This is a genomic window from Streptomyces sp. NPDC001594 (genome assembly GCF_042893675.1).
Taxonomy (GTDB): Bacteria; Actinomycetota; Actinomycetes; order Streptomycetales; family Streptomycetaceae; genus Streptomyces.
Map to the genome: position 1 here is coordinate 1 of NZ_JBIAVB010000023.1, position 106,481 is coordinate 106,481.

The following is a 106,481-nucleotide window of genomic DNA, read 5'->3' on the forward strand; positions in this document are numbered from 1 at the left end:
TGTGGGGGGGGGGGGGCCCCCCGGGGGGGGGGGGGGGGGCGGCCGCGCCGCCGGGGGGGGGGGGGGGGGGGGGCCCCCCCCCCCCCCGGGGGGGCCCCCCCGGGGGGGGGGGGGCCCCCCCCTCCGGTGTGTGCGGGACCGGTGGACGGCCTAGCCTCGGCCGCCGCCGCTGCCCGCCACCGCGTAGAAGGCCACGGCCGCGGCCGCGCCCACGTTCAGCGAGTCCACGCCGTGCGCCATGGGGATGCGTACCCACTCGTCGGCGGCGACCAGCGCCTGCGTCGACAGGCCGTCGCCCTCGGCGCCCAGCATCAGCGCCACCCGCTCCAGGGTGTGCGGCGCCGCCACGTCGATCGGCGAGGCCTTCTCGTGCGGGGTGAGGGCGAGGAGCTTGAAGCCCGCCTCGCGGACCGTGTCCAGGCTCTTGGGCCAGGCCTCCAGGCGGGCGTAGGGGACGGAGAACACCGCGCCCATCGACACCTTCACCGAGCGGCGGTACAGCGGGTCCGCGCAGTCCGGGGACAGCAGGACGGCGTCCATGCCCAGGGCTGCGGCGCTGCGGAAGATGGCCCCGATGTTGGTGTGGTCGTTCACCGCCTCCATGACGGCCACCCGGCGGGCCGAGGCCAGGATCTCCTGGGCCGTCGGCAGCGGCTTGCGCTGCATCGAGGCCAGGGCGCCGCGGTGCACGTGGTAGCCGGTGACGCGCTCGGCGAGGTCCGGGCTCACGGCGTAGACCGGGGCCGGGATCTCGTCGATGACGTCGCGCATGACGTCCACCCACTTGGCGGAGAGCAGCATCGAGCGCATCTCGTACCCGGCGTCCTTGGCCCGCCGGATGACCTTCTCGCCCTCGGCGATGAACAGGCCCTCGGCGGGCTCTCTGCGCCGGCGCAGCTCGACGTCGGTCAGGCCCGTGTAGTCGCGCAGGCGGGGGTCTTCGGGGTCTTCGATGGTGATGAGATCAGCCACAGGGTGATACTGCCTTGTCCTGGGTGTGGTGCCAACGGGCCGTCAGGCGCCGTCGGAGGTGGGCTCGGGGAGCTCGCCGGGCGGGTTCACGCGGACGACCTCGCCGATGACGATGACCGCCGGCGGGCGGACCTCCTCGGCGCGGACGGTCTCGCCGACCGTGGCCAGGGTGGCGTCCACCCGGCGCTGGGTGGCGGTGGTGCCCTCCTGGACGACCGCGACCGGGGTGTCGGCGGAGCGGCCGTGCTTGACCAGGGCCTCGGCGATCAGCCCGATCTTGTCGACGCCCATCAGGATGACGAGGGTGCCGGTGAGCTTGGCCAGTGCGGCCCAGTCCACGAGGGAGCGCGGGTCGTCGGGGCCGACGTGGCCGCTGACCACGGTGAACTCGTGCGCCACGCCGCGGTGGGTGACGGGGATCCCGGCCGCGCTCGGCACCGAGATGGAGCTGGAGATGCCCGGCACGACCGTGCAGGGGATGCCGTGCTCGGCGAGGGCCTGGAGCTCCTCCATGCCGCGGCCGAAGACGTACGGGTCGCCGCCCTTGAGCCGGACGACGGCCTTGCCGGCCTTGGCGTGCTCGATGAGGGCGTTGTTGATGGCCTCCTGGGCCATGAAGCGGCCGTAGGGGATCTTCGCGGCGTCGATGACCTCGACGTGCGGCGGGAGCTCGTCGAGGAGGTCGCGGGGGCCGAGCCGGTCGGCGATGACGACGTCGGCCTCGGCGAGCAGGCGCCGGCCGCGCACGGTGATCAGGTCCGGGTCGCCGGGGCCGCCGCCGACCAGGGCCACGCCGGGGGTGTGCGGGCGGGCGGCGGTCAGGGAGCCGTCGCGCAGGCCCTCGACCACGGCGTCGCGGACGGCCGCGGAGCGGCGCGGGTCGTTTCCGCTGAGCACCGCCACCGTGACGCCCTCGACCCGGCCGGTCGCCGGGGTCCAGGCGGTCGCCGCCTCGGCGTCGTCGGCGCGCACGCACCAGACCCGCTTGGCCTCGGCCTCGGCGGAGGCGCGGTCGTTGGCCTCGCGGTCCCGGGTGGCGATCAGGGCGTACCAGGCACCGTCGAGGTCACCGTCCTGGTAGCGGCGGCGCTCCCAGCGGATCTCCCCGGTCTCCGCCATCGCGTCCACGGAGGGGGTCGCGGACGGGGAGACCAGCAGGACGTCCGCACCGGCGGCGACGAGGGCGGGCAGGCGGCGCTGGGCGACCTGGCCGCCGCCGATGACGACGACGCGGCGCCCGGTCAGGCGCAGTCCTACGGGGTAGGCGGGGTGTGCCGGGTTTCCCATGGCGGTTGCGGCTCCTGATGCGGCGGGTGTGTTCGGCGGGGCCGCTGCTGCGCTGGAGCGGCTGACGGACCGTGCGGGCGCCCGTCCGGCACCACGATACGACCCATAGCCGCTGGTCGTACCTGCGGGGGCAAAGTTCGGCGGGGCGGTGGGGGGCTCGCGGTCGGGGCCCGCCATCTCCCCCTCGAGGGGCCGGGGGCGGGTCGGTGTCTGCCCACCCGCCTCCCCGGGTGCGGGGCGGTGGGGTGGGGGCGGGTACCGCCGGGCGAAGTTCGGACGGGCGGGCGGGACGGGGGGTGGCGGTATCCCCCGGGACGGTCTCGGGGAGGGTTGGGGGCTTCCCGTCAGTCTCATCGTCCTTCCGCGTCGGGCCGCCCTGTAAAGGGCGCTCCTTCGTCGCGTCGCTTCGCGATCGCCTTCGGCGACCCTTGACAGCCCGTCCCGCCACGAAACGCCGAAGACTGCCGGGAACCCCCCAAAGGAACGGGACGGACGTAAGGAAGAGATGCGGCTCCCTCAGCGACCAGTCGGGCGGTCGGGGGCCGGCAGACCGGGCATCCGGGCCTACATCCATCCTCATCGGGGCCTCCCTCACGCGTCAGATCGCTCTACCTTCTTGGTCGGGTTGGTCGAGCCATTCGTAGGGTTGGATCGCCCAGGGGTGCTGGGTGTGGCTGTCAGATCGCTGCTACGCGCTTCTCTTTTCTCGGCGTCCGCCGCTTGCCTGGGGTCGCTGCCTGCACCAAAGGACGACAGGACTGGCCGGTGGGCGCCGCAGATCGCTACGCGCTCCTCGGATTTCGGCGTCCGACGCCCGTCTGGGGCTGATACCCGCACCAGAGGACGAACCGACCGGCCTGCGGAGCACCCAGGCGCGTCAGATCGCTACGCGCTTCGCTCTTCTCGGCGGCCGGCGGCTTTCTTGGGCTGGTCATAGGCGGGGTGGACGTTGGCGACGGCCGTGGTGAACTCGCGACCGGAGGCGTTGCGGATGTACGCCAGTTCCATCCAGTGCTCGTTGATGGTGTCCGAGACGTTTTCGTTGATGACGGCCATCAGCACGCCCTCGACGCCGGAGGCGATGTCGCGGACACGCTGGTGGAGGAGGCGGTGGGGGACGTACTCGTACCGTTCACTCATGGGGTGGCTCCTCGAAGGAGTCGAGGAAACGCTCCCACCCGATCTGGGCACGGTCGAGAAGTTCCTGGCTGGGCTGGGGCATGGCTTGCACCCTCCAGAAGGGGCTGTCGCAATGAGGCGGGTCACTGACGCAGTCGGGCGCGGTATGGCGCTGGCCCTTTCGGTTCTGGGGGGACACTGCACCTCTCCACGGTCTTGGTCGGGCGGCTGTGACCAGTCAACTGCCCTGAGCGTTTGGACGGATGGGCCAGGAGGCATGGCCATTCCTGGGACATGGCCACGATTTATGGCCAGGCTGAGTTCCGGGTTCCGGGACAGCCGAGGGACTGCGATGACGACCAAGAACGAGAGCGATGGCGTGGAGCCGATCGGGCAACTGATTCGCCGGCTGCGCATGGCGAGCGGGCGGACCCAAGAAGGTCTGGCCGCAGACCTCTCGGCACGGCGGGGATATCCGCTGGAACAGACTGCGGTGTCGAGATGGGAGACCCACGAGCGGCTTCCGGACCCCGCGTCGCGGGCGCTCCTGGCGGCGGAGTTCGGCGTGCCGGAGGAGGAGCTGTGCCGTGCCGTCGCCCTGGCGCGGCGGCTGCGCCGTCAGGAGCAGCAGAGCGATCAGGAGAACGATGTGAACCGCCGAGGTTTCATGGCTGGTGCAGGGATGGCCGTCATACAGCCGTCGTCGTTGCTGGCACCGGGGCGAAGGATCGGTGCCGACGTACCAGGACAGCTGAGCCAGAGGACGGCCCGGCTCAGGCGACTGGACGACTTCGTGGGCGGTGGTGACACCTACCGGATGTACGTCCGCGAACTCGAGGGCACGACCAGGTTGGCCGACGAAGGCGTCTACTCCGAGGCCACGGGACGCGCCCTTCGGGGGATCATCTCCGAACAGGCCCAGCTCGCGGGATGGGCGGCGTACGACGCCGGACGCTACGAGGCGGCTCGCAGCCACTACATGACTGCCTTGGCGGCGTCCCGGGCAGCCGAGGACACCGCGCTGGAAGGCAACTCGCTGGCCTTCCTCGCCTACCTAGAGTGGACCATAGGCGGGAACTCCGGCGTCAGGTTCGCGACGGCCGCGTGCGAGGCGCTCGGCACAAACGGGGCGCCAGCGGTGCGGGCGCTGCTCGCGGACCGGCTGGCATGGCAGCACGCGACGTCCGGCAACGCCCGAGAAGCGGACTACGCCCTCAAGACGGCAGAAGAAGCCATCCACGAGGCGATCGACGAGTCCGCACCGGACTGGGCCTACTGGGTGGACCACGACGAGATTGCAATCATGACCGGAAGGTGTTGGGCAGAGCTGCACCGGCCGCTGCGGGCCATCCCAGCGCTGGAAGACGCCCTCAGTCGGTACGACGACACCCGGGCCCGGGACAAGGCGCTGTACCTGTCCTGGCTCGCGTCGGCCTACCTGGACGCAGGAGAAGTAGAGCACGCAGCCACGATCACGAGTCGGGTCCTCGACCTCGCGGAGGGGCTGGCATCGGTCAGACCGGCGGCACGGGCGCACGCAATGGTCAAGCGGCTGGAGTCCCACCGGACCCTTGCCCCGGTGGCCGCGCTGCTGGATCGCGTGAAGGCCTAACGGGTGGCGCGGGTGATCCACTCCAGGTACTCGGCACGCCCCGCATCAATACCGAACGCGATGACCTCCGGCGAGTCGTACGGGTGGTTGTCCGCGAGGTGCTTCTCCAACGCCTCACGCCGGTCGCCGGCCGTCCGGAACACCACTTGGTATTCGGTCCCCGCAGCCACCTCGCCGAGGTGCCGGTACGTAGTCTCGATCGGCCCGGTCACCTGCCCGGAGGCGGCCAGACCCGCCTCCACCGCTGAACGCGACAGTTTCCGCGCGGCCTCGTGAGTATTGACGGTCGTGATCACGATCAAGAACTCAGCCATGTCGGCAACCTACCTGCCTCACAAAGACATTGGACTGGAAATCTCGCACCGGAAGACCGTCCGATCGTGGAAAGCCGCCCTGGTTGGCATTCTGTGCAGGTATCAGCCCCAGACGGGCGGCGGACGCCGAGACGGGAGGAGCGCGTAGCGATCTGGGGCGCCTGGAGGTCCCGAAGGACTCTCCGGTCGTCCTTGGGTGCAGGCAGCGACCCCGGGCGGGCGGCGGACGCCGATGCATGAGGAGCGCGTAGCGATCTGCCGCGGGCGGCGGCTCCGATTGCTGCCGTGGTGGCCCGGATGCCCGGTCTGCCGGGTCCCGGGCGCCCGGCTGGTCGCTGAGGGAGCTTGTCCTCTGACTCTGGACCGTGCCGTCCTTTTGGGGGTTTCCCGGCAGGCCTTTGTCTTTCCGTGGCGGGACGGGCTGTCAAGGGTGGCCGAAGGCCATCGCGGAGCGACGCGACGAAGGAGCGCCCTTGACAGGGCGGCCCGACGCGGAAGGACGATGGGACTGACGGGAAGCCCCCAAGCGTCTCTGAGACCGTCTTGCCCGGACCCCGGCAACCACCCGGTCCCGGCCGGCTGTTCGCCACCGCCCAGGGGATTCCCGTACCACCGGCCCGCAGCCGGGGAGGCGGGTGGGCAGGCGGCGGTCGGCGCCAGCCCCTCGAGGGGGAAAAAGCGGGCCCAAAGCGGCGGGGCCGGGCACCGTTGTGGTGTCCGGCCCCGAGGCGTGGTGGTTACTTCTCCGTGACGCCCGCCGAGTCGAACGTGGCGACCTCGTGCATCGCGCGGGCCGCGCTCTGGACCAGGGGGAGGGCCAGGAGGGCGCCCGTGCCTTCGCCGAGGCGGAGGTCCAGGTCGACCAGGGGGCGCAGGCCCAGCTTGTTGAGGGCGGCCACGTGGCCCGGTTCCGCGCTGCGGTGGCCCGCGATGCAGGCCGACAGGGCTTCGGGGGCGATGGCGCGGGCCACCAGGGCGGCCGCGCCCGCGCTCACGCCGTCCAGGATGACCGGCGTGCGCAGGGAGGCGCCGCCGAGGATCAGGCCGACGATCGCGGCGTGCTCCAGGCCGCCGATGGCCGCCAGGACGCCGATCGGGTCGTTCACGTCCGGCTGGTGGAGCTCCAGGGCGCGGCGGACGACGTCGACCTTCCGGGCGTGGGTCTCGTCGTTGATGCCGGTGCCCCGGCCCGTGACCTCGGCCGGGTCGACGCCCGTGAAGACGGAAATGAGGGCCGCCGACACCGTGGTGTTGGCGATGCCCATCTCGCCCGTCAGGAGCCCCTTGTTGCCGGCCGCGACGAGGTCGCGCGCGGTCTCGATGCCGACCTCGATGGCGGCGATGGCGTCCTCGCGGCTCATCGCGGGGCCGGCGGTGAGGTCGTCCGTGCCCGGGCGGACCTTGCGGGGCAGCAGGCCGGGGGTGGCGGGCAGGTCGCCCTTGACGCCCACGTCCACGACGCAGACCTCGGCGCCGACCTGGTTGGCGAAGGCGTTGCAGACGGCCCCGCCGCCCAGGAAGTTGGCCACCATCTGCGTGGTGACCTCCTGCGGCCACGGCGTGACGCCCTGGGCGTGGACGCCGTGGTCGCCCGCGAAGATCGCGACGGCGGCGGGCTCCGGGATCGGCGGCGGGCAGACCCGGGACAGGCCCGCCAGCTGCGCGGAGATGATCTCCAGCATGCCGAGCGCGCCCGCGGGCTTGGTCATGCGCTTCTGCCGCTCCCAGGCCTCGCCGAGCGCCTTCGCGTCGAGCGGGCGGATGCTGGCGACGGTGTCGGAGAGCAGGTCGTGCGGGGCCTCGCCGGGCAGCGCGCGGCGCCCGTACGTCTCCTCGTGCACGACCCAGGCCAGCGGACGGCGCTGGGCCCAGCCCGCCTGCATCAGCTCGGGCTCCTCGGGGAACTCGTCGACGTACCCGACGCACAGGTAGGCGACGACCTCCAGGTGCTCGGGGAGGCCGAGGGCGCGGACCATCTCGCGCTCGTCGAAGAAGCTGACCCAGCCCACGCCGAGGCCTTCGGCGCGCGCGGCGAGCCAGAGGTTCTCGACGGCGAGGGCGGAGGAGTACGGGGCCATCTGCGGCTGGGTGTGCCGGCCGAGGGTGTGGCGGCCGCCGCGGGTGGGGTCGGCGGTGACGACGATGTTCACCGGGGTGTCGAGGATGGCCTCGATCTTCAGTTCCTTGAACTGCTTGGCCCGGCCCTTGGGCAGCGACTTGGCGTAGGCCTCGCGCTGGCGCTGGGCGAGCTCGTGCATGGTGCGACGGGTCTCGGCCGAGCGGATGACGACGAAGTCCCAGGGCTGGGAGTGGCCGACGCTCGGGGCGTGGTGGGCGGCCTCCAGGACGCGCAGCAGCACCTCGTGCGGGATCGGGTCGGTGCGGAAGCCGTTGCGGATGTCGCGGCGCTCGCGCATGACGCGGAGCACGGCCTCGCGCTCGGCGTCGGCGTAGCCGGGGGCCGGCTCTCCGGGGGAGGGCTGCGGCTCGGCGGGGACCTCGGCGGCGGCTTCGCCCTCGGCCGGGGCGGGCTCGGCGGCGGCGGCGACGGGCTGCGCCGCCTCGGCGGAGTCGGGGCCCGGCTCGGCCGGTACGTCGGCCACCGCGGCGGGGTCGGCCGGCTCGGCCGGGGTCTCGGCGGGGGCGGCCGGGGTCTCGGCGGGCGCGTCGGCGGCCTGGGCCACCGGCTCCGCGGGGGAGGCTTCGGCCGGCGCCTCGGCGGCGGGCTCGGCCGGGGGCTCCACGCCCTCGGCGGCCTGCGCGGCCTCGGCGGGCGCGCCCTCGACGGCCGGCGCGGCTTCGGCCACCGGCGCGGGCACGGCTTCGGGGGCAGGGGCGGCGGCGGGGGCGGTGACGCCCTCGGGCACGGCGGCCGGCTCGGTGGCCACGGCGCCTTCGGGAGCCGGGCCCGCCTCGGTCGCCACCGGACCGGCCTGCGGGGCCTCGGCGGACACGGCTTGGCCGTCGGCCGCGGGCGCGCCCTCGGCCGGGGCGGCCTGGGCCTCGGCCACCGGCTGGACTTCGGCGGCGGGCTGCGCGTCGGACACGGCCACCGGCTGGGCGTCCACGGCGGTCTGGCCCTCGTTCACCGGCTGCCCCTCGAACCCACCCGGAGCCACCTGCCCGGCACCCGCGCCCGCGGGCTCCGCCGCCCAGGGCGCGCCGGCCTGCGGCGGGATCTCGCCCGGCTGCGGGGCGGCCGGAGCCACCGGGGCCGCGGCGGCCTCGGCACCCGGGACGTCCAGGTACTCGGGACCCGCGGCGGGCGCCCCGGGAGCCTCGCCCGCACCCGGAACCGGCTCCGGCGCACCCGGCGTCCCCGGCACCGCGGCGGCGGCCGGCGGCTCGGCGGCGCCCAGCGGCTCGGCGCCCGGCGGGGTCTCGGGGGCGGCCGCGCCCTCGGCGGCGGCCGCGTCGGGTCCGGCGGGCTCCGGTGCCGCCTCCGCCACCGGGGCGGGGACGACGGCGACGGCGGGGGCGCCGGTGGGAACGGCGACGGCGGGGGCGCCGGTCGGGACGGCCGCGGCGGGGGCGGCCTGCATCGGCGGAGCCGGGGCGGCGGCCGGGGCCGCGGCGGGACCCCGGTCCGCGAGGGAGCGTACGACTCCCCCGGTGGCGTCGGGCACGGGCGGGCCCATGTGCAGGGGCCGGCGGGACGGGGTCACGGGCGCGGCGGGCGGCATCTGGCCGGGCGCGGCGGCTGCCGCGGGCGGGACCACGAGCCCGCCGAGGTCCAGGGAGCCGGAGTCACGGCCGCCGGTCTCGTGCGCACCGGCGCTGTACCCGGCGGGGTCGGCGAAGCCCTCGGGGGCGGCGGGGTCGGGGAAGGTGCCGTCGGGGAAGCCGAGCGGCTGGGCGGGCATCGGCTGGCCGGCGAGGGAGTGGTCCTGGGCGGGCTGACCGGCGAGGGAGGGGTCCTGCACCGGCCCGCCCGCCGGGGACTGACCCGGCATCGGCTGGCCGGGGACCACCTGCTGACCCGGGACCGGCTCCTGACCCGGGACCGGCTCCTGGCCCGGCACGGACTGCTGTCCCGGCGTCGCGAAGCCGGGCTCCGGGAAGCCGAGGTGTCCCGGCTCGGGGTAGCCGGCGGCCTGGGGCTGGGCCTGGGGCTGGGCGTACTCGGCCTGGGGGTATTCGGTGTAGCCCTGTTCGGCGGGGAACTCGCCGGGGAAGGCGGGGGCCTGCGGGACCACCTGGGGGTCGCTCCAGGCGCCGCCCTGGCCGTGGCCGCTGGGCATCAGCAGCAGTTCCTCGTCCTCGGCGGGGTCGTCGACGAGGTCCTGGAAGGCGTAGCCGGCCGGGGGCATCGGCGGCAGGGGGGGCATCTGCGGGACCGGAGCGGGAACGCCCTGCTGATCCACCATGCCCGCGTTGTCCGGGTGACCCTCGCCCGGGACCTGGCCGGTGTCAGTCATGCTTACCCCTCGCCCATCGGTGTTGCCTCTTCGCCTCTTCGCTCGCCCGGCGCCCTGATGGCCCGACGAGCGGGGTCGCCGCGCGGCGCGACGGCTCGGTCACGCCCGCACGACAACTCCTGAGCATTGTCGCGCCCGTCGGCCACCGTGTCGGCCGGAAACCGGCACGGTCCGCTGTGGACTGCGCCACGTCGTGCGCCTGCCTGGCGGTACGACGATCGGCCAGCCTACCCCGGGCTCCGTCTCAGCGGTTCACGGGGCGTTCGGCTGCCAGCAGGAACACCACGGAACGCTCCTGTTCGGCCCAGGTCCTGGTGTCGAGGCCGACGGACTGCAGGAGCGCGCATTCGACGGCGTACCCGTGTTCGGTGAGGGTGCGTCCGATGGCCTCGGCCTCGTCGCGCGTGGAGGCGTGGCTGACGATCCGTTCGGGGCGGCGGTCGGCGACGGCGGCGACGACCGGGGCGCCGCCGCCCCCGACCCGTACGACATCGGGTTCGGGCAGGTTCTCGAGCACGTGTGGAGCGCGGCCCGCGACGACCTGGATCTGCACACCGCGCCTGCGGGCGGCGGCGGTTGCGCGTTCGCAGGCGCGCGGGTCGGCGTCGACGGCGATGACGGCGGCGCCGAAGGCGGCCGCGTCGACGGCGAGGGCGCCGTGGCCGGTGCCGATGTCCCAGACGAGGTCGCCGGGGCGGGGGCCGAGGCGGGCGAGCTGGGCGGCACGCAGCTGGGCCGACTCCCCCTCGCCCGCGTAGGGGTCGGTGTGGGGGCGGGCCCAGCCGCGTCCGGCGGCGGGGTTCTGGGCGGGGTTCTGGCCGAGGAGCCAGGGGGCGTCCGCGGTGGCGGGGTGTCCGGCGCCGCCGATGACGATGACGACGTTGGGGTCGCGCCAGGTGTGGTCGGCGGCGGCGTCGGAGGTGAGGACGGTGACGCGTTCGCGGTCGGTGCCGAGTTCCTCGCAGATGACGAAGGTGCGGTGGACCCCTTCGAGGAGCAGGGCGAGTTCGGCGGGGCCGGCGCCGGGCGAGGTGAGGACGGCGACCTTGCCGCGGGCCCGGCAGACGTTGACGGCGCGGCGCAGGGTGCGGGGGTGGGCGACGACGACCTGGGCGTCGTCCCAGGGCATTCCGGCGCGGGCGAAGGCGGCGGCGACGGAGGAGACGGCGGGGACGACCTCGACTTCCAGGCCGTGTTCGGGGGAGCGCAGGGTGCGGACGACGCCGAAGAAGCCGGGGTCCCCGTCGGCGAGGACGACGGCGGTGCCGCGGTGGCCGGCGATGCGGCGGGCGGCGAGGCCGATGCTGCCGAGGCGGATGCGTTCGGCGCCGGGCGGGACTTCGGGGAGCGCGAGGTGGTGGGCGGCGCCGGCCACGAGGGTGGCCGCGGAGAGCGCGGACCGGGCGGCCGCGGTCAGGGGGGAGCCGTCCCAGCCGATCACCGTGACCCGGTCGGCCATCGTCGTCAGTCTCCTGGGGTGGGGGCAGGCGAAGTTTCGTCGGGGTCGCGCACTGCGAGACTACCTGGTCACGGGTCGGTGCCGGTCCGCGGTGACGGCGTGGGCCGGGTGGCCGGCGCGGGCCTGGCGGGCCTCGTTGCTGTCGCAGGTGTCGTAGGCGCCGTGGACCTCGTCGAAGGCGTCGGCGCCCTCGTCGTCGAGGTCCTCGGGGACCAGGCTCCAGACGATGAGGTCGGTGCGGGTGTCGGCCCAGCTGCCGTCGGCGGACTGGGTGCGGACGGTCCAGGCGTTGCGCAGGACGCCTTCGCTGATGCAGCCGATCTTCTGGGCGACCTGCTGGGCGGCGGTGTTGTCGGCGGCGGTGCGCAGTTCGAGTCTCTCGAAGTGCTGCTCGCGGAAGAGCCAGCGGGCGACGGCGAGGACGGATTCGCTGGCGTAGCCCTCGCCGCGCGCCCAGGGGGCGGTGACGTAGCGGATCTCGGTGGTGCGGGTGCGCCAGTCGGTGTCGCGGAGGTGGACGCTGCCGACGAGGCGGTGGGTGAGGAACTCGGTGACGGCGAGGACGATGCCGCGGCCGGTGGTGCGTTCGGCGTGGGAGCGGTCGGTGGCCCAGGCGTGGGCGTCGGCGCGGGTGTAGGGGTGGGGTGCCGGGGTCCAGGCGGTGACCTGCTCGTCGTTCATCATCTCGGCGAGCGCGGTGACGTCCTCCTCCTCGAAGGGGCGCAGCACCAGCCGGTCCGTGCTGATGGTGACGTCCGGGAAGGTGGTAGTCATGCGCAGCTCCATGCCTGAGACGGACCGTTTTGGCGGGTCGTAGGCCACAGCATGCAGCATCGGCCCGGGGATGTGCAGGGCCGGGCTGCCCGGAAGCGGGCACGGCCGGGGCGGTGTCCGGGCAGCCCTCGGCCCCGCGTGCCGGGGAGGGCGCGCGGGGCCGTGGATCCGGCGGGTGCCGGGGGGTGGCGTCAGGCGGCCGGGGTGCCGAAGGCCGGGATGACCGAGCCCTGGTACTTGTCCTGGATGAACTTCTTGACCTCGTCGGAGTTCAGGAGCTTGGCGAGCTTCTGGATGCGCGGGTCGTTCTGGTTGCCGTCCTTGACCGCCAGGAAGTTGGCGTACGGGTTGCCCTCGGCCTTCTCCAGGACCAGGGCGTCCTTGGCGGGCGAGAGGTTGGCCTCGAGGGCGTAGTTGCCGTTGATGACGGCGGCGTCGACGTCGTTCAGGGCGCGGGGGACCGTGGCGGCCTCCAGCTCCTTGAACTCCAGGCCCTTCTTGTCGGTGATGTCGGAGAGCTTGGCGCTGGTGCCGACGCCGTCCTTGAGGGTGATCAGCTTGTTCGCGGCGAGCAGCTGGAGCGCGCGGCCCTCGTTGGTGGTGTCGTTGGGGACGGCGATGGTCTGGCCGGCCTTGATGTCGGTGAGGGCCTTGACCTTCTTGGAGTAGAGGCCGAGGGGCTCCAGGTGCACGTTCACGACGGGCACGATGTGGGTGCCGTTCTTCTTGTTGAAGTCGTCGAGGTACGGCTTGTGCTGGAAGTAGTTGCCGTCGACCTGGCCCTGCTCGGTGGCGGTGTTGGGCAGGACGTAGTCCGTGAACTCCTTCACCTCCAGCTTGAGGCCTTCCTTGGCCGCGAGCTTGTCCTTGACGAAGTTCAGGATGTCGGCGTGGGGGCTCGGGGAGGCCGCGATGACCAGGGGCTTGTTCTCGTCGACCTTGCCGCCGTCGGCCTTGGTGGAGGACGGGTCCGAGGAGCTGCCGCAGGCGGTGAGGCCGAGGGCGAGCGCGGCGGTGGCGGCGGCGAGGGCGGTGAGCTTGGTGTTCTTACGCACGAAGAGTGCCTTTCTTGCGGGTGCGGGTCCGGGGTGGGGATCCGCTGGTAGTGGCCCAGGCACGACAAGTGCGGGCTTTCTCGGGTGGGGAGAGTCAGGGGTGGCCCGGGGCGGGCTCAGGCTGTCCGGCCGCGGCGGGCGAGGACGCGCACCACGCCGTCGCCGATCAGCTGGATCACCGTGACGAGGGCGATCAGGACCACGACGGTGGCGACCATGAAGCCGGTCTCGAAGCGCTGGAAGCCGTAGGTGATGGCCTTGGAGCCGAGTCCTTCGCCGCCGACGGCGCCGGCCATGGCGGAGTAGCCGACGAGGGTGATGACGGTGGTGGTGACGGCGGCGACCAGGGAGGGCAGGGCCTGCGGGAGCAGGACCTTGCCGACGAGGGTCGGGATGCCGCCGCCCATGGACTCGACGGCTTCGATCAGGCCGTGGTCGACCTCGCGGACGGCGGTCTCGACGAGGCGGGCGAAGAAGGGGATGGCGCCGATGGCCAGCGGGACGATCATGGCGGTGGGGCCGATGAAGGTGCCGACGACGGCCGTGGTGACGGGGATGAGGGCGATCAGCAGGATGATGAACGGCAGCGAGCGGCCTATGTTCACGATCACGCCGAGGGCCTTGTTGAGCGGCTGGTTGCGCAGGAGGCCGCCCTTGTCGGTGAGGACGAGGAGGATGCCGATGGGCAGTCCGCCGAGGACGGTCACCAGGGTGGACCACAGGACCATGTAGAGGGTGTCGTACGTGCCCTGGGTGAGCAGGGGCTGCATCTCGGACCAGGTCACTTGGCACCGTCCTTGACCAGTTCGGCCAGTTCGTCGTCGATTTCGTCCGTGGCGGGGGCGGTCCCGTCGACCACGTCGACCTGGAGGCCCTGTTCGCGCAGGAAGCCGACGGGTACGACGTTGTCCTCGTAGCGGCCGGGCAGCTCGATGCGCATGCGGCCGATCTGGCGGCCGGCGACGGTGTCCATCGCGGCGCCGAGGATCGAGATGTCGATGTTGTAGGTGCGGGAGAGCTGGGAGATGACCGGCTGGGTGGCGGCCTCGCCGTGGAAGGTGACGTCGACGACGGTGTGCTCGGGGCCGGTGGCGGTGCCGCTGACGGGGAAGAGTTCGGCGGCGAGCTCGGAGCCGGGGGTGGCGAGGAGCTCGGAGACGGTGCCGGACTCGATGATCCGGCCCTTCTTCATCAGGGCGGCGGAGTCGCAGATGCTCTTGACGACGTCCATCTCGTGCGTGATGAGCAGGACGGTGAGGCCGAGCTGCCGGTTGAGGTCGCGCAGGAGCTGGAGGATGGAGCGGGTGGTCTCGGGGTCGAGGGCGCTGGTGGCCTCGTCGGAGAGGAGCACCTTGGGGTCGCCGGCCAGGGCGCGGGCGATGCCGACGCGCTGCTTCTGGCCGCCGGAGAGCTGGGTGGGGTAGGCCTTGGCCTTGTCGGCGAGGCCGACGAGGTCGAGGAGCTCCAGGGCCTTGCGGGAGCGTTCGCGGCGGTCGACGCCGAGGATCTCCAGGGGGAGCTCGATGTTGGCCTGGACGGTCCGGGAGGACAGCAGGTTGAAGTGCTGGAAGACCATGCCGATGCGGCTGCGGGCCTCGCGGAGCTCCTTGCCGGCGCGCCGGCCGCGGCCGGCGAGGGCGGTGAGCTCGACGCCGTCGACCGTGACGGTGCCGGTGGTGGGACGTTCCAGCAGGTTCACGCAGCGGATGAGGGAGGACTTGCCGGCGCCGCTCTGGCCGATGACTCCGTAGACCTCGCCCTCGCGGACGTGGAGGTCGACGCCGTCCAGGGCGGTGACCTCGCGGCCACGGGACTGGTAGACCTTCGTGAGGCCCGATGTGGTGATCACAGGAATTCCGTCGCTGTCGAGTGCACGGCGTGCGGGACCGTGCACGGGGCAAACATCTGGGGACGCGATACGGGTCGAACCGTCACAAAGGATTCGTGTCGACACGTGCGCGGGCTGGAGCGGGTCCGGGACGCAGATCAGCGGTGACCTGGACGGCGGAGTGGCTCGCCTCGTCTCGCTTCGGGGCGCGAGACCGCGGGGGAAGGGGCCCTCAGAAGGCGCACATTCGACACATACAACGAGCACCGGGCGTCATCGTCGCCTCGGTCGCAAGGGTGCGGCTGCTCGTCGTGGTCATGGGCCCCAGTAAAGCAGACATGCCGGTTCACCGATCAATGCTGTCCGGATAGCGGACGCATTCCGATCGCATGCCGGACGGGAGGGTCGGCCGGGGCACCGCGTCCCGGGCGGCCCGGGAACCCTCCCGGCCAGTCCCGCCACGGGCGGGCGGGCTGTGCACGGCCGGCCCGCACGGCGCCGGGCGGGGACGCCCCCTGTGGCCAAGGCCACCCTCGCCGCCCCGTGCGCGGGCGGCCCCGGGGGCCGTAATACCCTCGCAGCATGCTCGACGCCCTGACGGCCGCCCTCGGTGTGGCCGCCCTCGCCCTCGCCGCCTGGTGCGGCCACGCCGTATGGCGGGACCAGCCGACCAAGGACTGGCACTTCATCGGCATGGCCGTGGTGACCCTGCTGGCCCTGGCCCAGCTGGTGGTCGGCCTGGTCCAGCTGGGCCGGGGCGAGCAGCCCGAACAGGGCACGGTGCTGTTCGTGGCCTACCTGGTGGGCGCCTTCGCGGCGGTCCCGGCGGCAGGGCTGCTCTCGCTGACCGAGCGCACCAAGTGGGGTTCGGTGACGGTGGCCGCGGGCGCGGTCGTCCTCGCCGTGCTCGAGGTGCGCCTCTACGACATCTGGGGATCCGCCGGTGCCTGACACGACGACCGCCTCGCCGGAAGCCCGCAAGCGGCTGGTCTCCGGGCCGGGGCTGCTGCTGGTGTGGCTCTACGGGGTCATGGTCGTCGGCGCGGTCTCGCGTTCGGCGTACCAGATCTCCACCGAGTTCGACCGGGCGCCGCTGGCCTACTCCCTGTCGGGGGCGGCGGCGCTGGTCTACGCCTTCATCACGTACTCGCTCGTGCGCGGCGGCGACCGGGCCCGGCGGGCGGCACTGGTGTGCTGCGGCGCCGAGCTCGCGGGCGTGCTGGCCGTCGGGACCTGGACGCTGATCCGGCCCGAGGCCTTCCCCGACGCGACCGTGTGGTCGGACTTCGGGATGGGCTACCTGTTCATCCCGGTGATCCTTCCGGTCACCGGGATGCTCTGGCTGCGCGCCAGGCGCTGAGGCCGGCGCGGGCTCCGAGGGCTCAGGCGCTGACGGTGTAGGCGGCCGGGGACTCGGCGTCCTTCTCCAGGATCACCAGGTGCACGCCGTCGGAGGCGGTGCGGTTGCCGACCTTCGCGTAGCCGGCCTTGCGGTAGAGCCGCAGGTTGGACTCGCTCTTGTGACCGGTGTGCAGGCGGAAGCGGGTGGTGCCGCCGTGACCGGCGAGGGCCTCCTCGACCGCGCGCAGCAGCCGGGCGCCGAGGCCGTGGCCCTGGAGGCGGGGGTGGACGCACAGCTTGGCGATGCTGGCCGTGCCGTCCTCGCCGACGCTGCCGCGCACCGCGCCGACCACTTCGTCACCGAGCCGGGCCACCAGGACGGTGTCCGCGGCCATCTCGTCCTTGAGGGAGTCGAGGGACTGGGTGAGCGGCTGGATGAGGTAGTTGCCGTACAGCTCGGCCTCCCGCTGGAACGCCAGGTACTGCAGCTTGAAGATCTGCTCGGCGTCCTCGGCGGCCGCCGCCGAAATGGTCACGCTCATGCCCATGTGCGCATGCCTCCCGCTCACCGGTAGCTCTCTGGTCTACCGCTCCTTTCCCCATGGGCCAGGAGCCGCAACCTCTCCGGCGAGCATTCTGCGCAGACATCCCAGGCAACGGGAACGTACCGGCCCCAAACTTCCTTGTGAGATACCCAACTCTCCTGCGATTTCACGGTATGTGAGGTCCCTGGGTGACAGAAGTGCGGCTATCAGCTCGGGGCAGCGTCCCGGCAATCGGGCGACCGCCGATCGGAGGGCGCGGTTCGACTCGCCGTGCAGCAGGGCGTCCTCGGGTGCGGCGGTGGGTGCGGGGGCGGTTCCGTACGGGACCTCCCGCCGGGCCCGCCGCCGGGCGAGCCGGGCCTCGGCGCGCACGGCCCGCCGCAGCCAGCGGGCCCGGCCGGAGGGGCCGGGGCCGGGCGGGGCCTGCTCCAGCAGCCTCACCCAGACGGCCTGTTCCAGGTCGGCGGCGTCCACCCCGGCGGCGGGGGCCTCGGCGGCCGCCTCGGCGCAGAGCAGCGGGCGCAGTTCCTCGATCAGTTGCGGCAGTTCCGGTTCGCGTCGCAGGTCCATGCCGGGCGGGACGCGGGGGCCGGGCCGGGCGGTTTCCCCGCCGGGCCCGGCCCACCCGTACGTGGCCCGGAGGTCAGCGGTTGACGCCGCGTCCGGGGCGGAAGGCCTCGGCGGCGAGGAGTCCGGTGTCGGGGTTGTCGGTGAAGATGGCGTCGATGCCGAGCTCGAAGTACCGCTTGAAGGCGCCGAAGGCGTCCCCGTAGGCGTTGGGGTCGGTGCCCTTGCGGTACTCGGCGGGCAGGAAGGTGTTCTCGTTGCGGGCGGTGTAGGGGTGCAGGACGAGGCCGCGGGCGTGGGCGTCCGGCACGAGGGTGGTGGGTGCGCCGAGCTTGCCGTCCGGGGTGCGCGGGACGATGAGGTCCAGGGTGGGGCCGATGCCCTGGGCGAAGCCGGCGATCCACTTCAGGCCCTCGGGCTTGACCAGGTCGGCGACGGTGCGGGGGTCCTTGGCCGCCTCGAAGTCCCAGGGGCGGGTGTTAGCGGCGGAGAGCAGGACCACGCGCGGGGCGGACACCAGGCGGGAGAGCCGCTGGATGCTGGAGGGCTCGAAGGACTGGAGGAAGACGGCGGCGTCCCGTCCGGCGCGGCCGTAGCGGCGCAGCAGGGCGGCCAGCGGCTCCTCCAGGCCGAGGCCCAGGCCGCGGAAGTAGGTGGGGTGCTTGGTCTCGACGTGCAGCCAGACGCGCTTGCCGCGCCGCTTGCCCTCGCGGTCGGCCCAGCGCAGCACCTCTTCGAAGGTGGGGACGGCCCAGCGGCCGTCGTAGAGGGTGTTGCGCTGGCGGATGGCCGGAATGCGCTCCTTGGCGCGCAGGGTGCGCAGCTCGGCGAGGGTGAAGTCCTCGGTGAACCAGCCGGTGACGGAGACCCCGTCGACGGTCTTGGTGGTGCGGCGGCCGGCGAACTCGGGGTGGTCGGCGACGTCGGTGGTGCCGCCGATCTCGTTCTCGTGGCGGCAGACCAGGTGGCCGTCCTTGGTGGGGACGAGGTCCTGTTCGACGACGTCGGCGCCGAGGTCGAGGGCGAGCTGGTAGGAGCCGAGGGTGTGTTCGGGCCGGTAGCCGCTGGAGCCGCGGTGGCCGATGACCAGGGGGACGGGGAGGTCGCGGTAGCCGCCGTCGCCGTGTCCGGAGCCGCTCGCGGAGGCGTTCCCGGCGGCGAGCGTGGTGATTCCGGTTCCGGCCGCGAGGACCGCTGCTCCCAGGACGGTGCGCCGGGGTGTCCCACCTTGCGTCATCAGTGCCACTCCTTGTTCGGAAATGTTTGTAAAGCGCTCGGCTTCTTTTGGAAAACGGCGAGCCGATGGTAGGCAAGGGGGATGGCTGACGGGTGGGGTCGCGAGGAACATGGCGGAAACACACGTCAACACCGCGTATCCACCTCGTGAACCCGATGTGCGATCAGCGGTGACCCGCGAGTATCGTCCTCACCTGCACCACCGCCGTGTGGTGCGAAACCGCTTTTGGATGCCGGAGGGCTCACGTTGTTCCGTACCGCGCTCATCAAGGCCACCGCCGGATCGGCCATCCGCCTGATGTTCCGCACCAAGGTGGAGGGGCTGGAGAACATTCCGGGCACCGGTCCGGTGATTCTGGCGGGCAATCACCTGACCTTCATCGACTCGATGATCCTGCCGATGGTGTGCGACCGCACGGTCCACTTCATCGGCAAGGACGAGTACGTGACGGGCAAGGGCCTCAAGGGCCGGCTGATGGCCTGGTTCTTCACCGGCGCCGGCATGATCCCGGTGGACCGCGACGGGGCGAACGGCGGCGTCGCCGCGCTGATGACCGGCCGCCGGATCCTGGAGGAGGGCAAGATCTTCGGGATCTACCCCGAGGGCACCCGCTCCCCCGACGGCCGGCTCTACCGCGGCCGCACCGGCATCGCCCGCCTCACCCTGATGACCGGCGCCCCGGTGGTCCCGTTCGCGGTGATCGGCACGGACAAGCTCCAGCCCGGCGGCAAGGGCATGCCCCGCCCTGGCCGGGTCACCATCCGCTTCGGCGAGCCGATGGAGTTCTCCCGCTACGAGGGCATGGACCGCGACCGCTACGTGCTGCGCGCCGTCACCGACTCGGTGATGGCCGAGGTCATGCGGCTGTCGGGCCAGGAGTACGTGGACATGTACGCGACCAAGGCGAAGGAAGCCGCGTAGCGCTCACTGCCGCTGGAGTGACCGGCTGACGCCCGCCGCCGTGGTGGTGGCGAGGATCCAGCCGGTCACGACCAGCAGGTACGACAGCCACTGGTACCAGCCGCCCGGCGCGAAGGCCTCCTCCTGGCCGAAGCCGATGATCGGCAGCAGCAGGTCGATCGTGTAGAAGACCGGGTTGAAGTCGGGGGCCTCCCCCGCCTTCAGCGGCCTCGGGTGGTGCAGCCCGTACGCGATCGAGCCGGTCAGGACCAGCAGCAGGAGCCAGCCCGCCGCGCGCAGCGGCCGGAAGCCGTAGCCGACGGTCACGTCCTGGAGGAGGCCCCACAGGCGGGCGTGCCGGGGCCGCGTGTGCCGGTGCCGGCGGAGCTTGGCGAGCTGGACGTCGCGGGCGGCGGTCTCGTCGCCGACGGTGCGGTAGGCGGCCGCGAGCTGCTCGTAGGCGTACGGGAGGTAGCCGGACTCCTCGCGCTCCAGCAGCGGGAGCCGCTGCCCGGCCGTCAGGAGCGGGTGCAGCACCCGGTAGGTGAGCCCCTCGGTGCGGACCACGGGCGGCCAGGCGTCCGGTTCGGCGTAGAGCATGTCCAGCTGGCTGCGGCGCAGGTTGACGATGCCGTCGACGGGCGGGCACTCGCGCAGCCACAGCTCCCCTATGGCGCAGCTGCTGGCGCGCAGGGCCACTCCGCCGGGGTTGGCGAGGCGGGCGCGCGTGAGCATCAGCTGGCCGGGGATCCGGGCCCCGGTGAGATTGATCATTCCCTCGGCCTCCAGCCGGTGGCCGCGCAGGTCGGTGCCGACGGACACGGTCTCGGCGTGCAGGGCGATCCCGCCGGGGGCGAGGAGCCTGGCCCGGTCCAGGCTGATCCCTCCGGCGACGGTGGCGCCGTTGACACGGAACTGGCCGTGGACGGTGAGCCCGTCGGCCACGAGGTCGGTGCCTATCTCGGCCTGCTCCAGCTGGAGCGGGGGCTCGTCCGGCTCGTCGGCGTCGGCCCGGGCCTCGGCGGTGGGTTCGGCGGGCCGGATCACCGCGTCCTGGAGGAAGAGGCTGCCGGTGATCCGCGCCCCGGCTAGCCGGACGGGCCCGGTGACGCGGCAGCCGGTCAGCCGCAGGGCCAGGTCGACGCTGACGGTCGAGGCGGTCAGTCCGGGCAGCGCCGAGTCCGTGAGGGCGACGGCCCGCAGCCGGGCCCCGAACAGCTGGGGTTTGCGTTCGAACCAGCAGCTGCGGAGCCGGATCGCGTGCTCGACGTCGGCGTATTTGAGGTTGAGCTTGCCGGTGATCCGGACGCCCTTGACGTTGAGCTCGGCGACCTGGCCCACCGGACCGGGGCTGCCGAGCAGGAGGGCGGCGAGCACCTCGGCGCGCACGGTCCGCTCGGGACCCCAGCCGTGCCCGTCGGCGGCGTCCTCCTCGGGGCCCTCGCGGAAGTCGACGCCTTCACCGCGCGGGAAGGCGTCCCGTATACGGCGTTCGGCGGGGGTCAGGTCGGTGATCTCCATCGCCGGGATGGTGTCCCGGCCCCGACGGGCTGTCAACTCCCGTCGGGGTCGTACTCCCTGGCGTGACGTCAGTGCTCGACGCCGTCCTGGAGCTCCTGCCCCTTGAGCAGGAACCAGGCCGCCACCGCCGTGGCGAGCAGGACGGCCGCGCCGACGCCGGAGGCGAGCCGCAGGCCGTCGACGAAGGCCTCCTGGGCCGCGCCGACCATGGTGTGGGCGGTCTGCGGGTCCACGGCCCGGGCGGCCTCGACGGCTCCGCCGAGGGACTCGTGGGCCGCGTCGGCCACCGGGCCCGGGACCGAGGCCGGGGCGGTGAAGCCCTGGTAGACGCCGGTGACGATGGAGCCGAGCAGGGCGATGCCGAGGGCGGCGCCGAGCTCGTAGGCGGTCTCGGAGACGGCCGAGGCCGAGCCGGCCTGCTCCTTGGGCACGCTGGAGAGGATCACGTCGGCGGTGACGGTGAAGGAGAAGCCGGCGCCGAGGCCGACGACGAGCAGGGAGGCCCCGAGCAGCGGGTAGCCGCTGTTCTGGTGGATCAGGGTGAGGGCGGCCAGGGCCAGGCCTATGGCGGCCAGACCGCCGGCCACGATGACCCGGACCGAGTAGCGGCGGGCGTACCGGCCGGCGACCAGGCCGGTGGCGACCGCGCCGACGGCGGCGGGCAGTTCGGCCAGGCCCGCCTCCAGGGGGTCCCGGCCCTGGACCAGCTGCAGGAACTGGGAGAGGAAGAAGACCAGGCCGGAGAGGCCGAAGACGGTCAGCAGGTCGGCGAGGACCGCGCCGGAGAAGCCGCGGTGCTTGAACAGCCGCATGTCGAGCAGCGGCGAGGCCAGGGTGAACTGGCGGCGCACGAAGGCGTACAGGCAGCCCGCGCCGATGACGGCGGCGGCCGCCACGCCCCAGGTCACGCCGTGGGTGGCGACTTCCTTGACGGCGTAGACCACGCCGATGACGCCGACCAGGGAGAGGGCGACGCTGAGCAGGTCCCAGGGGCCGGCCACCGGGTTCTTGGACTCCGGGAGCAGCTTGACTCCGACGACGACGAGTACGGCCATCACGGGCAGGTTGATGAGGAAGACCGAGCCCCACCAGAAGTGCTGGAGCAGGGCCCCGCCGACGACCGGTCCGACGGCCGCGCCGGCGGAGGCGGTGGCGCCCCAGATGCCGATGGCGAGGCTGCGTTCCTTGGGGTCGTGGAAGATGTTGCGGATCAGCGCGAGGGTGGACGGCATCAGGGTGGCGCCGGCGACGCCGAGCAGCGCCCGGGCCGCGATCATCATCTCGGGGCTGGTGGCGTAAGCGTTCAGGACGGAGACGGCCCCGAAGGCGGTGGCGCCGAGCAGCAGCAGCTTCTTGCGGCCGATGCGGTCGCCGAGGGAGCCCATGGAGACGAGCAGGCCGGCGATGACGAAGGAGTAGATGTCGCCGATCCACAGCAGCTGGGTGCCGGACGGCTTGAGGTCCTCGCTGAGGGACGGCGTCGCGAGGCCGAGGACGGTGGCGTCGACCGCGACCAGCAGGACGGCCAGGACGAGTACGGACAGGGCCAGCCAGCGTCCGCGGCTCCTCCCCTCCGCCCCCGCCTGCCGGTTCAGCTGTTCGGTTCTGGTCATCACTCCACACTCCGTCGTGCGCCACCGAGCAGCAACTCGGTGATCATGTATTGGAAGTCCTTGGCCGCGACCCGGCCGTCCATGACGGCCCAGGCGCAGGCTCCGACGAGGCCGTAGAGGGCCTCGGTGAGCCAGGCCGCGCTCAGGTCGATCCGGATGTCGCCCTCCTGCTGGCCGCGCCGGAAGAGCCCGCTGACGCGGGCGTCGAGGCGGGCCCAGCCCTCGTTGACGTGGTCGCCCTCGAAGAGCTGGTTCTCGGTGACGAGGAAGGCCAGCAGCTGGGCGTCGGGCTCGGTCTCGGCGACGAGGCGGCGCAGCGCCTCCAGGGCCGTGCCCTCGTCGAGGCGGGCCCGGTCGAAGGCGCTCTCGAAGCAGCGGAGGCCGAGCTCTTCCAGGGCCCGTACGAGGGCGTCACGCCCGGCGAAGTGCCGGTGGAGGGTCGCCCGGCCGATTCCGGCGGCGCGGGCCACCTCGTCCATCGTCGCGGTCGACTTGCGGGAGAGCAGGGCCGCCGCGTCGCGGAGCACCTGGTCACGATCCATGGCCATGAGACAACTCTACCTCAAATGAGACGTCAATGTCTCATTCGGTAGTCCCACCCCACGGAAAACGGGCTGCCGAGCCGGCGGCCCGGGAGGAAAAGTACGCACATGAAGCCACTGCTGCTGATCGACGTCGACGGACCGCTGAACCCGTACGCGGCCAAGCCCCAGCGCCGCCCGGAGGGTTACACCACCCACCGCATGCGCCCCACGGGCTTCACGGAGGGCAAGCCGCTGCGGGTCTGGCTCAACCACGCCCACGGGGCCGAGCTGCTCGCGCTGGCGGACGCCTACGAGCTGGTCTGGGCCACGACCTGGAAGGACGAGGCCAACGACTGGATAGGCCCGCACCTGGGGCTGCCGCGCCTGCCGTTCATCGAATGGCCGGTGATGCACGGCCGGGCGCCGCGCGGCACGTTCTGGAAGACGCAGTACGTCCTGGAGTACGCGGGCGCGCGGCCGTTCGCCTGGATCGACGACGACATCACGGCCATGGACCGCGAGTACGTCGAGCAGCGCCACCCGGCGCACGCGCTGCTGATGTACGTGGACGAACGGATCGGCCTGACCCGGCCGGACTTCGAAGCCCTGGCGGACTGGGCCGAGGGCCGCTGATCCCCTGACACGCCGGAGGGGCGGTACGGGCCCGGGTGGGCCCGTACCGCCCCTGCGGGCGTTTCGGCTACTGCTTGCTACTGCTTGTGGATCGCCCAGGCGTGCTGGATGACCAGGTCGGCCTTCAGCTCGGTGAGCTGGACCGCCACCGCCGACGGGGCGGTGCCGCCGCGGCCGTTGCGGGAGGCCAGGGCGCCGGGGACGTTGAGGACGGTGCGGACCTCGGGGGTCAGGTGCTCCGAGATCTTCGCGAACTGCGCTTCGGTGAGCTCGTCGAGCTCGATCCCCTCGGCCTCGCAGACCTTGACGCACTCGCCGGCCACCTCGTGCGCCACCCGGAAGGGCACGCCCTGCTTGACCAGCCACTCCGCGATGTCGGTCGCCAGGGAGAAGCCCGCCGGGGCCAGCTCCTCCATCCGCTCGCGGTTGACCGTGAGGGTGGCCATCATGCCGGTGAAGGCGGGCAGCAGGACCTCCAGCGTGTCGCAGGAGTCGAAGACGGGCTCCTTGTCCTCCTGGAGGTCGCGGTTGTAGGCCAGCGGCAGCGCCTTGAGGGTGGCCAGCAAGCCGGTCAGGTTGCCGATGAGGCGGCCCGACTTGCCGCGGGCCAGCTCCGCGATGTCCGGGTTCTTCTTCTGCGGCATGATCGAGGAGCCGGTGGAGAAGGCGTCGTGGAGGGTGACGAAGGAGAACTCCTTCGTGTTCCACAGGATGATCTCCTCGGCGATCCGGGACAGGTTGATCCCGATCATCGCGGTGATGAAGGCGAATTCGGCGACGAAGTCCCGCGAGGCCGTGCCGTCGATGGAGTTGCCCACCGAGCCGCGCTCGAAGCCCAGGTCGGCGGCGACCGCCTCCGGGTCCAGGCCCAGCGAGGATCCGGCCAGCGCGCCCGAGCCGTACGGGGACACGGCCGTGCGGGTGTCCCACTGGCGCAGCCGCTCGGCGTCCCGGGAGAGGGACTGCACGTGCGCGAGGACGTGGTGGGCGAAGAGGACGGGCTGCGCGTGCTGGAGGTGTGTCCGGCCGGGCATCGCGACGTCCGGGTGCGCTTCGGCCAGGCCGACGAGGGCGTCCTGGAGGTCGGCGACCAGGCCGCCGATGATCCGCGCGTGGTCGCGCAGGTACATCCGGAAGAGGGTGGCCACCTGGTCGTTGCGCGAGCGCCCGGCCCGCAGCTTGCCGCCGAGGTCGGGGCCGAGCCGCTCCAGGAGGCCCCGCTCCAGGGCGGTGTGCACGTCCTCGTCGGCGACGGTGCCCACGAAGGAGCCGTCGGCCACGTCGGCCTCCAGCCGGTCGAGGCCCGCGATCATGCGGTCGAGCTCCTCGGCCGTGAGCAGACCCGCCTTGGCGAGCACGCGGGCGTGGGCGCGGGAGCCGGCGATGTCGTAGGGCGCCAGGCGCCAGTCGAAGTGGACCGACGCGGACAGCTTCGCGAGGGCCTCCGAAGGGCCGTCGGCGAACCGGCCGCCCCAGAGCCTGACGTCACCGTTGTTGCTGCTCACAGCTACTGCTCCTCATGAGGTGGAAGTGGCCGGCCTCCCCGCCGCGGAGGTAGCGGGGAGGCCGTCCGGGTACAGCGTCGAACGATTCAGGCGGGGTCGCGACGCGCGGCGGTCCACGGCAAGAACGAGCATAACTATGCATTACTCCGTATGTTTCGTCAATCGAGCCCCTTTCCTGCGGCGCTGACCAGCCCGTATATCCCAGGCGGGCCGGTGGGCCGGCGCCTACCATCGGGGGCGGATCCAGCCGGGGAGGGCATATGGGGAGCGCGGCCGAGGACGCGGCCTGGGGGCAGGGCGTGGCCCGGGGGGTGGTGCGAGGGGACACCGTCCCGGTGGCCGGCCGGTTCGTCGGGAACGGGCCCGAGGCCTGGATCGCCTTCGACCGGGAGGTGCGCCGCCTCCAGCGGTTCCCCGGGGTGTCCGTCGACGGGCTGGAGGCGCGGCTGTGCCACCCCGACGGGCGGGTCCGGGCGGCCGCGCTCGCCGCGTGGCGCAACCCGCCGGCCCAGCTCGTCCTGATCCGGTGCGCCGACTGGGTCCCGCAGGTGCGCGAGCGCGCCCGCAGGGTGCTGGGCCGGGTCCTGGCCCAGCACCCCGTCCGCACCCGGGACCGGGCCCTGCGGGCGCTGAACCGGCCGGTGGCCGACGACCCCGCCCACGCGCTGACGGCGCTCACCCCGCTCGCCCTGCGCCTGGGCGGACGCGAGCACGGGGGCTGGGCGGTGGAGCAGCTGGAGGCCGCCCTCAGCGGCCGGTACTCCGTCCTCGCCGCGTGGTGGCGCCCCGGGCTGCCGTCGACGACCTGGAGCCGGAACTCGCTGGCCCCCCGGCAGCGCGCGGGCATGCTGGACCGCCTGGCCACCAGCGCCGACCTGCCGACCCGGCGCTTCGCCGCCCGGGTGGCCCTCGCCGCCGGCCGGTACGGGGTGCGGGACCTCGCCCGGCGGGCCGCCGCCGAACCCGATCCGCGGGCCGGCGCAATGTGGACCGACGCCGCCCTGGCGGCGCTGGCCGCCGACGGGCCGGACGCGGAGGCGGTGGACGCCCTGCTGGGCTCGCGCTTCCCGGCGGTGCGGGCCGCCGGGGTCACCGCCCTGCGCCGGGCCGGGCGGGCGGCGGAGGCGGACCGGTACCTCACCGACCGGGCCGGCTCGGTGCGCGCCTGCGCCCGCTGGCTGCTGCGCCAGGCGGGCGGGGACCCGTGCGCGCACTACCGCGCGCTGCTCGCGGACCCCGTGCGGGTGAGCCGGTACGCGGTGACGGGCTACTGCGAGGTGGCGGAGCCGGCCGACCGGGCGCTGCTGCGCGGCCTGCTGGCCCACCCCGCCGGACCGGTGCGGGGCGCCGCCCTGGCCGAGCTGCGCCGGGCGGGCGTCGTCCTGGAGGACGGGGTGCTGCTGCCGCTGCTTGAGGACTCGTCGGCTTCGGTGGCCCGCGAGGCCGCGCGGCAGCTGCTGGCGGTGGCGTGGCGGCTGGACGCGGCCGCGCTGGCCGCCCGCACCGGTCCGCAGTGGCGGCCGCACACCCGCAGGGCGGCCTTCCGGCTGTTGCAGGGCCGGGGCGGGAGCGCCGAACTGCGGGCGTCCGTCGCCCTGTTGGACGACCCGGACCCCGGCACGCGGCGCCGCGCACGGGCGGCGGTGGCCGACTGGAACTGGCTCGCCACCCTGGACGAGGGCGAGGCGGCCCAGGCGGAACTGGGCGGACTGCTCGCGCGCGCGGCGAAGCTCCTGGGCGCCCGCGAGCTGCGGCTGCCCCACTTCCCCATGGACTTCGCCCCGCGGAACTCCCCACCCTGACCCGGCCGCCCGGGGTCGGCCGATCGGGTGGCGGCGGCCTGTCTGCGGCCGGGCCGGCCGCGCGGCCCGTACCGTCTGACGGGTGCTGCGCAACGCTCTCCTCGCCGGTTCGCTCGTCCTCGCCGGGCTGTGGCCGCACGGCCCCGACCCGCTGCCCGGGCGTCTCGCCGACACCGGCGGCGGCAGCCAGCTGATCACCGCCGTCGCCCCCGAGCCCGGTTCCACCACCGGGGTGCTCACCTGGTGGGACCGGCGGGCGGGCCACTGGTACGAGGCCGGGCACGCGCCCGCCCGGTTCGGCGCGAACGGTCTGACCGAGGGGGCCACCCGGACCCAGGGCACGAACACCACCCCGGCCGGCCTGTACGACCTGCCGTACGCCTTCGGCATCGCCCACGCCCCGGCCGGGACGGCGTACGCCTACCGGCGGGTGACGGACCGTTCGTGGTGGTGCCAGGACAACGCCTCCGCCGCCTACAACCGCTGGACGGAGCCGCTGCCCGCCGACTGCGCGCCGGGCGAGTCCGAGCACCTGGTGGCGTACCGGAACCAGTACGCGCACGCGCTGGTCATCGGCTTCAACTACGAGCACCCCGTCCGCGGCCGGGGCGCGGGCATCTTCCTGCACGTGAACGGCAAGGGGGCCACGGCCGGCTGCGTCTCGGTACCGGAGGGCGCGATGCGCGAGCTCCTGCGCTGGGCGAACCCCCGCCGCGCCCCGCACATCGCCATCGGCACGGACGACGGCCCGCTGGCCGTGACCCGCTACTAGCCCTCCTTCTGCGCCAGCCGCAGCATGTGGTCGGCCAGGGCCTGGCCGCCGGAGGGGTCGCGGCTGATGAGCATCAGGGTGTCGTCGCCGGCGATGGTGCCGAGGACGGCGTGGAGTTCGGCCTGGTCGATGGCCGAGGCGAGGAACTGCGCCGCCCCCGGCGGGGTGCGCAGGACCACGAGGTTCGCGGAGGCCTCCGCCGAGATCAGCAGCTCGCCGGAGAGGCGCCGCATGCGCTCCTCCTTCGCCGACTCGCCGAGCGGGGCCTGCGGGGTGCGGAAGCCGCCCTCGCTGGGGACCGCGTAGATCAGCTCGCCGCCGGTGTTGCGGATCTTCACCGCGCCCAGCTCGTCGAGGTCGCGGGAGAGCGTCGCCTGGGTGACGCTCAGCCCGTCGTCGGCGAGGAGCTTGGCCAGCTGGCTCTGGGAGCGGACCGGCTGCCGGTTGAGGATGTCCACGATCCGGCGGTGGCGGGCGGTGCGGGTCTGCGGAACGGAAGGGCCGCCGTTCTGCTCGTGTTCCTGCGCCTGGCTCATCGTCGTCTCATTCTCCGGATCGTCCCGCTTCGTCGAGGATGCCGGGAAGTGCCCGGACGAACGCGTCCACCTCGGCCTCGGTGATGACGAACGGCGGCATCAGCCGTACCACGTCGGGGGCGGGCGCGTTGACCAGGAATCCGGCCTGCTGAGCCGCCAGCTGCACCTTCGGTGCGAGGGGCTCCGTCAGCACGATACCCAGGAGTAGGCCCGAGCCGCGGACGTGGGAGACCAGCCGGTGGCCGGAGGCTTCGATTCCGGAGCGCAGCCGCTCGCCGCGGGCCTTGACCCGGTCGAGCAGGCCGTCGGTGGCGATGGTGTCGATCACCGCGAGGCCGGCGGCGCAGGCGACCGGGTTCCCGCCGAAGGTGGTGCCGTGCTGGCCCGGCTGAAGGAGTCCGGCCGTCGCCCCGAAGGCGGCGACGGCGCCGATCGGCAGGCCGCCGCCGAGGCCCTTGGCGAGGGTGACCAGGTCGGGTTCGACGCCCTCGTGCTGCTGGTACTCGAACCAGCTGCCGCAGCGGCCGATGCCGGTCTGGACCTCGTCGAGGGCGAGCAGGGTGCCCGTGGCGCGGGTGATCTCGCGGGCGGCCGTCAGATAGCCGGCGGGCGGGACGACCACGCCGTTCTCGCCCTGGATCGGCTCGACGAGGACGAGCGCGGTCTCCTCGGTGACGGCGGCCCGCAGGGCCTCGACGTCTCCGTAGGGGACGTGGGTGACCTCGCCGGGCAGCGGCAGGAAGGGGGCCTGCTTCTTCGGCTGGCCGGTGAGGGCGAGGGCGCCCATGGTCCGGCCGTGGAAGCCGCCGTCGGTGGCGACCATGTGGGTCCGCCCGGTGAGCCGACCGATCTTGAAGACGGCCTCGACCGCCTCTGTGCCGGAGTTGCAGAAGAAGACCCGGCCCTCGCGGCCGAACAGCTGGAGCAGCCGCTCGCCGAGGGCGAGGACCGGCTCGGAGGCGAAGAGGTTGGAGACGTGGCCCAGGGTCTTCACCTGTGTGGTGACGGCTTCGACGATCGCCGGGTGGGCGTGGCCGAGGGCGTTGACCGCGATGCCGCCGACGTAGTCGGTGTACTGCTTGCCGTCGGCGTCCCAGACCTGGGCGCCGTCGCCGCGCACCAGGGCCACCGCCGGGGTGCCGTAGTTGTCCGTGAGGGCGCCCTGCCAGCGGGCCCCAAACCGCTGATTGCCGGTCTCCTCGTTGTGCGTCACTGTGCTGCTCCCCCTTGCGGTGTTCCGGGCTGCGGGTCGGGCACGACCATCGTGCCGATGCCCTGGTCGGTGAAGATCTCCAGCAGGATGGAGTGCGGGACGCGTCCGTCGAGGACACGGGCCGTGGGGACGCCGCCGCGCACGGCGTGCAGGCAGCCCTCCATCTTGGGCACCATGCCGCTGGACAGCTCGGGCAGCAGCTTCTCCAGCTCGCTGACGGTGAGCCGGCTGATCACCTCGTCGCTGGCGGGCCAGTCCGCGTAGAGGCCCTCCACGTCGGTGAGGACCATCAGCGTCTCGGCGCCCAGCGCGGCGGCCAGGGCGGCGGCCGCGGTGTCGGCGTTGATGTTGTAGACGTGGCCGTCGTCGGCGCTGCGGGCGATGGAGGAGATGACCGGGATCCGGCCGTCCGCCAGGAGGGCCCGGATCGCCCCGGTGTCGATGGACGTGATCTCCCCGACCCGGCCGATGTCGACGCGTTCGCCCTCGATCTCGGGCTTGTGCTGGGTGGCGGTGATGGTGCGGGCGTCCTCGCCGGTCATGCCGACGGCGAGCGGACCGTGCTGGTTGAGCAGTCCGACGAGCTCGCGCTGGACCTGCCCGGCCAGCACCATCCGGACGATGTCCATCGCCTCGGGCGTGGTGACGCGCAGGCCCGCCTTGAACTCGCTGACCAGGCCTTCCTTGGCCAGCTGGGCCTTGATCTGCGGGCCGCCGCCGTGGACCACGACGGGCCTCAGGCCGGCCTGGCGCAGGAAGACCACGTCCTGGGCGAAGGCTGCCTTCAGGTCCTCGTCGATCATGGCGTTGCCGCCGAACTTGATCACGACGATCTTGCCGTTGTGGCGGGTGAGCCAGGGCAGCGCCTCGATGAGGGTCTGTGCCTTGGGCAGCGCGGTGTGCTTCCTCGCGGCGCTCATGAGGAGTACGCGCTGTTCTCGTGGACGTACTCGGCCGTCAGGTCGTTGGCCCAGATGACCGCCGACTCGGTGCCGGTGGACAGGTCGGCGGTGATGCGCACCTCGCGGTCCTTCATGGAGACCAGGTCGCGGTCCTCGCCGACCGAGCCGTTCTTGCAGACCCAGACGCCGTTGATGGCGACGTTCAGGCGGTCCGGGTCGAAGGCGGCCTTCGTGGTGCCGATGGCGGAGAGCACCCGGCCCCAGTTGGGGTCCTCGCCGTGGATGGCGCACTTGAGCAGGTTGTTGCGGGCGATGGACCGGCCGACCTCGACCGCGTCCTCCTCGCTGGCCGCGCCGATCACCTCGATGCGGATGTCCTTGCTGGCGCCCTCGGCGTCGCCGATGAGCTGGCGGGCCAGGTCGTCGCAGACGGCGCGGACGGCGGCGGCGAAGTCCTCGTACGCCGGGACCTGCCCGGAGGCGCCGGAGGCGAGCAGCAGCACCGTGTCGTTGGTGGACATGCAGCCGTCGGAGTCGACCCGGTCGAAGGTGGTGCGGGTGGCGTCGCGCAGTGCCTTGTCGAGGGCGGCGGAGTCCAGGTCGGCGTCGGTGGTGAGGACGACGAGCATGGTGGCCAGGCCCGGGGCGAGCATGCCCGCGCCCTTGGCCATGCCGCCGACGGTCCAGCCGTCCCGGCCGACGGTGGCCGTCTTGTGCACGGTGTCGGTGGTCTTGATGGCGATGGCCGCGGCCTCGCCGCCGTCGGCGGAGAGGGCGGCGGCGGCCGTCTCGATGCCGGGCAGCAGCTTGTCCATCGGGAGGAGCAGGCCGATCAGGCCGGTGGAGGCGACGGCGATCTCGCCGGCATTGTGCTCGCCGCCGAGGACGGCGGCGACCTTCTCGGCGGTGGCGTGGGTGTCCTGGAAGCCCTTGGGGCCGGTGCAGGCGTTGGCGCCGCCGGAGTTGAGGACGACGGCGCTGACCGTGCCGCCGCGCAGGACCTGCTCGGACCAGCGGACCGGCGCGGCCTTGACGCGGTTGGAGGTGAACACGCCGGCGGCGGCCAGTCGCGGCCCGTTGTTGACCACGAGGGCCAGGTCGGGGTTGCCGTTCGCCTTGATCCCCGCGGCGATGCCCGCCGCCGTGAATCCCTGTGCTGCCGTGACGCTCACGGTGCCACTCCGATCGTGGAAAGTCCCGTTCCCTCGGGGAGGCCGAGGGCGATGTTCATGCTCTGCACCGCGCCGCCGGCGGTGCCCTTGGTCAGGTTGTCGATGGCGCTGATGGCGACGACCCGCTGGGCGGACTCGTCGTAGGCGACCTGGAGGTGCGCGGAGTTGGAGCCGTACACCGCCTTGGTGGTCGGCCAGACGCCCTCGGGGAGCAGCTGGACGAAGGTCTCGTCCGCGTAGGCCTTCTCGTAGGCGGCGCGCAGCGATTCGGCGGTGGTGCCGGGGCGGGCCTTGGCCGAGCAGGTGGCGAGGATGCCGCGCGGCATGGGCACCAGGTTGGGGGTGAAGGAGACGGAGACCTTCTCCCCGGCGAGGGGGGAGAGGTTCTGCACCATCTCGGGGGTGTGGCGGTGGACGCCGCCGACGCCGTAGGGGGTGACGGTGCCCATGACCTCGGAGCCGAGCAGGTGCGGCTTGAGGGCCTTGCCCGCGCCGGAGGTGCCGGTGGCGGCGACGACCACGGCCTCGGGCTCGGCGAGCCGGGCCTGGTAGGCGGGGTAGAGCGCGAGCGAGACGGCGGTGGGGAAGCAGCCGGGGACGGCGATCCGCTTGGAGCCGGCGAGGGCGGCCCGGGCGCCGGGGAGCTCGGGGAGGCCGTAGGGCCAGGTCCCGGCGTGCGGGGCGCCGTAGAAGCGGTCCCAGTCGGCGGAGTCCTTCAGCCGGTGGTCGGCGCCCATGTCGACGACGAGCACCTCGTCTCCGAGCTCGGCGGCGACGGCGGCGGACTGGCCGTGCGGCAGCGCGAGGAACACGACGTCGTGTCCGGCGAGGACCTCGGCCGTGGTCGGCTCCAGGGTCCGGCCGGCAAGGGGCACCAGGTGCGGCTGCAGGCTGCCGAGGAGCTGCCCGGCGTTGGAGTGGCCGGTCAGCGCGCCGATCTCCACCTCGGGGTGGGAGAGCAGCAGGCGCAGGACCTCTCCGCCCGCGTATCCGCTCGCTCCGGCCACCGCTACACGTACCACCATCGGACCCTCCTCCTCGATGGCATGACTATACGTAGCTATGCAGGTTTATGCAAAGGGCTGCCGGGGCCCGTTCCCCTCTACGGTCCCGCTCGTGTTCGACCTGTTCAAGCGGGTGTCGGCGCCAGGGGGTGGCGGACCCAGACGTTGGGTTCCACGTAGACGGCGTAGTCGTGTTCCGGCTCGCAGTGGACGAGGCTCAGCGCGCCGGGTACGCGGACCCGCCCGGCCTCGTCGAAGGGCAGGCCGGTCCACTCCCGCCACTGGGCGAGGGAGCCGGTGACGGTCATCGACAGCGGGGCCACCGAGTCGATGACGGCCCCGGCCCGGATGTGGACCCGCAGCCACGGGTCGTAGGGGAGGCCGTCCTCGCGGGTGCGGTGCGCGTACTCGGACATCGGGGTCTCGGGCTCGGCGGGCTTGCCGCTGGGCCGCACGGGGGCCACGACCTCCGTGAACCCGGCGGCCCGGGCGCCCTCGCGCATCGCGGCCAGCATCCGCCCGGAGAGCCCCCGCCCCTGGCGGCCGGTGGCCACGGAGATCTCCAGGGCGCTCACCGTGTCGGGCCGGATCCCCCGGCGCCGGTCGGAGAAGGCCCACATCAGGACCCGGTCCCAGCCCTGGGCGGGCAGCGCCCCGCCGCGCTCGGCGCAGTGCAGTGCGAAGGGCACGCTGAAGGCGCGGGCCACCACCTCGTCCCCGTCGGTGGCGATGAACACGTACTCCGGGAACTCGGTGACCAGGCGCGGGTAGAGCAGCCAGGCCACGGAGTCGTGCTGGGCGAACGCCGGCCAGGAGTCCTGCATGTCCCACAGCCGGGCCGCCAGTTCGGGGCGGCGGGCGAGGGAGGTGATCACGATCTCGGTCATGGGCCGCAGGCTAGGCGCCCGGCGCGGCCGCGCTCAACCGGTTTGACCGCTCCGCCGCAGGTCAGGGCCAGTGCAGTCCCCCGCGCAGGCGCTGGACGGCCTCCACCAGCTCCCCGGGCCCCGAGACCCCGGCGAAGCTCATCCGGACGTACGCGGCCGGCGGCTCGGCGCAGAAGTAAGGGCGGCCGGGCGCCACCGCGACCCCGGCGCGCAGGGCCGCCGCCGCGAACTCCGCGTCGTCGCCGCCGCCCGGGGGCCGGACCCACAGCTGGTGGCTCCCGCGCGGCAGGTGCGGCAGCTCCACCCCGGGCAGCTCGCGCCGCAGGGCCCCCGCGAGCACGTCTCGGCGGTGGCGCAGCTCGGCGGCGACGGCCCTCAGGTGGCGCGGCCAGGCGGGCGCGCCGACCAGTTCGAGGGCGGCCTCCTGGAGCGGGCGGGGCACGAAGAAGCTGTCGACCACCTGGATGGCGCGCAGCCGGTCCAACACGGGGCCGCGGGCCGCGAGCGCGCCGACGCGCAGGCTGGGCGAGGTGGCCTTGGTCAGGGAGCGCACGTGGACGACGATCCCGTCGGCGTCCTCGGCGGCCAGGGCCGCGGGCAGCGGGCCGGCGTCCTCGTGGGCGAGGTTGCGGGCGTAGTCGTCCTCGATCACGAAGGCCCCGGCGGCCCGGGCGATCCGCAGCACCTCGGGCCGCCGCTCGGCGGAGAGCACGACCCCGGTCGGGTTCTGGAACAGCGGCTGGCAGACGAAGACCCGCGCGCCCGTGGCCTCGAACGCGGCGGCCAGCAGCTCCGGCCGGACCCCGTCGGCGTCCATCGGGACGGGCACCGGCCGGCAGCCGGAGGCGCGGGCGATGGCCAGCAGCCCGGGGTAGGTGGGCGACTCCACCAGGACGGGGGCGCCCGGCGGGGCCAGCGCCCGCAGGGCGGTGGTCAGGGCGCTCTGCCCGCCGGCGGTGATCATCACATCGGCGGCCCCGAGCGCCCCGACGGCGCCCCCGATCTCCCGGGCGAACCAGTCGCGCAGCTCGGGCAGCCCTTCCAGCGGGGGCCGCCCCCAGGCCCCGGGGCGGCGCCCGGCCCTGGCCAGGGCGGCGGCCATGGCCCGCTCGGGCTGGAGCGAGGGGTGGAGGTAGCCGCCGTTGAGCTCGATGACCCCGGGCGGGGTGGCGGCCAGCGAGGACACCAGCCCGGAGGCGTCCACGGAGCGCGGGACGACCTCCCCGGCCCCCTCCGCGCTGAGGGAGACCTCCTGCCAGGAGGTGTCCCCGGGGGTGAGGCCGGCCGCGCGAGGGTGGGCGCGGTAGGCGCCGGCGCCCGGGCGGGTGACCACGAGCCCCTCGGCGGCGAGCTGCGCGAGGGCCCGGGAGACGGTGACGGGGCTGACGCGGAAGCGCTCGACCAGGGCCCGGCTCGACGGGAGCTTTCCACCCACCGGGTAGCGGTCGAGCTCGGATCGGAGGGATTCCGCCAGTTCCGCCACACTGCTACGCTCATACATGACAGCACAGAATAGCGCTACTCGCCCGACCCCGATAGCAGTCCAGGCGGGGGGCCACAGCACGGTCCAAGCGGGGGGCCGCGGCGGTACCGTCCTCGCCCTCCTCGGGGTGGTGGCCTTCTCGCTGACCTTCCCGGCCACCGCCTGGGGCCTGGAGAGCTTCGGCCCCTGGTCGCTCGTGGCCCTGCGCAGCGCCCTGGCCGCGGTCATCGCGGGCGGCTTCCTGCTCGCCGGGCGGGTCCCGCTGCCGGCCCGTGAGCACTGGGCGGGGCTGGCCGTCGTGGCGGGCGGGGTGGTGGTGGGCTTCCCGCTGCTGACCACCCTCGCCCTGCGGACCTCCACCACCTCGCACGCCGCCGTCGTGGTGGGCCTCCTCCCGCTGACCACGGCCGCCCTGTCCGCCCTGCGCACCGGCACCCGGCCCCCGCGGGCCTTCTGGGCGGCGGCCGTCGCCGGGGCCCTGGTGGTCCTGGCCTTCACCCTGGCCCAGAGCGGCGGCGCCCCCTCCGCCGGCGACGCCTACCTGTTCGGGGCGCTGCTGGTCTGCGCCGCCGGCTACACCGAGGGCGGCCGGCTGGCCCGGCTGATGCCGGGCTGGCAGGTGATCGGCTGGGCCCTGGTGCTGTGCCTGCCGCTGGCGCTGGCCGGCTCCGTGCTCGGGCTCGCGGCCGAGCCGGTGCACCTGACCTGGCACGGAGCCGCCGGCCTGCTGTGGGCGGCGGCCGGCTCGACCTTCCTCGGGCTCTACGTCTGGTACCGCGGCATGGCCGCGATCGGGGCTCCGCGCGCCAGCCAGCTCCAGCTCGCCCAGCCGCTGCTGACCCTGGTCTGGTCGGTGGCGCTGCTGGGCGAGCGGCTGTCCCCGGCGACGCCGCTGGCCGCCGGGGCGGTGCTGGTCTGCATCACCGTGACCCAACGGGTCAAATAGCCCTGGATCGGCCTAAACTACTGGCACCGGATCGGACCTGTTCCGAGGGAGGTCAGCAGATGCGAGCGACCGAGGGCGACCAGCTGGTACAGCACGGGAGGATCGTGGGCCAGCACGACAGGGTGGGCGAGATCGTCGAGGTGCTGGGCGAGAACGGCGCGCCCCCGTACCGGGTGCACTTCCCGGACGGGCACGACGCCGTGATGTCCCCCGGCCCCGACTGCGTGGTACGCCACCCGGACAGGGCCGAGGGCACGTCCCCCACCTGGCGCTGAACCACCTGGCGCCGAACCAGCCGGCGCTGAACCAGCCGGCACCGGACCACCTGGCACACGGGGCCGCCTGACGTCCGGTCAGCGCGGCGCCGCCACCGCCTGGTAGTGGTCGGCGACGACCCGGGCCATGGCACCGTTGGGGTCCGCGGCCACCTGCTTCGCCGAGAAGTAGACGTGGCCGCGGACCTCCGCGTACTTCTTGGCGAGGGTGAGGTGCCTCGACAGCTCCGCCGGATCGCGCCAGGCGGCCGTGGAGCTGTTCGCGTCGCAGCGGTACAGCGCCTCGCCCACGTACAGGTCCACGCCCGTGCCCGCCACGGTCTTCGCCCACCAGGGCACGATCTCCGCGTAGTCCGCCTGCGGGTGGCCGATCTGCCAGTAGGCCTGGGGCACGATGTAGTCCAGCCACCCCTGGGTGACCCACTTGCGGGTGTCCGCGTACAGGTCGTCGTACGTCTGCACGCCCGCCCGCGTCGGCGAGCCGAGCGGGTCGGTGTCCCGGTTGCGCCACACCGCGAAGGGGCTGACGCCGAACCGGGCCGCCGGGCGGACCTGGCGCAGCCGCTGCGACATCTCGGACACCAGGGTGTCGGTGTTGTGCCGGCGCCAGGCGGCGCGGGTGCCGAAGGAGGCGCCGTACTCCGCGTAGGCGTCGTCGTCGTCGAAGTACTCCCCCGCCACCGGGTAGGGGTAGAAGTAGTCGTCCCAGTGCACCCCGTCGACCGGGTAGCGGGAGACGGCGTCGAGCATGGCCTCCTGCACGAAGGCCCTCACCTGGGGCAGCCCGGGGTTGTAGTAGAGCTTGCCGCCGTAGGGGACGACCCAGTCGGGGTTGCGGCGGGCCGGGTGCGCGGCGGACAGCCGGGAGGGGTCGTCGTGGTTGGCGACCCGGTACGGATTGAACCAGGCGTGCAGCTCCAGCCCGCGGGCGTGCGCCTCGGCGACCGCGGTGCCCAGCGGGTCCCAGCCCGGGTCCTGGCCCTGGGTCCCGGTCAGCCACTGCGACCAGGGCTCGCGGGCGGAGGGCCAGAAGGAGTCCGCGGCCGGCCGGACCTGGAGGATCACGGCGTTCAGCCGGCGCCGCACGGCGGTGTCGAGGAGCGCGGTGAGCTCGGCGCGCTGCGTCCGGGCGGCGAGGCCCGACGCGGAGGGCCAGTCCACGTTCTGTACGGTCGCGATCCACATCCCCCGGAACTCCCGGGCCGCCGCCCGGCCCGCTCCGCCACGTCCCCGCGCCCCCGCGGGCCCGGCGGCGGCCCGCGCGGGGCCCGCGCCCGTCGCCGCGGCCAGCACCCCCGCCGCTCCCGCCAGCAGCCCCCGCCGTCCGATGTACGCCATGTGACGACTCCGTTCCTCTCCGTGACTTCGCTCGACGAACGCCCAGCATGCCCGCCCCGCCCCGCCGCGTGCGGGAAGTACGGGAGTAACGTCGGGGGGCGTGGCGGGCGCCGGGGTGCAGTTACCACTGCCGAACTCCGGGGGACCCGCGATGGATGAGCAGCGAAAGGCACGATGTGACGGACCTCTCTACCCTCCCGACCGACATCACCAGGGTCGGCGTGGTGGGCTGTGGCCAGATGGGCGCGGGCATCGCGGAGGTGTGCGCCCGCAGCGGTCTTGAGGTGAAGGTCGCCGAGACCACCGGGGAGGCCCTGGAGATCGGGCGCACCCGGCTGCACAACTCGCTGACCAAGGCCGCCGAACGCGGCAAGATCAGCGAGGAGGAGCGCGACGCCACCCTGGCCCGCCTCAGCTTCACCACCGACCTCGGCGAGTTCGCCGACCGCGACCTGGTCATCGAGGCCGTCGTGGAGAACGAGCAGGTCAAGACGGAGATCTTCCAGGTCCTCGACCAGGTGATCACCCGCCCCGACGCGATCCTCGCCTCCAACACCTCCTCGATCCCGCTGGTCAAGCTGGCCGTCGCGACCTCGCGGCCCGACCAGGTCATCGGCATCCACTTCTTCAACCCGGCGCCCGTGCAGCGGCTCGTGGAGCTGATCCCGGCGCTGACCACCGGCGAGGAGACCGTCAAGCGGTCCGAGGCCCTGGTGCGGGACGTGCTGGGCAAGCACGCCGTCCGCGCCCAGGACCGGTCGGGCTTCGTCGTCAACGCCCTCCTGGTGCCGTACCTGCTGTCGGCGATCCGGATGTTCGAGTCGGGCATCGCCAGCCGCGAGGACATCGACAACGGCATGGAGCTCGGCTGCGCCCACCCCATGGGCCCGCTGAAGCTGTCCGACCTGATCGGTCTGGACACCATCGCCTCGATCGCCGACTCGATGTACGCCGAGTACAAGGAGCCGCTGTACGCCGCTCCCCCGCTGCTCCAGCGGATGGTCGACGCGGGCCGGCTCGGTCGCAAAACGGGCTCGGGTTTCTACCCGTACGGCTGAAACGCCGTGAATATGGTGTGAGAAGTACCTCGGTCGTCGGCGCGGCGGCCGGGGTACCGGCTAGGGTCCTCCCGGTGAACAGCTTCACGACCGCAACGGTGCGGCCCCCCACTCCTGGCGCCCCGTCCCCGTCCTCCCCGCCGGCTCCGAAGACCTCGGCCGCCGCCCGGCTCGGCTGGCTCGACGCCCTGCGCGGCTTCGCCGCCCTCGTCGTGGCCCTGCACCATTTCGGCATCCTGAACATGCTGCCGGCCGGGAAGTTCGTGGGGCGGAACTTCGACCTCGGCCTGTTCGGGGTCATGCTGTTCTTCATAGTCAGCGGCTACATCATCCCGGCCTCCCTCGAACGCCGCGGCGACGTCCGGGGGTTCTGGATCGGGCGGTTCTTCCGGATCCACCCCGCCCTGATCGTCACCATCGCCCTCTCGCTCCTGGTGCTGCCCGCCGGGGACGGCGCGATCCGCGTCCTGCGCACGGGCGACGACCTGAGCTCGCTGATCACGAACGGCCTGCTGCTGCAGGACGTGCTCGGGGTCACCAACGGCATGAACGTCACCTGGACGCTCTGCTACGAGATGGTCTTCTACTTCTTCGTCACCGCCCTGTTCACCCGCGGCCTGCACCGGCACAGCGCCTCCATCGCCGCGCTCTGCGCCGCCCTCGCCCTCGCGGTCGGCACGGCCGTCGGCGAGCGGCTGCTGACACCCGACCCCCACTCGGTACGCCTCGCCCTGCTGGTGGTCGTCCCGGTCGTGCTCGCGGGCTTCGCCGGGGTGCTCAGCGGCCGGCCCGGTCCGACCCGGGCGGGCGCGCTGCTCCTGGGCGGGCTGGGCCTGGTGCTCGTCACGCTGAACAGCCGGGCCCCCTGGTACGAGACGTGGACGATCTTCGCGACCATGTTCGCCGGCACCGCCGTCTACCGGGCGCAGCACTCCGCGCGCGGCCGCGTCCCCTCCCTGCTGGCCTGCGGCTTCGTGATCGTCTCCGGCGTGCTGGTCGGCTGGCTGTACAACCGGAACGGCCTTCAGGACCACACCTGGACGCCGGGCTGGCTGTCCTGGTCCTCGGCCTACCTGGCCGCCTGGGCCGTCTTCGGGCTGGGCTTCCTGCTGCGGCGGCGAAGCTTCCCCCGGGTGCTGACCTGGCTCGGCGCGATCAGCTTCTCCGTGTACCTGGTGCACGTCCCGTTGGCGCACGCGCTCGCGCCCGTGCTGGGGGCGCCGCTGTCGCACTCGGCATGGGGCCGGGCCGCCTGGGCCCTGCTGTTCGTCGCGGCGGTGCTGCTCGTGAGCCACCTGATGTACCGGCTGGTGGAGATCCCGGTGCAGAACCTCGGCAAGCGGGTCCAGAAGGCGGCGGCCCGGCGGTGGCCGGCCGCCGCCCGGGAGGACGGCTAACCGAGCCGCAGGTGGTGCAGCAGGAGCAGCCCGGCCGCCATGTTGGCGGCCGGGATCTCCCCGCGCCCGATCAGGTCCGGGACGAGCTTGAGCGGTACCCACTCGCGGCGCGAGGACTCGAAGCCGTCCTCCGGTTCGCCGATGAGGGTGGCCCCGTCCGCCCAGTAGAGGTGGTGGCGGGCGTCCGTGAGGCCGTTGGAGGGTTCGACGGTCATCAGGTGGTGGAGCGGGCCGGGCCGCCAGCCCGACTCCTCCTCCATCTCCCGGGCCGCCGCGGCCTCCACCGACTCCCCGTCCTCGACCACGCCCGCGGGCAGTTCCCAGCCCCAGCTGTCGGTGATGAACCGGTGCCGCCACAGCAGCAGCACCTCGTCCGCCTCGTTGACGGCGGTGGCCACGGCGACCGGGCGCAGCCGGATGACGAAGTGGTCCAGGTGCCGCCCGTCGGGGAGTTCCACGTCCGCGAGGTTCACGTCGAACCAGCGGTTCTTGTACACGGTCTGCTCGTTCAGGTTCGTCCACTGCACGGTTGTGCCGCCTTCCGCTTCGTAGGTGGCAACATGGCAGCAGCTGGAACCGTCACAGGGGAACGCGCAGCGCCCCGTCGATGAGGGCGGCCGTCTCCTCCGCACCGGCGCAGCCGCTGGCCAGCAGCGCCTCGCGGACCGTCCGCAGCCGGTCGCGCAGCCTCAGCGACTCCATCCCCCGGGCCCGTTCGGCCATTTCGGCCGCCGAGGCCACCGCCCGGTCCGCCTCCCCCTGGCGCAGCTGGATCTCGCACAGCATGGCCAGCCGGTGCACCCGCCCCCGGTCGTGCGCCGGGGTGCCCACCGCCTCGGCCGCCTGCTCGTGCGCGCCGTGCAGATCGCCCAGGCTGAGCAGCGCCTCGGCCACCTGGACGTTGACCAGCCCGGGCTGGACGTAGCCCGTCTCGGCCGGCTCGCTGCCGGGCCGGATCCGCTCGGCGGCGGTCTCGGCCCGCCCGATGCAGGCCAGGGCGGCCGCGGTGTCCCCGAGCTGGGCGTAGGCCTTGGCCTGCATCGCGTACAGGTCGGCGGCCAGCGCCGGGGTGGTCTGGCTGCCGGCGGCGCGCAGCGCGGCCTCGGCGAAGGCGACGGCCTGGCGGAAGTCCCGCAGGTGCAGGGACTGGTTGACCAGCAGGGCGATCACGTACGCCCCGAGCCCCCGGTCCCCGCTGGCCTTGGCCAGGCGCAGGGCCTGGTGGAAGTAGCGCTGGGCCAGGCCGTGCGCGTCGGAGTCGTACGCGCAGATGCCCGCGACCGCCACCAGGGACCCGGTGGCGCGGTGCAGCTGCCGCCCGACGTCGTCGGGGTAGCCGCCGCGCAGCATGGGGGCGGTCTCGCTGCCGAGGAAGCGGACGATCCGGGCCCGGGTGGCCATCCCGCCGGCCCGGCGGTACATCAGCTCGTAGTGGGCCCGGGCGGCCCGCAGGATCTCGATGTGCTCGGGGCCGATCCGCTGCGTGCCCGAGCGGGACACGTCGGCGTCCTCGGGCGGATTCTCCCACTCCCACACCGGGATCACGGCGGGGGTCCCGGTGAGGGCCTGTGCGGTGAGCTGGGCGGGCCGGCCCAGCTCGTCGGAGCGCCACAGGGCGGTGGCCCGGTCCACGAAGCCGCTGAGCCGGGTGGCGTGCGGGGTCTGCCGGCCGGGGATGCCGAGCCCGATGTCGTCGAGGCCGACGGAGCGGTGCAGGCGGCCGCCGAGCACCTCGCAGATGAGGTCGGGCACCTGGCCGCGGGGGCGCTGCCCCTTCAGCCAGCGGGAGACCGCGGTGTGTTCGTAGCGCAGCGCGAGTCCGCGGGACCGGCCCGCCTGGTTGACGTGCGCCGCGAGTCCGGCGTGGGACATGCCCGCCTCGGCGAGGAGGGCGTCGAGCAGGGCGTTGGGCTGCATGGGCCCCTCCAAGGGCTCGTCGGCATCAGGCTAGTGGCTGCGCGGTGCGCGCGGGGGGCGGTGCGGGCAATTCACACGGGGTGTGAAGCAAGAACTCGCATAAATGCGATACGCACCCTGCCGCGGAGGGGTCGTGCCGCGCTTCACTTAAGAGCCTCGCCAAGGAGGCCGCCCGGTCGTCGGCTCCCCCTCGTACAGTGCGACGACCCGGCAACGCGCCGCCCGCCCTGCTGTCTGCCCGACACTCCATGGCGGGCGGGCGGCGCACCAAGGCTCCGCGGGGGCCGCCCGGTTGGTCGCCGGGTCCCCCGCCGAGCCCGGCCGGTTCCGCACCGGGTCCGTCCACCGGCCCGGTGCGGAGCGGCTCCCCCGGTGACACGGATCCGCCCGGGCCGTTCCACTCCCCCCGGCCGGCCGGGTCCGGTCCCCGGTTCAGGGGCGGTCGTTGCGCAGCGCGAGCAGCGCGACGTCGTCGGCGAGGCGCCCGCCGGTGTGGCGCAGCAGGGCGGCGTGCACGCCCGCGACCAGCCGCGCGGGCGTGAGCGTCCGGCGTTCCGCGAGGAAGCGGGCCAGGGGGAAGAAGCGGCCCTGGCCGTCGCGGGCGTCCTCGGCGCCGTCGGTGTGGAGTAAGAGGGCCTCTCCGGGGCGGAGTTGGCCGAGGTCCTGCGGTCGCACCGTCGCGGGTACGGGCGCCACCCCGAGCGGCGGCCAGGTCTCGCCCCCGTCCAGCACCCGCACGTCGGTGTGGAGCCGCGCGGGCGGGAGCGGGGGAAGGGCGGGCAGGGGTGCCGCCCCGCAGGGTTGCGGGACGGCCGCCGGGCGCAGGAGGTACGGCCACGGGTGGCCGCAGTTCAGGGCCTGGACCGTGTGGTCCGGGGCGATCTGGAGCAGCAGGACCGTGACGAAGTCCTCCGCCACCGGCGACTCCGGCTCCGCCGGACAGGCCGAGGGGTGCTCCGCGCGGGCCCGTTCGCGCAGGTGCCGCTGGAGCGAGCGCTCCATCCGCCGCAGCACCCCGCCCAGGGCCGGCTCGTCGTACGCCGCCTCGCGGAAGGACCCCAGGACCGCCGCGGCCGCGCCCAGCGCCGGGAGCCCGTGGCCCCGTACGTCCCCGATCACCACCCGCACCCCGTACGCCGTCGGCACCGCCTCGTACAGGTCGCCGCCCACCGCCGCCCCCCGGCTCGCGGACAGCTGGGCGGCGCACAGCGCCAGGCCGTCGATCCGTCCGGGCAGCGGCCGCAGCAGGACCCGCTGCGTGGCCCCGGCGATCTCCCGCGCGCGCCGCAGCTCGCCGACCAGGCCGCGCCGGGTGTACAGGGCGGATCCCATGGCCAGGACCAGGAAGGCCGCGCAGCTGGCGAGGCTGGACCCCAGCGGCCCCGGGGTGGACAGCTCCCAGGACACCGCGGCGCCGCCCCAGGCGAGGACGCACCCCAGGCGCGCCCGGTGCATCTCCCGGCGCGTGATCATCCGCAGGACGCTCCCCTCCGGCTCGTCGGCCGGAACGATTGTGTCGACCTCCTGACGTACCGGACACGGCCGGGAGCCGTTCTCACCCGAATGAGTGAGCCTTGCCCCGATATGCCTGAGGGGCCCGTCCGGTGGTCCGGACGGGCCCCTCAGCGGGTCCTGCTCACGGTGGGTCAGGCGCCGCGCAGCACCGCCCCGGTGCGCTCGCCGGCGAGGGCCACCGCCGCGTCGCGCGCGGCCGTGGACTCCTCGGCGGTCAGGGTGCGGTCGGGCGCGCGGAAGCGCAGCGCGTAGGCGAGGGACTTCTTGCCCTCGCCGACCTGCTCACCGGTGAACACGTCGAACAGCCGCAGCGATTCGAGCAGTTCGCCGGCGCCCTCGCGCAGCGCGGCCTCCACGGCCGCGGCCGGGACGGACGCGTCCACGATCAGCGCGACGTCCTGGGTCGCCACCGGGAAGGTGGAGATCCGGGGCGCCTGGAGGGCCTCGCCGCCGGCCGCCGCGAGGCGGTCGAGGTCGAGCTCCATGGCGCTGGTGCGGGCCGGCAGGCCGAGGGCCTTGACCACGCGCGGGTGCAGCTCACCGGCGTGGCCGACGACCGTCTCGACGCCGTCGAGGGTCACGACCAGCTCGGCGCAGCGGCCGGGGTGCCACGGACCGTACTGGCCCTGGCGGACGACCAGCTCGGCGCCGGCCTCGACGGCCAGCAGGCGGGCGGCCTGGACCGCGTCGGCCCAGTCCGCCGGACGGCCCTTGCCCCACCAGCCGGCCTGCTCGCGCGCACCGGCCAGCACGACCGCGGCGTACCGCGGCTGCGCGGGCAGGGCCGCGTCCAGGGTGGCGATCTCCTCGTCCGTGGGACGGCGGTCGACCGGCAGGCGGACGGCCGTACCCGGCTGCTCACCGGCGCGGAAGACCGAGCCGGTCTCGAACAGCGCCAGGTCGTGGCTGCCGCGGCTGTCGTTGCGGCGCAGCGCCCCGAGGAGGCCCGGCAGCAGCGTGGTGCGCAGCGCCGGCTCCTCGTCGGAGAGCGGGTTGACGAGCTTGACGACCCGGCGGCCCGCGTCGTCCGCGGGCAGCTGGAGTTGGTCCAGGACGCCCTCGCCGATGAACGGGTAGCTGAGCGCCTCGACGTAGCCGGCTCCGGCCAGGGCGCGGCCGACGCGGCGGTGCAGCTGCTGGCGCGGGGTCAGGCCGCGGCCGGAGGGCACCTGCGGGAGGGTGGACGGGAGGTTCCCGTAGCCCTCCAGGCGGATGACCTCCTCGGCGAGGTCGTTGGGCGCGGCGAGGTCGGGCCGCCACGAGGGGACGGTGACGACGAGCTCGTCCTGGCCGTAGACGTCGCAGCCGATCTCCTGGAGGCGGCGCACGACGGTCTCGCGGCCGTAGTCCATGCCCGCGACCCGGTCCGGGTGGTCGGCGTGCATCGCGATGGTGCGCGGGGCGCCCGGGGCGATGAGCTCGGTGACCCCGGCCTCGGCGGTGCCGCCCGCGAGCAGCACGAGGAGGTCGACGGTGCGCTGCGCGGCCGCGGCGGCGGCCAGCGGGTCGACACCGCGCTCGAAGCGCTTGGAGGCCTCGGAGGACAGCTTCAGGCGGCGGGCGGTGCGCGAGATCGACACGGAGTCGAAGTGCGCGGCCTCGATCACCACGTCGGTGGTGCCGGTGACGACGCCGGTCGACCCAGAGGGATCGAACGCAGTGGTGACGGAGTCGGCGATCTCGGTGTTGGCGCCGCCCATGACACCGGCGAGCCCGATCGGGCCGCTGTTGTCGGTGATCACCAGGTCCTCGGCGTCGAGGGTGCGCTTGACCCCGTCGAGGGTGATCAGTTCTTCACCCTGTTCGGCCCGCCGAACACCGATCTCGCCATGCAGAGACGAGCGGTCGTAGGCGTGCAGCGGCTGGCCCAGTTCGAGCATCACGTAGTTGGTGATGTCGACGGCGAGGGAGATCGGGCGCATGCCGGCCTTCTGGAGGCGGCGGGTGAGCCAGATCGGGGAGCGCGCCTCGGGGTCGAGGCCGGTCACCGTGCGGGCGGTGAAGCGGTCGCAGCCCTGCGGGTCGGAGATCTTCACCGCGTAGCCGTACGAGTTCGGCGCGGGGACGTCGAGCAGCGCCGGGTCGCGCAGCGGCAGGCCGTAGGCGGTGGCGGCCTCGCGGGCCACACCGCGCATCGACATGCAGTAGCCGCGGTCCGGGGTGATGTCGATGTCCAGGACCTCGTCGATCAGCTGGAGCAGCTCGATCGCGTCGGTGCCCGGCTCGTACTCCGGCGGCAGCACGATGATGCCGTGCGTGCCGTCGTCGCCCATGCCGAGCTCCTCGCCGGAGCAGATCATGCCGTGCGAGGTCTTGCCGTACGTCTTGCGCGAGGCGATCGCGAAGTCGCCGGGCAGGACGGCGCCGGGCAGGACCACGACGACCTTGTCGCCGACGGAGAAGTTCCGGGCGCCGCAGACGATCTCCTGCGGCTCGCCGGTGCCGTTGGCCTGGCCGACGTCGACCGTGCAGAAGCGGATGGGCTTGCGGAAGCCCTCGAGCTCCTCGATGGTCAGCACCTGGCCGACGACGAGGGGGCCCTTGAGGCCGGCGCCGAGCTGCTCGACGGTCTCGACCTCGAGGCCGGCGTCGACCAGCTTGGCGGCCACGTCACGGCCGGTCTCGCCCGCGGGGAGGTCGACGTACTCCCGCAGCCAGGAAAGCGGGACGCGCATCAGATCTCACTCCCGAACGGCCGGGTGAAGCGCACGTCACCCTCGACCATGTCTCGCATGTCTTCAACGTTGTGACGGAACATCAGCATCCGCTCGATGCCGAAGCCGAAGGCGAAGCCGCTGTACTTCTCGGGGTCCACACCGCAGGCGACGAGCACCTTGGGGTTGACCATGCCGCAGCCGCCGAGCTCGATCCAGCCCTCGCTGGAGCAGGTACGGCAGGGGCGGTCGGGGTTGCCCACCGACGCGCCGCGGCAGACGTAGCACTGCATGTCCATCTCGGCGGACGGCTCGGTGAAGGGGAAGAAGTGCGGGCGCAGGCGCGTGGTGGTCTGCTCCCCGAAGAGCTCCTTGACCATGTGGTCGATGGTGCCCTTGAGGTCGGCCATGGTCAGGCCCTCGTCGACGGCGAGGAGCTCGACCTGGTGGAAGACCGGGGTGTGCGTCGCGTCGAGCTCGTCGGTGCGGTACACGCGGCCCGGGCAGACGATGTAGACGGGGGGCTTGCGCTCCAGCAGCGAGCGCGCCTGCACCGGGGAGGTGTGGGTGCGCAGCACGACGCCGGACTCGTCGCCCTGGGTGCCCTCGGGGCCCTGGACGAAGAAGGTGTCCTGCATCTGGCGGGCCGGGTGGTCGGGCGTGAAGTTGAGGGCGTCGAAGTTGAACCACTCCGCCTCGACCTCGGGACCTTCCGCGACCTCGTAGCCCATGCCGACGAAGATGTCCGCGATGCGGTCCATCAGCGTGGTCAGCGGGTGGCGGGCGCCGGCGGGCACGCGGTCGTAGGGCAGCGTGACGTCCACCGCCTCCTCGACCAGCACCCGCTCGTCGCGCTCGGCCTCCAGGGCGACCGTGCGGGCCCCGAAGGCCTTGTTCACGGCGCCGCGGGCCTGTCCGACGCGCTTGCCCGCCTCGGCCTTGGCCTGGGGCGGCAGGGCGCCGATCTCGCGGTTGGCGAGCGCGAGGGGCGAGCGGTCGCCCATGTGCGCGGTCTTCGCCTCGCGGAGTTCGTCGAGGTCGCCGGCGGACGCGAAGGCGGCGAGCGCCTCGTCCCGCATGCGCTCGATCTCTTCCGGTTTCAGTGCCTCGACCTCGACAGGGTCGTACGACTTGTTCGGTGCGGACATCTCTTCCCGTACTTCCGATGGCTGGCTGGTGGGTCCCCGCACGACGCGCACGACTCGATCGCTGATCGGTGTGATCGGCACAAGGACACAAAGGTGCCAAAGGACGAGTCTAAGGGCCGCCGGGGGTGAGGAAGCCCGTGGGCCGCCTGGCGAGACTCTCCGCAGGGTTACTGGGTGAGGTAGGCCGGCGCGCTCACGGGCAGCATAAATCGGAACTCCGCGCCGCCGCCGGGTCCGCGCCCGACGGTGATGGTGCCGCCGTGGGCCTCCACGATGCCCTTGACGATGTACAGGCCCAGGCCGGTGCCGCCGCGCTTGCTCCCCCGCCAGAAGCGGGTGAAGACGCGGGCCATCGACTCCTCGGGGATCCCCGGGCCTTCGTCGGTCACGGTGACGGCTGTTCCCTTCTCGCACGGCGCTACGTCGATGGTGACCGTTCCGTCGCCGTGCCGCACCGCATTTTCGAGGAGGTTGCCCAGGATCTGGTCGATCTTGTCCGGGTCGGCCCACAGGTCGGGCAGCGGGCGGCTGACCCGTACGAGGAACCGCTCGGGGGCCTGGCCGTTCGCGGTGAGGGCCTGGACGTGCCGGCCGACGGCGGCGGCGATGTCCACGGGCTGGCGGCGCACCTCCAGGCGGCCGGAGTCGATGCGGGAGATGTCGAGGAGTTCGGCGATCAGCCGGGTGACGCGGTTGGCGTCGGCGTCGACGGTCTCCAGCATCAGCCGCTTCTGGTCGTCGGTGAACCGCTCCCATTTGGCGAGCAGGGTCGCCGTGAACCCCTTGACGGAGGTCAGCGGGGAGCGGAGCTCGTGCGCGACGGTGGCGATCAGCTCGGCGTGGCTGCGCTCGGTGCGGCGGCGGGCCTCGGTGCCGCGCAGGGTGACCACGAGGCGGCTGAGCGGGCCGGTGGGGTGGGTGCGCACATAGGCGGCGGAGACCAGCACCTCGCGGCCGCCGGGCAGCAGCAGGTTCCGTTCGGGCTGGCCGCGCCGGGTGGCCAGGCCCCCGTAGGGGTCGGTCAGCGTCCACCAGCGGCGGCCCTCCAGGTCCTCCAGCGGGAGCGCGCGCTCGATGCGGGCGCCGAGGGCCTGGCCCGCCGCGATGGCGGTGATCCTGGAGGCGGCCCGGTTGAAGCAGACGACGTGCCCGGTGTGGTCGGCGACGACCAGCCCGTCCGGCAGCGCGTCGGGGTCCAGGGCGAAGGCCCCGTCCGGGGTGTCCCGCGACCGCTCCGCGGCTGCCTCGGTCACCGGCGAGCTGTTCGTGCCGACGGTCATGTCCCCGTACCCCACATCTCCGGGTAGCTCAGTGGGCCCCCCGGACGGCCACATTACTAGCTGGGGGTCACGGAGCGGCACCCTCCGGGCGCCCGCTGTGCACGCGCGGACGCGTAGAGGCACACGGCGGCGGCGGTGGCGAGGTTCAGGCTCTCGGCCTTGCCGTGGATCGGGACCCGGACGACGGCGTCCGCGAGCGCCCGGGTCTCCTCGGGCAGGCCCCAGGCCTCGTTGCCGAAGACCCAGGCCGAGGGGCCGCCCATGGTGCCGGCGTCGAGCTCGGCGTCCAGGTCGTCCTGCCCGGCCCCGTCGGCCGCGAGGATCCGTACGCCCGCCGCCCGCAGCCCCTCCACGGCCTGCTCGACGGGGACGCCGACGGCCACCGGGAGGTGGAAGAGGGAGCCCACGGAGGCGCGGACGGACTTGGGGTTGTAGAGGTCGACGGAGGCGTCGGTCAGCACCACCGCGTCGGCGCCGGCGGCGTCCGCGCAGCGCAGGACCGTGCCGGCGTTCCCGGGGTCGCGGACGTGGGCGAGGACGGCGACCAGCTTGGGCCCGGACCGGAGGATCTCCTCGAAGGGGGAGTCCAGGAAGTGGCAGACGCCGACGAGCCCCTGGGGGGTGACGGTCTGCGAGACCTCCGCGAGCACCTCGTCCGAGGCGTGGTGCACCCGTGCCCCGCCCAGCAGGGCGGCCTCGACGATGTCGGCGTAGCGCTCGGCGGCCTCGACGGTGGCGAACAGCTCGATCAGGGTCGCGCCCTGGGAGCCGCGGTGCTCGACCGCCTCGCGGACGGCCTGAGGGCCCTCGGCGAGGAACCTGCGCTCCTTGGTGCGGAAGTTGCGCCGCGCCAGCCGCCGTGCGGCGGCCACCCGCGGGGATCGGGGGGAGATCAGCTCGGCGGGGGTGGGCATGCTCAGGGTTCTCTCTCGGGTGGTCCGGTGCGCGGCCGGGGCCGTGCGGGGCGGGGCGAACGCACACGGACCCGCAGGCGAGCGCCTGCGGGTCCGTGGGTGCCGGCCCAGTCCATCGGGCCGGCGAATGCCTTACGCGGCGGCCTTGGGCGCGTTCACGTCGGCCGGGAGGGCCTTCTGCGCGACCTCGACGAGCGCGGCGAACGCGTTGGCGTCGTTGACGGCCAGCTCGGCCAGGATCTTGCGGTCCACCTCGATGTTGGCGGCCTTCAGACCCTGGATGAGGCGGTTGTACGTCATGCCGTTCTGGCGGGCAGCGGCGTTGATGCGCTGGATCCACAGCTGACGGAAGTCGCCCTTGCGCTTCTTGCGGTCGTTGAAGTTGTAGACCAGCGAGTGGGTGACCTGCTCCTTGGCCTTGCGGTACAGGCGCGAACGCTGACCGCGGTAGCCGGAGGCCGCCTCGAGGATCGCCCGGCGCTTCTTGTGGGCGTTTACTGCCCGCTTGACGCGTGCCACTTTTTACTCCTTGTAGCGGGGCCGTGGGTGTCTTCACACGGCCCGGAAATTCGATGGGGTCCCGGTCCGACGTTCATCCGCTCCCGGTACGGGAGCGAGGACGTCAGATGCCGAGAAGCTTCTTGATCTTCGCGGCGTCGCCGGGAGCCATCTCCGCGTTGCCGGTGAGGCGACGGGTGACGCGGGACGACTTGTGCTCGAGCAGGTGGCGCTTGCCGGCGCGCTCGCGGAGCACCTTGCCGGAGCCGGTGACCTTGAAGCGCTTCTTGGTACCGCTGTGCGTCTTGTTCTTCGGCATGGCGCCGTTATCTCCTCGTCGGTGGCGCTCCCACCGGTCCTCGCGGACCGGCGGACGGGAGCGTCATGTTGTATGGGTGATCCGAGACGGGCTGCCCCGGGATCAGGCCTCGGCGGACCCGTCGGCCTCGACCTCGGGGGCCGGGGCGGCGGCGTCGGCCTCCGCGGCGTCGGCCTCGGCGGCGTCAACCTCGGCCGGAGCGGCCTCGGCGGTACCGCCCAGACGCTCGGCCTTGCGCGCGGCCTGGGCCTCGCGGGCTTCGGCCATCGCCTCGGTCTTCTTCTTGTGCGGACCGAGAACCATGATCATGTTCCGGCCGTCCTGCTTCGGGTTCGACTCGATGAAGCCGAGGTCCTGGACGTCCTCCGCGAGACGCTGCAGCAGTCGGTAGCCGAGCTCCGGCCGGGACTGCTCGCGACCACGGAACATGATCGTGATCTTGACCTTGTCGCCCTGCTTGAGGAACCGGACGACGTGACCCTTTTTGGTGTCGTAGTCGTGCGGGTCGATCTTCGGCCGGAGCTTCATCTCCTTGATGACCGTGTGCGCCTGGTTCTTGCGCGCCTCACGGGCCTTCATGGCCGACTCGTACTTGAACTTGCCGTAGTCCATGAGCTTGCAGACCGGCGGGCGAGCGGAAGCCGCGACCTCGACCAGGTCCAGGTCGTACTCCTGTGCGAGCTCAAGCGCCTTCGCAAGCGGGACGATGCCCACCTGTTCGCCGCTGGGACCGACGAGTCGCACCTCAGGGACGCGAATCCGATCGTTGATGCGGGGCTCGGTGCTGATGGATCCTCCTCGGTAGCACCACACGGCTGCCTGGCAGACAGCCGCTGACGTCTTTTGTCGTCAGACTCACCGCGGCGGAGAAATAAAAATGCCCCGCCGGGCACAGGCAGGGGCTCCAAAACAACCGGAGCACCGCCGCGTGCGAACCGCGGGGCGCGAATCAGCGATTTTCCATCGTCCGTACGGAACGATGGATACCGCCTGACCGGATGACCCGCCTCCCCGGAGGGCGGTCGGGTGGGAGATCGGAGCCTCCACTTGTGGGCCGGGCACATAGGTGTCCGACCGGTCGATGTAGATACTACCCCACGCAAGGCAAGGCCGCCGCACGACCTATCGTGGAGCGCATGACTGACGCGACGCCCTCCGATTCCACCCCTCCCGACTACGACGAGATGACCCGCGACATCGCGGACGTCCCGGCCGTCGAGGTCATCACCACGGTGGCCGTCCACCTGCTGAGCGCCGCGGCGGTCAACCTGGGCCTGGACAAGCCGGACTCCGAGCACAAGGACCTCGACGAGGCCCGCAAGCTGATCACCGCCCTGGCCGGCCTGGTCAGCGCCAGCGCCACCGAGATCAGCTCCTTCCACGCGGCCCCGCTGCGCGACGGCCTGAAGTCGCTCCAGCTGGCCTTCCGCGAGGCCTCCCTCGTCCCGGACGAGCCGGGCCAGGGCCCGGGCGAGAAGTTCACGGGGCCGGTCTACGCCTGAGCCGCCATGGGGGGACGGTCACGGTCCCCCGCCCACTGAGTCCGTTACACGTGCCGAAGGGCCGTCCGCCAGGTCGCGGACGGCCCTTCGGCACGAGTGCGGCACGTGTAACGGGCCCTCAGCGCGCGAACAGCGCCTCGCCCGGCGGCACCGGGGCACCGGCCGGGAGCAGGGCCAGGTCCAGGCCGCGCACCAGGCGCCCGCGCAGGGTCTCGTCCGCCGCGAGCGCCTCGGCCACCCGGCGGGCGGCGGGGGCGACCGGCGCCCCCTCGGACAGCACGATGGCGAGGGTGCCGTCGGCGGCGTCCCCGCCGGGGCCCAGGTGGGCGCGGAGCACCGCCGGCTCGGCGGCCACCGCGGCCCGTACCGCCGCGCGCACGGCCGGGTCGGCCAGCGGGTCGGCGTCGGTGCGCCCCTCGGCCAGCGCGAGCAGCGCGGAGCCGGTCAGCTGGTAGGGGACGGGGCCGGCGAGGTCGAGGACGATCGTGTCGGCCTTCTCGTGCGCGGCGGCGGCCAGGGCCTGGTGCAGCGGGACCGCCACCGGGCGGGCCGCCGGGTCCCACAGGGCCAGGGAGGCGATGGAGGTGAAGGCGGGCAGGGCCCTGCGGTCGCCGGCCGTGAGGGTGGGGACGGCCATGTCGCTGGTCTTCTCGCGCTTCAGGCCCGTCTCCGGGTCGGTCTCTACCTCGCCGAGCACCGCCACGACGGGCACCAGCAGGCGGGCGTCCTTCAGGGCCGCCAGCAGCTCGGGCTCACGTCCCCGGTCCTCGGCCCAGGCGGCCAGGGCCGCGCTCAGCCGGGGGTCGGCGGTGCCGTCGTCGTCGGAGAAACCGGGGTCTGGAATGTTCTTGGTCGCCACAATGACCCGACCCTATCCCGCCGGGTCCGGGTCCGGGTCCGCGGCGTCCCGCCGTGCGGGGCGCGGGCGGCGGGCCAGTACCGCGGCCAGCACCAGCAGCGCCGCTCCCCCGGCGGCGGCGGCCGGGGCGGCGCGGCGAGAGGGGTGTGCGGTGGCGGTGACCGGATCGGGGCCGGTGCCGAAGAACCGCCGCTCGGCCGGGACGGCCACGGGGACCGGGGCCTCGGGGCGCAGCGCTCCGGCGGCCTGGAGGGCGGCGACCGGGTCCACCGTGCCGTGGCCGCGGGCGTCGTCGCGGCCGCCGGGCGGGCGGGCGGTGGCGGTGTCCTCCAGCAGCTTCTTGACCTGCGCCGGGGACAGGCCGGGGTGGGCGGCCTTGACGAGGGCCACGGTGCCGGAGACGAAGGCCGCGGCCGCGCTGGTGCCCCAGCCCTCGTAGTAGGCGCGGTCGGGGTCGGCGAGGACCACGTCGACGCCGGGGGCGCTGACGGTGGCGTACCAGTGGCGGGTGGAGAAGGAGGCCCGGCGGCCCTGGCGGTCCACGGCGGCGACCGAGATGACCCCGGGGTAGGCGGCGGGGTAGGAGGTGTGGTCCCCGCGTTCGCCGCCGTTGCCGACGGAGGCGACGACGACCACGCCCTTGGCGAGGGCGTACTGGACGGCCTCGTCCTCGGCGGATTCGTGGTGGGCGGTGTCGCTGTCGTCGCCGAGCGACATGTTGATCACGTCGGCGCCGTGGTCGGCGGCCCAGCGGATGCCTTCGGCGAGGGCCCCGGTCTTGCTGTCACGGGCCTTGGCCCGGCCCGGGTCGGCCTCCTCCAGGATCACCCGGACGGGCAGGATCCGGGCGTGCGGGGCGATGCCGAGGACGCCCTGGCCGCGGGCCGGGCCGTGGCCGTGGCCGGCGATGATGCCGGCCATGGCGGTGCCGTGGCGCGCCCAGGCGCGGTCGCCGGGGCCGGCGCCCATGCCGACGAGGTCGGTGCCGTCGAGGACCTGGCCGTCGAGGTCGGGGTGGCCGGAGTCGACGCCGGTGTCGAGGACGGCGACGGTGATCCCGTCGCCCTGGGTGATGCCCCAGGCCTCCTCGGCGCGCAGGGCGAGGAGCCCCCACTCGCGGTCGCGGATGGTGTCGGCGGCCGCGGGCGGTGCGGCGACGGCCACGAGCAGCGCGGCCAGCGCGGCGGCGGCCCCGCCCGCGCGCAGGGCGGTCCTCCCCGGCCTCGCCGTCGACGCGGGCGGCGCGGGGGGCGCGGCGGCCTTCGGGGCCGCGGCCCGTGGCCTGCCGGGGCGCGGCCGGGGGGTGCGGGTCATCGGGAGGGCTCCTGGCGCGGGCGTGCGGCGGCGGCCTGCGCGGGCTCGGTGGAGCGGGGGGCGGCGAGGGCGCCGAGGGTGCGTTCGACGCGGACCGCGAGGGCCTTGGCCTCGTGGCCCAGGCCCGCTTCGGCGACGGTGCCGGTGCCGCTCTGGGCGGCGGCCTCCTCGGCCGGGACGGGGGCCTCCACGGTGCGCCCGTCGGCGAAGGCGGAGACGGCGTAGACCACGGCGGGGGCCTCGGCGACGACCCCGGCGGTCCAGGCTGCGCGGCGTGAGTCGGCGTACCCGTAGGCGGGCGGGACGGGGAGGCGGCCGCGGAGCCCGTCCATGGTGCGGGCGTCGGCGGGGGTGAAGACGAGGCCGACGGTGATCAGGCTGCTGCGGGTGGAGTCCGTGTAGGTGGCGCGGAGCACACGGGTGCAGCCGGTGGCGGTGAGCGCGGCGTGCCAGTCGGCGGGGAGGGTGGCGGCGCAGTCGGCGTCGGGCGCGAGGGCGATCCGGGTCCAGGTGCGGCTCGCGCCGCCGGGGCCGGCCTCGCGGTCCTCCAGTACGGGAGGGAGCAGGCCGTCCACGGGGGCGGTGTGCCAGAGGGCCGCGGCCTTGCGGTAGGCGGCGTCGGGGGGCAGCGGGCGGTGGTCGGCGCGGTACTGGCTCCAGGTGGTGGCGGCGCCTCCGGCGAGGAGGGCGGAGCCGAGCAGGGCGCTGAGGACGGCGGCGGTGACGCGGGCCGGGTGACGGCGCGGCAGGGGGGTCGGCGGTGGCTGCTGCCAGGGGTCGTCGAGGACCTCGGTCCGCGGTGTCGTCGTGGTCATGCGGCGGCTCCGCCCCCCGTTCCGTACGGCTGCCTGCCCGTACTCTACGGGGCCGCCGACCCGGCCGGGCCGGGGCCGGGTCGGTGCGACCCCTACCCGTGGGTACGGCGGTCTGGCAAGCTGCGGCCCATGACTTCGGACCGGGCCCGGTACGACCGGGCGACCGCGCGTCTCGACGCGCCGCTGGCCATCGTGGACCTGGACGCCTTCGACGCGAACGCCGGTGATCTGGTGCGCCGGGCGGGCGGGAAGCCGGTCCGGGTGGCCAGCAAGTCGGTGCGGTGCCGGGCGCTGCTCGAACGGGTGCTGGCCCGGCCGGGGTTCGCGGGGATCATGTCGTACACGCTGGCCGAGTCGCTGTGGCTGGCGCGGTCCGGGTTCGAGGACGTGCTGCTGGCCTATCCGTCCGCGGACCGGGGCGCGTTCGCGGAGCTGGCCGGGGACCCGAAGCTGGCCGCCGCCGTCACGGTGGTGGTGGACGATCCCGCGCAGCTGGACCTGATCGAGGGTGCGCGGGCCGGCGGCGCCGAGGAGATCCGGGTCTGTCTGGAACTGGACACCTCGCTGCGGCTGTTGGGCGGCCGGGTCCGGGTCGGGGCGCGGCGCTCGCCGCTGCGCGAGCCGGAGCAGCTGGCGGAGCTGGCGCGGGCGGTGGCCGCCCGGCCGGGGTTCCGGGTGGTGGGGCTGATGGCGTACGAGGGGCACGTGGCCGGGGTCGGGGACGCGGTGGCCGGGCGGCCGGTGCGGTCGCGGATGATCCGGCTGATGCAGGGGGCGGCCCGCAGGGAGCTGGCGGCGCGGCGGGCCGAGGTGGTGCGGGCCGTGCGGTCGGTGGTGCCGGACCTGGAGTTCGTCAACGGCGGTGGTACGGGGAGCGTGGCGGAGACGGCCGCCGAGGAGGCGGTGACGGAGATCGCGGCCGGTTCGGGGCTGTACGTGCCGCGGCTGTTCGACAACTACACCTCGTTCCGGGGGCGTCCGGCGGCGCTGTTCGCGCAGCCGGTGGTGCGCCGGCCGGGGGTGGGGGTGGTGACCGTGCTGGGCGGCGGGTATCCGGCGTCGGGGGCGGCGGGGGCCGACCGGCTTCCGGTGCCGTACCTGCCCGCGGGGCTGCGCTACGACCCGCAGGAGGGGGCGGGCGAGGTGCAGACCCCGCTGCTGGGGAGCCCGGCCGACGACCTGCTGATCGGCGACCGGGTGTGGTTCCGGCACGCGAAGGCCGGGGAGCTGTGCGAACGGTTCGACACCCTGCACCTGGTGGAGGGTGACCGGGTCACGGCGTCCGTGCCGACGTACCGGGGCGAGGGGCTGACCTTCCTGTAGCGGGCCGTCAGAACACGGTGTCCGCCTGGTCGGGGATGACGCTCGTGTCGCCCCGCCGGACGGGGCCCGGCGTGCCGTCGTGGTCGGTGTAGCCGGTGGTGGAGCAGGGGTAGGGGGTCGTCTTCTGCTTCTTGGGTTCCATGAACATCGGGTTCACGATCCACTTGCCGTCGCTGTTGTCGTAGGCCCGGCACATGAGTTCGTTCTTGTTGCGGTTGAGCACCAGGCGCAGGGCGGTGGCGTCGCGCAGGAAGGTGACGTCGGTGTCGGAGTCGCCGGCGGCGAAGACCTGTCGGCGGGCGGCGGGCTGGACCTTCTCGGCGGCCGCGCCGCGGACGCCGAAGACCTCCTTGTTGATCCAGCAGCGCTTGCCGTCCACGTAGGTGATCATCGTGTCGGCGCCGTCGGCGACGGAGCCGCAGCCTTGGAGGTGGGCGGTGAGCCTGCCGTCGCGGGTGGTGTTGCGGATGCCGATGACGTGGTCGGCGGCGACGCCGACGCCCTGGGCCCAGACCTCGACGACGGGCTGGGGGGAGGCGGAGCTGATCCAGACGTCGAAGCCCGCGCGGCGGAGGTTGGCGATCAGGTCGCGCTGCGGGTCGTAGTAGCGGACCCAGCCGGTGGCGGTGCCGGTGCCGACCTGCTGCTTGGCGCCGATGGGCGCGGCGAGGTTCTCGGTGCGGGCGGCGGCGGCGAAGCCGCGGACCTGGGTCGCGGTCCAGCCCTGGAGGAGCTGGGGCAGCCAGGCGTAGGCGGGTTCGATGGTGCGGTGGTCCCAGCCGGCGAAGGCGGCGGCGCCGGTGCGGGTGGCGGCGGTGCCGTAGACGGAGTTGAGCTCGTCGGCGCAGGCCGCGCCCTCGGGGGTGCCGGTGGACAGGGGCGCGCCGGGGCGGGCGAGGGGGCCGCAGGCGGTGGCGAGGGCCTGGGCGGCGGCGGGGGTGAGGTAGCGGCTGGTGCTCTTCCAGTCGGCGGGCTGGCGGATCTTGCCGTTGCGCAGGAGCCAGAACATGGTGGCGTCGCCGACGTCGTTCTTGACGACGGTGTTGTCCCAGTCGAAGACGGCGACGGGCTTGTTCCGGTTGGGGCGGTAGGGGTTGCAGCTGCCGTACTGGTCGATGAGCTGCTGGAGGCGGGCCTGGTTGTCCCCGTACCAGCCCGCGGCGAGCTTCGGGGTGGCGCAGGCGTGGTGCGCGGCCTGGGCGGGGGCGGCGGCGGTGAGGGCGCCGGCGGCCATCGCGAGGGCGGCGCCTGCCGCCTGGAGCCTGCGGCGGGTGCTGGGTCGGGTCACGGGGGTGGGCACTCCTGGTTCTCGTACAAGATCGTCGGGGACGGTAGAGCACGACAGCCGGGCGTCGTGCGACGCCCGGCTGTCGTGGGGGTGAGGCGGGGGTGAACGTTTAGAGAGGAGTGACGTACGCGCCCGAGATGCCGCCGTCGACGAGGAAGTCGGTGGCGTTGATGAAGGAGGAGTCGTCGCTGGCGAGGAAGGCCACGGCGGCGGCGATCTCGGCGGGTTCGGCGAAGCGGCCGAGCGGGATGTGCACCAGGCGGCGGGCGGCCCGCTCGGGGTCCTTGGCGAACAGCTCCTGCAGCAGCGGGGTGTTGACGGGTCCCGGGCACAGGGCGTTGACGCGGATGCCCTCGCGGGCGAACTGGACGCCGAGTTCGCGGGACATGGCCAGCACGCCGCCCTTGGAGGCGGTGTAGGAGATCTGGGAGGTGGCGGCGCCCATGATGGCGACGAAGGAGGCGGTGTTGATGATGGAGCCGCGGCCCTGGCGCTGCATGTAGGGCAGGGCGGCCTTGCAGCAGAGGTACACGGAGGTGAGGTTGACGTCCTGGACGCGGCGCCAGGCGTCGAGCTCGGTGGTGAGGATGGAGTCGTCGTCCGGGGGCGAGATGCCGGCGTTGTTGAAGGCGATGTCGACGGAGCCGTAGGTGTCGAAGGCCGTCTTGAACAGGGCGTCGACCTGCTCCTTGTCGGTGACGTCGACCTGGACGAAGGTGCCGCCGACCTCCTCGGCGGCGGCCTTGCCGGCGAGGGGGTCGATGTCGGCGCAGACGACGTTGGCGCCCTCGGAGGCCAGGCGGCGGGCGGTGGCGAGGCCGATGCCGCTGCCGGCTCCGGTGATGACGGCGGTGCGGCCGACCAGGCGGCGGCAGACGATCTCTTCGGTGGGGTCGGTCATGGGGTTCAGGCCTCCGTGCTGATGAAGACGTTCTTGGTCTCGGTGAATGCGGTGAGGGCGTCGGGTCCGAGCTCGCGGCCGAGTCCGGACTGCTTGTATCCGCCGAAGGGGGTCCAGTAGCGGACGCTGCTGTGGGAGTTGACGGAGAGGTTGCCGGCCCGGACGGCGCGCGAGACGCGCAGGGCGCGGCCGACGTCGCGGGTCCACAGGGAGCCGGAGAGGCCGTACTCGGTCGCGTTGGCCAGGCGTACGGCGTCCTCCTCGTCCTCGAACGGGATGACGACGGCGACCGGCCCGAAGACCTCCTCGACGGCCACGGGCGCGGTGGGGTCGACGTCCGTGACCAGGGTCGGCGGGTACCAGAAGCCGGGGCCCTCGGGGGCGGTGCCGCGGACGGCCTTGAGGTCGTCGGTGACGTACGCGCGGACGCGGTCCAGCTGGGCGGCGGAGATGAGCGGGCCCATCTGGGTCTTCTCGTCGAGCGGGTCGCCGACGACCACGGAGGTGAGGGCGGGGGTGACGAGGTCGAGGAAGCGGTCGTGGACGGAGCGCTGGACGAGGATGCGGGTGCGGGCGCAGCAGTCCTGGCCGGTGTTGTCGAGGTAGGCCATGGGGGCGGCGGCGGCCGCGGCTTCGAGGTCGGCGTCGGCGAAGACGATGTTGGGGCTCTTGCCGCCGAGTTCGAGGGTGACGCGCTTCACCCGGTCGGCGCACTTGGACATGATCTGCTTGCCGACGCGGGTGGAACCGGTGAAAACGATCTTCGCGACGCCGGGGTGTTCGACGAGGGCGTCGCCGGTGACCGCTCCGTGGCCGGGGAGCACCTGGAAGAGGTGTTCGGGGATCCCGGCTTCGAGGGCGAGTTCGGCGAGGCGCAGGGCGGTGAGGGGGGTGGTCTCGGCGGGCTTGAGGATGACGGCGTTGCCGGCCGCGAGGGCGGGTGCCAGGCCCCAGGCGGCGATCGGCATGGGGAAGTTCCAGGGGGCGATCACACCGATGACGCCGAGGGGTTCGAGGAAGGTGACGTCGATGCCTCCGGCGACGGGGATCTGGCGTCCGGAGAGGCGTTCCACTCCCCCGGCGGCGTAGTCGAGGAGGTCGCGGACGTTGCCGGCTTCCCAGCGGGCGTTGCCGAGGGTGTGGCCGGCCTCGCGGACCTCCAGGCGGGCCAGTTCCTCGAGGTGTCCGTCGACGACCGCGGCGAAGCGGCGCAGGATCCGGGCCCGGTCGGCGGGGGCGGCCGCGGCCCAGCCGCGCTGGGCGGCGGTGGCGCGGGCGACGGCTCTGTCGACGTCGTCCCGTGTGGCGGCCGGGACGGCGGCGACGAGTTCCTCGGTGGCCGGGTTGAGCACCCTCAGGTGGGAGGGGTCCAGCGCTTCGGACACGTGGTGCCTTTCTGGGGTGGGTGCGGTGCGGGCGCGGTACGGGTCAGAGGCGTTCGAAGGAGCGGCGGCGTTCCCAGTCGGTGACGGCGGAGTCGTAGGCGTCGAGTTCGACGCGGGCCATGTTGCGGTAGTGGGCGACGACTTCGGGGCCGAAGGCGGCCTTGGCGATCTCGCTGTTCTCCCAGAGCTCCGCGGCCTCGCGCAGGGTGGTGGGGACGTGGGCGAAGTCGGCGGTGTAGGCGTTGCCGGCGCAGGCCTCGGGGAGTTCGAGGCGGTTCTCGACGCCGTAGAGGCCGGCCGCGACCAGGCCGGCGACGGCGAGGTAGGGGTTGACGTCGCCGCCGGGGAGGCGGTTCTCGAAGCGCATGGAGCGGCCGTGGCCGACCACGCGCAGGGCGCAGGTGCGGTTGTCGACGCCCCAGGCGACGGCGGTGGGGGCGAAGGATCCCGGGCGGAAACGCTTGTACGAGTTGATGTTGGGGGCGTAGAGAAGGGAGAAGTCGCGCAGCGCCGCCAGCTGGCCGGCCAGGAAGTGCCGCATCAGCGGTGACATGCCCCCTGGTCCGTCGCCGGCCATGGCGTTGCGTCCGTCGGCGTCGGTGAGCGAGAGGTGGATGTGACAGGAGTTGCCCTCGCGCTCGTCGAACTTGGCCATGAAGGTGAGCGAGACGCCTTCCTGGGAGGCGATCTCCTTGGCGCCGGTCTTGTAGACGGAGTGCTGGTCGCAGGTGGTGAGCGCCTCGTCGTAGCGGAAGGCGATCTCGTGCTGGCCGAGGTTGCACTCGCCCTTGGCGGACTCGACGGTGAGGCCGGCGGTCTGCATCTCGTTGCGGATGCGGCGCAGCAGGGGTTCGATGCGGCCGGTGCCGAGGACGGAGTAGTCGATGTTGTACTGGTTGGCCGGGGTCAGGGCGCGGTAGTCGGCGTTCCAGGCCTGTTCGTAGGTGTCCTGGAAGACCATGAACTCCAGCTCGGTGCCGACCATGGCGGTGTAGCCCTGTTCGGCGAGGCGGTCGAGCTGGCGGCGCAGGATCTGGCGGGGCGCGGCGACGACGGGCGTGCCGTCGTGCCAGGCGAGGTCCGCGAGGACGAAGGCGCTGCCGGGGTTCCAGGGGATGCGGCGGAGGGTGGCGAGGTCGGGGTGCATGGCGAAGTCGCCGTAGCCCCGGTCCCAGGAGCTCATCTCGTAGCCGTCGACGGTGTTCATGTCGGTGTCGACGGCGAGGAGGTAGTTGCAGCCCTCCGTGCCGTGGTCGAGTACCTCGTCCAGGAAGAACTGTGCGGCGAACCGCTTGCCCTGAAGTCGTCCCTGCATGTCGGGGAAGGCGAGGACGACGGTGTCGATCTCACCGCCGGCGACGAGGGCACGGAGCTCCTCGGGCGCCAGCGGCGGCTTGCGGTCTACCACGGGGATCTCTCCTTCGGTGAGCCGAGGAGGCCTAAGGTATTGAACAGAACCATTGCTTGGGAAGGGGAGGAGCCGAGATGACCGACACGGCGGGCGACGGGGGCGCGATCGCGCGGCTCAATCCCGTGCTGCGGCAGGTCCGGGCGGGCAACGGTTTCGAGGAGGCCCTGGAGCAGATCCTCCAGGTCGTCCGGCTGGGGCTGGTGCCCGGCGGGGAACGGCTTCCGCCGGAGCGGGAGTTGGCGGAGCGGATGGGGATCAGCCGGGTCACGCTGCGCGAGGTGCTCAAGGTGCTCCAGGACCAGGGCCTGGTCGAGGCCCGGCGCGGCCGGTACGGGGGCACGTTCGTGCTGGCCCGCCCCGACACTCCGGCCGGCGCGGCCGAGGAGGAGCTGCGGCGGCGCGTGGCGGGGGTGGACATCGAGGACGTGCTGCGCTTCCGCGAGGTGCTGGAGGTCGGCGCGGCCGGGCTGTGCGCCGCGCAGGGGCTGCCGGAGGAGGGGGCCGAACGGCTGCTCGGCGCGCTGGCGGCCACGCACGACGCCCCGCTGGCCGAATACCGGCGCCAGGACACCCTCTTCCACCTGACCCTGTGCGAACTGGCCGGCTCTGCCACCCTGACGGCCCAGTACGCGGCCGTCCGGGCCCGGGTCAACGACCTGCTGGACTGCATCCCGCTGCTGGTGCGCAACCTCGAGCACTCCCAGCAGCAGCACAGCGCCCTGGTGGAGGCGGTGCTGGAGCGCGACGCGGAGGCGGCCCGGGCGGTGATGCGCGAGCACTGCTGCGGCACGGCGGCCCTGCTGCGCGGATTCCTGGCCTGAGGGGCGCGGCGGGTGTGACGGGAGAGGTTTTCGTAACCCCTGTTTAACGCAGGGGTCTTGCGCACTCCACGCCCTTGACGCAAAGGTACGCAGCGATACCTTTCACCCCGGGCAGGAGCGCACATGGCCGAAGACCTTTCCACCGCGCCCGCAACACCCCCCGCGGGGGACGCCGACGCCGAGTACCTCCAGCGCCGGACCCTGCGCCGCGGCAGCGCCGGCTGGCTGCTGCTGACCGGGCTCGGCGTCGCCTACGTCGTCTCCGGGGACTACTCCGGCTGGAACGTGGGCCTGTCCAAGGGCGGCTTCGGCGGGCTGGCCGTGGCCACGGTGCTCATGGGCGCCATGTACGCCTGCCTGGTCTTCTCCCTCGCCGAACTGTCCACCATCCTGCCGACGGCGGGCGGCGGCTACGGCTTCGCCCGCCGCGCGCTGGGCCCCTGGGGCGGCTTCCTCACCGGTACCGCCATCCTCATCGAGTACGTCCTCGCCCCCGCGGCCATCGTCATCTTCATCGGCGACTACGTCGAATCCCTGGGCCTGTTCGGCCTGACCTCCAGCTGGCCGGTCTACCTCGGCTGTTTCGTGATCTTCATCGGGGTCCACCTGTGGGGCGTGGGCGAGGCCCTGCGCTTCAGCCTCGTCGTCACCGCCATCGCCGTGGCCGCCCTGCTGGTCTTCGCCTTCGGGGCGCTGAGCGACTTCGACACGGGATCCCTGAACGACATCCCGGTGGACGCGAGCGCGTTCGGCTCCGGCTCCTGGCTGCCGTTCGGCGTCCTCGGCATCTGGGCCGCGTTCCCCTTCGGCATGTGGTTCTTCCTCGGCGTCGAGGGCGTGCCGCTGGCCGCCGAGGAGGCCAAGGACCCGGTGCGCTCCATGCCGAAGGCCCTGGCCATCTCCATGGGCATCCTGGCCCTCCTCGCCCTGGTCACCTTCTTCGCCGCCACCGGCGCCCAGGGCGCCGACGCCGTGAAGTCGGCCGGCAACCCCCTGGTCGTGGCCCTGGAGGGGGACGGCGGCCCGACCGCCCTGAGCCGCTTCGTCAACTACGCGGGCCTCGCCGGCCTGGTCGCCTCCTTCTTCTCCCTCATCTACGCCGGCTCCCGCCAGCTGTTCGCCCTCTCCCGGGCCGGATACCTGCCGCGCTTCCTCTCCCTCACCTCCCGGCGCAAGGCCCCGTACCTCGGACTGGTGATCCCGGGCGCGATCGGTTTCGCCCTCGCGGCGGCCACCGGCAACGGGGCGCGGATGCTCAACGTCGCCGTGTTCGGGGCGACCATCTCCTACGCCCTGATGGCCCTCTCCCACATCGTGCTGCGCCGCCGCGAACCCGGCCTGGAGCGGCCGTACCGCACGCCCGGAGGGGTCCTGACCTCGTCCGTCGCCTTCGTCCTCGCCCTTTCGGCGCTGGTCGCCACCTTCCTGGTCGACATCGACGCGGCCCTCATCGCCCTCGCCGTGTACGCGGTCGCCCTCGCCTACTTCGCCTTCTACAGCCGCCACCGGCTCGTCGCCTCGGCGCCCGAGGAGGAGTTCGCCGCGCTTGCGGAAGCCGAGGCGGAGTTGACCAGAGACTGAAATCCTGCTTCCGCACCCCCCGCACCGCTGTCCGGCACCATCCTGGAGGTAACACCGTGCCCAGGCCGCTCATCGGCATCACCACCTATGTCGAGGCATCCACCCGCTACGGGGTGTGGGACCTGCCCACGTCCCTCGTCCCGTCCGGCTACTACGAACTGGTGCAGGCGGCGGGCGGCGCGGCCGTCCTGCTCCCCCCGGACGAAACGGAGCGGGCGGCGGAGGTGCTGGGCCGGCTGGACGGGCTCATCGTCTCCGGCGGCCCGGACGTGGACCCGATCCGGTACGGGGCCGAGCGCGACCCCCGTACGGGCGCACCCGCGACGGTGCGCGATGCGTGGGAACTGGCCCTGCTCCGGGCGGCCCTGGCCGCGGACCTCCCGGTGCTGGGCATCTGCCGGGGCATGCAGGCGCTGAACGTGGCCCTGGGCGGCACGCTGATCCAGCACATCGACGGCCACGTCGACACCCCGGGCGTCACCTCCTGGCACCCCGTCACCCCCGTGCCGGGCACCCGGTACGCGGAGCTGGTGCCCGAGGTCGCGGAGGTCCCGACGTACCACCACCAGGCGGTGGACCGCCTGGGCCGGGGGCTGGTCGTCTCGGCGTACGCGCAGGACGGCACGGTCGAGGCCGTCGAGCTCCCGGAGCGGGACCGGTGGGTGGTGGGCGTGCAGTGGCACCCCGAGCGGGACAAGGACACCCGGGTGATGGCCTCCTTCGTCGAGGCGGCCGCCTCCCTGCGGGCGGTACCGGTCTCCTGACGCGGCGCGGGCCGGGTGCGGCGCCCCCGCGCGGGGCCCGCGGCACGAATGGCCCTCCGGGCGGTCGTCGCGCACCCTGGAAGGATGCGGACGGAAGCCCACGGAGCGGCCGCCGGCCGGCTCTCCGGATTCCTGGAGAACCCGGTCGTCGGGATGGCTCCGTGGATCGTCTTCTCCCTGCTCGTCGGCCCGGGACGGTTCGAGATCGCCGTCGGGGTCTCCCTGGTGCTCATCGCCGCCCTGGTCGTGGCGGGCCGGGCGGTGCACCGGGGCGGTTCCTGGAAGCTGCTGGAACTGGCCGACGTGGTGTTCTTCGCCGCGCTGGCCGTCATCGGCGCGCTGGCGGGCGACGGCACCCTGCGCTGGCTGGAGACGTACGCCGGCGAGGTCTCGAACCTCGCCCTGACGGCGATCGCCTTCGGCTCGATGGCCGTCCGGATGCCGTTCACCCTCCAGTACGCCCGCGAGCGGACCGACCCCTCGCTGTGGCACGCGCCCGCCTTCCTGCGCACCAACTACGTGATCACCGGGGTGTGGGGGCTGGCCTTCCTCGTGGCGGCCCTGGCGGGCGGCTTCGGGGACCTCGTCCTGCGCAACCCCGACAACATCTGGACCGGCTGGATCATCCAGATCCTGGCGATCGTCGCCGCCCTGCGCTTCACCGCCTGGTACCCGGGAGTCGTCCGGGCCCGCGCCCGGGGCGAGCCCGGACCGGGCCGGGCCTCGCTGCTGCTGCCGCTGGCGGGGCTGCTGGTGCCGATCGGGATCGCGGTGCTGGTCTTCGACGGGAACGTGTGGTGGCTGGGCGTGGCCCTGATCGTGGGGGGCGGGCTGCTGACGAAGACGCTGCAGGCCCGGGTCCAGGACTGAGCCCGGACCCCGGCCGGGCGAGCGGACCTCCGTCAGCCGTCGGCGTCGGCCCGCTCGGCTGGGACCACTAGGGCCTGTCCGGCGGATCAGGGCCTAGCTGAACGCGACCGACCGGAGCTTCAGCCGGTCCGAGCCGCGGCCAGTGAGCGGGCGCAGCGTGAACCAGTCGCCCTCGCACTCCGGGTCGGTGAACACCGTGGCCGTCGAGGTGGTGCGGTTGCGGGGGGAATGGGCCGGGGAGCTCGCGTTCGGGTCGGCCACCTCGGGCAGGGTGATGCACTCGCCGCTCTTGGGGTCGAACAGGATCCCGATGTGCGTCCTGCCGTCCAGGCCGACGTACGAGTACTGGAATTCGCCGACGGCGGCCGACGCCGACGTCGGGATGGTCAGGACGAGGGACAGCGCGCCGAAGGCGGCGAGGGCCGCGTGGCGAAGACGCATGGGTGATTCCTCTTCACAGGGGTGGGCAACGCGCATCACCTTCCCGTCGCGGACGCCCCGGGCACCGTGCGCCCCCGCCGAAACGATCCGCCCTCGCCCGTCCGGCCTAAAGGGTGTTGCGGAAGTCCCGCAACACCCCCTACACCCCGCGCCGGGTCAGCGACAGCAGGTCCCGCGCCGGGCCCGCCGGCCGGGACCCGGTCGGCCAGACGGCGCGCAGGGCGCGGGCCAGCGCCGCGCCCGGGACGGGGACCTCCACCAGCCGGCGGGCCGACAGCTCGTCGTCCAGCGCGAGCTCCGACAGGACGCACGGCCCGGCCCCGCTGAGCGCCGCCGCCTTGACGGCGGTGGTCGAGGCCAGCTCCAGCAGCGGCCGGGCCAGCCCCCCGGACGGGGCCAGCGCGGCGTCGAGCACCTGCCGCGTCCCCGAGCCGCGCTCGCGCAGGATCAGTGGCGCCCCGGCCAGCTCGACCGGGTCCACCCCCTTCGAGCGCCGCGCCCAGGGGTGGTGCGGGGCCACCGCCACCACCAGGCGGTCCTGGGCGATGACGGCCGAGTCCAGCCCGTCGGGAACGCTCAGCCCCTCCACGAAGCCGAGGTCGGCCTCGTGCGCGAGGACCCGCTGGGCCACGTCGGCGGAGTTCCCGGCGTGCAGGGACACCGCCGTGTCGGGCCGCTCCCCGCGCAGGGCGATCAGCCAGCCCGGCAGCAGGTACTCGGCGATGGTCATGCTGGCGGCCACCCGAAGCCGCGAGTCCCGCCGCCCGCGCAGCGCCTGCGCGCCCGCGTCGAAGGCCTCGGCGGCCTCCACCACCCGCCGGGCCCAGTCCGTCACCAGCGCGCCCTCGGCCGTCAGCGTCGAGCCGCGCGGGGAGCGGTCCACGAGGGCCACCCCCAGCCGGGTCTCCATCGCCCGGATCCGGCTGCTCGCCGCCGGCTGCGTGATGCCCAGGCGGCGCGCCGCACCGCTCAGACTGCCGACCCGCGCCACCGTGAGCAGCAGCTCCAGCGCGCCCAGGTCCGGCACGCGGTGCGCGAGCGGGACCGTCTCCTCGTAACCCATAACGTCAGTTTATGGCCCTATAGACATGCGGCCTCTGCCGTCCGGCCCCGGCCGACGGGACGCTGGACCCATGGCCACCACCGCCCCCGTGCACTTCCGAACCACCGTCCCCGCCGCTCCCCGGGCCCACAAGGCCCCGCGGCTGCGGGACCTCGGCCCCAACTGGTACGCCTCCATCATGGGCACGGCGATCATCGCCAACGCCGGGGCGGCCCTCCCCTACCGGCTCCCGGGCCAGCGCGCCCTGTGCGAGCTGCTCTGGGCGCTGTCCGCCGTGGCCCTGGCCGTCCTGCTCGTCGCCCGCGCCGGGCACTGGCGCCACCACCCCGACCGGGCCCGCGCCCATCTCCTCGACCCCGCCGTGGCCCCCTTCTACGGCTGCCTGTCGATGGCCCTGCTGGCCGTCGGCGCCGGGACCCTCCTCGTCGGCAAGGACCTGATCGGGCCGACCGCCGCGATCGCCGTCGACACCGTGCTGTTCACCGCCGGTACCGCGGTCGGGCTGGTCATGGCCGTGGTGGTGCCCTACCTGATGGTGGTCCGGCACAAGGTGGAGGCCTCGCAGGCCAGTCCCGTCTGGCTGCTGCCCGTGGTCGCCCCGATGGTGTCCGCCGCCGTGGGCCCCCTGCTCGTCCCCCACCTGCCCGCCGGGCAGCCCCGCGAGGCCCTGCTGCTGGCCTGCTACGCGATGTTCGGGGTCAGCCTCATGGCCACCCTGCTCCTGCTCCCGCTGGTCTTCGGCCGGCTGATCGTGAGCGGTCCCCTGCCGCTGGCCCTGACCCCCGCCCTCTTCCTGGTCCTCGGCCCCCTCGGCCAGTCCACCACCGCCGTCAACCAGCTCGCCGACGTGGCACCCGGCGCGATCGACGCCTCCTACGCCCACGCCCTCGGCGCCTTCGCGGTCGTCTACGGGGTGCCCGTGATGGGCTTCGCCCTGCTGTGGCTGGCCCTCGCGGCCGCGATGCTGGTCCGGGCCGCCCGGCAGGGCATGGGCTTCGCGATGACCTGGTGGGCGCTGACCTTCCCCGTCGGCACCTGCGTGACCGGGGCCGCCGGACTGGCCCGGCACACCGGACTGGACGCGTTCGCCTGGCTGGCCGCCGCCCTGTTCCTCGGCCTGGTCACCGCCTGGGTGCTCGCCGCCGGGCACACCCTGCGCGGCCTGCTCACCGGCCGCCTGCTGCCCGCCGCCGGGTAGGCGGCTACAGCGCCGCCCGCAGGGCCGCCGCCAGGACCCGGGGGGCCTCCGCCAGCAAGGGCCCGTACCAGGTCAGGTGGCGGCCGCTGACGAGCGCGGCGGGCAGGCCCGGGAAGGCCTCCGGGCCGTCGCCGGCGGTGAAGCGGTACGGCTCGTCCGGCAGCACCACCAGGTCGCAGCCGCTGCCCGCGAGCTCCTCCACCGGCACCCTCGGGTACCGCTCGGGGTGAGCGGCGTAGGCATTGCGCACCCCCAGCCGGGCCAGGAGGTCGCCCGCGAAGGTGTCCCGGCCCAGCACCATCCAGGGCCGCCGCCAGATCGGCACGAACGCGGTGAGGTCCCCGACCGGCTCCACGGCCGCCCAGGCCTCCTCGGCCCGGTCCAGCCACGCGGGCCGCTCCAGCCCCAGCGCCCCCACCAGCAGCCGGTCCAGCTCGGAGAAGGCCTGCGGCAGGTTCCGGACCTCGGTGACCAGCACCTCCAGCCCGGCCGCGCGCAGCTCCGCCAGGTCGGGGGCCCGGTTCTCCTCCTCGCTGGCGATCACCAGGTCCGGGCGCAGCTCCACCACGGCCCGTACGTCGGGGTTCTTGGTCCCGCCGATCCGCCGCGCCTCCCCCAGCTCCGCCGGGTGCGTGCACCAGTCGGTCACGCCGGCGAGCAGGCCGGGCGCGCTCACCGCGACCGCCTCCGTCAGGGAGGGCACGAGGGAGACGACGCGCACCGGCTCAGTGCCCCGGGGACGGTGGCTCGGAGGTGGCGTGGATGTGGTCGCCGACCGCCACGACGAGGAGCCGGGTGTCCTCGCTCGTGGCCCGCCAGCGGTGGCGCACCCCGCCGGAGAGGAACAGCGCGTCGCCGCTCTCCAGCCGGTAGGCGCGGCCCTCGGCCTCCACCTGACAGGCCCCGGAGACCACGTACATCAGCTCGTCGTTGCGGTGCTGGTACTCGCGGCCGGCGTCCTGGTCGCCGTTGAACTCCAGCGCGTGCAGCTGGTGGTGGCCCCGGACGAGGGGGCGCACGCCGTCGACCGGCCCGAGCCCGGAATCGTCGCCGGCCCGCACCAGGTCCACCGTGCGGGCCGTGTCGGAGGCGGCGAGCAGGTCGACCGCCGTGGTCTCCAGGGCGTCGGCGACCCGCTCCAGCGACCGCATGCTGGGGCGGGCGCGCTCGTTCTCTATCTGGCTGAGGAAGGGCACGGAAAGTCCGCTGCGCGCCGACACCGCGGCCAGCGTGAGGTGGAGCGCGCGCCGCCGCTTGCGCACGGCGACGCCCACCCGCAGCGGCTGCTCCTTGGCGTCCTTCTCCTTGTCGTTGACGTCGAGGTCGTCGGCACCCGGAGCGCCCGCCCGGGCGTATCCGAATGCCGTGCCGTTCCCGCCGTCCGTGGCGTCCGCTGCGTCAGCGATGTGTCCGTCTTCCTTGCCGTTCATGTCGGGGCTGCCCTCCCCTACCCGTCGTCGCACATCGGTGTGCTGTAAGCACCTTACGCAGCAACCGCCTCCGGATTCGCCCGCAAGGGACCTCCAGGCCGTTCCAGGGCCGATTTCCGTACCCGGGCCGTCACCCTGCGTGTTCCCCACCGGCCCGCCACAGCACACGGTCGCCGTCGAGGATCACCGCGTCGCCGTCGGGGCGGACCAGGAGCCGGGCGCCGGGATGGCCGGCGGTGCCGCTGCTCCAGGCCGCCGTGCCGTCGGCGGTGCGCACGGTGAGCTCGCCGTCGGCTGAGAAGGCGGCCCCGCTCCCCCGGCCCGCGGTGCCGGCGCTCCAGAGGGGCTCGCCGGAGGGGTCGAGGAGGGCGAGGTCCCCGTCGGCGGCGAAGGTCAGCCGGGCGGCGCCGGCGTCGAGGACGTCGCCGGCACGCAGGACGGTGCCGGGGTGGACCTCGACGGAGACGTCGAGCCTGCCTTCGGCCAGGGCCCGCAGGGTGGGGATCGAGGGGGTGAAGGCGTAGAGGGCGCCCTCGGTGTGGACGAAGCGGCCGAAGTCCACGGTGGTGGCGCGGCTGCCGGTCCCCGACTCGCTTTCGAAGGCGATCGGGGAGCCGGGGCCCAGGACGGGGTCGGAGCCGGTGCGCGGGGTGCGGCCGGCCGGGAAGTCCGCCTCGTTGATCCACTGCTTGGCCACGAACTCGAACTGCTGGACGAGGTCGGCCTGGTAGCCGATGAACACCAGTCCGCGGGAGGCCCCGTTCGTGCCCCGGCCGGGCTCCTGCTGCGGGTCGTAGGCGGGTCCGTAGGGGATGCCGCGCCGGATGATGCGGTGGGCGTCGGTGACGGCGGGGTCCAGCGGGGGGCGGCCGGGGAGGGGGACGATGCCGTCGCGCGGGTTGCCCTTGCGGACGTGCGCGAACAGCGGGGTGCGCCAGCCCTGCGGGTCGTCGCGGTAGGAGACGGCGGTCGGCCCGGTGCCGACCGGGCAGGGCTGTTCGGCGAGCGGACAGGCCGCGACGGGGGTGCCGCCGGGCCAGCGGCCCACCAGCCGGGCGGCGAGCCAGGTGTCGGTGGCGTCGGCGGGGGCGGCCCCGGCCCGCTTGAGGTCGGCGAGCCGCTCGCGGACCTGCGCCCACCAGCCGGGCACGTCCTGGGCGAGCCGGCGGACCACCTGGAAGGAGCCCCCGGTGGCCCAGGCGGGCAGCCCGGCGGGCCGTCGGCCGGCCTTCTCCCGGCCCACGAGGAACTCCCCGGCGGGGACCAGCCGGGCGCCGGGCTTGCCCAGGACGGTGTCGCCGGTCGCCGGGTCGGGGGCGTGGAAGCCGCGCACCCCGGGCTGGCTGATGCCGTCGGTGAACCCGAAGTGCTCGTGGCCGCGCAGCGCGCCCGGCAGGGTCCCGGCGTCCTGCCGGAAGACGAGCACTCCCTGGGCCGGCCCCAGGGCGTTCTGGTGGCGGTCGACGGCCTCGGCGAGCTTCCTCGGGTCGTCCGCCGCGAGGTTGAGGACCGCGTGCACGGCGCGGTGCGGTCCCTCGCCGCCGAACAGCCAGGAGTCGGGGGAGCTGTCGCCGGTGTCCCCGAGCTCCTCGGCCCGCTGGGCGGGGCCCTGGGCGAAGGCCTCGGCGGTGCTCCCGGGCGGCAGCGCCGGGAAGGGGTCCCGTCCGGCGAGGAAGGCCAGGCCCGCGTGGGTGAGGGAGAGGCCGGTCCACTGGGCGGACAGGGAGGCCGGGTCCGTGCCGCCCGCCTTGACCCGGGCGGCGCTGAAGGCGGCGTTGAACCTGGCCATCTCCTCCGTGGTGGAGATCTCCGGCAGCAGCCGGCGCAGCCAGCGCCGGGCCAGGACCGGCTCGCGGAAGCGCAGGAACAGCAGGCAGGCGTGGTCCTTGCGGGACCCGGCCAGGATGTCGCCCTGGCTGCTGCGGTCGGAGCGCAGCGGCAGGTCCGCGGCGCCGTCGGCCCGGGCGGGCGCGGCCGGGGCGGGCGCGGCGGCCGAGGCGGCCTGCCCGGTCGCCGCGGCCGCGGTGCGGGGGCACACGGCCAGCGCGGCGGCGGCCGCCGCCCCGGCCCTGATGACGGTCCTGCGGGCGGGTGCGGTGGACTCGGCGGCATCCATCGGGGCTCCTGGGTGGGGCTGGGGCGGGGCCGCGCCGCCCCTGCCCGCGCCGCGCCGACGGCGGTGTGCGGGCAGGGGCGTACGGAACTCCTCGCGCGGGGACCGGGCACGGCCGAACGGCCCGCCGGTGATCAACACCCTCGGGGAGGAAGCCCGGGCGCGCTCGCCGAACGCACTGTTTGAGCGATCATTCACCCACCAGGGGTGACGGGCTGCGGCCGGGCGGCGTTACGGCATCATCGCCTGCATGACGACGACCACACGACGGCTGATGCTCCTGGACACCGCGTCCCTCTACTACCGCGCCTACTTCGGCGTCCCGGACTCCGTGAAGGCCCCGGACGGCACCCCGGTCAACGCGGTGCGCGGGCTCCTCGACTTCATCGGCCGGCTGGTGCAGGACCACCGCCCCGACGACCTGGTGGCCTGCATGGACGCCGACTGGCGGCCGCACTGGCGGGTGGAGCTGATCCCCTCGTACAAGGCGCACCGGGTCGCGGAGCTCTCGGAGTCGGGCCCGGACCTGGAGGAGACCCCGGACACCCTGGCCCCGCAGGTCCCCGTCATCGAGGCGGCCCTGGACGCGTTCGGCATCGCCCGGGTGGGGGTCGCCGGGTACGAGGCGGACGACGTGATCGGCACCCTGACGGCCCGGGCCACCGGGCCGGTGGACATCGTCACCGGCGACCGGGACCTCTACCAGCTGGTCGACGACGCCCGGGCGCGCCGCGTCCTGTACCCCCTCAAGGGCGTGGGCACCCTCCAGGTCACCGACGAGGCCTGGCTGCGCGAGAAGTACGGGGTGGACGGCCCCGGCTACGCGGACCTGGCGCTGCTGCGCGGGGACCCGAGCGACGGGCTGCCGGGCGTGCCCGGCATCGGCGAGAAGACCGCCGCCAAGCTGCTGGACGCGTACGGGGACCTGGCCGGGATCATCGCGGCCGTCGACGACCCGAAGTCGAGGCTGACCCCCACCCAGCGCAAGCGCCTGGACGAATCCCGCCCCTATCTGGCGGTGGCCCCGAAGGTCGTCAAAGTGGCCGCGGACGTCCCGCTGCCCCCGTTCGACCCGGCCCTCCCGGAGGTCCCCGCTCGACCCGAGATGGTCGACGCGCTCGCCCAGCGGTGGGGTCTGGGAGGAGCAATGTCACGCCTGAGCAGCGCGCTGCGTCGATGAGGTGCTAACTTAGGTAATCCTAAGCTTCGTAAGTACCAGGGGAGAGACCGTGGCAGAAGGACGCGCCCGTACCGTCGGCACCGCAGTGGTCGTACGCACCGAACGGCTGACACCGCACATGGTGCGCCTCGTGCTGGGCGGCGACGGGCTGGCCGGATTCGACGCGGGCGCGTACACCGACCACTACGTCAAGCTCCTGTTCGAGCCGGAGGGCGTGCGCTACGCCGAGCCGTGGGACCTGGACGTGATCCGCGCGACGCACCCCCGCGAGGCCTGGCCCCGCCAGCGCGCGTACACGGTCCGCGCCTGGGACCCGGCCCGCCTGGAGCTCACCCTCGACTTCGTCGTCCACGGCGACGAGGGCCTCGCGGGCCCGTGGGCGGCCCGCGTCCAGCCCGGCGAGCCGGTCCACTTCCTCGGCCCCGGCGGCTGCTACGCCCCCGACCCGGCCGCCGACTGGCACCTCCTCGCGGGCGACGAGAGCGCCCTGCCGGCCATCGCCGCCTCGATGGAGCGGATGCCGCGGGGGGCGCGGGTGTACGCCTTCGTGGAGATCGAGGGCCCGCAGGACGAGCAGGACATCGCCACCCCGGACGGCATCACCCCGGTCTGGCTCCACCGCGGCGACCGCCCGGTCGGCGCGGCCCTGCTGGAGGCCGTCACCGGCCTGGACTTCCCCTCGGCCGACGTCCACGCCTTCGTCCACGGCGAGGCGGGCTTCGTGAAGGAACTCCGCCGCCACCTGCGTCTGGAACGGGGCATCGCGCGCGACCGGCTCTCCATCTCGGGGTACTGGCGCCACGGCGAGACGGACGAGGGCTGGCGGGCCATCAAGCGCGACTGGAACGCCACGGTCGAAGCCGAACAGGACCTCCCGGCCCGAGCGGCCGCCTGACCCCGGGGGCTCCGCCCCCGGACCCCCGCGCCTCAGTCGCCGGCGGGGCTGGAATTGCCCTGCGGGCAATCCAGCCCGCGCGGCGTTTGAGCGCACGGGCGCGAAGCGCACGTACGGGGTCCGGGGCGGAGCCCCTGGGGGCACCTCCCAGCGGTAGCTGGGGGAGGAACGGGCGAAGGGCGGGTAGGGGAACACGCCGCGCGCCGAACCCACCCGAACGGCACAATGGCGACATGCGTACGCACCGTGCCGCCGCATTCGCCGGGGCGGCGATCCTGCTCACCGCGGGGGCGGCCGCGGCGGCGCCGACCCCGCCCCCGCCCCCCAAGCCCCGCATCGGCGACGCCGCCGTCGCCACTGCGGTGACCCGCCTCGACGCCACCGTCCGGGACGTCATGCGCCGCACCGGAATCCCCGGCGTCGCGGTGGCCGTCGTCCACCGCGACAAGGTGCTCTACCTCAAGGGCTTCGGCCTCCGCCGCACCGGCGAGAGCGCCACGGTGGACCCGGACACGGTCTTCCAGCTGGCCTCCGTCTCGAAGCCGCTCTCCTCCACCGTCGTGGCCGGCGCCCTCCCGGACGCCGCCGCCTGGGACAAGCCCATCGGCTCCGCCCTGCCCGGCTTCGCCCTCAAGGACCCCTGGGTGACCTCCCACGTCACCCCCGCCGACCTGTTCTCCCACCGCAGCGGCCTGCCCGACCACGCCGGCGACCTCCTGGAGGACCTCGGCTACGACCAGGCGTACATCCTCGGCCACCTCCGCGAGGAACCCCTCACCGCCTTCCGCGCCAGCTACGCCTACACCAACTTCGGCCTCACCGCCGCCGCCGAGGCCGTCGCCCGCGACCACGGCACCACCTGGCAGAAGCTCAGCGCGGACACCCTGTTCAAGCCCGCCGGGATGACGCACACCAGCACCGAGTTCTCCGCCTACGCGAACGCCGCCGACCGCGCCTACACCCACGTCAAGAACCCGGACGGCACCTGGAGCCCCCGCTTCGTCCGCGACGCCGACGCCCAGACCGCGGCCGGCGGAGCCAGTTCCACCGCCCGGGACATGGCCCGCTGGCTGCGGCTCCAGCTCGGCGACGGCGTCCTCGACGGAAAGCGGATCATCCCCGCCGACAGCCTCGACCGCACCCGCCTGCCCGAGATCGTCTCGCAGCCCCAGACCTTCCGCGGGGTCCCCCAGTTCTACGGACTCGGCTGGAACGTCAGCTACGACGACGCCGGCCGGCTGCGCCTGGGCCACTCGGGCGGCTTCGAACTCGGCGCCAACACCAACGTCACCCTGCTCCCGCTCGAACAGCTCGGCATCGTCGTCCTGACCAACGCGGCCCCGGTCGGCCAGGCCGACGCGATCGCCCTGGACTTCTTCGACACCGCCGAACACGGCAAGCCGACCGCCGACTGGCTGGCCCTGACCGGCGCGCTCTACGCCCAGCAGCTGAACGAGGGCCACCGCTCCACCACCGACTACGCGCACCCGCCCGCCGGCGCCGCGCCCGCCAAGGCGGCGAGCACCTACACCGGCACCTACGCCAACCCCTTCTACGGCCCCCTCACCGTCACCGCCGACGCCAAGGGCGCCCTCACCCTCTCCCTCGGCCCCAAGCCCCTGCGCTTCCCCCTCACCCACTACGACGGGGACACGTTCAGCTTCGTGACCGCCGGCGAGAACGCCGTCGGCCGCACCGGGGTGACCTTCTCCGACGGCAAGGTCCGCGTCGAGTACCTGGACGCCGAGCACCTGGGCACCTTCACCCGGAAGTAGCCCCCTACCCTGGTCCCGGTGAGCCGCAGATCCCACATCCCTCCCGCCCCCCTCCCCCAGCAGGACGGCATCGACCCGGTCCGGATGCGCCTTCCCCCCGACCCCGAGGGGCGCTGGCCGCAGCTGGGCGACTACCTGACCGAGCGCTACGCCGGCACGCGCGGCGCCGAGTCCATGGCCCGGCTGCTCGCCCGGGGCCGGGTCCTCGGCGAGGGCGGGCGGGTACTGCGGCCGCAGGACCCGTACGAGCCGGGCGGCTGGCTCTGGTTCCACCGGGACATGCCGGCCGAGCCGCCCGTCCCGTTCCCGATCCGCGTCGTCCACCGCGACGACCACCTCCTGGTGGTGGACAAGCCGCACTTCCTGGCGACCACCCCGCGCGGCAGCCACGTCACGCAGACCGCCCTGGCCCGGCTGCGCCGGGAGCTGGACCTGCCCGCGCTCAGCCCGGCGCACCGCCTGGACCGGATGACGGCCGGACTGGTGATGTTCAGCATCCGCCCCGAGGACCGGGGCGCCTACCAGCTCCTGTTCCAGCAGCGCCGGGTCCGCAAGGAGTACGAGGCCCTCGCCGCCCACGACCCGGCCGTCGAGCTGCCCCGGACGGTGCGCAGCCACATCGAGAAGGTCCGCGGGGTGATGGCGGCGGTCGAGGTCCCCGACGCCGAGCCCAACGCCGAAAGCCTGGTCGAACTCGTGGAGACCCGGGGCTCCCTGGGCCGCTACCGGCTCACCCCGCACACCGGGCGCACCCACCAGCTGCGGGTGCACATGAACGCCCTCGGCCTGCCCATCCTGGGCGACCCGGTCTACCCGGTCGTCGCCGAGCCGGCCGATCCGGCCGACTACCGGCGTCCGCTCCAGCTGCTGGCCCGGACGCTGGCCTTCACCGACCCGGTCACGGGCCTCGCCCACCGCCTGGAGACGGGCCTGACCCTCCAGGCCTGGGACGACCCCGAGGGCTGGGAGGCCGGGCCGCCGGCCGGCTAACGCGCCGGGGCCGCGCCCGCGATCCGCAGCGCCGCGTCGGCGGCGGCCTCCGCGAGGGCCGCCACCGGGCGGGCCGGGTCGCAGCGGCGGACCAGCATGACCCCCTCGACGAGGCCGAATATCAGGTCGCCCCGCAGGGCCAGCTCGGCCCGGTCCGCGGCCGGTTCGGCCCCCGCCGGGATGGCGTCGAGCAAGGCCCGGTAGTGGGCGCGCAGTTCGTCGCGCATCCGGCGGAACGGCTCCAGCCGGGGCCGGTGCAGTTCGGGCAGCAGGTAGAGGGCGCCCAGGTGGTGCGGCCCGCCGCACAGCAGCAGGACGTCCGAGCGGCACAGCTCCCACAGCCGGCGCGCGGCGGGCCGGCCGGTCTCGGCGAGCAGCCGGCGGGAGAGTGCGAGGGAGGGGGCGACCGTGGACTCCAGGAGTTCGGCGAGGAGTTCCTCCTTGCCGCCGAAGTAGTGGTACATCGTCGCCTGGCGCATCCCGGCCCGTTCGGCCACCGCCCGCGTGGTGGTGGCCGCGTACCCCCGTACGGTGAACAGCTCGGCCGCCGCGCAGAGGAGTTCCTCGCGCGGCGGCCGGCCGCTCGGCGCTCTCAGCCGATCGGCACGCGGCCGACCGACCCGTCTCGGCCCTTCGTCACTTCCCCCGCTCATGCTCCGATCGTCGCACAGGAGGCGGCGACGGGATCATGGCCAGAGATGAGATCCGGCCGTCCATGGGCTCGGAGGAAGCCCCAAAGAGGGCTACCCCACCGAGCTGTAGGCCACCACACCCCGCAGCAGGGCGTCGACGGCCTTGCGGGCGTTCTTCGCCACCGTGCTCCCGCCGGACGAGGACGGCGGGGCGGTGGAGGCCGGGGCCGCCGCCGCGATCTGCCCGAGGACGTCGATGACCTGCTTGCACCAGCGCACGAAGTCACCGGCCGGCATCTCCGCCTCGCGCAGCACCTCGTCCAGGCTCTTGTCGGAGGCCCACTGGTAGGCCGCCCACGCGAAGCCGAGGTCCGGCTCACGCTGGCCCACGCCCTCCGCCTGGTTGATCCGGTGCTCCTCCTCCAGGGCGTCGAGCCGGCCCCAGATGCGGACCATCTCACCGAGGGCCGCCTTCGCCGGGCCGTTCGGCACCTTCGGCGGGGCGGCGTCGTCGGACTGGCGGGCCTCGAAGACCAGCGCCGAGACGCAGGCGGCCAGTTCGGCCGGGTTCAGCCCCTCCCAGACGCCCTCGCGCAGGCACTCCGAGGCCAGCAGGTCCAGCTCGCCGTAGAGCCGGGCCAGCCGCTTGCCGTGCACGGTGACCTCGTCCTCGCGCAGGTAGTCCAGCTCGGTGAGCAGCGCGTGGATCCGGTCGAAGGTGCGGGCGATGGTGTTCGTCCGGCCCTCGATGCGCCGCTCCAGCTGCTGGGTGTCCCGCTTGAGCCGGTGGTAGCGCTCCGCCCAGCGGGCGTGGTCCTCGCGCTCGTCGCAGCCGTGGCAGGGGTGCGCCCGCAGCTCGGCGCGCAGCCGGGCGATCTCGCGGTCGTCGGCCGCCGCGGCCCGGCCGGGCCGGTGCCGCTCGGGCCGGACGTTCCCGGCCTTGTTGCGCAGGGCGGTCGCCAGGTCCCGGCGGGACTGCGGGGAGCGCGCGTTGAAGGTCTTCGGGATCCGCATCCGGTCGAGGGCCTCGACCGGCACCGGGAAGTCGATCGCGGCGAGCCGCTTGACCTGCCGTTCGGCGGTGAGGACCAGCGGACGGGGGCCCTCGGCGTACTCGTAGCCGCGGTGTCCGTGGACCCGTCCGGCCGGCACGCCCGGGTCCAGGACCAGGGCGAGGCCGGCGAACTTGCCCGTGGGGACGTGGATGATGTCGCCCGGCTTGAGCTTCTCCAGCGAGCTCGCCGCCTGGGCGCGGCGCTGCGCCGCGCCCTGCTTGGCGAGGTCCGTCTCGCGGTCCTTGAGGTCGCGGCGCAGCCGCGCGTACTCCTCGAAGTCGCCGAGGTGGCAGGTCATGCCCTCGCGGTAGCCGTCGAGGCCCTCCTCGTTGCGCTGGACCTGGCGGGAGATCCCGACGACCGAGCGGTCGGCCTGGAACTGCGCGAAGGAGGTCTCCAGGAGTTCGCGGGAGCGGTGCCGCCCGAACTGCTGGACCAGGTTGACGGCCATGTTGTACGAGGGCTTGAAGCTGGAGCGCAGCGGGTAGGTGCGGGTGCCGGCGAGGCCGGCGAGCTGCACCGGGTCCATGGCGCGCTGCCACAGCACGACGGCGTGGCCCTCGACGTCGATGCCGCGGCGGCCGGCCCGGCCGGTGAGCTGGGTGTACTCGCCGGGGGTGATGTCGGCGTGCTGTTCGCCGTTCCACTTGACGAGCTTCTCCAGGATGACCGTCCGCGCGGGCATGTTGATGCCCAGGGCGAGGGTCTCGGTGGCGAAGACGGCCTTGACCAGGCCGCGGACGAACAGTTCCTCCACGACCTCCTTGAAGGTGGGGAGCATGCCCGCGTGGTGGGCGGCGATGCCGCGTTCCAGGCCTTCGAGCCACTCGTAGTACCCCAGGACGTGGAGGTCCTCGGCCGGGATGGAGGCGGTGCGCTCCTCGACGAGCTCGCGGACCTTCAGGCGCGCGGTGTCGTCGTTGAGCCGCAGGCCCGCGTAGAGGCACTGCTGGACGGCGGCCTCGCAGCCGGCCCGGCTGAAGATGAAGTTGATGGCCGGGAGCAGGTCGTCGTTGTCCAGGCGGGCGATGACCTCGGGGCGGCCGGGGGTCCAGATCCGGCTGCGGGAGCGGCGCTCGCGCTCGCGGTCGGCCTCGCGGACCATCTTGCCGCGCCGCCGGTCCTTGGGGCTGTAGCCGCGGCTGTTCTCCTCGCGGGCCATGCGCAGCAGGTCGGGGTTGACCTCACGGCGGGCGGAGCCGCGGCCTCCGTGGTCGGACTCCTCCTCGAAGAGGTCGTAGATCCGGCGGCCGGCCATGACGTGCTGCCACAGCGGGACGGGCCGCTCCTCGGAGACGATCACCTCGGTGTCGCCGCGGACGGTGTCGAGCCAGTCGCCGAACTCCTCGGCGTTGGAGACGGTCGCGGAGAGCGAGACCAGCGTCACCGACTCGGGCAGGTGGATGATCACCTCTTCCCAGACGGCGCCGCGGAAGCGGTCGGAGAGGTAGTGCACCTCGTCCATCACGACGTAGCCGAGGCCGCCGAGCGCCTGGGAGCCCGCGTAGAGCATGTTGCGGAGCACCTCGGTGGTCATCACGACCACGGGCGCGTCGCCGTTGACGCTGTTGTCACCGGTCAGCAGGCCGACCTTGTCGGCGCCGTAGCGCTTGACGAGGTCGGCGAACTTCTGGTTCGACAGGGCCTTGATGGGCGTCGTGTAGAAGCACTTGCGGCCCTGCTGGAGGGCGAGGTGCACGGCGAACTCGCCCACGATGGTCTTGCCCGAGCCGGTCGGGGCGGCCACCAGGACGCCCTTGCCGGCCTCCAGTGCCTTGCAGGCCTCGACCTGGTACGGGTCCAGGTCGAATTCGTACATCTCGCGGAAGGGGGCCAGGGCGGAGGCCTCTTCGGCGGCGCGGATCCGGGCAGCGGCGTACCGCTCGGCGGGTGAGAGTTCTTCGGTCATCTTGCTGTCGAGCCTACCCGTCGCCCCTGACAACAGTCCCGATCATTTATCCGATCAGCCGGAGGGCTCCCGGGGCGGTACCAGGGACGTACCTGTCAGGTGGCGTCGTCGTACCCGTTGATCTGGCGGCGGCCGCCGTCGGACTGCTCGGGCAGGACGGAGGGGGCCGGGGCCGTGTCCGCACCGCCGATGGACGAGGGGGTCAGGTCCAGCTCGGAGGCCTCGTCGTCGTCGAGGTCGGCGTCCGGGTTGGCGCGCCGGCGGCGGCGGTCGTTGAGGAGGCACACCCCGAGGGCGAGGAAGTACAGGGCCACGATCGGAGAGGCCAGGGTCAGCATGGTGATCGGGTCGCCGGTGGGCGTGGCGAAGGCCGAGAAGATCGTGATGCCGAGGACCATGGCCCGCCACCAGCTGCCGAGCCGCTTGGCGCTGAGGATCCCGGTGAAGTTCAGCAGGACCAGGATCAGCGGGAGCTCGAACGCGAGGCCGAAGACCACGACCATGCGCGTCACCAGGTCGAGGTAGTCGTCGACCGGGAGCAGGTTCTTGACGTGGTCGGGGGTGAAGCCGAGCAGGATCTCCGCGGTCTGCGGGAGGATCTTGTACGCGAGGATCGCGCCGGCCAGGAACAGCGGGGCCCCGACGGCCACGAAGCTCAGCGTGTACCGCTTCTCGTTCTTGTGCAGGCCGGGGGCGGCGAACGCCCACAGCTGGTAAAGCCACACCGGGGCGGACAGCACCATGCCCGCCGAGAGGCCGACCTTGAGCGCGATGGAGAACGGTCCGGTCAGACCGTTGGCCGTCATCTCGGCGCAGGGGGCGCCGTTGCGCTGGTGGGTGGCCCCGTTCACACAGCCGACGGAGGAGAGCATCGGCTCCAGCAGGAAGTCGATGATCGGCCGGTAGAAGTAGGCGCAGACGATCGTGATCAGGCCGATCGCCAGGACCGACTTCAGCAGGCGGTTTCTCAGCTCACGCAGGTGCTCGACGAGCGGCATCCGCCCTTCGGCGTCCTTCGGACCCCGATCTCGTTTCCCCTGCTTGCGGGCAGACTTGAGCAACCCACGTCCCTTGTCTCGTTGCAAATGACCGGCGTGCTGGGGGGAGGCCCCCCCGGGTGTCAGCCCTGGGCGGTGCGGCCCGGCTCGCCGACCGGACGGGAGCTGGTCACGTCACCGGGGGCGGCCTGGATGGTCCGCGGGGCGACGGGCTGCTGGGTGTCGGCGGCCGGGGCGGCGGCGGGCGCGTCGTCGGCCTCGCCGTCCTTCTTCATGGCCTTGGCCTCGCTCTTGAGGATCCGGGCCGACTTGCCGAGCGAGCGGGCCATCTCGGGGAGCTTCTTGGCGCCGAACAGAAGCACGATCACAGCGATGATCAGAAGGATCTCGAGGGGCTTCAGATTGCCGATCATGTGTGTCTTCCTTACTCACCGAAACGGCTGGTTTGGGGTGGCCTCGCGATACCGGACAGGGCGTCGTCCGGTACCTCTCTGACATGGATCGTAACCCCCGGGGGTGAACGCCCGGCAATCCCCAGGGGTGTCCGCAGTGCCTTGCGGCTCCGACGGTACGGGTCAGGCCGCGCGGTTTCCATAACCGCTACGTGAACGCGTGCGGACCGGGGCGCCTACGACCGGAGCGAGCCCTCCCGCCGCGCGGCCCCGGCCAAGTCGGCCGCCGCCCGCTCCAGGTCCCCGGAGGCCTCGGTGATCCGGCGGCTGGCCGAAGCCACCTGGCCCGACAGCCGCCGCACCTCCAGGAAGACCCTCAGGGCCAGCACGGACAGGACGGCGACCCCGAGGAAGCCCAGGGCAATCGCAAGCATCGGCCACAGCATGGGACGAGCCTAGCGCCCCGCCCTCAGAGGCTGCGCAGGGTGCTCACTCCCCCGCCGGTCAGCAGCTCCACGATGCGCTCACCGGCGGGTTTGCGGACCTGCGCGGAGCACTCGGGGCAGGTGAAGGAGTAGAACGTGGTCCGCCGGCTGCCGCCGATCGCCAGCCGCAGGGCGTCCGCCGCGAGCTCCAGGCGGGCCCGGCACTCGGGACAGGCGGCCTTGAAGGTGACCGGTTCCGCACCGGAAGATGGCGACATCTCTCCGTGCTCCCTCTAGACCTGTTCCCCGTACCCCGCGAGTGCTTCTGTGGCGGCTTTGCGGGCGCTCTGGGCCAGCTCGGGCGGCGAGACGATGCGCCCGTCACGCCCCAGGCGCAGCGCGAGGCGGCGCAGGGAGGCCGGGTCGGGGCTGCGCAGCACGATCCGCAGGCCTCCGTCGGGCAGCTCGTCGGCGCTGTCGTGCGGGTAGTACTCGGCGACCCAGCGGCCGCCGGGGCCGACCTCGACGACCACCTCGGGGTCCTCGGCGGCCGGCTGGACCAGGCCCACGGACAGGTCCCGGGGCTCGATGGCGGGCGGTTCGGAGCGCTCGTCGAGCAGCCGGATCTCGGCGACCCGGTCGAGGCGGAAGGTGCGCCGGGCCTCCGAGAGGTGGCACCAGCCCTCCAGGTAGGTGTGGCCCACCGCGAAGAGCCGGATCGGGTCGACGGTGCGCTCGGTGAGCTCGTCGCGGGCGGGCGAGTAGTAGCGCAGCCACAGCCGGCGCCGCTCGGAGATGGCCCGGTCGACGTCGGCGAAGACCCCGCCCTCGGACTCGAAGGTCACCGACAGCCGCGAGCTGGCCCCGGCGGCCTCGCCGGCGGCCGCCTCCAGCTTGGCGGTGGCCCGCTGCAGGGCGTCCCGGTCGCTCTCGCGCAGCCCCGGCAGGGTGGCCACCGCGCGGGCGGCCACCAGCAGGGAGGTGGCCTCGTCGGCGGCCAGGCGCAGCGGCTCGGCGGTGGACTCGCCCGAGGCGTCGGCGTTGTGCCACCAGATGCGGTCGCCGTCGGTGTCGATGTCGAGCAGGTCCCCGCCGCGGAAGCTGGTGCCGCACATGGGCAGGACGTCGAGGTCCGAGATCAGCTCGTCCTCGGTGATTCCGAACGCGCGGGCGACGTCCGCGACGTGCGCCCCGGGGCGCTCGCGCAGGTAGGTCACCAGGGACAGCATCCGGCGGGTCTGGTCGATGGCGTTCGCGGCCATGCTGGTACGTCTCCCCCTCAGGGCGTAGCTAGTGAAGTTCCTGGTCAGCCCTGGGCGACGGCGCGCAGCCGGTCGACCACGTCGGCCCGCAGGTCCGCGGGTTCCACCACCACGACGTCCGGGCCGAACTCCACGAGCCAGGCGTCCAGCCCGTGCCCGTAGGGGATCTCCAGCTCGTCCCAGCCGTCGGCGCCCTCGCGCACCGCGGTGGCCTTGGCCCGCAGCGGGTAGCCGGCCCCGGCGCGCAGCCGGATCAGCGCGGAGCGCTGGGCGCCCTCCCCCGCCCAGGCCGCCACGGTCTCCCGCACGGTCACCACGTCGGGGACCTCGGCGGTGTACTTGCCGGCCCGGGAGCGGACCTTGCCGGTGATCCGGGAGAGCCGGAACACCCGCTCCGCGCCGCGGTCGCGGTCGTAGCCGGCCAGGTACCAGTGGCCGCGCCAGCACTCCAGGGCCCACGGTTCGACCTGGCGCGGCTCGGGCCGGGCGGCGTTGGACTTGCGGTAGTCGAAGACCACCGGCCGGCGGTCCCGGCAGGCCAGCATCAGCGGCTCGAAGGCCGCCTCGTGGACCGGGATGCGCGGCTCGATCGCGCTGTGCTGCCCCTCGTATGGGTCGCCGGCCTCCGGCATGCCGCCGGCCCGCAGCTTCTGCAGGGCGCCGCTGGCCGCGCCCGCGAGGCGGGCCTGCTGCCAGACCTTGGCGGCCAGCCCGAGGGCGGCGGCCTCCTCGGCGTCCAGGGAGACGGGCGGCAGCCGGTTGCTGTCGCGGCGGGCCAGGTAGCCGGTCTCGCCCTCGATGTTCTCCACCGTCTCGATCACCAGGCCGAGTTCGCGCAGGTCGTCCTTGTCCCGCTCGAACATGCGGTTGAAGGAGTCGTCGTTCCCGGCTTCGAGGTAGGCCTCGATCGAACCGCGCAGCTCGCGCTTGCTGAGGGGACGTCGGGTCCCCAGCAGACACAGCGCCAGGTTCATCAGCCGCTCGGCCTTGGCAATCGCCATCGACGCCCTTCCCCCACTTGCTCGACACACTCGTGACCGTTGACCGTACCGCCAAGCCGGTCCCCGGCAAAAGCGAGGGCCCCCGCCTCACGGCGGGGGCCCTGCGCGGTGACTGCCCGTGGATCAGGCGGCCATCAGGTCACAGACGAAGATCAGCGTCTCGCCCGGCTTGATGGCGCCGCCGGCGCCCTGGTCGCCGTAGGCGAGGTGGGGCGGGATGACCAGCTTGCGGCGGCCGCCGACCTTCATGCCCTGGACGCCCTGGTCCCAGCCGGGGATGACCTGGCCGACACCGAGCTTGAACTGCAGCGCGGAGCCGCGGTTCCAGGAGGCGTCGAACTCCTCGCCGGTGGAGTAGGCCACGCCCACGTAGTGGACCGAGACCACGGAGCCGGCCTTGGCCTCCGCGCCGTCACCCTCCCAGATGTCCTCGATGACCAGGTCGGCCGGGACCGGGAAGTCGGGGAAGTCGATCTCGGGCTTCTCGAGCTTGTCGCTCACGGAACTGCTCCTCATGCGTACGGATGCGGGCCCCTGACCGCGGAGGCGGAAAAGGGCAACCCCACCAGTCTTACACTGCGGCGACGATGTCCACGACGAAGACGAGCGTGGAGTTGGCCGGCAGGTCCGGACCCTGGGCCTGGTCCTTGTACGCCTGCTCCGGCGGGATCACCAGCAGCACGCGGCTGCCGACCTTCTTGCCCACCAGGCCCTTGTCCCAGCCCTCGATGACCTTGCCGGCGCCGATCTTCGTCTGGAACGGCTGGCCGGTCTTCCAGGAGTTGTCGAACAGCTTCGCCGCGTCCTTGCCCTGGTTCGGGGCCCACGCCGCGCCGCTGTACTGCATGAAGACGGTCTGACCGGACTTGACCTCCGGGCCCTTGCCCTCGATCAGGACCTTGTCGACCAGCTCCTTCGGCGGGTCGTTCTTCGGGATCGTGATCGTCGCTTCCTTGTCCTCGTCGGCCTTGACCTGCGGCAGGTCCGACGGGATGGGGGCCTGGGTGCCCTCGGCCCTCTTCGGCGGGACCTGGTCCACGTCGATCACGAAGACGATGTTGTCCTTCGGGCCCACACCCAGCTTCGGCTGGCCCTGCGGCCCGAACGCCGCCTCCGGCGGGGCCACGACCAGCAGCCGGCTGCCGACCTTCTTGCCGAGCACACTCTCGCCGAACACCGGCAGGATCTCCTGCGAACCGGCCTTGAAGGGCACCGGCTCGCCGTCCTGGTCGTAGGAGCTCGGCAGGTCCTTGCCGCTCTTCCAGACCTTGCCCGTGAACCTGGTGATCACAAAGTCGTCCTTCTTGACCTCGGGGCCGGTGCCCTCCTTGAGGACGTTCACCACGAACTTGCCGCTCGGCTCGCCCTTGGGGACGGTGATCTCGGCCTTCTTGCCCGTCTCACCGGCCACCGTCGGCATCGGGTCGGCCGAGGCGACCGGCTTGGGCACCTCGGCGGGCTTGGAGGCCGAGGCCGACGGAGAGGCGTCCTTCTTCTTACCGGAGTCGTCGCCCCCTCCGCAGGCCGCGGTGAGCATCAGAGCCGGCACGATGAGCGCGGCAGCAAGTCGGCGTCGCACAGTGGTCCTCAGGGTCGCTGGAATGGTCCGTCGTAGCGGCCCACTCTACGGGCTGGCCCCTGCGCCACAAGGCTCTGGCATGCGAGGACCCCGCACGCGCGACGCGTACGGGGCCCCCGGCCGCACCGGTCACATACCGGCGATCAGCTTCTCCACCCGGTCGTCCACCGACCGGAACGGGTCCTTGCACAGCACGGTGCGCTGCGCCTGGTCGTTGAGCTTGAGGTGGACCCAGTCGACGGTGAAGTCCCGCCGCTGCTCCTGGGCGCGGCGGATGAAGTCGCCGCGCAGCCTGGCCCTGGTGGTCTGCGGGGGCACCGACTTGCCCTCGAAGATCTTCAGGTCGTTGCAGACCCGCTCGGCCTGCCCCTTGCGCTCCAGCAGGTAGTACAGGCCCCGCCGGCGGTGGATGTCGTGGTACGCGAGGTCTATCTGGGCGACCCGCGGGTTGGACATGGTCATGTTGTGCTTGGCCCGGTAGCGCTCGATCAGCTGGTACTTCATGACCCAGTCGATCTCCCGGCCGATCCGGTCCAGGTCCTCGGCCTCGATGGCGTCCAGGGTGCGGCCCCACAGCTCCAGCACCCGCTCCACGGTCCCGGTACGGATCCCCCGCCGCTCGGCGAAGTCCAGGGCCTTGTCGTAGTACTCGCGCTGGATCTCCAGGGCGGAGGCCTCGCGGCCGCTGGCCAGGCGCACCTTGCGCTGGCCGGTGATGTCGTGGCTGACCTCGCGGATGGCCCGGATCGGGTTCTCCAGGGTCAGGTCCCGCATCACCGTGCCCGCCTCGATCATGCGCAGCACGAGGTCCGTGGCGCCGACCTTGAGGAGCATGGTCGTCTCGGACATGTTGGAGTCCCCGACGATCACGTGCAGGCGCCGGTAGCGCTCCGCGTCCGCGTGCGGCTCGTCGCGGGTGTTGATGATCGGGCGGGAACGGGTGGTGGCGGAGCTGACGCCCTCCCAGATGTGCTCGGCCCGCTGGCTGACGCAGTAGACCGCGCCCCGGGGGGTCTGCAGCACCTTGCCCGCACCGCAGATGAGCTGGCGCGTGACGAGGAAGGGAATCAGGATGTCCGCCAGACGGGAGAATTCACCGTGCCGGGCCACGAGGTAGTTCTCGTGGCATCCGTACGAATTGCCCGCCGAGTCGGTGTTGTTCTTGAACAGGTAGACGTCGCCCGCGATTCCCTCCTCGTGCAGGCGGCGTTCGGCGTCGACGAGCAGACCTTCGAGAATGCGCTCGCCCGCTTTGTCGTGGGTGACCAGTTCGGTCAGGCTGTCGCATTCGGGTGTTGCATATTCCGGATGCGATCCCACGTCCAGGTACAGGCGGGCGCCGTTCCGCAGGAACACATTGCTGCTGCGGCCCCATGACACGACACGGCGGAAGAGGTAGCGCGCCACTTCGTCAGGAGACAGTCGGCGCTGTCCCCTGAACGTGCACGTGACGCCGTACTCGTTCTCCAGCCCGAAAATGCGGCGGTCCATGACTGAACATTACGCCTTCTGCCCTCTTCTGAAACCGGGTTCGAGAGCGGCGTTCCGATCAGTTTTTGATCAGCTGCTCCGAAGCGGCCCCCGCGGAGCCCGTCACGGCCCGGCTGCGGCCCCCCTTCGCGAGCACCCGCTGAGTGGCCGTCAGCACCACGAGCGCCGCCACGCCCGCGCCGCCCGCCACCGCGAAACCGGCCGTCGTCCCGCCCAGTTCCACCGCCGGACCGGCCGCCCCCGTACCGATGGCCGCCCCCACGCCGAAGAAGGTCACCAGCCACGAGAAGGCCTCGGTCACCGTGCCCGCCGGCGCGTGCCGGTCCACCACGATGAACGCACAGGCCAGCGAAGGCGCCAGGAACACGCCCGCCACCGCGGCCAGCGCCGTCATCGCCACCGGCCCGACGCTCAGCATCAGCGGCAGGTAGCCCACCGCCAGCAGGCCCACCAGCAGCCGCAGCCGCCGCTCCGGCGCCCCCGCCCACTGCCGGGCGCCGTAGACCACGCCGCCGACCAGCGCGCCCAGCCCGACCGCCGCCATCAGCCAGCCGTAGACGGCCTGGCCGCCGTGGCCGTCGGAGTACGCCACCGCGGCCACCGCGATCGAGCCCAGCGCCATGCCCACGAAGAAGAACGCGCCCAGCAGCGCCAGCAGCCCCCGCGAGCGCAGGGCGCCCAGCCAGTGCGCCTCGCGCGGCGCCGAACGCCAGGTCCGGGAGGGCTCCGAGAGCACCACCATCAGCACGCCGACCAGCCCCACGGCGTTGAGCACCAGCAGCGCGGCCGCCGGGGACCACAGCGCGACGCACAGGGTCACCAGCAGCGGCCCGACCGTGTACATGATCTCCTGGGCCACCGCGTCCATCGCGTACGCGGCGTGCACCCGCTCCTCACGGCCGCCCAGCACCGTCGGCCACAGGGCCCGCAGCCCGCCCTCCAGGGGCGGCGTGAACAGGCCCGAGACCAGCACCGCCGCGTAGGCGGCCGCCATCGAACCCGTCCCGGCCACGGCCAGCCACACCATGCCCAGCGCCGAGACCAGCGCCGCCGGCAGCTGCACCCGCGGCTGCCCGTACAGGTCCACCGCCCGGCCCAGCAGCGGCTGCCCCACCGCGTTCGCCACCCCGTACGCGGCCGCCAGCGCGCCCGCCAGGCTGTAGCTGCCGCCCTCGGAGCGGATGAAGAGGACGATCGCGATGGCGGCGGTGGCGTTCGGCAGCCGGCCCAGCAGCGTGCCCGCCAGGAGCCTCGCCGCGTACCGGGTCCTGAGCAGCTCCGCGTAACCCGCGGCCATGGGTGCCCCCTTCTGCCCGGACGCTCCGTCCGGGGTAATACGTATAACCTGACCCGTCATACGTACCATGGCCGCAGACCCGGGGTCCACCCCGCAGACCGGCCCCGCCCGCCCCACCTGGCACTTCAGGAGCTACCTGTGACGAGACCCACCAGCCGCGACGTCGCCACCGCCGCCGGGGTCTCCCAGGCCACCGTCTCCCTCGTCCTCGGCGACAAATGGCGCGGCCGCGTCTCCGAACGCACCGCCGCCCTCGTCCGCGAAACCGCCACCACCCTCGGCTACCGCCCCAACCTCGCCGCCCGCAACCTCCGCCTCGGCAGCACCCGCACCGCCCTCCTGGTCGTCCCCGCCCTCACCAACGAGTTCTTCGCCCGCGTCTACACCGGCGCCGCCCGCGTCGCCGCCGCCCACGGCTTCGGCGTCGTCCTCTACCCCTCCCCCGACGGCACCGGCCCCGCCCGCGACCCCTTCGCCTCCGCCCGCGCCGCCATCGACGGAGTCATCGCCTCCTCCATGGCCGCCGGAGCCCTCGACGCCATCGGCGGCGACGACCTCCCCCTCGTCATGCTCGACAGCGACCCCGCCGCCGGCCGCGCCGCCGCCCACGTCAACCTCGCCATGGCCGACGGCGTCCGCCAAGCCGCCGCACACCTCCTCGACCACGGCCACCGCCGCTTCCTCCACCTCGCCGCCGACGTCGACACCTGGACCTTCCACATCCGCGCCCGCGCCCTCGCCGCCCTCCTCGGCCCCACCACCGAGCTGCGCACCGTACGCGCCGCCCTCGCCGTCGACGCCGCCCGCACGGCCATGGAGACGGCCCTCGCGGACCCCGCCGACCGGCCCACCGCCATCCTCTGCGACGACGACGTCCTGGCCGCCGGCGCCTGCAAGGCCGCCCGCCGCCTGGGCCTGCGCGTCCCCGAGGACCTCTCCGTCACCGGCATCGACGACCTGGGCCTGGCCACCGCCGTCGAACCCGAGCTCACCACCGTCCGCCTCCCCGCCGAGCAGGTCGGCGAACACGGCATGAACGCCCTGCTCGCCGTCCTCGACGGCCGCCCCTGGACCGCCCCCGACATCCCCGTCGAACTCATCGTCCGCGACTCCACCGGCCCCGCACCCGCCTGACGCGACGAAGGCCCCGGCCCACCCCACGAGGGGCGGACCGGGGCCTCCAGGCGCCCGTCCGGACTACTCGGCGTCGTCCTCCGGCGCCTCGTCGTTCGACACGGCATCCGCCTGGGCGTCCGCCGGAACCTCCGCCTCCAGCAGCCGCGCCAGCTGCCGGCCCCGGATCCGCTTGAACTTGCGCTGCTGCGCCCGCGTACGGTCCAGCACCGCCACCTCCAGCCGCTCCGCCGGAATGGCCTTGTCGGCCCCGTTGGCCTGGCTGGACAGCGCCTGCACCGCCAGCTTCAACGCCTCGGACAGGGTCATCCCGTCCTGGTGCCGCTGGTCCAGGAAGCTGCTGATCTGCTCGGCGTTCCCGCCGACCGCGACCGAGCCGTGCTCGTCCACGATCGACCCGTCGTGCGGCAGCCGGTAGATCTGGTCCCCGGCCGCCGTCGCACCGACCTCCGCCACCACCAGCTCCACCTCGTACGGCTTCTCACCGGCCGAGGAGAAGATCGTGCCGAGGGTCTGCGCGTAGACGTTCGCCAGACCGCGCGCCGTCACGTCGTCGCGGTCGTAGGTGTACCCGCGCAGGTCGGCGTAGCGGACGCCGCCGATGCGCAGGTTCTCGTACTCGTTGTACTTGCCGGCGGCCGCGAAGCCGATCCGGTCGTAGATCTCGCTGAACTTGTGCAGCGCGCGGGACGGGTTCTCGCCGACGAAGACGATGCCGTCGGCGTACTGCAGCACGACGAGGCTGCGGCCGCGGGCGATGCCCTTCCGGGCGTATTCCGCCCGGTCGGCCATGGCCTGCTGGGGTGACACATAGAACGGAGTCGACACCGTGGTTCCGTCCCTTTCTTCTGGGCGACGAGAGGACTGGTCAGAGCAGGGCGGCGCGCGGTCCGTCGGGCTCCTGGAGCCGACGGTCCGTCACCTTGCGGGCGAGCTCCTGCGACTCGTCCTCGTCCAGCCTGCGGAAGCCCTCGTCGGTGATGACGGTGACGATGGGGTAGATGTGCCGGTACAGGTCCGGGCCACCGGTCGCCGAGTCGTCGTCGGCGGCGTCGTACAGCGCCTGCACGACCAGCGTGGTCGCCTGCTCCTCCGTCAGGTCGGGGCGGTAGAGCTTCTTCATGGAGCCCCGGGCGAAGATGGAACCGGAACCGGTCGCGGCGTAGCCGTGCTCCTCGGAGCGGCCGCCGGTCACGTCGTAGGAGAAGATCCGGCCCTTCTCCTTGCCCTCGTCGTAGCCCGCGAAGAGCGGCACGACCGCCAGCCCCTGCATGGCCATCCCGAGATTGCTCCGGATCATGGTCGAGAGCCGGTTCGCCTTGCCCTCCAGCGACAGCGTCGCCCCTTCGACCTTCTCGAAGTGCTCCAGCTCCAACTGGAACAGCTTGACCATCTCCACGGCGAGGCCGGCCGTACCGGCGATGCCCACCGCGGAGTACTCGTCCGCCGGGAACACCTTCTCGATGTCCCGCTGCGCGATCATGTTCCCCATGGTCGCCCGCCGGTCACCGGCGAGGACGACCCCGCCGGGGAAGGTGGCGGCGACGATGGTCGTCCCGTGCGGGGCCTCGACGATCCCCTCCGGAAGCTTCCGGTTCCCCGGCAGCATCTCGGGCGCGTGCGCGCCCAGGAAGTCCATGAAGGACGACGACCCCGGCGTCAGGAAGGCTGCCGGTAGACGCCCTGTGTTACGAGTGTTGGCTTCCACGCGTTCCCTCCAGATATTCAGCGGCCCGAAGAATACGGTCCGGGCTGTCCTTCAACAGGCCAAGGCCGGTGTTGCAGTTGAAGCAAAGTACGCCACGGACCCTACCCGTCTTGTGGCAGTGATCCACATGCACGGCCGGAGCCCGAAGGCAGAGACAGCAGAGACCGCCTTGATCGGCGATCATCCGGTCACGTTCGACTTCGGTGATCCCATACTTACGCTTGAGATGGCCTGCTCGCCCTTCGATGGCCCGGCACGCCTTGCAGCGCGCATGCAGCCCGTCGGAGGCGGATGCCTTTCGGTGATATTCGGACGGCGGCTTGGCCTCCCCGCAGCACGTGCAGAGCTTGTGCCCTTCCGGCAGCTGCGCACGCGGGCGGGTCGCCCGGGCTTCCACCAACGACGCCTTATGGGGGGATCTCGCGGCGCAGTCCCGGCAATGCCGCTGCAAGCCGTCCATGTTTGACCGCTTGGCGGAGAAGGCCGCGTGAGGCTTGGCTTCCCCGCACCGCACGCAGACCTTCAAATCCACGACCCAACCCCCGACAGGCCTGCGATCCGAAGGCTATTCGCCGCCTTTCTGAACGAAGCTTCGAACGAAGTCCTCGGCGTTCTCCTCGAGCACATCATCGATTTCGTCGAGCACGGAGTCGACGTCGTCGGAGAGCTTTTCCTGTCGTTCCTTGAGGTCGGACTGCGCTTCCGCGGCCTGCTCCTCGACCTCTTCGGTCGAGCGAGTGGCCTTCTGCTGTCCGCCGCCGGTGTCCTTGGTCGCCATGTCTACCTCACCCCGCTCGGTTCGCGCGCTCACACGGAGAGACCCCGGGATTCGGGACCTCTCAAGATCAGACCCTATGCCGGACCCTACAAGCAGGGTCCGGCATCCGTCCCCGTACTTTCACAACGTCCGGCTGCTTTCATGATTCCCTCGCCGGAGGCTTTTCAGGCCCCGAAGGCACCGCTCACTGTCCCGAGAGCACCCGGACCAGGTCCTCCGCCGTGCGGCAGCGGTCCAGGAGCTCCTTGACGTGCTTGCGGGTGCCCCTCAGGGGCTCCAGGGTCGGGACCCGCTGGAGGGAGTCGCGGCCCGGGAGGTCGAAGATCACCGAGTCCCAGGAGGCCGCCGCCACGTCGTCCGCGTACTGCTCCAGGCAGCGGCCGCGGAAGTAGGCCCTGGTGTCCTCCGGGGGCTTGCTCTCGGCCCGCTCGACGGCCGGCTCCTCCAGGAGCCGCTTCATCTTCCCTCGGGCCGCCAGACGGTTGTACAGCCCCTTCTCCGGCCGCACGTCCGAGTACTGGAGGTCCACGAGGTGCAGCCGCGCCGCGTCCCAGCCGAGTCCGTCTCGCCTGCGGTAGCCCTCCAGGATCTCCCGCTTGGCGATCCAGTCCAGCTCCCCGGACAGGCTCATCGGGTCGGTCTCCAGCCGGCCCAGGACGTCCTCCCAGCGGGCCAGTACGTCCTTGGTCTGCTCGTCGGCGTCGGTGCCGAACCGTTCGTCCACGTACTTCCTGGCCAGCTCGAAGTACTCCATCTGGAGTTGTACGGCGGTCAGGGTGCGCCCGCTGCGCAGCGTGATCAGGTGCTGGAGGTCCGGGTCGTGGGAGACCTGGTGCAGGGTGCGCACCGGCTGGTCCACGGCCAGGTCGACACTGATGAACCCGTCCTCGATCATGGACAGGACCAGCGCGGTCGTGCCCAGCTTGAGGTAGGTGGAGATCTCGGAGAGGTTCGCGTCCCCGATGATCACGTGGAGCCGGCGGTACTTCTCCGCGTCGGAGTGGGGCTCGTCGCGGGTGTTGATGATGGGGCGCTTGAGGGTGGTCTCCAGTCCGACCTCGACCTCGAAGTAGTCCGCGCGCTGGCTGATCTGGAAGCCGTGCTCGCGCCCGTCCTGCCCGATGCCGACCCGGCCGGCGCCGGTGACGACCTGGCGGGAGACGAAGAAGGGCGTCAGGTGGCGCACGATGTCCGAGAAGGGGGTCTCCCGCTTCATCAAGTAGTTCTCGTGCGTGCCGTAGGAGGCGCCCTTGTTGTCGGTGTTGTTCTTGTAGAGGTGGATCGGCTGGGCGCCGGGCAGCTGGGCGGCCCGTTCGGCCGCCTCGGCCATGATCCGTTCGCCGGCCTTGTCCCAGAGCACCGCGTCGAGGGGGTTGGTGATCTCCGGGGAGCTGTACTCGGGGTGCGCGTGGTCGACGTAGAGCCGTGCGCCGTTGGTGAGGATGACGTTGGCGAGGCCGATGTCCTCGTCGGTCAGCTGGCTGCTGTCGGCGGCCTCGCGGGCGAGGTCGAAGCCTCGGGCGTCCCGAAGCGGGTTCTCCTCCTCGAAGTCCCAGCGGGCGCGTCGCGCCCGGTGCATCGCCGCCGCGTAGGCGTTGACGATCTGGGACGAGGTGAGCATGGCATTGGCGTTCGGGTGCCCGGGGACGGAGATCCCGTACTCCGTCTCGATCCCCATTACTCGCCGTACGGTCATGCGGCCCTCCTTGCCCGGCGGCGCTCCCGTTCGGGGGCGGCGCTCAAGTACCGCTGGTGCTCCGGTGCGTCATGTGCGGTGCCCGTCCCGCACTGCGCGACCGGCGGTACGGATGAGCCTAGAACCACTCCGCGCTGGTGGGGAGATCATTTCAGTCATTGACTTCGCCTTTGTCACGGCCGGAAAAGGCGGGCGGTAAAGCAGGCGGCCGCGGGTGCCGTGTGAGGCACCCGCAGCCGCCTCGCACCGTCAGAGGTACTGACCGGTATTCGCCACCGTGTCGATGGAGCGTCCGGTGTCGGCGCCCTGCTTTCCGGTGACGAGGGTGCGGATGAATACGATCCGCTCGCCCTTCTTTCCGGAGATGCGGGCCCAGTCGTCCGGGTTGGTGGTGTTCGGCAGGTCCTCGTTCTCCTTGAACTCGTCCACGCACGCCTGGAGGAGGTGGGAGACGCGGAGGCCCTTCTGGTTGTGCTCGAGGAAGGCCTTGATCGCCATCTTCTTGGCCCGGTCGACGATGTTCTGGATCATCGCTCCGGAGTTGAAGTCCTTGAAGTACAGGACTTCCTTGTCGCCATTGGCGTACGTGACCTCGAGGAAGCGGTTTTCCTCGGTTTCCGCGTACATCTGTTCGACGACGGTCTGGATCATGCTGTGGACGGCCACCTCGGGCGAGCCCGAGTGTTCGTTCAGGTCGTCCGTGTGCAGCGGCAGCGAGGCCTTGAGGTACTTCGCGAAGATGTCCTTCGCGGCCTCGGCGTCCGGGCGCTCGATCTTGATCTTCACGTCGAGGCGGCCGGGGCGCAGGATCGCCGGGTCGATCATGTCCTCGCGGTTGGAGGCGCCGATGACGATGACGTTCTCCAGGCCCTCCACACCGTCGATCTCGGCGAGCAGCTGCGGGACGATGGTGTTCTCCACGTCCGAGCTGACACCGGATCCGCGGGTGCGGAAGAGGGACTCCATCTCGTCGAAGAAGACGATGACGGGGGTGCCCTCGCTCGCCTTCTCACGGGCACGCTGGAAGACGAGGCGGATGTGCCGCTCGGTCTCGCCGACGTACTTGTTGAGGAGCTCGGGGCCCTTGATGTTCAGGAAGTAGGACTTGCCCGCGGCCTGTCCGGTCACCTCGGCGACCTTCTTGGCAAGGGAGTTGGCGACCGCCTTGGCGATGAGCGTCTTGCCGCATCCGGGCGGACCGTAGAGCAGGATGCCCTTCGGCGGCCGCAGTTCGTGCTCCTTGAAGAGGTCCGGGTAGAGGTAGGGGAGCTCGACCGCGTCGCGGATCAGCTCGATCTGGTCGCCCAGGCCGCCGATCTTGTCGTAGTCGATGTCCGGGACCTCTTCGAGGACGAGGTCCTCGACCTCGCTCTTGGGGACCACCTCGTACACGTAGCCGGAGCGGGGCTCCAGCAGCAGGGCGTCGCCGGGGCGGATGGTGATGTCCAGGAGCGGCTCGGCGAGCCTCACCACCCTCTCCTCGTCGGTGTGCCCGACCACCAGGGCGCGCTCGCCGTCCTCGAGGATCTCCTTGAGGGTGACGATGTCCCCGGCGCGCTCGAACTCCATGGCCTCGACCACGTTGAGCGCTTCGTTGAGCATGACCTCCTGGCCGCGCCGGAGGTCTTCCGGGTCGACGCTGGGGCTGACGTTCACGCGGAGCTTGCGGCCGCCGGTGAAGATGTCGACGGTGCCGTCCTCGTTGGCCTGAAGGAAGACACCGAAGCCGGCCGGCGGCTGCGCGAGCCGGTCGACTTCCTCCTTGAGGGCCACGATCTGGTCGCGGGCCTCACGGAGGGTGTTCGCCAGGCGTTCGTTCTGCGCGGATACGCCTGCCAGATTCGTCTGGAGCTCGACGATCCGCTCTTCGAGAATCCTCGTGTGACGCGGAGAGTCGGCGAGCTTGCGGCGCAGGACGGCGATTTCCTGCTCGAGATAGGCAACCTGGCCAGCGGGGTCCTCAGACCCTCGCCCGGGCCGGATGCCGCGGTTGATGTCGTCGTCGTGGGCTGCCACGGTCCTCACCTCCTCCAAGGGGAGCTGGACGCTTCCTGACCCTACCTGGGCTGGTGGTGATTGAAACCCCTAGATCACAAAGACGGTAGGGGTGTGTCCGATCTTCACCCTTGCGTACTCCCTCACGCCAGGGAAATACCCACCGTTCAACATCGGAAAGCAGCCGGTTGTAAGGTCGAACTGTTCAACACCCGTCCGGGCCCGCGCGACTTGCCGAGAGCCGCTTCCGGAACGGTTCGATCAGAGCAGGGAACGGCAGGAGATATGACCGTGCAGCAGGAGGTCCCGGCGGGCGGTTCCGGCGGTGCCGGAGAGCCCCTCGAGGTCTGGATCGACCAGGACCTCTGCACCGGGGACGGCATCTGCGTCCAGTACGCCCCGGAGGTGTTCGAGCTGGACATCGACGGTCTGGCCTATGTGAAGAGCCCGGAGGACGAGCTGCTGGCGGACCCCGGAGCGACCACTCCGGTTCCGCTGACGCTGCTCCAGGACGTGGTGGACTCGGCGAAGGAATGCCCGGGCGACTGCATTCACGTAAGGCGCGTTTCGGACAGGGTCGAGGTGTACGGCCCGGACGCCGAGTGACGGTTCAAACACGTCCGGCGGTCGAGTCCGTAAGCTCCTGGCGGAATGTTCCGCCGGTCCAGCGCCACTTGGCGAGCTGCTTGACGTCGGGGCTGTACCGGGGCACGGAGGGCGAGGAGTAGCCCAGCAGACTCGCGGTGACGGTCCGGTCGCGGACCGTCAGGTCGGTCGCGGTGCGGCGCTTGGCGGGGTCGAGCAGGGTGGCCACGACGCGGGGCGGGGCCCCGGGCGCGGCTTCCCGGGTCAGCACGTAGATGGCGTGCGGCGGGGTTCCGGAGCCGGCGTCGCAGCGTACGGCGGCGACGGTCTCGGGGCGGTCGTCGCCGTCGAGGTCGCCTTCGGCGGTGGCGGTGACGGTCTGCGCGGTGCCCTTGCAGTCGAGGGGGTAGGTGACCGCGTGCGCGTCGGGGGCGGTGGCCCGCGGTCCGGCGGCGGTTTCGGTGGCGGGGGTGGCTCCGGTGGCCCGGTCGGGCTGGAGGAGGCCCGCGCCGGCTATGACGGCGGCCATGGCGGTGGCCGTGGCGACCCAGTGGACGGGCTTGGCCCGGTGGCGCGCGGGGTGTTCGGGCGACAGGTCTTCCAACGACGGGGCGGGGTCGGTGGGGCTGTGCGTCACGCGGGGTGTCTCCTGTACGAAGGGTGACGGTGAGCCAGCATCGTGCCATACCTCACACCGCGGTGGAACGGCCGGGTCCGCGCCGGCTGGGCGGACAACGAAAAGGCGCTGTGGCGCAGTTCCGGAAGTGTTCCGGGGAACTGCGCCACAGCGCTTTCGTGTTGGGTCCGCGGCCCGTGCGGGGCGGGGGTGGGGCAGGGGCGCCGCTCCCTACGCGGAGCGGTCGCTGCCGGGGCCCTCGTAGTCCTCGCCGTAGGCGCCCTTGGCGGGGCGGCGGCGGCGCATGGGCGGCTCGACGCCGTCGGCGAGGCGGCGGGCGGTGACGAGGAAGCCGGTGTGGCCGATCATCCGGTGGTCCGGGCGGACGGCGAGGCCTTCCACGTGCCAGTTGCGGATCATCGATTCCCAGGGCTGCGGTTCGGCGAAGCAGCCGATCTCGCGGATGGACTCGACGGTCTTGGACAGCTGGGTGGTGGTGGCCACGTAGCAGCAGAGGATGCCGCCGGGGACGAGGGCCTTCTTGACCGCTTCGAGGCACTCCCAGGGGGCGAGCATGTCGAGGATGACGCGGTCGACGTCGGTTTCGTCCAGGTTGTCCTGGAGGTCGCCGACGGTCAGCTTCCACGCGGGGTGGGGGCCGCCGAAGTAGCGCTCGACGTTGGCGGTGGCGATCTCGGCGAAGTCCGCGCGGCGCTCGTAGCTGTGGAGCATGCCCTGGTCGCCGATGGCGCGCAGCAGGAAGCTGCTCAGGGAGCCGGAGCCCACTCCCGCTTCCACGACGCGGGCGCCGGGGAAGATGTCGGCGAAGGCCAGGATCTGGCCCGCGTCCTTGGGGTAGACCACGGCGGCGCCGCGGGGCATGGACAGGACATAGTCGGGGAGCAGGGGGCGCAGCGCGAGGTAGGCGACGTTGCCGGTGGTGCGGACAACGCTGCCCTCGGGAGCGCCGATCAGCTCGTCGTGCGGGAAGGAACCCTTGTGGGTGTGGAAGTTCTTCCCGGCTTCGAGCGTGAACGTGTAGTGGCGGCCCTTGGGGTCGGTCAGCTGTACCTGGTCCCCGACCTCGAAGGGCCCGCGTCGGCGGGCGGCACCGGTCGGTTCGGACATGTGACCAGTGTATTGGCTTCAGGACTGGGGCCGCGCCATGGCCTTCACGAAGGCCTTCTCGACGTCGAGGGCGGAGAGGACTCCGTAGATCCCGCCGCCGGTGTCGAGGACGAGGTATTCGGTGGCGGGGGTGGTGCGGAGGTGCTCGAGGAGTGCTTCGCCGGTGAGTTCCGCTGAAACCTTCATTCCGTCGGTGAGGTCCTGGGCGAGGGTGCTGACGGCGACCCAGGGGCGGCGGTGTTCGGGAACGGAGGCGATGGCGGTCTCGCGGACGAGGGCGGTGGGGTCGCCCTGGCCGTCGACGACGACGAGGGCGCGGGCTCCGGCTTCGTTGGCGCGGCGCAGGGCTTCGGAGAGGGGGGTGGCGGCCTGGACGGGGATGGCGCGGCGGGTGAGGGTGCGGGCGCACAGTTCGGGGAGGTGTTCGCGCAGGCGGGCCATGCGCAGGCTGTTGCCGGCGCCGGTCCAGATGATCGCGGCGAGGATGGCGGCGAGGAGGGCGTCCATGACGGTGTCCATGCCGCCGATTTCCCGGGTGGGGTTGCCGAGGACGCCGGTCTGGGTGATCAGGGGCAGTCCGATGAGGACGGTGACGGCGAGCGCGCGGCCGACCCAGGCGGCGGCGACGGTGCCGGTCATGGGTTTGCCGGTGAGGCCCCAGATGAGGGCGCGGAGCATGCGGCCGCCGTCGAGGGGGAGGCCGGGGAGGAGGTTGAAGGCGGCGACGAGGAGGTTGGAGACCATCAGGCCGCCGAGGAGGACGCCGGGGACGGTGGCGGGGTCGACGGCCTTCATGCCGAGGTAGAAGATCCCGGCGAGGACGAGGGAGAGGAGGGGGCCGACGAAGGCGAGGACGAATTCGCGGCCGGGGGTCTCGGATTCCTTCTCGATCTCGGAGACGCCGCCGAAGAACTGGAGCTGGATGCGGCGCACGGGGAGCTTGAAGCGGAGTGCGGCGATGGTGTGCGCGAGTTCGTGGACGAGGACGGAGGCGTAGAAGGCGACGGCGAAGAAGAGGGAGACGAGGTAGCGGGCGGGGCCGAGGTCGGGGAGGATGCGGTCCAGCTGGTCGCCGAAGACCCAGGTGATGAGGGCGGCGACGAGGAACCAGCTGGGCGAGACGTAGACGGGTACGCCGAAGGGGCGGCCCATGAGGATGCCGCCGCCCGGTTCGGAGCGCTTGGCGGGGCGCTCGCCGGTTTCGTCGGTGTCTGCCACGTCTGTCCTTCGTTCGGTGCGTTTGCTTCCAGTGTGGTCCACGTCGTGGGTGGGGCGGCGTGGGGCCGGTGTTGCGCGGTGTGATGCTCCGATCATGCAGGGCGATGGGCCAGGAGTCGATGGTATGCGCGTGCTGTCGGTCCCGGGTCGTAGGGTTTCACGCATGACGACGATCCCCGGCGCCGAATCCGACGGTGCTTCCCCGGGTGCTGCCCGGCCCGCCTCGCTGTCGCCCTCGCGGGCGGGTGACTTCATGCAGTGCCCGTTGCTGTACCGGTTCCGGGTGATCGACAGGCTGCCGGAGAAGCCGAGTGCGGCGGCGACCCGGGGGACGCTGGTGCACGCGGTGCTGGAGCGGCTGTTCGACCACCCGGCGGCGGAGCGGACGGTGCCGCGGGCGAAGGAGCTGCTGCCGGGGCAGTGGGAGCGGCTGCTGGAGGCGAAGCCGGAGCTGGCGGGGCTGTTCCCGGAGGGGGACGGGGGCGCCGGGCTGGCGGGGTGGCTGGCGGAGGCGGAGGCCCTGGTGGAGCGCTGGTTCACGCTGGAGGACCCGACGCGGCTGGAGCCGGTGGAGCGGGAGTTCTTCGTGGAGACGGAGCTGGAGTCGGGGCTGCGGCTGCGCGGGATCATCGACCGGGTGGACGTGGCGCCGTCGGGTGAGGTGCGGATCGTCGACTACAAGACGGGGAAGGCGCCGCGGCCGGAGTACGCCGAGGGCGCGCTGTTCCAGATGAAGTTCTACGCGCTGGTGGTGTGGCGGCTGAAGGGCGTGGTGCCGCGGCGGCTGCAGCTGGTGTACCTGGGCAGTGGTGACGTGCTGACGTACGACCCGGTGGTGGCGGACCTGGAGCGGGTGGAGCGCAAGCTGCACGCGTTGTGGGAGGCGATCTCGGAGGCGACGGAGACGGGTGACTGGCGGCCGCGGCCGACGAAGCTGTGCGGGTGGTGCGATCACCAGGCGGTGTGTCCGGAGTTCGGCGGCACTCCCCCGGTGTACCCGCTGGCGGTCGTTCCGAGGCCCGGCCGCCCGGCGGATTCCTGACGGGTCCGAAGGGGCAGAATGGGCGGCGCCGAAGCCGTCCGACGAATTCGAGGTACTTCCCGTGGCGATCCGCGTCCTGCTGGTCGACGACCAGCCACTGCTGCGCACCGGCTTCCGGATGATCCTGGAGGCGGAGCAGGACCTGGTGGTGGTGGGTGAGGCCGGGGACGGTCTGCAGGCGCTGGAGCAGGTGCGGGCGCTGCAGCCGGACGTGGTGCTGATGGACATCCGGATGCCGCGGATGGACGGGGTGGAGGCGACGCGGCAGATCACGGGTCCGGAGCGGAACGGGCCGGCGAAGGTGCTGGTGCTGACCACGTTCGATCTGGACGAGTACGTGGTGGAGGCGTTGCGGGCGGGGGCGAGCGGGTTCCTGCTGAAGGACGCTCCGGCCGACGAGCTGGTGCAGGCGATCCGGGTGGTGGCGGCGGGTGAGGCGATGCTGGCGCCGAGCATCACGCGCCGGCTGCTGGACAAGTACGCCGGTCATCTGCCGTCGGGCGAGGAGAGCGTCCCGGACGTGCTGGGGACGCTGACCGAGCGCGAGGTGGAGGTGCTGAAGCTGGTGGCGCGGGGGCTGTCGAACGCGGAGATCGCGGCGGACCTGTTCGTGAGCGAGACGACGGTGAAGACGCACGTGGGTCATGTGCTGACGAAGCTGGGCCTGCGGGACCGGGTGCAGGCGGCCGTGTACGCGTACGAGAGCGGTCTGGTGCGGCCGGGCGCGCAGTAGCCGCCGGGGTCCGGACGTGCGTCCGCCCCGGCACCCTGGGCGGGTGCCGGGGCGGACGTGTGTCCGGGGCGGGTCAGCCCTTGCTGATCTCCCAGAAGCGGAAGACCGTGGAGGCGTCCAGGGACCACTGGAGGCCGGTGACGTTCTGGCGGGCGACGGCGTACTGCTTGCTCTGCCAGAGCGGGAGGATCGGGACCTCGTCGGCGACGATGTCCTGGAGGCGGGTGTAGTCCGGGTTGGCCGCGGTGCGGTCGGACTTGGTGGAGGTCGAGGGGATGATGGTCCCGCTGATCTCCTTGTTGTCGTAGTTGTTCATCAGGACGTTGTCGGGCCCGAAGAACGGCTGGGTGAAGTTGTCGGCGTCCGGGTAGTCGGGGACCCAGCCCTTGACGTAGACGCCGTACTTGCCGGCCTTGATGTCCTTCTCGTACTGCTCGAACTCGACGGACTTCACGTCGGCGTCGAACAGGCCGCTGTCGTTGAGCTGCTTGGCGATGACCTGGAACTGCTGGTCCGTGGAGGGGCCGTAGCGGGTCGGCGTGGAGTACAGCGTCAGCTTGATCTTGCCGGTGATGTTGGCGGCCTTGAGGACGGCCTTGGCCTTCTCGGGCTGGGGGCTGCCGCCGTAGCGGTCGAAGAAGGGGGTCGTGTGTCCGGCGATGCCGGCCGGGACGATCGAGTACAGCGGGACGGCGGTGCCGGAGTACACGTCCTTGACGAGGGCGTCGCGGTCGATGAGGTACGCCATGGCCTTGCGGACGGGGAGCTTGCCGACGACGGGGTCGTTGACGTTGAAGACCATGTGCTGGACTTCGGCGCCGGTGCCCTGGACGACGTCGACCTTGTTGTCGCCGGTCTTGGTCGCGGCGAGGCCGGCGATGTCCTTGGCGGCGAGGCCGCGGAAGGCGAAGTCGACGTCGCCGCTCTCCAGGACGGTCTTGAGGCCGGCCTGGTCGCCGTTGAAGAACTTCAGCGTGACGCCGGTGTTCCGCGCCTTGGCCTTGCCGCTGTAGGAGTCGTTGACGGAGAAGTTGGCGCTCTTCTCGCTGAAGGAGTCCAGCTTGTAGACGCCGGAGCCGATGGCCTTGCTGTCGGTGCGGAGCTTGTCGGCCGGGTACTCGGCGTGGTCGACGATGGCGCCGGCGCCCGACGCGATCTTGCTCGGGAAGGTCGCGTCGGGGGTCTTCAGCTTGAAGATCACCGTCCGGTCGTCGGGGGCGTCGATGCTCGCGATGGAGGAGAGCATGACGGCCGGGCCGCTCGGGTCGTTGATCTTCAGCGTGCGCTCGAAGGAGAACTTGACGTCCTTCGAGGTGAGGCTGTGGCCGTTGCTGAACTTCAGGCCGGAGCGCAGGGTGCACTTGAACACCTTGCTGTCGCCGCCCTCGAAGTTGCAGGCCTGCGCGGCGTCCGGCTCGGGCGTGGTGCCGCCCTTGGGGAAGCTGAGCAGCGACTGGAAGACGTTGTTGAAGAGCAGCCAGGAGCCCGGGTCGTAGCCGGACGCCGGGTCGGTGGACTTCACCTTGTCGGATATGCCCATGACCACGCCCTTGCCGTCGCCGGCGGCCGAGCCGTCCTGCGAACCGCAGCCGCTGAGCAGCGCGGCGGCCGTGGCCGCCCCGAGCGGGGCCACCAGCCACTGGTTACGTCTCTTCACGCGATGTCCTTCACAGTTCTTGTCTGATCCTTGCGCCGGCCTGCGACGTCCGCCGCCGGTTGCCGCCGGTCTCAGCCGCTGACGCCCCGGCCGAGTTCCCACAGCTGGAGGTCGGAGATGGCGTTGACCGACCATTCCACTCCGGTGATCCCGTCGCGGGCGGCGACGTACTGCTTGCCCTGCCACAGGGGCAGGACCGGCACGTCATCGGCGACGATGTCCTGCATCTCCGTGATCGCGGGGACGGCGACGTTGCGGTCGGCGGCCTTGCGGGACTCGGGGATGAGCTTGGTGCGCACCGTGTTGTTGGCGTACGGCGTGCCCAGGAAGTTGTCCTGCTCCAGGAACGGGGCGAGGAAGTTGTCGGCGTCCGGGTAGTCGGGGAACCAGCCGAGCCCGTAGGCGGCGTAGTCGCCCTTCTTCTGGGCTGGGCGGAAGTCGGCCCACTCGTTGCCCTGGACGGTGATGTCGAACAGCTGGGTGGAGTTCAGCTGGGCCTTGAGGGCCTGGAACTCGGCCGCGGTGCCGTCGCCGTAGTGGTCGGTGGTGTAGTTCAGCGTCAGCTTGACCGGGGTCTTGATCCCGGCGGCCTTCAGCAGGTCGGCGGCCTTGGCGGTGTTGGCCTCGCCGTACTTGTTGAAGAAGGAGTTGACGTGGCCGTTGACCGTGGTGGGGACCAGCGAGTACAGGGGCTGCGCGGACTTGCCGTAGACCTTGGAGATGACGTTGCCCCGGTCGACGGCGGCGGCGAGGGCCTGGCGCACGGCCTTGTCCTTGACGGCCGGGGCGTCGGTGTTGAAGCCGATGTAGCGGATCTCCAGGCCCGGCATGGGGACGAGCTTGACGCCCTTGGGGGGCTTGGCGGAGAGCTCGGTGATCTGGGCCGGGGAGAGGGTGCGGGAGACCATGCTGATGGAGCCGTCGGAGAGCGCCTTGGTGGCCGCGGCCGAGTCGGGGAAGGTGCGCAGTTCGACCTTGTCGTTCTGCAGCTTGATGTCGCCCTTGTAGTTCGGGTTCTTGGTGAAGACGGCCCGGACCAGGTGGTTGTCCTTGACCTCGGGCTTCATCGTGTACGGGCCGGAGCCGTCGACGGCGAAGCCGCTGCGGAGCTTCTTGGCGTCGTAGTTCTTCTCGCTGACGATGCCGGCCGCAGGGGTGGCGAGCTTGTACGGGAAGGTCGCGTCGGGGGTCTTCAGGTGGAAGACGACGGTGTCGGCTCCCTTGACCTCGACGGTGTCGAGGGTGGAGAGGAGCGAGGAGGGGCCGTTCTCGTCCTTTATGGCGCGGACCCGGTCGATGGAGAACTTGACGTCCTTGGCGGTGAGCGGGTCCCCGCTCGCGAACTTCAGGCCCGGCCGCAGGGTGCAGCGGTAGCTCTCGTTGTCGTTGTCGGTGAAGCGGCAGTCGGAGGCCGCTTCGGGGACGGGCTGGCCGCCGCCGCGCGGGGTGTGCATCAGGGTCTGGACCGTCTGGCGCAGGATGTTCCACGTGGTGGCGTCGTACGCGTAGGCGGGGTCGAGCGGGGCGGGGGCGTAGTCGGCTGCCTCGAACCGGTCGGTGGTGCCGACGACGATCGCTCCGGACCCTGCTCCCGTTCCGCTCGCGCTGCCGCATGCGGACAGCGCGGGGGTGAGCAGGCCGATCGCGGCCGTCAGCACCATGGTCTTGCGGTTCATGCTGGAAGTACTCCCTCACCCGGCACTTGCTAAGCGGCGTAGAGGGCACTTCGCGGCGGTCGCCCGTTCAGGGCGGAACGATCGGGCCGGTGTTTGACGATCGGTCCACGCGCGTGCCGGCGCAAGGGTGTGCGGCCGGTACGGCAGAGGTGCGTGCGGAGTGCCCGCGACGACATTAGTGGCCCGGGACGGGGTGGCTGGAACCAGCAGGAGTTGGGGCGTAATCGCACTGTGATGGGCGCGGACTGACCGCTTATGCCGGAGTCATCGCAGATGGTGTCAGGAGATGATCAATCCGGACACATGGGAAGCCCCTGGAGGCTCGGGGCAGGTCCGACTAAGGCTGCGCGGGTGACCAAAGTCACCCGCTCCGCCCACATCGCCAGGATGGAATTTCGGCCTCCGGACCCGGGTGCGGAAGATCCTTCCGTGGGACGGCGGACCGGCGCCCGTTCCGTCCGGTACTGACGGTGTGCGCTCAGTTCATCGGAGTGATGAGGGAGCGCAGGAAGGACAGGTCCACGTCCTCCAGCGAGCGCACGATGGTCCGGCCCGGGGCGGGCTCGATCAGGCCCACGGAGGGAACGGCCACGACGCGGCAGCCGGCCGCCTCCGCGGCCGCCACGCCGGTGGCGGTGTCCTCGATGACGGCGCACCGCGAGGGGTGCGCGCCGAGGGTCTTCGCGGCGAAGAGGTAGGGGTCGGGGTGGGGCTTGGTGCGGGGGACCTCGTCGCCGGCGACGGTGAGGTGGAAGCGGTCGCGGCCGAGGGTGAGCAGGACCTGGTCGATGACGCGGCGGTGGGAGGCGGAGACCAGGGCGGTGGGCACGTTGTGCCGGGCGAGCTCGCTCAGCAGCCGCTCGGCGCCGGGCATCAGGGGGACCTGTTCGGCGATCCGGGCCTCGAAGCGCTCGTTGAGCAGGACGCTCAGCTCGGCGAGGCCGATGTCGGCGCCGGTCGACTCGATCAGGAAGGTGGCGCTGCGGCTCATGGGGCCGCCGACGACCACGTCCCGCCAGGCCTCGTCGAGGCGGTGGCCGAGCTCCTGGAAGATCTGCGCCTCGATCTCCCACCAGAACCCCTCGGTGTCGACGAGGGTGCCGTCCATGTCGAGCAGCACCGCCTGCAGGGCGTGCCCGTCGGCCGTGTGGACGACGGGAGCGGGAACGGTGCTGGTCATGCGTACGCCTCTCTCCGGGGACGACAAGGCCGGTCACCTCGGAGCCGCGGGGCATCCCCCTCGGGAACAGGTGACCGGCCTGTATGGGACCGACCAGTGTACGCCGGTCTGTGTCAGCGTGCGTTGAAATATTTCGCTTCGGGGTGGTGGATGACCAGAGCATCGGTGGACTGCTCGGGGTGGAGCTGGAACTCCTCCGAGAGGTGGACCCCGATCCGCTCCGGCTCCAGGAGGGTGGCGATCTTCGCCCGGTCCTCCAGGTCGGGGCAGGCCCCGTAGCCGAGGGAGAAGCGGGCTCCCCGGTACTTGAGGTCGAACATGTCCTCGATGGCGGCCGGGTCCTCGCCGCCGAAGCCGAGCTCGGCGCGGACGCGGGCGTGCCAGTACTCGGCGAGGGCCTCGGCCAGCTGGACGGAGAGGCCGTGCAGTTCCAGGTAGTCGCGGTAGGAGTCGGATTCGAACAGCTTGGCCGTGGCCTCGCCGATCCTCGAACCGACGGTGACCACCTGGAGGCCGATGACGTCGGTCTCGCCGGACTCCTCGGGGCGGAAGAAGTCGGCGAGGCACAGGCGCCGGCCGCGGCGCTGGCGGGGGAAGGTGAAGCGGGTCCGCTCGTTGCCCTGCTCGTCCAGGATGAGCAGGTCGTCGCCCTTGGAGACGCACGGGAAGTAGCCGTAGACCACGGCCGCTTCCAGGAGGTTCTCGGTGTGCAGCTTCTCCAGCAGGCCGCGCAGGCGCGGGCGGCCCTCGTTCTCGACGAGCTCCTCGTAGGTGGCGCCGCCGGCGCGGGCCTGCTTGAGGCCCCACTGGCCCTTGAACAGCGCGCCCTCGTCCAGCCAGGAGGCGTAGTCCTTGAGCGGGATGCCCTTGACCACGCGGGTCCCCCAGAAGGGCGGGGTGGGCACGGGGTTGTCGACGGCCACGTCGGAGCGGCCGCCCGGCTGCTCGGGCTCCTCCACCTGGAAGGCGGGCGTGTCCCGCTTGGCGACGCGGCGCTGCTTGAGCTCGGGCAGGGTGGCGCCGGGGACGCCGCGCTTGACGGCGATCAGCGCGTCCATCAGCCGCAGGCCCTCGAACGCGTCACGGGCGTAGCGGACCTCGCCCTCGTAGATCTCGTGGAG

Annotated in this window: 97 protein-coding genes and 1 pseudogene; 26 read left to right on the forward strand and 72 right to left on the reverse strand. The window is 72.8% G+C overall.

Annotated elements, in window-relative coordinates:
• Nucleotides 1-150: 150 nt before the first annotated feature.
• The 3 genes from ACFY0O_RS33885 to ACFY0O_RS33895 all read right to left on the reverse strand — a co-directional run bounded on the left by ACFY0O_RS33885 (nucleotide 151) and on the right by ACFY0O_RS33895 (nucleotide 3,399).
• Nucleotides 151-972 (reverse strand): TrmH family RNA methyltransferase, encoded by an 822-nt coding sequence (locus tag ACFY0O_RS33885; protein WP_388954035.1) that lies wholly within the window; start codon nucleotides 970-972, stop codon nucleotides 151-153.
• A 42-nt stretch (nucleotides 973-1,014) separates the two neighbouring features.
• Nucleotides 1,015-2,259, reverse strand: coding sequence for a uroporphyrinogen-III C-methyltransferase (gene cobA / locus ACFY0O_RS33890; protein WP_388954038.1), 1,245 nt, complete (start codon nucleotides 2,257-2,259; stop codon nucleotides 1,015-1,017).
• A gap of 885 nt (nucleotides 2,260-3,144) precedes the next feature.
• Nucleotides 3,145-3,399: a hypothetical protein gene (locus ACFY0O_RS33895; protein WP_362147821.1), complete on the reverse strand. Its 255-nt coding sequence runs from the start codon at nucleotides 3,397-3,399 to the stop codon at nucleotides 3,145-3,147.
• Nucleotides 3,400-3,730: 331 nt separating this feature from the next.
• Here ACFY0O_RS33895 and ACFY0O_RS33900 point away from each other — a divergent pair, with 331 nt between their 5' ends.
• Nucleotides 3,731-4,990 (forward strand): helix-turn-helix domain-containing protein, encoded by a 1,260-nt coding sequence (locus tag ACFY0O_RS33900; protein WP_388954039.1) that lies wholly within the window; start codon nucleotides 3,731-3,733, stop codon nucleotides 4,988-4,990.
• Here the strand turns inward: ACFY0O_RS33900 and cutA are convergent.
• The 7 genes from cutA to ACFY0O_RS33935 form a co-directional block, all read right to left on the reverse strand.
• Nucleotides 4,987-5,304 (reverse strand): divalent-cation tolerance protein CutA, encoded by a 318-nt coding sequence (gene cutA, locus ACFY0O_RS33905; protein ID WP_388954040.1) that lies wholly within the window; start codon nucleotides 5,302-5,304, stop codon nucleotides 4,987-4,989. The two genes, ACFY0O_RS33900 and cutA, sit on opposite strands and share 4 nt — an antisense overlap.
• A 737-nt stretch (nucleotides 5,305-6,041) precedes the next feature.
• Nucleotides 6,042-9,722, reverse strand: a complete 3,681-nt coding sequence (cobT, locus tag ACFY0O_RS33910; protein ID WP_388954042.1) for a nicotinate-nucleotide--dimethylbenzimidazole phosphoribosyltransferase — start codon at nucleotides 9,720-9,722, stop codon at nucleotides 6,042-6,044.
• A gap of 244 nt (nucleotides 9,723-9,966) precedes the next feature.
• Nucleotides 9,967-11,181, reverse strand: a complete 1,215-nt coding sequence (gene cbiE, locus ACFY0O_RS33915; RefSeq protein ID WP_388954044.1) for a precorrin-6y C5,15-methyltransferase (decarboxylating) subunit CbiE — start codon at nucleotides 11,179-11,181, stop codon at nucleotides 9,967-9,969.
• Between the two features lie 60 nt (nucleotides 11,182-11,241).
• On the reverse strand, nucleotides 11,242-11,955 hold the full coding sequence (locus tag ACFY0O_RS33920) for a GNAT family N-acetyltransferase (RefSeq protein ID WP_388954047.1): 714 nt from the start codon (nucleotides 11,953-11,955) through the stop codon (nucleotides 11,242-11,244).
• 191 nt (nucleotides 11,956-12,146) lie between these two features.
• Entirely contained in the window at nucleotides 12,147-13,010 is an 864-nt protein-coding gene (locus ACFY0O_RS33925) for a MetQ/NlpA family ABC transporter substrate-binding protein (RefSeq protein ID WP_388954049.1), read from the reverse strand.
• 116 nt (nucleotides 13,011-13,126) lie between these two features.
• Nucleotides 13,127-13,795: a methionine ABC transporter permease gene (locus ACFY0O_RS33930; protein ID WP_079425143.1), complete on the reverse strand. Its 669-nt coding sequence runs from the start codon at nucleotides 13,793-13,795 to the stop codon at nucleotides 13,127-13,129.
• Nucleotides 13,792-14,859 carry an ATP-binding cassette domain-containing protein gene (locus ACFY0O_RS33935; RefSeq protein WP_358892835.1) on the reverse strand — a complete coding sequence of 356 codons (1,068 nt, stop codon included), beginning with the start codon at nucleotides 14,857-14,859 and terminating at the stop codon, nucleotides 13,792-13,794. Before ACFY0O_RS33935 ends, ACFY0O_RS33930 begins: the two co-directional genes overlap by 4 nt.
• A gap of 561 nt (nucleotides 14,860-15,420) precedes the next feature.
• Between ACFY0O_RS33935 and ACFY0O_RS33940 the strand changes: the two genes are divergently transcribed.
• Both ACFY0O_RS33940 and ACFY0O_RS33945 read left to right on the forward strand, forming a co-directional pair.
• Nucleotides 15,421-15,789: a hypothetical protein gene (locus ACFY0O_RS33940; protein WP_388954052.1), complete on the forward strand. Its 369-nt coding sequence runs from the start codon at nucleotides 15,421-15,423 to the stop codon at nucleotides 15,787-15,789.
• On the forward strand, nucleotides 15,782-16,198 hold the full coding sequence (locus tag ACFY0O_RS33945) for a hypothetical protein (protein ID WP_344159198.1): 417 nt from the start codon (nucleotides 15,782-15,784) through the stop codon (nucleotides 16,196-16,198). Before ACFY0O_RS33940 ends, ACFY0O_RS33945 begins: the two co-directional genes overlap by 8 nt.
• Nucleotides 16,199-16,220: 22 nt before the next feature.
• On the opposite strand, the gene ACFY0O_RS33950 is transcribed toward ACFY0O_RS33945, so the two are convergent.
• From ACFY0O_RS33950 to ACFY0O_RS33960, 3 genes are all read right to left on the reverse strand, one after another.
• On the reverse strand, nucleotides 16,221-16,727 hold the full coding sequence (locus ACFY0O_RS33950) for a GNAT family N-acetyltransferase (RefSeq protein ID WP_388954055.1): 507 nt from the start codon (nucleotides 16,725-16,727) through the stop codon (nucleotides 16,221-16,223).
• A gap of 36 nt (nucleotides 16,728-16,763) precedes the next feature.
• Nucleotides 16,764-17,294 carry a sigma-70 family RNA polymerase sigma factor gene (locus tag ACFY0O_RS33955; protein ID WP_388954058.1) on the reverse strand — a complete coding sequence of 177 codons (531 nt, stop codon included), beginning with the start codon at nucleotides 17,292-17,294 and terminating at the stop codon, nucleotides 16,764-16,766.
• A 73-nt stretch (nucleotides 17,295-17,367) separates the two neighbouring features.
• Nucleotides 17,368-18,528: a glycerophosphodiester phosphodiesterase gene (locus tag ACFY0O_RS33960; RefSeq protein WP_388954060.1), complete on the reverse strand. Its 1,161-nt coding sequence runs from the start codon at nucleotides 18,526-18,528 to the stop codon at nucleotides 17,368-17,370.
• 297 nt (nucleotides 18,529-18,825) lie between these two features.
• Here ACFY0O_RS33960 and ACFY0O_RS33965 point away from each other — a divergent pair, with 297 nt between their 5' ends.
• Nucleotides 18,826-19,449, forward strand: coding sequence for a lysophospholipid acyltransferase family protein (locus tag ACFY0O_RS33965; RefSeq protein ID WP_388954218.1), 624 nt, complete (start codon nucleotides 18,826-18,828; stop codon nucleotides 19,447-19,449).
• A gap of 3 nt (nucleotides 19,450-19,452) precedes the next feature.
• Here the strand turns inward: ACFY0O_RS33965 and ACFY0O_RS33970 are convergent, their stop codons facing one another.
• The 3 genes from ACFY0O_RS33970 to ACFY0O_RS33980 form a co-directional block, all read right to left on the reverse strand.
• Complete coding sequence (locus ACFY0O_RS33970; RefSeq protein ID WP_388954062.1) at nucleotides 19,453-20,949, reverse strand: membrane-associated oxidoreductase; 1,497 nt, start codon at nucleotides 20,947-20,949, stop codon at nucleotides 19,453-19,455.
• Between the two features lie 68 nt (nucleotides 20,950-21,017).
• Nucleotides 21,018-22,562: an MFS transporter gene (locus ACFY0O_RS33975; RefSeq protein WP_388954064.1), complete on the reverse strand. Its 1,545-nt coding sequence runs from the start codon at nucleotides 22,560-22,562 to the stop codon at nucleotides 21,018-21,020.
• Nucleotides 22,562-23,110, reverse strand: coding sequence for a TetR/AcrR family transcriptional regulator (locus ACFY0O_RS33980; protein WP_388954067.1), 549 nt, complete (start codon nucleotides 23,108-23,110; stop codon nucleotides 22,562-22,564). Before ACFY0O_RS33980 ends, ACFY0O_RS33975 begins: the two co-directional genes overlap by 1 nt.
• Before the next feature lie 102 nt (nucleotides 23,111-23,212).
• Between ACFY0O_RS33980 and ACFY0O_RS33985 the strand changes: the two genes are divergently transcribed.
• The gene (locus tag ACFY0O_RS33985; protein WP_388954069.1) at nucleotides 23,213-23,719 is read left to right on the forward strand and encodes an HAD domain-containing protein; all 507 of its coding nucleotides are present in this window, start codon (nucleotides 23,213-23,215) and stop codon (nucleotides 23,717-23,719) included.
• A 77-nt stretch (nucleotides 23,720-23,796) separates the two neighbouring features.
• Here the strand turns inward: ACFY0O_RS33985 and argH are convergent, their stop codons facing one another.
• The gene (gene argH, locus ACFY0O_RS33990; RefSeq protein WP_388954072.1) at nucleotides 23,797-25,224 is read right to left on the reverse strand and encodes an argininosuccinate lyase; all 1,428 of its coding nucleotides are present in this window, start codon (nucleotides 25,222-25,224) and stop codon (nucleotides 23,797-23,799) included.
• Between the two features lie 260 nt (nucleotides 25,225-25,484).
• Here argH and ACFY0O_RS33995 point away from each other — a divergent pair, with 260 nt between their 5' ends.
• Both ACFY0O_RS33995 and ACFY0O_RS34000 read left to right on the forward strand, forming a co-directional pair.
• Complete coding sequence (locus ACFY0O_RS33995; protein WP_388954075.1) at nucleotides 25,485-27,026, forward strand: hypothetical protein; 1,542 nt, start codon at nucleotides 25,485-25,487, stop codon at nucleotides 27,024-27,026.
• An 82-nt stretch (nucleotides 27,027-27,108) separates the two neighbouring features.
• The gene (locus tag ACFY0O_RS34000; protein WP_388954077.1) at nucleotides 27,109-27,798 is read left to right on the forward strand and encodes a L,D-transpeptidase; all 690 of its coding nucleotides are present in this window, start codon (nucleotides 27,109-27,111) and stop codon (nucleotides 27,796-27,798) included.
• Here the strand turns inward: ACFY0O_RS34000 and ACFY0O_RS34005 are convergent.
• From ACFY0O_RS34005 to ACFY0O_RS34035, 7 genes are all read right to left on the reverse strand, one after another.
• On the reverse strand, nucleotides 27,795-28,334 hold the full coding sequence (locus tag ACFY0O_RS34005; RefSeq protein WP_079425174.1) for an arginine repressor: 540 nt from the start codon (nucleotides 28,332-28,334) through the stop codon (nucleotides 27,795-27,797). The two genes, ACFY0O_RS34000 and ACFY0O_RS34005, sit on opposite strands and share 4 nt — an antisense overlap.
• A 7-nt stretch (nucleotides 28,335-28,341) precedes the next feature.
• Nucleotides 28,342-29,547 carry an acetylornithine transaminase gene (locus ACFY0O_RS34010; RefSeq protein WP_388954079.1) on the reverse strand — a complete coding sequence of 402 codons (1,206 nt, stop codon included), beginning with the start codon at nucleotides 29,545-29,547 and terminating at the stop codon, nucleotides 28,342-28,344.
• Nucleotides 29,544-30,467, reverse strand: coding sequence for an acetylglutamate kinase (gene argB, locus ACFY0O_RS34015; RefSeq protein ID WP_388954082.1), 924 nt, complete (start codon nucleotides 30,465-30,467; stop codon nucleotides 29,544-29,546). The genes ACFY0O_RS34010 and argB overlap by 4 nt, the downstream gene beginning before the upstream one ends.
• Entirely contained in the window at nucleotides 30,464-31,621 is a 1,158-nt protein-coding gene (gene argJ, locus ACFY0O_RS34020; RefSeq protein WP_388954085.1) for a bifunctional glutamate N-acetyltransferase/amino-acid acetyltransferase ArgJ, read from the reverse strand. The genes argB and argJ overlap by 4 nt, the downstream gene beginning before the upstream one ends.
• Nucleotides 31,618-32,646 (reverse strand): N-acetyl-gamma-glutamyl-phosphate reductase, encoded by a 1,029-nt coding sequence (argC, locus tag ACFY0O_RS34025; protein ID WP_388954088.1) that lies wholly within the window; start codon nucleotides 32,644-32,646, stop codon nucleotides 31,618-31,620. The genes argJ and argC overlap by 4 nt, the downstream gene beginning before the upstream one ends.
• A gap of 104 nt (nucleotides 32,647-32,750) precedes the next feature.
• Nucleotides 32,751-33,512: an N-acetyltransferase gene (locus ACFY0O_RS34030; RefSeq protein ID WP_388954091.1), complete on the reverse strand. Its 762-nt coding sequence runs from the start codon at nucleotides 33,510-33,512 to the stop codon at nucleotides 32,751-32,753.
• Nucleotides 33,513-33,573: 61 nt separating this feature from the next.
• On the reverse strand, nucleotides 33,574-35,013 hold the full coding sequence (locus tag ACFY0O_RS34035) for a PLP-dependent aminotransferase family protein (protein WP_388954094.1): 1,440 nt from the start codon (nucleotides 35,011-35,013) through the stop codon (nucleotides 33,574-33,576).
• On the opposite strand from ACFY0O_RS34035, the gene ACFY0O_RS34040 reads away from it, so the two are divergent.
• Together ACFY0O_RS34040 and ACFY0O_RS34045 are read left to right on the forward strand one after the other, a co-directional pair.
• A complete protein-coding gene (locus ACFY0O_RS34040; RefSeq protein WP_388954096.1) occupies nucleotides 35,012-35,941 on the forward strand; it encodes a DMT family transporter in 930 nt (309 codons plus the stop codon). The genes ACFY0O_RS34035 and ACFY0O_RS34040 overlap by 2 nt on opposite strands.
• A 59-nt stretch (nucleotides 35,942-36,000) precedes the next feature.
• Nucleotides 36,001-36,216: a DUF1918 domain-containing protein gene (locus ACFY0O_RS34045; protein ID WP_358892853.1), complete on the forward strand. Its 216-nt coding sequence runs from the start codon at nucleotides 36,001-36,003 to the stop codon at nucleotides 36,214-36,216.
• Nucleotides 36,217-36,294: 78 nt separating this feature from the next.
• On the opposite strand, the gene ACFY0O_RS34050 is transcribed toward ACFY0O_RS34045, so the two are convergent.
• Nucleotides 36,295-37,554: a glycoside hydrolase family 10 protein gene (locus ACFY0O_RS34050; protein ID WP_388954098.1), complete on the reverse strand. Its 1,260-nt coding sequence runs from the start codon at nucleotides 37,552-37,554 to the stop codon at nucleotides 36,295-36,297.
• Nucleotides 37,555-37,709: 155 nt separating this feature from the next.
• On the opposite strand from ACFY0O_RS34050, the gene ACFY0O_RS34055 reads away from it, so the two are divergent.
• Complete coding sequence (locus tag ACFY0O_RS34055; RefSeq protein WP_388954102.1) at nucleotides 37,710-38,612, forward strand: 3-hydroxybutyryl-CoA dehydrogenase; 903 nt, start codon at nucleotides 37,710-37,712, stop codon at nucleotides 38,610-38,612.
• A gap of 74 nt (nucleotides 38,613-38,686) precedes the next feature.
• A complete protein-coding gene (locus ACFY0O_RS34060) occupies nucleotides 38,687-40,009 on the forward strand; it encodes an acyltransferase family protein (RefSeq protein WP_388954104.1) in 1,323 nt (440 codons plus the stop codon).
• Here ACFY0O_RS34060 and ACFY0O_RS34065 read toward each other — a convergent pair.
• The 10 genes from ACFY0O_RS34065 to infC all read right to left on the reverse strand — a co-directional run bounded on the left by ACFY0O_RS34065 (nucleotide 40,006) and on the right by infC (nucleotide 51,067).
• Nucleotides 40,006-40,536: an NUDIX hydrolase gene (locus ACFY0O_RS34065; protein ID WP_388954107.1), complete on the reverse strand. Its 531-nt coding sequence runs from the start codon at nucleotides 40,534-40,536 to the stop codon at nucleotides 40,006-40,008. The two genes, ACFY0O_RS34060 and ACFY0O_RS34065, sit on opposite strands and share 4 nt — an antisense overlap.
• Before the next feature lie 52 nt (nucleotides 40,537-40,588).
• Nucleotides 40,589-41,926 (reverse strand): transcriptional regulator, encoded by a 1,338-nt coding sequence (locus ACFY0O_RS34070; RefSeq protein WP_388954109.1) that lies wholly within the window; start codon nucleotides 41,924-41,926, stop codon nucleotides 40,589-40,591.
• 432 nt (nucleotides 41,927-42,358) lie between these two features.
• Complete coding sequence (locus ACFY0O_RS34075) at nucleotides 42,359-43,399, reverse strand: PP2C family protein-serine/threonine phosphatase (protein ID WP_388954112.1); 1,041 nt, start codon at nucleotides 43,397-43,399, stop codon at nucleotides 42,359-42,361.
• Nucleotides 43,400-43,572: 173 nt separating this feature from the next.
• Nucleotides 43,573-46,116 (reverse strand): phenylalanine--tRNA ligase subunit beta, encoded by a 2,544-nt coding sequence (gene pheT / locus ACFY0O_RS34080; protein ID WP_388954115.1) that lies wholly within the window; start codon nucleotides 46,114-46,116, stop codon nucleotides 43,573-43,575.
• On the reverse strand, nucleotides 46,116-47,243 hold the full coding sequence (pheS, locus tag ACFY0O_RS34085) for a phenylalanine--tRNA ligase subunit alpha (protein WP_042819419.1): 1,128 nt from the start codon (nucleotides 47,241-47,243) through the stop codon (nucleotides 46,116-46,118). The genes pheT and pheS overlap by 1 nt, the downstream gene beginning before the upstream one ends.
• A 167-nt stretch (nucleotides 47,244-47,410) precedes the next feature.
• Nucleotides 47,411-48,523 (reverse strand): ATP-binding protein, encoded by a 1,113-nt coding sequence (locus ACFY0O_RS34090; protein ID WP_388954117.1) that lies wholly within the window; start codon nucleotides 48,521-48,523, stop codon nucleotides 47,411-47,413.
• Nucleotides 48,524-48,579: 56 nt separating this feature from the next.
• The gene (locus tag ACFY0O_RS34095) at nucleotides 48,580-49,437 is read right to left on the reverse strand and encodes a TrmH family RNA methyltransferase (protein WP_388954119.1); all 858 of its coding nucleotides are present in this window, start codon (nucleotides 49,435-49,437) and stop codon (nucleotides 48,580-48,582) included.
• A 132-nt stretch (nucleotides 49,438-49,569) separates the two neighbouring features.
• Nucleotides 49,570-49,956 carry a 50S ribosomal protein L20 gene (gene rplT / locus ACFY0O_RS34100; protein ID WP_007263143.1) on the reverse strand — a complete coding sequence of 129 codons (387 nt, stop codon included), beginning with the start codon at nucleotides 49,954-49,956 and terminating at the stop codon, nucleotides 49,570-49,572.
• 103 nt (nucleotides 49,957-50,059) lie between these two features.
• Nucleotides 50,060-50,254: a 50S ribosomal protein L35 gene (gene rpmI, locus ACFY0O_RS34105; protein WP_030012385.1), complete on the reverse strand. Its 195-nt coding sequence runs from the start codon at nucleotides 50,252-50,254 to the stop codon at nucleotides 50,060-50,062.
• 102 nt (nucleotides 50,255-50,356) lie between these two features.
• Complete coding sequence (gene infC / locus ACFY0O_RS34110; RefSeq protein WP_388954121.1) at nucleotides 50,357-51,067, reverse strand: translation initiation factor IF-3; 711 nt, start codon at nucleotides 51,065-51,067, stop codon at nucleotides 50,357-50,359.
• Nucleotides 51,068-51,390: 323 nt separating this feature from the next.
• On the opposite strand from infC, the gene ACFY0O_RS34115 reads away from it, so the two are divergent.
• Nucleotides 51,391-51,756, forward strand: coding sequence for a DUF1844 domain-containing protein (locus ACFY0O_RS34115; RefSeq protein ID WP_042819415.1), 366 nt, complete (start codon nucleotides 51,391-51,393; stop codon nucleotides 51,754-51,756).
• Nucleotides 51,757-51,874: 118 nt separating this feature from the next.
• Here the strand turns inward: ACFY0O_RS34115 and ACFY0O_RS34120 are convergent, their stop codons facing one another.
• From ACFY0O_RS34120 to ACFY0O_RS34130, 3 genes are read right to left on the reverse strand one after another with little or no spacing between them, the layout of a single operon-like run.
• Nucleotides 51,875-52,615 (reverse strand): SseB family protein, encoded by a 741-nt coding sequence (locus ACFY0O_RS34120; protein ID WP_388954124.1) that lies wholly within the window; start codon nucleotides 52,613-52,615, stop codon nucleotides 51,875-51,877.
• A 12-nt stretch (nucleotides 52,616-52,627) separates the two neighbouring features.
• Nucleotides 52,628-53,929, reverse strand: coding sequence for a type VII secretion-associated serine protease mycosin (gene mycP / locus ACFY0O_RS34125; protein ID WP_388954126.1), 1,302 nt, complete (start codon nucleotides 53,927-53,929; stop codon nucleotides 52,628-52,630).
• Nucleotides 53,926-54,744, reverse strand: a complete 819-nt coding sequence (locus tag ACFY0O_RS34130) for a hypothetical protein (RefSeq protein WP_388954129.1) — start codon at nucleotides 54,742-54,744, stop codon at nucleotides 53,926-53,928. Before ACFY0O_RS34130 ends, mycP begins: the two co-directional genes overlap by 4 nt.
• Before the next feature lie 129 nt (nucleotides 54,745-54,873).
• Between ACFY0O_RS34130 and ACFY0O_RS34135 the strand changes: the two genes are divergently transcribed.
• Nucleotides 54,874-56,067, forward strand: a complete 1,194-nt coding sequence (locus tag ACFY0O_RS34135) for an amino acid deaminase/aldolase (RefSeq protein ID WP_388954131.1) — start codon at nucleotides 54,874-54,876, stop codon at nucleotides 56,065-56,067.
• Between the two features lie 7 nt (nucleotides 56,068-56,074).
• On the opposite strand, the gene ACFY0O_RS34140 is transcribed toward ACFY0O_RS34135, so the two are convergent.
• The 4 genes from ACFY0O_RS34140 to ACFY0O_RS34155 form a co-directional block, all read right to left on the reverse strand.
• Nucleotides 56,075-57,355 (reverse strand): haloacid dehalogenase-like hydrolase, encoded by a 1,281-nt coding sequence (locus ACFY0O_RS34140; RefSeq protein WP_388954134.1) that lies wholly within the window; start codon nucleotides 57,353-57,355, stop codon nucleotides 56,075-56,077.
• A gap of 109 nt (nucleotides 57,356-57,464) precedes the next feature.
• The gene (locus ACFY0O_RS34145) at nucleotides 57,465-58,256 is read right to left on the reverse strand and encodes a 3-oxoacyl-ACP reductase (RefSeq protein ID WP_388954136.1); all 792 of its coding nucleotides are present in this window, start codon (nucleotides 58,254-58,256) and stop codon (nucleotides 57,465-57,467) included.
• Between the two features lie 5 nt (nucleotides 58,257-58,261).
• A complete protein-coding gene (locus ACFY0O_RS34150; RefSeq protein WP_388954139.1) occupies nucleotides 58,262-59,641 on the reverse strand; it encodes an aldehyde dehydrogenase family protein in 1,380 nt (459 codons plus the stop codon).
• Nucleotides 59,642-59,684: 43 nt separating this feature from the next.
• Complete coding sequence (locus tag ACFY0O_RS34155) at nucleotides 59,685-61,049, reverse strand: glutamine synthetase family protein (RefSeq protein WP_388954141.1); 1,365 nt, start codon at nucleotides 61,047-61,049, stop codon at nucleotides 59,685-59,687.
• Nucleotides 61,050-61,126: 77 nt separating this feature from the next.
• On the opposite strand from ACFY0O_RS34155, the gene ACFY0O_RS34160 reads away from it, so the two are divergent.
• From ACFY0O_RS34160 to ACFY0O_RS34175, 4 genes are all read left to right on the forward strand, one after another.
• Nucleotides 61,127-61,873: an FCD domain-containing protein gene (locus ACFY0O_RS34160; RefSeq protein WP_358892872.1), complete on the forward strand. Its 747-nt coding sequence runs from the start codon at nucleotides 61,127-61,129 to the stop codon at nucleotides 61,871-61,873.
• Nucleotides 61,874-61,996: 123 nt separating this feature from the next.
• Nucleotides 61,997-63,454 carry an ethanolamine permease gene (gene eat, locus ACFY0O_RS34165; protein ID WP_388954144.1) on the forward strand — a complete coding sequence of 486 codons (1,458 nt, stop codon included), beginning with the start codon at nucleotides 61,997-61,999 and terminating at the stop codon, nucleotides 63,452-63,454.
• A gap of 56 nt (nucleotides 63,455-63,510) precedes the next feature.
• On the forward strand, nucleotides 63,511-64,218 hold the full coding sequence (locus tag ACFY0O_RS34170; RefSeq protein ID WP_388954147.1) for a gamma-glutamyl-gamma-aminobutyrate hydrolase family protein: 708 nt from the start codon (nucleotides 63,511-63,513) through the stop codon (nucleotides 64,216-64,218).
• Nucleotides 64,219-64,302: 84 nt separating this feature from the next.
• A complete protein-coding gene (locus ACFY0O_RS34175; RefSeq protein WP_388954149.1) occupies nucleotides 64,303-65,088 on the forward strand; it encodes a hypothetical protein in 786 nt (261 codons plus the stop codon).
• Nucleotides 65,089-65,181: 93 nt separating this feature from the next.
• Here ACFY0O_RS34175 and ACFY0O_RS34180 read toward each other — a convergent pair whose 3' ends face one another.
• Together ACFY0O_RS34180 and ACFY0O_RS34185 are read right to left on the reverse strand one after the other, a co-directional pair.
• Nucleotides 65,182-65,529: a hypothetical protein gene (locus ACFY0O_RS34180; RefSeq protein ID WP_388954152.1), complete on the reverse strand. Its 348-nt coding sequence runs from the start codon at nucleotides 65,527-65,529 to the stop codon at nucleotides 65,182-65,184.
• A 139-nt stretch (nucleotides 65,530-65,668) separates the two neighbouring features.
• Nucleotides 65,669-66,592, reverse strand: a complete 924-nt coding sequence (locus ACFY0O_RS34185) for a LysR family transcriptional regulator (protein WP_388954155.1) — start codon at nucleotides 66,590-66,592, stop codon at nucleotides 65,669-65,671.
• 70 nt (nucleotides 66,593-66,662) lie between these two features.
• Between ACFY0O_RS34185 and ACFY0O_RS34190 the strand changes: the two genes are divergently transcribed.
• Nucleotides 66,663-67,790 (forward strand): TDT family transporter, encoded by a 1,128-nt coding sequence (locus tag ACFY0O_RS34190; RefSeq protein WP_388954159.1) that lies wholly within the window; start codon nucleotides 66,663-66,665, stop codon nucleotides 67,788-67,790.
• 4 nt (nucleotides 67,791-67,794) lie between these two features.
• Here the strand turns inward: ACFY0O_RS34190 and ACFY0O_RS34195 are convergent, their stop codons facing one another.
• The 3 genes from ACFY0O_RS34195 to ACFY0O_RS34205 form a co-directional block, all read right to left on the reverse strand.
• On the reverse strand, nucleotides 67,795-68,511 hold the full coding sequence (locus ACFY0O_RS34195) for a helical backbone metal receptor (protein ID WP_388954161.1): 717 nt from the start codon (nucleotides 68,509-68,511) through the stop codon (nucleotides 67,795-67,797).
• A gap of 4 nt (nucleotides 68,512-68,515) precedes the next feature.
• Nucleotides 68,516-69,220, reverse strand: coding sequence for an XRE family transcriptional regulator (locus ACFY0O_RS34200; protein ID WP_358892880.1), 705 nt, complete (start codon nucleotides 69,218-69,220; stop codon nucleotides 68,516-68,518).
• Between the two features lie 130 nt (nucleotides 69,221-69,350).
• Nucleotides 69,351-71,336 (reverse strand): peroxidase, encoded by a 1,986-nt coding sequence (locus tag ACFY0O_RS34205; protein WP_388954165.1) that lies wholly within the window; start codon nucleotides 71,334-71,336, stop codon nucleotides 69,351-69,353.
• Nucleotides 71,337-71,607: 271 nt separating this feature from the next.
• On the opposite strand from ACFY0O_RS34205, the gene ACFY0O_RS34210 reads away from it, so the two are divergent.
• The 4 genes from ACFY0O_RS34210 to ACFY0O_RS34225 all read left to right on the forward strand — a co-directional run bounded on the left by ACFY0O_RS34210 (nucleotide 71,608) and on the right by ACFY0O_RS34225 (nucleotide 76,173).
• Nucleotides 71,608-72,513, forward strand: coding sequence for a 5'-3' exonuclease H3TH domain-containing protein (locus ACFY0O_RS34210; RefSeq protein WP_388954221.1), 906 nt, complete (start codon nucleotides 71,608-71,610; stop codon nucleotides 72,511-72,513).
• Nucleotides 72,514-72,562: 49 nt separating this feature from the next.
• Nucleotides 72,563-73,408, forward strand: coding sequence for a siderophore-interacting protein (locus tag ACFY0O_RS34215; RefSeq protein WP_388954168.1), 846 nt, complete (start codon nucleotides 72,563-72,565; stop codon nucleotides 73,406-73,408).
• 233 nt (nucleotides 73,409-73,641) lie between these two features.
• Complete coding sequence (locus tag ACFY0O_RS34220; RefSeq protein ID WP_388954170.1) at nucleotides 73,642-75,183, forward strand: serine hydrolase; 1,542 nt, start codon at nucleotides 73,642-73,644, stop codon at nucleotides 75,181-75,183.
• Nucleotides 75,184-75,201: 18 nt separating this feature from the next.
• Nucleotides 75,202-76,173 carry a pseudouridine synthase gene (locus tag ACFY0O_RS34225; protein WP_388954173.1) on the forward strand — a complete coding sequence of 324 codons (972 nt, stop codon included), beginning with the start codon at nucleotides 75,202-75,204 and terminating at the stop codon, nucleotides 76,171-76,173.
• Here ACFY0O_RS34225 and ACFY0O_RS34230 read toward each other — a convergent pair.
• The 12 genes and pseudogenes from ACFY0O_RS34230 to ACFY0O_RS34285 form a co-directional block, all read right to left on the reverse strand.
• Nucleotides 76,170-76,826 carry a helix-turn-helix domain-containing protein gene (locus ACFY0O_RS34230; protein WP_388954175.1) on the reverse strand — a complete coding sequence of 219 codons (657 nt, stop codon included), beginning with the start codon at nucleotides 76,824-76,826 and terminating at the stop codon, nucleotides 76,170-76,172. The genes ACFY0O_RS34225 and ACFY0O_RS34230 overlap by 4 nt on opposite strands.
• Before the next feature lie 90 nt (nucleotides 76,827-76,916).
• The gene (locus ACFY0O_RS34235; protein ID WP_388954178.1) at nucleotides 76,917-79,769 is read right to left on the reverse strand and encodes a DEAD/DEAH box helicase; all 2,853 of its coding nucleotides are present in this window, start codon (nucleotides 79,767-79,769) and stop codon (nucleotides 76,917-76,919) included.
• Between the two features lie 95 nt (nucleotides 79,770-79,864).
• Nucleotides 79,865-80,830, reverse strand: a complete 966-nt coding sequence (gene tatC, locus ACFY0O_RS34240; RefSeq protein ID WP_358892887.1) for a twin-arginine translocase subunit TatC — start codon at nucleotides 80,828-80,830, stop codon at nucleotides 79,865-79,867.
• A gap of 59 nt (nucleotides 80,831-80,889) precedes the next feature.
• Entirely contained in the window at nucleotides 80,890-81,180 is a 291-nt protein-coding gene (gene tatA, locus ACFY0O_RS34245; RefSeq protein WP_042814548.1) for a Sec-independent protein translocase subunit TatA, read from the reverse strand.
• A gap of 215 nt (nucleotides 81,181-81,395) precedes the next feature.
• The gene (locus ACFY0O_RS34250) at nucleotides 81,396-81,605 is read right to left on the reverse strand and encodes a hypothetical protein (protein WP_388954182.1); all 210 of its coding nucleotides are present in this window, start codon (nucleotides 81,603-81,605) and stop codon (nucleotides 81,396-81,398) included.
• 23 nt (nucleotides 81,606-81,628) lie between these two features.
• A complete protein-coding gene (locus tag ACFY0O_RS34255) occupies nucleotides 81,629-81,862 on the reverse strand; it encodes a hypothetical protein (RefSeq protein WP_358892890.1) in 234 nt (77 codons plus the stop codon).
• A gap of 15 nt (nucleotides 81,863-81,877) precedes the next feature.
• Complete coding sequence (locus ACFY0O_RS34260) at nucleotides 81,878-82,846, reverse strand: WYL domain-containing protein (RefSeq protein ID WP_358892891.1); 969 nt, start codon at nucleotides 82,844-82,846, stop codon at nucleotides 81,878-81,880.
• Nucleotides 82,847-82,890: 44 nt separating this feature from the next.
• Nucleotides 82,891-83,847 carry a helix-turn-helix transcriptional regulator gene (locus ACFY0O_RS34265; protein WP_388954185.1) on the reverse strand — a complete coding sequence of 319 codons (957 nt, stop codon included), beginning with the start codon at nucleotides 83,845-83,847 and terminating at the stop codon, nucleotides 82,891-82,893.
• 123 nt (nucleotides 83,848-83,970) lie between these two features.
• Nucleotides 83,971-84,363, reverse strand: a complete 393-nt coding sequence (locus ACFY0O_RS34270; protein WP_388954187.1) for an FKBP-type peptidyl-prolyl cis-trans isomerase — start codon at nucleotides 84,361-84,363, stop codon at nucleotides 83,971-83,973.
• 55 nt (nucleotides 84,364-84,418) lie between these two features.
• Nucleotides 84,419-85,426 carry an FKBP-type peptidyl-prolyl cis-trans isomerase gene (locus ACFY0O_RS34275; protein ID WP_388954189.1) on the reverse strand — a complete coding sequence of 336 codons (1,008 nt, stop codon included), beginning with the start codon at nucleotides 85,424-85,426 and terminating at the stop codon, nucleotides 84,419-84,421.
• Between the two features lie 129 nt (nucleotides 85,427-85,555).
• Nucleotides 85,556-86,917 carry a Pup--protein ligase gene (gene pafA / locus ACFY0O_RS34280; protein ID WP_358892895.1) on the reverse strand — a complete coding sequence of 454 codons (1,362 nt, stop codon included), beginning with the start codon at nucleotides 86,915-86,917 and terminating at the stop codon, nucleotides 85,556-85,558.
• A gap of 9 nt (nucleotides 86,918-86,926) precedes the next feature.
• Nucleotides 86,927-88,214, reverse strand: a pseudogene (locus tag ACFY0O_RS34285) (MFS transporter).
• 138 nt (nucleotides 88,215-88,352) lie between these two features.
• Here ACFY0O_RS34285 and ACFY0O_RS34290 point away from each other — a divergent pair.
• The gene (locus ACFY0O_RS34290) at nucleotides 88,353-89,348 is read left to right on the forward strand and encodes a LacI family DNA-binding transcriptional regulator (protein ID WP_388954193.1); all 996 of its coding nucleotides are present in this window, start codon (nucleotides 88,353-88,355) and stop codon (nucleotides 89,346-89,348) included.
• 63 nt (nucleotides 89,349-89,411) lie between these two features.
• Here the strand turns inward: ACFY0O_RS34290 and prcA are convergent, their stop codons facing one another.
• From prcA to arc, 6 genes are all read right to left on the reverse strand, one after another.
• Entirely contained in the window at nucleotides 89,412-90,176 is a 765-nt protein-coding gene (gene prcA / locus ACFY0O_RS34295; RefSeq protein WP_388954196.1) for a proteasome subunit alpha, read from the reverse strand.
• A gap of 40 nt (nucleotides 90,177-90,216) precedes the next feature.
• Nucleotides 90,217-91,056, reverse strand: a complete 840-nt coding sequence (gene prcB / locus ACFY0O_RS34300) for a proteasome subunit beta (RefSeq protein ID WP_388954198.1) — start codon at nucleotides 91,054-91,056, stop codon at nucleotides 90,217-90,219.
• A complete protein-coding gene (locus tag ACFY0O_RS34305; protein ID WP_388954224.1) occupies nucleotides 91,037-91,516 on the reverse strand; it encodes an endonuclease VII domain-containing protein in 480 nt (159 codons plus the stop codon). Before ACFY0O_RS34305 ends, prcB begins: the two co-directional genes overlap by 20 nt.
• A gap of 105 nt (nucleotides 91,517-91,621) precedes the next feature.
• A complete protein-coding gene (locus ACFY0O_RS34310) occupies nucleotides 91,622-91,834 on the reverse strand; it encodes a ubiquitin-like protein Pup (protein WP_045947082.1) in 213 nt (70 codons plus the stop codon).
• Between the two features lie 184 nt (nucleotides 91,835-92,018).
• Nucleotides 92,019-93,530 (reverse strand): depupylase/deamidase Dop, encoded by a 1,512-nt coding sequence (gene dop / locus ACFY0O_RS34315; protein ID WP_388954201.1) that lies wholly within the window; start codon nucleotides 93,528-93,530, stop codon nucleotides 92,019-92,021.
• A gap of 249 nt (nucleotides 93,531-93,779) precedes the next feature.
• Entirely contained in the window at nucleotides 93,780-95,546 is a 1,767-nt protein-coding gene (arc, locus tag ACFY0O_RS34320) for a proteasome ATPase (protein ID WP_079425282.1), read from the reverse strand.
• Nucleotides 95,547-95,810: 264 nt separating this feature from the next.
• Here arc and ACFY0O_RS34325 point away from each other — a divergent pair, with 264 nt between their 5' ends.
• Entirely contained in the window at nucleotides 95,811-96,131 is a 321-nt protein-coding gene (locus ACFY0O_RS34325) for a ferredoxin (RefSeq protein WP_358892899.1), read from the forward strand.
• 4 nt (nucleotides 96,132-96,135) lie between these two features.
• Here ACFY0O_RS34325 and ACFY0O_RS34330 read toward each other — a convergent pair whose 3' ends face one another.
• From ACFY0O_RS34330 to ACFY0O_RS34340, 3 genes are all read right to left on the reverse strand, one after another.
• Nucleotides 96,136-96,639, reverse strand: coding sequence for a hypothetical protein (locus tag ACFY0O_RS34330; protein WP_388954227.1), 504 nt, complete (start codon nucleotides 96,637-96,639; stop codon nucleotides 96,136-96,138).
• A gap of 318 nt (nucleotides 96,640-96,957) precedes the next feature.
• Nucleotides 96,958-97,854 (reverse strand): tRNA (adenine-N1)-methyltransferase, encoded by an 897-nt coding sequence (locus ACFY0O_RS34335; protein ID WP_042814566.1) that lies wholly within the window; start codon nucleotides 97,852-97,854, stop codon nucleotides 96,958-96,960.
• An 18-nt stretch (nucleotides 97,855-97,872) separates the two neighbouring features.
• Nucleotides 97,873-99,072, reverse strand: a complete 1,200-nt coding sequence (locus tag ACFY0O_RS34340) for a site-2 protease family protein (RefSeq protein WP_388954204.1) — start codon at nucleotides 99,070-99,072, stop codon at nucleotides 97,873-97,875.
• A 163-nt stretch (nucleotides 99,073-99,235) separates the two neighbouring features.
• Between ACFY0O_RS34340 and ACFY0O_RS34345 the strand changes: the two genes are divergently transcribed.
• Both ACFY0O_RS34345 and ACFY0O_RS34350 read left to right on the forward strand, forming a co-directional pair.
• A complete protein-coding gene (locus tag ACFY0O_RS34345; RefSeq protein ID WP_388954206.1) occupies nucleotides 99,236-100,114 on the forward strand; it encodes a RecB family exonuclease in 879 nt (292 codons plus the stop codon).
• A 61-nt stretch (nucleotides 100,115-100,175) separates the two neighbouring features.
• Nucleotides 100,176-100,847 carry a response regulator transcription factor gene (locus ACFY0O_RS34350; protein WP_358892902.1) on the forward strand — a complete coding sequence of 224 codons (672 nt, stop codon included), beginning with the start codon at nucleotides 100,176-100,178 and terminating at the stop codon, nucleotides 100,845-100,847.
• Nucleotides 100,848-100,920: 73 nt separating this feature from the next.
• Here the strand turns inward: ACFY0O_RS34350 and ACFY0O_RS34355 are convergent, their stop codons facing one another.
• From ACFY0O_RS34355 to ACFY0O_RS34370, 4 genes are all read right to left on the reverse strand, one after another.
• A complete protein-coding gene (locus tag ACFY0O_RS34355) occupies nucleotides 100,921-102,504 on the reverse strand; it encodes an ABC transporter substrate-binding protein (protein WP_358892903.1) in 1,584 nt (527 codons plus the stop codon).
• A gap of 71 nt (nucleotides 102,505-102,575) precedes the next feature.
• Complete coding sequence (locus ACFY0O_RS34360; protein ID WP_388954210.1) at nucleotides 102,576-104,180, reverse strand: ABC transporter substrate-binding protein; 1,605 nt, start codon at nucleotides 104,178-104,180, stop codon at nucleotides 102,576-102,578.
• 478 nt (nucleotides 104,181-104,658) lie between these two features.
• A complete protein-coding gene (locus ACFY0O_RS34365; RefSeq protein WP_388954212.1) occupies nucleotides 104,659-105,360 on the reverse strand; it encodes an HAD family hydrolase in 702 nt (233 codons plus the stop codon).
• A gap of 113 nt (nucleotides 105,361-105,473) precedes the next feature.
• Nucleotides 105,474-106,481: vitamin B12 dependent-methionine synthase activation domain-containing protein (locus ACFY0O_RS34370; RefSeq protein ID WP_388954216.1), on the reverse strand; the 1,008-nt coding region annotated here is incomplete at its 5' end.

Excerpts from the sequence above, each read along its gene's own strand:
- ACFY0O_RS34175 (WP_388954149.1), top strand. The coding sequence starts at position 64,303 with ATGCGGACGGAAGCCCACGGAGCGGCCGCCGGCCGGCTCTCCGGATTC.
- ACFY0O_RS33895 (WP_362147821.1), bottom strand. The coding sequence starts at position 3,399 with ATGAGTGAACGGTACGAGTACGTCCCCCACCGCCTCCTCCACCAGCGT.
- eat (WP_388954144.1), top strand. The coding sequence starts at position 61,997 with ATGGCCGAAGACCTTTCCACCGCGCCCGCAACACCCCCCGCGGGGGAC.
- argB (WP_388954082.1), bottom strand. The coding sequence starts at position 30,467 with ATGAGCGCCGCGAGGAAGCACACCGCGCTGCCCAAGGCACAGACCCTC.
- ACFY0O_RS34260 (WP_358892891.1), bottom strand. The coding sequence starts at position 82,846 with ATGGCCGCGAACGCCATCGACCAGACCCGCCGGATGCTGTCCCTGGTG.
- pheS (WP_042819419.1), bottom strand. The coding sequence starts at position 47,243 with ATGTCCGCACCGAACAAGTCGTACGACCCTGTCGAGGTCGAGGCACTG.
- ACFY0O_RS34270 (WP_388954187.1), bottom strand. The coding sequence starts at position 84,363 with ATGAGGAGCAGTTCCGTGAGCGACAAGCTCGAGAAGCCCGAGATCGAC.
- cobA (WP_388954038.1), bottom strand. The coding sequence starts at position 2,259 with ATGGGAAACCCGGCACACCCCGCCTACCCCGTAGGACTGCGCCTGACC.
- ACFY0O_RS33950 (WP_388954055.1), bottom strand. The coding sequence starts at position 16,727 with ATGGGCATGAGCGTGACCATTTCGGCGGCGGCCGCCGAGGACGCCGAG.
- ACFY0O_RS34330 (WP_388954227.1), bottom strand. The coding sequence starts at position 96,639 with ATGGCCGCCGTCATAGCCGGCGCGGGCCTCCTCCAGCCCGACCGGGCC.
- ACFY0O_RS34035 (WP_388954094.1), bottom strand. The coding sequence starts at position 35,013 with ATGTATGAGCGTAGCAGTGTGGCGGAACTGGCGGAATCCCTCCGATCC.
- ACFY0O_RS33920 (WP_388954047.1), bottom strand. The coding sequence starts at position 11,955 with ATGACTACCACCTTCCCGGACGTCACCATCAGCACGGACCGGCTGGTG.
- ACFY0O_RS34070 (WP_388954109.1), bottom strand. The coding sequence starts at position 41,926 with ATGCAGCCCAACGCCCTGCTCGACGCCCTCCTCGCCGAGGCGGGCATG.
- ACFY0O_RS34305 (WP_388954224.1), bottom strand. The coding sequence starts at position 91,516 with ATGGACGGCTTGCAGCGGCATTGCCGGGACTGCGCCGCGAGATCCCCC.
- ACFY0O_RS33985 (WP_388954069.1), top strand. The coding sequence starts at position 23,213 with ATGAAGCCACTGCTGCTGATCGACGTCGACGGACCGCTGAACCCGTAC.
- ACFY0O_RS34185 (WP_388954155.1), bottom strand. The coding sequence starts at position 66,592 with ATGGGTTACGAGGAGACGGTCCCGCTCGCGCACCGCGTGCCGGACCTG.
- ACFY0O_RS33970 (WP_388954062.1), bottom strand. The coding sequence starts at position 20,949 with ATGGAGATCACCGACCTGACCCCCGCCGAACGCCGTATACGGGACGCC.
- ACFY0O_RS34235 (WP_388954178.1), bottom strand. The coding sequence starts at position 79,769 with ATGACCGAAGAACTCTCACCCGCCGAGCGGTACGCCGCTGCCCGGATC.
- cobT (WP_388954042.1), bottom strand. The coding sequence starts at position 9,722 with ATGACTGACACCGGCCAGGTCCCGGGCGAGGGTCACCCGGACAACGCG.
- ACFY0O_RS33955 (WP_388954058.1), bottom strand. The coding sequence starts at position 17,294 with ATGGACCTGCGACGCGAACCGGAACTGCCGCAACTGATCGAGGAACTG.
- ACFY0O_RS33900 (WP_388954039.1), top strand. The coding sequence starts at position 3,731 with ATGACGACCAAGAACGAGAGCGATGGCGTGGAGCCGATCGGGCAACTG.
- ACFY0O_RS34050 (WP_388954098.1), bottom strand. The coding sequence starts at position 37,554 with ATGGCGTACATCGGACGGCGGGGGCTGCTGGCGGGAGCGGCGGGGGTG.
- ACFY0O_RS34360 (WP_388954210.1), bottom strand. The coding sequence starts at position 104,180 with ATGAACCGCAAGACCATGGTGCTGACGGCCGCGATCGGCCTGCTCACC.
- ACFY0O_RS34210 (WP_388954221.1), top strand. The coding sequence starts at position 71,608 with ATGCTCCTGGACACCGCGTCCCTCTACTACCGCGCCTACTTCGGCGTC.
- ACFY0O_RS33975 (WP_388954064.1), bottom strand. The coding sequence starts at position 22,562 with ATGACCAGAACCGAACAGCTGAACCGGCAGGCGGGGGCGGAGGGGAGG.
- ACFY0O_RS33960 (WP_388954060.1), bottom strand. The coding sequence starts at position 18,528 with ATGACGCAAGGTGGGACACCCCGGCGCACCGTCCTGGGAGCAGCGGTC.
- ACFY0O_RS34200 (WP_358892880.1), bottom strand. The coding sequence starts at position 69,220 with ATGAACGGCAAGGAAGACGGACACATCGCTGACGCAGCGGACGCCACG.
- pafA (WP_358892895.1), bottom strand. The coding sequence starts at position 86,917 with ATGGACCGCCGCATTTTCGGGCTGGAGAACGAGTACGGCGTCACGTGC.
- dop (WP_388954201.1), bottom strand. The coding sequence starts at position 93,530 with ATGACCGTACGGCGAGTAATGGGGATCGAGACGGAGTACGGGATCTCC.
- ACFY0O_RS34205 (WP_388954165.1), bottom strand. The coding sequence starts at position 71,336 with ATGGATGCCGCCGAGTCCACCGCACCCGCCCGCAGGACCGTCATCAGG.
- ACFY0O_RS34190 (WP_388954159.1), top strand. The coding sequence starts at position 66,663 with ATGGCCACCACCGCCCCCGTGCACTTCCGAACCACCGTCCCCGCCGCT.
- ACFY0O_RS34180 (WP_388954152.1), bottom strand. The coding sequence starts at position 65,529 with ATGCGTCTTCGCCACGCGGCCCTCGCCGCCTTCGGCGCGCTGTCCCTC.
- ACFY0O_RS34115 (WP_042819415.1), top strand. The coding sequence starts at position 51,391 with ATGACTGACGCGACGCCCTCCGATTCCACCCCTCCCGACTACGACGAG.
- ACFY0O_RS34230 (WP_388954175.1), bottom strand. The coding sequence starts at position 76,826 with ATGAGCGGGGGAAGTGACGAAGGGCCGAGACGGGTCGGTCGGCCGCGT.
- ACFY0O_RS34055 (WP_388954102.1), top strand. The coding sequence starts at position 37,710 with ATGAGCAGCGAAAGGCACGATGTGACGGACCTCTCTACCCTCCCGACC.
- argC (WP_388954088.1), bottom strand. The coding sequence starts at position 32,646 with ATGGTGGTACGTGTAGCGGTGGCCGGAGCGAGCGGATACGCGGGCGGA.
- ACFY0O_RS33940 (WP_388954052.1), top strand. The coding sequence starts at position 15,421 with ATGCTCGACGCCCTGACGGCCGCCCTCGGTGTGGCCGCCCTCGCCCTC.
- ACFY0O_RS34325 (WP_358892899.1), top strand. The coding sequence starts at position 95,811 with ATGACCGTGCAGCAGGAGGTCCCGGCGGGCGGTTCCGGCGGTGCCGGA.
- tatA (WP_042814548.1), bottom strand. The coding sequence starts at position 81,180 with ATGATCGGCAATCTGAAGCCCCTCGAGATCCTTCTGATCATCGCTGTG.
- ACFY0O_RS33965 (WP_388954218.1), top strand. The coding sequence starts at position 18,826 with ATGTTCCGCACCAAGGTGGAGGGGCTGGAGAACATTCCGGGCACCGGT.
- ACFY0O_RS34090 (WP_388954117.1), bottom strand. The coding sequence starts at position 48,523 with ATGACCGTCGGCACGAACAGCTCGCCGGTGACCGAGGCAGCCGCGGAG.
- ACFY0O_RS34250 (WP_388954182.1), bottom strand. The coding sequence starts at position 81,605 with ATGCTGTGGCCGATGCTTGCGATTGCCCTGGGCTTCCTCGGGGTCGCC.
- cbiE (WP_388954044.1), bottom strand. The coding sequence starts at position 11,181 with ATGGCCGACCGGGTCACGGTGATCGGCTGGGACGGCTCCCCCCTGACC.
- ACFY0O_RS34220 (WP_388954170.1), top strand. The coding sequence starts at position 73,642 with ATGCGTACGCACCGTGCCGCCGCATTCGCCGGGGCGGCGATCCTGCTC.
- ACFY0O_RS34030 (WP_388954091.1), bottom strand. The coding sequence starts at position 33,512 with ATGACCGAGATCGTGATCACCTCCCTCGCCCGCCGCCCCGAACTGGCG.
- ACFY0O_RS33980 (WP_388954067.1), bottom strand. The coding sequence starts at position 23,110 with ATGGCCATGGATCGTGACCAGGTGCTCCGCGACGCGGCGGCCCTGCTC.
- ACFY0O_RS34345 (WP_388954206.1), top strand. The coding sequence starts at position 99,236 with ATGACGACGATCCCCGGCGCCGAATCCGACGGTGCTTCCCCGGGTGCT.
- ACFY0O_RS34255 (WP_358892890.1), bottom strand. The coding sequence starts at position 81,862 with ATGTCGCCATCTTCCGGTGCGGAACCGGTCACCTTCAAGGCCGCCTGT.
- ACFY0O_RS33995 (WP_388954075.1), top strand. The coding sequence starts at position 25,485 with ATGGGGAGCGCGGCCGAGGACGCGGCCTGGGGGCAGGGCGTGGCCCGG.
- ACFY0O_RS34130 (WP_388954129.1), bottom strand. The coding sequence starts at position 54,744 with ATGACCACGACGACACCGCGGACCGAGGTCCTCGACGACCCCTGGCAG.
- ACFY0O_RS34310 (WP_045947082.1), bottom strand. The coding sequence starts at position 91,834 with ATGGCGACCAAGGACACCGGCGGCGGACAGCAGAAGGCCACTCGCTCG.
- ACFY0O_RS34265 (WP_388954185.1), bottom strand. The coding sequence starts at position 83,847 with ATGGCGATTGCCAAGGCCGAGCGGCTGATGAACCTGGCGCTGTGTCTG.
- rpmI (WP_030012385.1), bottom strand. The coding sequence starts at position 50,254 with ATGCCGAAGAACAAGACGCACAGCGGTACCAAGAAGCGCTTCAAGGTC.
- mycP (WP_388954126.1), bottom strand. The coding sequence starts at position 53,929 with ATGACCCGCACCCCCCGGCCGCGCCCCGGCAGGCCACGGGCCGCGGCC.
- ACFY0O_RS34075 (WP_388954112.1), bottom strand. The coding sequence starts at position 43,399 with ATGATCACGCGCCGGGAGATGCACCGGGCGCGCCTGGGGTGCGTCCTC.
- ACFY0O_RS34335 (WP_042814566.1), bottom strand. The coding sequence starts at position 97,854 with ATGTCCGAACCGACCGGTGCCGCCCGCCGACGCGGGCCCTTCGAGGTC.
- ACFY0O_RS34045 (WP_358892853.1), top strand. The coding sequence starts at position 36,001 with ATGCGAGCGACCGAGGGCGACCAGCTGGTACAGCACGGGAGGATCGTG.
- ACFY0O_RS34095 (WP_388954119.1), bottom strand. The coding sequence starts at position 49,437 with ATGCCCACCCCCGCCGAGCTGATCTCCCCCCGATCCCCGCGGGTGGCC.
- cutA (WP_388954040.1), bottom strand. The coding sequence starts at position 5,304 with ATGGCTGAGTTCTTGATCGTGATCACGACCGTCAATACTCACGAGGCC.
- ACFY0O_RS34040 (WP_388954096.1), top strand. The coding sequence starts at position 35,012 with ATGACAGCACAGAATAGCGCTACTCGCCCGACCCCGATAGCAGTCCAG.
- ACFY0O_RS34005 (WP_079425174.1), bottom strand. The coding sequence starts at position 28,334 with ATGAGCCAGGCGCAGGAACACGAGCAGAACGGCGGCCCTTCCGTTCCG.
- pheT (WP_388954115.1), bottom strand. The coding sequence starts at position 46,116 with ATGCGCGTCCCGCTTTCCTGGCTGCGGGAGTACGTCGACCTCCCCGCG.
- ACFY0O_RS34135 (WP_388954131.1), top strand. The coding sequence starts at position 54,874 with ATGACTTCGGACCGGGCCCGGTACGACCGGGCGACCGCGCGTCTCGAC.
- ACFY0O_RS34365 (WP_388954212.1), bottom strand. The coding sequence starts at position 105,360 with ATGACCAGCACCGTTCCCGCTCCCGTCGTCCACACGGCCGACGGGCAC.
- ACFY0O_RS34160 (WP_358892872.1), top strand. The coding sequence starts at position 61,127 with ATGACCGACACGGCGGGCGACGGGGGCGCGATCGCGCGGCTCAATCCC.
- ACFY0O_RS34145 (WP_388954136.1), bottom strand. The coding sequence starts at position 58,256 with ATGACCGACCCCACCGAAGAGATCGTCTGCCGCCGCCTGGTCGGCCGC.